The sequence below is a fragment of the Nocardia sp. NPDC050378 genome, from assembly GCF_040655675.1.
GTDB lineage: Bacteria > Actinomycetota > Actinomycetes > Mycobacteriales > Mycobacteriaceae > Nocardia > Nocardia coubleae.
Window position 1 is genome coordinate 115,344 of sequence record NZ_JBFAKI010000001.1, and the last position, 115,343, is coordinate 230,686.

105 protein-coding genes and 2 tRNA genes (2 of these 107 cut by a window edge) are annotated in these 115,343 nt (G+C 68.1%); 66 read left to right on the top strand and 41 right to left on the bottom strand.

From position 1 onward, the window contains the following. Positions 1-647, bottom strand: the 5' portion of a protein-coding gene (locus AB0I35_RS00535) for an HAD family hydrolase (RefSeq protein ID WP_357393063.1). The gene continues 181 nt to the left of window position 1, outside the view; the window shows 647 of its 828 coding nt (coding positions 1-647); its start codon is at positions 645-647; the stop codon falls past the left edge of the window. Positions 648-733: 86 nt separating this feature from the next. Here AB0I35_RS00535 and AB0I35_RS00540 point away from each other — a divergent pair, with 86 nt between their 5' ends. The 15 genes from AB0I35_RS00540 (at position 734) to AB0I35_RS00610 (ending at position 19,338) form a co-directional block, all read left to right on the top strand. Then, positions 734-1,711, top strand: a complete 978-nt coding sequence (locus AB0I35_RS00540; RefSeq protein ID WP_067644268.1) for an ABC transporter permease — start codon at positions 734-736, stop codon at positions 1,709-1,711. Continuing rightward, a complete protein-coding gene (locus AB0I35_RS00545; protein ID WP_357393065.1) occupies positions 1,708-2,649 on the top strand; it encodes an ABC transporter permease in 942 nt (313 codons plus the stop codon). The genes AB0I35_RS00540 and AB0I35_RS00545 overlap by 4 nt, the downstream gene beginning before the upstream one ends. Next, entirely contained in the window at positions 2,646-4,490 is a 1,845-nt protein-coding gene (locus tag AB0I35_RS00550) for an ABC transporter ATP-binding protein (protein WP_357393067.1), read from the top strand. The genes AB0I35_RS00545 and AB0I35_RS00550 overlap by 4 nt, the downstream gene beginning before the upstream one ends. Before the next feature lie 16 nt (positions 4,491-4,506). Beyond that, positions 4,507-6,198: an ABC transporter family substrate-binding protein gene (locus tag AB0I35_RS00555; RefSeq protein WP_357393069.1), complete on the top strand. Its 1,692-nt coding sequence runs from the start codon at positions 4,507-4,509 to the stop codon at positions 6,196-6,198. Positions 6,199-6,272: 74 nt separating this feature from the next. Continuing rightward, on the top strand, positions 6,273-7,946 hold the full coding sequence (locus AB0I35_RS00560; RefSeq protein WP_357393071.1) for an ABC transporter family substrate-binding protein: 1,674 nt from the start codon (positions 6,273-6,275) through the stop codon (positions 7,944-7,946). Positions 7,947-7,978: 32 nt separating this feature from the next. Then, complete coding sequence (locus AB0I35_RS00565) at positions 7,979-9,649, top strand: ABC transporter family substrate-binding protein (RefSeq protein WP_357393073.1); 1,671 nt, start codon at positions 7,979-7,981, stop codon at positions 9,647-9,649. Next, entirely contained in the window at positions 9,646-10,353 is a 708-nt protein-coding gene (locus AB0I35_RS00570; protein ID WP_357393075.1) for a hypothetical protein, read from the top strand. The genes AB0I35_RS00565 and AB0I35_RS00570 overlap by 4 nt, the downstream gene beginning before the upstream one ends. Before the next feature lie 179 nt (positions 10,354-10,532). Next, positions 10,533-11,417 carry a GntR family transcriptional regulator gene (locus AB0I35_RS00575; protein WP_357393077.1) on the top strand — a complete coding sequence of 295 codons (885 nt, stop codon included), beginning with the start codon at positions 10,533-10,535 and terminating at the stop codon, positions 11,415-11,417. A gap of 18 nt (positions 11,418-11,435) precedes the next feature. After that, entirely contained in the window at positions 11,436-12,215 is a 780-nt protein-coding gene (locus AB0I35_RS00580; RefSeq protein WP_357393079.1) for a sterol desaturase family protein, read from the top strand. A gap of 138 nt (positions 12,216-12,353) precedes the next feature. Next, positions 12,354-13,769 carry an MFS transporter gene (locus AB0I35_RS00585; RefSeq protein ID WP_357393081.1) on the top strand — a complete coding sequence of 472 codons (1,416 nt, stop codon included), beginning with the start codon at positions 12,354-12,356 and terminating at the stop codon, positions 13,767-13,769. 52 nt (positions 13,770-13,821) lie between these two features. Then, positions 13,822-14,022, top strand: coding sequence for a heavy metal-associated domain-containing protein (locus AB0I35_RS00590; RefSeq protein ID WP_067644360.1), 201 nt, complete (start codon positions 13,822-13,824; stop codon positions 14,020-14,022). A gap of 20 nt (positions 14,023-14,042) precedes the next feature. Beyond that, the gene (locus AB0I35_RS00595; protein WP_357393084.1) at positions 14,043-14,972 is read left to right on the top strand and encodes a hypothetical protein; all 930 of its coding nucleotides are present in this window, start codon (positions 14,043-14,045) and stop codon (positions 14,970-14,972) included. Positions 14,973-15,028: 56 nt separating this feature from the next. Further along, positions 15,029-17,278 (top strand): heavy metal translocating P-type ATPase, encoded by a 2,250-nt coding sequence (locus AB0I35_RS00600; RefSeq protein ID WP_357393086.1) that lies wholly within the window; start codon positions 15,029-15,031, stop codon positions 17,276-17,278. A 142-nt stretch (positions 17,279-17,420) separates the two neighbouring features. Beyond that, entirely contained in the window at positions 17,421-18,560 is a 1,140-nt protein-coding gene (locus tag AB0I35_RS00605; RefSeq protein ID WP_357393088.1) for a serine hydrolase domain-containing protein, read from the top strand. A 4-nt stretch (positions 18,561-18,564) separates the two neighbouring features. Beyond that, complete coding sequence (locus AB0I35_RS00610) at positions 18,565-19,338, top strand: MerR family transcriptional regulator (protein ID WP_357393090.1); 774 nt, start codon at positions 18,565-18,567, stop codon at positions 19,336-19,338. 59 nt (positions 19,339-19,397) lie between these two features. Here AB0I35_RS00610 and AB0I35_RS00615 read toward each other — a convergent pair whose 3' ends face one another. Beyond that, positions 19,398-20,015: a DUF6636 domain-containing protein gene (locus AB0I35_RS00615; RefSeq protein ID WP_357393092.1), complete on the bottom strand. Its 618-nt coding sequence runs from the start codon at positions 20,013-20,015 to the stop codon at positions 19,398-19,400. A 424-nt stretch (positions 20,016-20,439) separates the two neighbouring features. Between AB0I35_RS00615 and AB0I35_RS00620 the strand changes: the two genes are divergently transcribed. Next, a complete protein-coding gene (locus AB0I35_RS00620; protein ID WP_357393094.1) occupies positions 20,440-21,084 on the top strand; it encodes a histone deacetylase in 645 nt (214 codons plus the stop codon). Between the two features lie 33 nt (positions 21,085-21,117). After that, positions 21,118-22,530 (top strand): lipase maturation factor family protein, encoded by a 1,413-nt coding sequence (locus AB0I35_RS00625; protein ID WP_357393096.1) that lies wholly within the window; start codon positions 21,118-21,120, stop codon positions 22,528-22,530. Positions 22,531-22,568: 38 nt separating this feature from the next. Here the strand turns inward: AB0I35_RS00625 and AB0I35_RS00630 are convergent. Beyond that, a tRNA-Gly gene (locus tag AB0I35_RS00630) sits at positions 22,569-22,641 on the bottom strand. A 222-nt stretch (positions 22,642-22,863) separates the two neighbouring features. Between AB0I35_RS00630 and AB0I35_RS00635 the strand changes: the two genes are divergently transcribed. Continuing rightward, entirely contained in the window at positions 22,864-23,280 is a 417-nt protein-coding gene (locus AB0I35_RS00635) for a hypothetical protein (protein ID WP_357393098.1), read from the top strand. A gap of 17 nt (positions 23,281-23,297) precedes the next feature. Here the strand turns inward: AB0I35_RS00635 and AB0I35_RS00640 are convergent, their stop codons facing one another. Next, positions 23,298-24,059 carry a lysophospholipid acyltransferase family protein gene (locus tag AB0I35_RS00640; RefSeq protein WP_357393099.1) on the bottom strand — a complete coding sequence of 254 codons (762 nt, stop codon included), beginning with the start codon at positions 24,057-24,059 and terminating at the stop codon, positions 23,298-23,300. Positions 24,060-24,124: 65 nt separating this feature from the next. Here AB0I35_RS00640 and AB0I35_RS00645 point away from each other — a divergent pair, with 65 nt between their 5' ends. Both AB0I35_RS00645 and AB0I35_RS00650 read left to right on the top strand, forming a co-directional pair. Further along, on the top strand, positions 24,125-25,012 hold the full coding sequence (locus AB0I35_RS00645) for a hypothetical protein (protein WP_357393101.1): 888 nt from the start codon (positions 24,125-24,127) through the stop codon (positions 25,010-25,012). Between the two features lie 114 nt (positions 25,013-25,126). Then, positions 25,127-26,662 carry a Rieske 2Fe-2S domain-containing protein gene (locus AB0I35_RS00650; protein ID WP_357393103.1) on the top strand — a complete coding sequence of 512 codons (1,536 nt, stop codon included), beginning with the start codon at positions 25,127-25,129 and terminating at the stop codon, positions 26,660-26,662. Between the two features lie 79 nt (positions 26,663-26,741). On the opposite strand, the gene AB0I35_RS00655 is transcribed toward AB0I35_RS00650, so the two are convergent. From AB0I35_RS00655 to AB0I35_RS00680, 6 genes are all read right to left on the bottom strand, one after another. Further along, the gene (locus tag AB0I35_RS00655; protein ID WP_357393105.1) at positions 26,742-27,788 is read right to left on the bottom strand and encodes a Gfo/Idh/MocA family oxidoreductase; all 1,047 of its coding nucleotides are present in this window, start codon (positions 27,786-27,788) and stop codon (positions 26,742-26,744) included. 46 nt (positions 27,789-27,834) lie between these two features. Beyond that, the gene (locus AB0I35_RS00660) at positions 27,835-29,754 is read right to left on the bottom strand and encodes a protein kinase (protein WP_357393107.1); all 1,920 of its coding nucleotides are present in this window, start codon (positions 29,752-29,754) and stop codon (positions 27,835-27,837) included. Beyond that, positions 29,751-31,601: a protein kinase gene (locus AB0I35_RS00665; RefSeq protein WP_357393109.1), complete on the bottom strand. Its 1,851-nt coding sequence runs from the start codon at positions 31,599-31,601 to the stop codon at positions 29,751-29,753. Before AB0I35_RS00665 ends, AB0I35_RS00660 begins: the two co-directional genes overlap by 4 nt. An 11-nt stretch (positions 31,602-31,612) precedes the next feature. Further along, positions 31,613-32,761 (bottom strand): hypothetical protein, encoded by a 1,149-nt coding sequence (locus AB0I35_RS00670; RefSeq protein WP_357393111.1) that lies wholly within the window; start codon positions 32,759-32,761, stop codon positions 31,613-31,615. A gap of 55 nt (positions 32,762-32,816) precedes the next feature. Then, entirely contained in the window at positions 32,817-34,691 is a 1,875-nt protein-coding gene (locus AB0I35_RS00675; RefSeq protein WP_357393113.1) for a serine/threonine-protein kinase, read from the bottom strand. 127 nt (positions 34,692-34,818) lie between these two features. Then, positions 34,819-35,769, bottom strand: coding sequence for a DMT family transporter (locus AB0I35_RS00680; RefSeq protein ID WP_357393115.1), 951 nt, complete (start codon positions 35,767-35,769; stop codon positions 34,819-34,821). A gap of 113 nt (positions 35,770-35,882) precedes the next feature. Between AB0I35_RS00680 and AB0I35_RS00685 the strand changes: the two genes are divergently transcribed. Next, positions 35,883-36,380: a hypothetical protein gene (locus AB0I35_RS00685; RefSeq protein ID WP_357393117.1), complete on the top strand. Its 498-nt coding sequence runs from the start codon at positions 35,883-35,885 to the stop codon at positions 36,378-36,380. Between the two features lie 31 nt (positions 36,381-36,411). On the opposite strand, the gene AB0I35_RS00690 is transcribed toward AB0I35_RS00685, so the two are convergent. The 3 genes from AB0I35_RS00690 to serS form a co-directional block, all read right to left on the bottom strand. Next, positions 36,412-37,686, bottom strand: coding sequence for an MFS transporter (locus tag AB0I35_RS00690; RefSeq protein WP_357393119.1), 1,275 nt, complete (start codon positions 37,684-37,686; stop codon positions 36,412-36,414). Positions 37,687-37,844: 158 nt separating this feature from the next. Next, on the bottom strand, positions 37,845-39,662 hold the full coding sequence (locus tag AB0I35_RS00695; RefSeq protein WP_357393121.1) for an EAL domain-containing protein: 1,818 nt from the start codon (positions 39,660-39,662) through the stop codon (positions 37,845-37,847). A 78-nt stretch (positions 39,663-39,740) separates the two neighbouring features. Beyond that, entirely contained in the window at positions 39,741-40,997 is a 1,257-nt protein-coding gene (gene serS / locus AB0I35_RS00700) for a serine--tRNA ligase (RefSeq protein ID WP_357393122.1), read from the bottom strand. 80 nt (positions 40,998-41,077) lie between these two features. Here serS and AB0I35_RS00705 point away from each other — a divergent pair, with 80 nt between their 5' ends. The 6 genes from AB0I35_RS00705 (at position 41,078) to AB0I35_RS00730 (ending at position 46,653) form a co-directional block, all read left to right on the top strand. Further along, entirely contained in the window at positions 41,078-42,775 is a 1,698-nt protein-coding gene (locus tag AB0I35_RS00705; RefSeq protein ID WP_357393124.1) for an aldehyde dehydrogenase family protein, read from the top strand. Between the two features lie 41 nt (positions 42,776-42,816). After that, positions 42,817-43,881 (top strand): septum formation family protein, encoded by a 1,065-nt coding sequence (locus tag AB0I35_RS00710; protein WP_181700181.1) that lies wholly within the window; start codon positions 42,817-42,819, stop codon positions 43,879-43,881. Then, positions 43,878-44,228 (top strand): metallopeptidase family protein, encoded by a 351-nt coding sequence (locus AB0I35_RS00715; RefSeq protein WP_357393126.1) that lies wholly within the window; start codon positions 43,878-43,880, stop codon positions 44,226-44,228. Before AB0I35_RS00710 ends, AB0I35_RS00715 begins: the two co-directional genes overlap by 4 nt. Before the next feature lie 110 nt (positions 44,229-44,338). After that, positions 44,339-44,650, top strand: coding sequence for a PE family protein (locus AB0I35_RS00720; protein WP_357393128.1), 312 nt, complete (start codon positions 44,339-44,341; stop codon positions 44,648-44,650). 42 nt (positions 44,651-44,692) lie between these two features. Continuing rightward, the gene (locus AB0I35_RS00725; RefSeq protein ID WP_357393130.1) at positions 44,693-45,826 is read left to right on the top strand and encodes a PPE domain-containing protein; all 1,134 of its coding nucleotides are present in this window, start codon (positions 44,693-44,695) and stop codon (positions 45,824-45,826) included. After that, entirely contained in the window at positions 45,823-46,653 is an 831-nt protein-coding gene (locus AB0I35_RS00730; protein ID WP_357393132.1) for an ESX secretion-associated protein EspG, read from the top strand. Before AB0I35_RS00725 ends, AB0I35_RS00730 begins: the two co-directional genes overlap by 4 nt. Positions 46,654-46,766: 113 nt before the next feature. On the opposite strand, the gene AB0I35_RS00735 is transcribed toward AB0I35_RS00730, so the two are convergent. The 3 genes from AB0I35_RS00735 to AB0I35_RS00745 are packed head-to-tail and all read right to left on the bottom strand — an operon-like array spanning position 46,767 to position 48,803. After that, on the bottom strand, positions 46,767-47,435 hold the full coding sequence (locus AB0I35_RS00735) for a histidine phosphatase family protein (RefSeq protein ID WP_357393134.1): 669 nt from the start codon (positions 47,433-47,435) through the stop codon (positions 46,767-46,769). Further along, entirely contained in the window at positions 47,432-48,346 is a 915-nt protein-coding gene (pheA, locus tag AB0I35_RS00740; RefSeq protein WP_357393136.1) for a prephenate dehydratase, read from the bottom strand. The genes AB0I35_RS00735 and pheA overlap by 4 nt, the downstream gene beginning before the upstream one ends. Positions 48,347-48,386: 40 nt before the next feature. After that, positions 48,387-48,803, bottom strand: coding sequence for a hypothetical protein (locus tag AB0I35_RS00745; RefSeq protein ID WP_357393137.1), 417 nt, complete (start codon positions 48,801-48,803; stop codon positions 48,387-48,389). Between the two features lie 108 nt (positions 48,804-48,911). On the opposite strand from AB0I35_RS00745, the gene AB0I35_RS00750 reads away from it, so the two are divergent. The 5 genes from AB0I35_RS00750 to AB0I35_RS00770 all read left to right on the top strand — a co-directional run bounded on the left by AB0I35_RS00750 (position 48,912) and on the right by AB0I35_RS00770 (position 53,254). Then, the gene (locus tag AB0I35_RS00750; protein ID WP_067495289.1) at positions 48,912-49,673 is read left to right on the top strand and encodes a DUF2470 domain-containing protein; all 762 of its coding nucleotides are present in this window, start codon (positions 48,912-48,914) and stop codon (positions 49,671-49,673) included. 60 nt (positions 49,674-49,733) lie between these two features. Further along, a complete protein-coding gene (locus AB0I35_RS00755; protein ID WP_357393139.1) occupies positions 49,734-50,510 on the top strand; it encodes a CPBP family intramembrane glutamic endopeptidase in 777 nt (258 codons plus the stop codon). Positions 50,511-50,621: 111 nt separating this feature from the next. Next, positions 50,622-52,082: an LCP family protein gene (locus AB0I35_RS00760; RefSeq protein WP_357393141.1), complete on the top strand. Its 1,461-nt coding sequence runs from the start codon at positions 50,622-50,624 to the stop codon at positions 52,080-52,082. Between the two features lie 9 nt (positions 52,083-52,091). Beyond that, a complete protein-coding gene (locus AB0I35_RS00765; RefSeq protein ID WP_357393143.1) occupies positions 52,092-52,619 on the top strand; it encodes a ferritin-like domain-containing protein in 528 nt (175 codons plus the stop codon). Between the two features lie 86 nt (positions 52,620-52,705). After that, positions 52,706-53,254 carry a ferritin gene (locus tag AB0I35_RS00770; RefSeq protein WP_357393145.1) on the top strand — a complete coding sequence of 183 codons (549 nt, stop codon included), beginning with the start codon at positions 52,706-52,708 and terminating at the stop codon, positions 53,252-53,254. Positions 53,255-53,513: 259 nt separating this feature from the next. Here the strand turns inward: AB0I35_RS00770 and AB0I35_RS00775 are convergent, their stop codons facing one another. The 4 genes from AB0I35_RS00775 to AB0I35_RS00790 form a co-directional block, all read right to left on the bottom strand. Then, complete coding sequence (locus AB0I35_RS00775; protein WP_357393147.1) at positions 53,514-54,434, bottom strand: DUF5926 family protein; 921 nt, start codon at positions 54,432-54,434, stop codon at positions 53,514-53,516. Between the two features lie 121 nt (positions 54,435-54,555). Continuing rightward, positions 54,556-55,323 (bottom strand): glycerophosphodiester phosphodiesterase, encoded by a 768-nt coding sequence (locus AB0I35_RS00780; protein ID WP_357393149.1) that lies wholly within the window; start codon positions 55,321-55,323, stop codon positions 54,556-54,558. Next, positions 55,320-56,309, bottom strand: coding sequence for a DUF4328 domain-containing protein (locus tag AB0I35_RS00785; protein ID WP_357393151.1), 990 nt, complete (start codon positions 56,307-56,309; stop codon positions 55,320-55,322). Before AB0I35_RS00785 ends, AB0I35_RS00780 begins: the two co-directional genes overlap by 4 nt. Before the next feature lie 67 nt (positions 56,310-56,376). Then, on the bottom strand, positions 56,377-56,736 hold the full coding sequence (locus tag AB0I35_RS00790) for a rhodanese-like domain-containing protein (RefSeq protein WP_084457547.1): 360 nt from the start codon (positions 56,734-56,736) through the stop codon (positions 56,377-56,379). 366 nt (positions 56,737-57,102) lie between these two features. Between AB0I35_RS00790 and AB0I35_RS00795 the strand changes: the two genes are divergently transcribed. The 4 genes from AB0I35_RS00795 to AB0I35_RS00810 all read left to right on the top strand — a co-directional run bounded on the left by AB0I35_RS00795 (position 57,103) and on the right by AB0I35_RS00810 (position 60,192). Beyond that, positions 57,103-57,714, top strand: a complete 612-nt coding sequence (locus tag AB0I35_RS00795) for a hypothetical protein (protein ID WP_357393153.1) — start codon at positions 57,103-57,105, stop codon at positions 57,712-57,714. A gap of 120 nt (positions 57,715-57,834) precedes the next feature. Next, on the top strand, positions 57,835-58,458 hold the full coding sequence (locus AB0I35_RS00800; RefSeq protein ID WP_067495485.1) for a superoxide dismutase: 624 nt from the start codon (positions 57,835-57,837) through the stop codon (positions 58,456-58,458). Between the two features lie 141 nt (positions 58,459-58,599). Then, positions 58,600-59,127 carry a peptidase gene (locus tag AB0I35_RS00805; RefSeq protein ID WP_357393155.1) on the top strand — a complete coding sequence of 176 codons (528 nt, stop codon included), beginning with the start codon at positions 58,600-58,602 and terminating at the stop codon, positions 59,125-59,127. Positions 59,128-59,484: 357 nt separating this feature from the next. Continuing rightward, positions 59,485-60,192, top strand: a complete 708-nt coding sequence (locus tag AB0I35_RS00810) for a TMEM165/GDT1 family protein (RefSeq protein WP_357393157.1) — start codon at positions 59,485-59,487, stop codon at positions 60,190-60,192. Here the strand turns inward: AB0I35_RS00810 and AB0I35_RS00815 are convergent. Together AB0I35_RS00815 and AB0I35_RS00820 are read right to left on the bottom strand one after the other, a co-directional pair. Continuing rightward, complete coding sequence (locus AB0I35_RS00815; RefSeq protein WP_067495265.1) at positions 60,168-60,815, bottom strand: TetR/AcrR family transcriptional regulator; 648 nt, start codon at positions 60,813-60,815, stop codon at positions 60,168-60,170. The genes AB0I35_RS00810 and AB0I35_RS00815 overlap by 25 nt on opposite strands. Beyond that, positions 60,812-61,687 carry an SDR family NAD(P)-dependent oxidoreductase gene (locus tag AB0I35_RS00820; RefSeq protein ID WP_357393159.1) on the bottom strand — a complete coding sequence of 292 codons (876 nt, stop codon included), beginning with the start codon at positions 61,685-61,687 and terminating at the stop codon, positions 60,812-60,814. The genes AB0I35_RS00815 and AB0I35_RS00820 overlap by 4 nt, the downstream gene beginning before the upstream one ends. 198 nt (positions 61,688-61,885) lie before the next feature. Here AB0I35_RS00820 and AB0I35_RS00825 point away from each other — a divergent pair, with 198 nt between their 5' ends. Further along, positions 61,886-62,653 (top strand): SDR family NAD(P)-dependent oxidoreductase, encoded by a 768-nt coding sequence (locus AB0I35_RS00825; protein WP_357393161.1) that lies wholly within the window; start codon positions 61,886-61,888, stop codon positions 62,651-62,653. A gap of 53 nt (positions 62,654-62,706) precedes the next feature. Here the strand turns inward: AB0I35_RS00825 and AB0I35_RS00830 are convergent, their stop codons facing one another. The 4 genes from AB0I35_RS00830 to AB0I35_RS00845 form a co-directional block, all read right to left on the bottom strand. Then, entirely contained in the window at positions 62,707-63,156 is a 450-nt protein-coding gene (locus AB0I35_RS00830; protein WP_181698163.1) for a GNAT family N-acetyltransferase, read from the bottom strand. A 50-nt stretch (positions 63,157-63,206) separates the two neighbouring features. Beyond that, positions 63,207-64,928, bottom strand: coding sequence for a GMC family oxidoreductase (locus tag AB0I35_RS00835; protein WP_357393163.1), 1,722 nt, complete (start codon positions 64,926-64,928; stop codon positions 63,207-63,209). A gap of 207 nt (positions 64,929-65,135) precedes the next feature. Next, positions 65,136-67,094 (bottom strand): molecular chaperone HtpG, encoded by a 1,959-nt coding sequence (htpG, locus tag AB0I35_RS00840; RefSeq protein ID WP_357393165.1) that lies wholly within the window; start codon positions 67,092-67,094, stop codon positions 65,136-65,138. 13 nt (positions 67,095-67,107) lie between these two features. After that, positions 67,108-68,823, bottom strand: coding sequence for a TM0106 family RecB-like putative nuclease (locus AB0I35_RS00845; RefSeq protein ID WP_357393167.1), 1,716 nt, complete (start codon positions 68,821-68,823; stop codon positions 67,108-67,110). 133 nt (positions 68,824-68,956) lie between these two features. Here AB0I35_RS00845 and AB0I35_RS00850 point away from each other — a divergent pair, with 133 nt between their 5' ends. Genes AB0I35_RS00850 through rraA form a run of 7 tightly spaced genes read left to right on the top strand, consistent with a single transcriptional unit; the run spans position 68,957 to position 73,419 of the window. Beyond that, a complete protein-coding gene (locus AB0I35_RS00850) occupies positions 68,957-69,628 on the top strand; it encodes a DUF6474 family protein (protein WP_067495246.1) in 672 nt (223 codons plus the stop codon). Positions 69,629-69,632: 4 nt separating this feature from the next. After that, complete coding sequence (locus AB0I35_RS00855; RefSeq protein ID WP_357393169.1) at positions 69,633-70,178, top strand: hypothetical protein; 546 nt, start codon at positions 69,633-69,635, stop codon at positions 70,176-70,178. Positions 70,179-70,218: 40 nt separating this feature from the next. Next, positions 70,219-70,869: a YcnI family protein gene (locus tag AB0I35_RS00860; RefSeq protein ID WP_067644123.1), complete on the top strand. Its 651-nt coding sequence runs from the start codon at positions 70,219-70,221 to the stop codon at positions 70,867-70,869. Further along, the gene (locus tag AB0I35_RS00865; RefSeq protein WP_357393171.1) at positions 70,869-71,504 is read left to right on the top strand and encodes a copper resistance CopC family protein; all 636 of its coding nucleotides are present in this window, start codon (positions 70,869-70,871) and stop codon (positions 71,502-71,504) included. The genes AB0I35_RS00860 and AB0I35_RS00865 overlap by 1 nt, the downstream gene beginning before the upstream one ends. 6 nt (positions 71,505-71,510) lie before the next feature. After that, a complete protein-coding gene (locus AB0I35_RS00870) occupies positions 71,511-72,431 on the top strand; it encodes a CopD family protein (RefSeq protein WP_357393173.1) in 921 nt (306 codons plus the stop codon). A 30-nt stretch (positions 72,432-72,461) separates the two neighbouring features. Then, positions 72,462-72,917 carry an SRPBCC family protein gene (locus AB0I35_RS00875; protein WP_357393175.1) on the top strand — a complete coding sequence of 152 codons (456 nt, stop codon included), beginning with the start codon at positions 72,462-72,464 and terminating at the stop codon, positions 72,915-72,917. Between the two features lie 13 nt (positions 72,918-72,930). Next, positions 72,931-73,419: a ribonuclease E activity regulator RraA gene (rraA, locus tag AB0I35_RS00880; protein ID WP_357393177.1), complete on the top strand. Its 489-nt coding sequence runs from the start codon at positions 72,931-72,933 to the stop codon at positions 73,417-73,419. Between the two features lie 168 nt (positions 73,420-73,587). Here the strand turns inward: rraA and AB0I35_RS00885 are convergent, their stop codons facing one another. Then, positions 73,588-73,809 carry an RNA-binding S4 domain-containing protein gene (locus AB0I35_RS00885; RefSeq protein WP_357393179.1) on the bottom strand — a complete coding sequence of 74 codons (222 nt, stop codon included), beginning with the start codon at positions 73,807-73,809 and terminating at the stop codon, positions 73,588-73,590. Between the two features lie 159 nt (positions 73,810-73,968). Between AB0I35_RS00885 and lysX the strand changes: the two genes are divergently transcribed. The 3 genes from lysX (at position 73,969) to AB0I35_RS00900 (ending at position 78,400) form a co-directional block, all read left to right on the top strand. Then, complete coding sequence (gene lysX, locus AB0I35_RS00890; protein ID WP_357394120.1) at positions 73,969-77,208, top strand: bifunctional lysylphosphatidylglycerol synthetase/lysine--tRNA ligase LysX; 3,240 nt, start codon at positions 73,969-73,971, stop codon at positions 77,206-77,208. 150 nt (positions 77,209-77,358) lie between these two features. Then, positions 77,359-77,679, top strand: a complete 321-nt coding sequence (locus AB0I35_RS00895; protein WP_357393181.1) for a hypothetical protein — start codon at positions 77,359-77,361, stop codon at positions 77,677-77,679. Positions 77,680-77,782: 103 nt separating this feature from the next. Next, positions 77,783-78,400, top strand: a complete 618-nt coding sequence (locus AB0I35_RS00900) for a histidine phosphatase family protein (protein ID WP_357393183.1) — start codon at positions 77,783-77,785, stop codon at positions 78,398-78,400. Positions 78,401-78,447: 47 nt separating this feature from the next. Here AB0I35_RS00900 and AB0I35_RS00905 read toward each other — a convergent pair whose 3' ends face one another. The 8 genes from AB0I35_RS00905 to gltB form a co-directional block, all read right to left on the bottom strand. Next, the gene (locus AB0I35_RS00905) at positions 78,448-79,347 is read right to left on the bottom strand and encodes a cutinase family protein (protein ID WP_357393185.1); all 900 of its coding nucleotides are present in this window, start codon (positions 79,345-79,347) and stop codon (positions 78,448-78,450) included. A 190-nt stretch (positions 79,348-79,537) separates the two neighbouring features. After that, positions 79,538-79,909 carry a hypothetical protein gene (locus AB0I35_RS00910; RefSeq protein ID WP_357393187.1) on the bottom strand — a complete coding sequence of 124 codons (372 nt, stop codon included), beginning with the start codon at positions 79,907-79,909 and terminating at the stop codon, positions 79,538-79,540. Positions 79,910-79,919: 10 nt separating this feature from the next. Then, entirely contained in the window at positions 79,920-80,432 is a 513-nt protein-coding gene (locus tag AB0I35_RS00915) for a roadblock/LC7 domain-containing protein (RefSeq protein WP_357393189.1), read from the bottom strand. Beyond that, positions 80,429-81,505 carry a hypothetical protein gene (locus AB0I35_RS00920; RefSeq protein ID WP_357393191.1) on the bottom strand — a complete coding sequence of 359 codons (1,077 nt, stop codon included), beginning with the start codon at positions 81,503-81,505 and terminating at the stop codon, positions 80,429-80,431. Before AB0I35_RS00920 ends, AB0I35_RS00915 begins: the two co-directional genes overlap by 4 nt. After that, a complete protein-coding gene (locus tag AB0I35_RS00925) occupies positions 81,502-81,825 on the bottom strand; it encodes a hypothetical protein (protein ID WP_357393193.1) in 324 nt (107 codons plus the stop codon). The genes AB0I35_RS00920 and AB0I35_RS00925 overlap by 4 nt, the downstream gene beginning before the upstream one ends. A 425-nt stretch (positions 81,826-82,250) precedes the next feature. Beyond that, positions 82,251-82,811 (bottom strand): tetratricopeptide repeat protein, encoded by a 561-nt coding sequence (locus tag AB0I35_RS00930; RefSeq protein ID WP_357393195.1) that lies wholly within the window; start codon positions 82,809-82,811, stop codon positions 82,251-82,253. 279 nt (positions 82,812-83,090) lie between these two features. After that, a complete protein-coding gene (locus tag AB0I35_RS00935) occupies positions 83,091-84,560 on the bottom strand; it encodes a glutamate synthase subunit beta (RefSeq protein ID WP_067644101.1) in 1,470 nt (489 codons plus the stop codon). Then, a complete protein-coding gene (gltB, locus tag AB0I35_RS00940; RefSeq protein ID WP_357393197.1) occupies positions 84,553-89,205 on the bottom strand; it encodes a glutamate synthase large subunit in 4,653 nt (1,550 codons plus the stop codon). The genes AB0I35_RS00935 and gltB overlap by 8 nt, the downstream gene beginning before the upstream one ends. A gap of 935 nt (positions 89,206-90,140) precedes the next feature. Between gltB and AB0I35_RS00945 the strand changes: the two genes are divergently transcribed. The 6 genes from AB0I35_RS00945 (at position 90,141) to AB0I35_RS00970 (ending at position 97,819) form a co-directional block, all read left to right on the top strand. Next, positions 90,141-91,907: a DUF4407 domain-containing protein gene (locus tag AB0I35_RS00945; protein ID WP_357393199.1), complete on the top strand. Its 1,767-nt coding sequence runs from the start codon at positions 90,141-90,143 to the stop codon at positions 91,905-91,907. Positions 91,908-92,073: 166 nt separating this feature from the next. Continuing rightward, on the top strand, positions 92,074-93,627 hold the full coding sequence (locus AB0I35_RS00950) for an adenylate/guanylate cyclase domain-containing protein (RefSeq protein WP_357393201.1): 1,554 nt from the start codon (positions 92,074-92,076) through the stop codon (positions 93,625-93,627). 37 nt (positions 93,628-93,664) lie between these two features. After that, complete coding sequence (locus AB0I35_RS00955; RefSeq protein ID WP_357393203.1) at positions 93,665-94,525, top strand: hypothetical protein; 861 nt, start codon at positions 93,665-93,667, stop codon at positions 94,523-94,525. Continuing rightward, the gene (locus tag AB0I35_RS00960; RefSeq protein WP_357393205.1) at positions 94,522-95,538 is read left to right on the top strand and encodes a DUF4129 domain-containing protein; all 1,017 of its coding nucleotides are present in this window, start codon (positions 94,522-94,524) and stop codon (positions 95,536-95,538) included. The genes AB0I35_RS00955 and AB0I35_RS00960 overlap by 4 nt, the downstream gene beginning before the upstream one ends. Further along, complete coding sequence (locus AB0I35_RS00965; protein WP_357393207.1) at positions 95,535-96,521, top strand: MoxR family ATPase; 987 nt, start codon at positions 95,535-95,537, stop codon at positions 96,519-96,521. The genes AB0I35_RS00960 and AB0I35_RS00965 overlap by 4 nt, the downstream gene beginning before the upstream one ends. Before the next feature lie 2 nt (positions 96,522-96,523). Beyond that, entirely contained in the window at positions 96,524-97,819 is a 1,296-nt protein-coding gene (locus AB0I35_RS00970) for a DUF58 domain-containing protein (protein ID WP_357393209.1), read from the top strand. Between the two features lie 91 nt (positions 97,820-97,910). On the opposite strand, the gene AB0I35_RS00975 is transcribed toward AB0I35_RS00970, so the two are convergent. Then, on the bottom strand, positions 97,911-98,657 hold the full coding sequence (locus AB0I35_RS00975; protein ID WP_357393211.1) for an RDD family protein: 747 nt from the start codon (positions 98,655-98,657) through the stop codon (positions 97,911-97,913). Positions 98,658-98,675: 18 nt separating this feature from the next. Here AB0I35_RS00975 and AB0I35_RS00980 point away from each other — a divergent pair, with 18 nt between their 5' ends. Further along, complete coding sequence (locus AB0I35_RS00980; protein ID WP_357393213.1) at positions 98,676-99,701, top strand: stage II sporulation protein M; 1,026 nt, start codon at positions 98,676-98,678, stop codon at positions 99,699-99,701. Positions 99,702-100,402: 701 nt separating this feature from the next. Further along, on the top strand, positions 100,403-101,041 hold the full coding sequence (locus tag AB0I35_RS00985) for a methyltransferase domain-containing protein (RefSeq protein WP_357393215.1): 639 nt from the start codon (positions 100,403-100,405) through the stop codon (positions 101,039-101,041). Between the two features lie 57 nt (positions 101,042-101,098). Here AB0I35_RS00985 and AB0I35_RS00990 read toward each other — a convergent pair. Next, positions 101,099-101,181: transfer RNA gene (locus AB0I35_RS00990), tRNA-Leu, on the bottom strand. 218 nt (positions 101,182-101,399) lie between these two features. Between AB0I35_RS00990 and AB0I35_RS00995 the strand changes: the two genes are divergently transcribed. The 8 genes from AB0I35_RS00995 (at position 101,400) to AB0I35_RS01030 (ending at position 111,703) form a co-directional block, all read left to right on the top strand. Next, a complete protein-coding gene (locus AB0I35_RS00995; RefSeq protein WP_357393217.1) occupies positions 101,400-102,791 on the top strand; it encodes an FhaA domain-containing protein in 1,392 nt (463 codons plus the stop codon). A gap of 165 nt (positions 102,792-102,956) precedes the next feature. Next, positions 102,957-103,433 carry an FHA domain-containing protein gene (locus AB0I35_RS01000; protein ID WP_067495180.1) on the top strand — a complete coding sequence of 159 codons (477 nt, stop codon included), beginning with the start codon at positions 102,957-102,959 and terminating at the stop codon, positions 103,431-103,433. After that, positions 103,430-104,872 carry a PP2C family serine/threonine-protein phosphatase gene (locus AB0I35_RS01005; protein WP_357393218.1) on the top strand — a complete coding sequence of 481 codons (1,443 nt, stop codon included), beginning with the start codon at positions 103,430-103,432 and terminating at the stop codon, positions 104,870-104,872. Before AB0I35_RS01000 ends, AB0I35_RS01005 begins: the two co-directional genes overlap by 4 nt. After that, entirely contained in the window at positions 104,872-106,344 is a 1,473-nt protein-coding gene (locus tag AB0I35_RS01010) for an FtsW/RodA/SpoVE family cell cycle protein (RefSeq protein ID WP_067495175.1), read from the top strand. Before AB0I35_RS01005 ends, AB0I35_RS01010 begins: the two co-directional genes overlap by 1 nt. Further along, entirely contained in the window at positions 106,341-107,804 is a 1,464-nt protein-coding gene (locus AB0I35_RS01015) for a penicillin-binding protein 2 (protein ID WP_357393220.1), read from the top strand. The genes AB0I35_RS01010 and AB0I35_RS01015 overlap by 4 nt, the downstream gene beginning before the upstream one ends. 37 nt (positions 107,805-107,841) lie before the next feature. Further along, on the top strand, positions 107,842-109,332 hold the full coding sequence (locus tag AB0I35_RS01020; RefSeq protein ID WP_357393222.1) for a serine/threonine-protein kinase: 1,491 nt from the start codon (positions 107,842-107,844) through the stop codon (positions 109,330-109,332). After that, positions 109,329-111,218 carry a Stk1 family PASTA domain-containing Ser/Thr kinase gene (pknB, locus tag AB0I35_RS01025; protein WP_357393224.1) on the top strand — a complete coding sequence of 630 codons (1,890 nt, stop codon included), beginning with the start codon at positions 109,329-109,331 and terminating at the stop codon, positions 111,216-111,218. Before AB0I35_RS01020 ends, pknB begins: the two co-directional genes overlap by 4 nt. A gap of 65 nt (positions 111,219-111,283) precedes the next feature. Then, positions 111,284-111,703: a CBS domain-containing protein gene (locus tag AB0I35_RS01030; RefSeq protein WP_357393226.1), complete on the top strand. Its 420-nt coding sequence runs from the start codon at positions 111,284-111,286 to the stop codon at positions 111,701-111,703. Between the two features lie 8 nt (positions 111,704-111,711). On the opposite strand, the gene AB0I35_RS01035 is transcribed toward AB0I35_RS01030, so the two are convergent. From AB0I35_RS01035 to AB0I35_RS01045, 3 genes are all read right to left on the bottom strand, one after another. Further along, the gene (locus AB0I35_RS01035; protein WP_357393228.1) at positions 111,712-112,170 is read right to left on the bottom strand and encodes a deaminase; all 459 of its coding nucleotides are present in this window, start codon (positions 112,168-112,170) and stop codon (positions 111,712-111,714) included. A gap of 130 nt (positions 112,171-112,300) precedes the next feature. After that, complete coding sequence (locus AB0I35_RS01040) at positions 112,301-113,053, bottom strand: dihydrofolate reductase family protein (protein ID WP_357393230.1); 753 nt, start codon at positions 113,051-113,053, stop codon at positions 112,301-112,303. Next, a complete protein-coding gene (locus tag AB0I35_RS01045) occupies positions 113,050-113,712 on the bottom strand; it encodes an aminodeoxychorismate/anthranilate synthase component II (protein WP_357393232.1) in 663 nt (220 codons plus the stop codon). The genes AB0I35_RS01040 and AB0I35_RS01045 overlap by 4 nt, the downstream gene beginning before the upstream one ends. A gap of 95 nt (positions 113,713-113,807) precedes the next feature. On the opposite strand from AB0I35_RS01045, the gene crgA reads away from it, so the two are divergent. Together crgA and AB0I35_RS01055 are read left to right on the top strand one after the other, a co-directional pair. After that, the gene (crgA, locus tag AB0I35_RS01050) at positions 113,808-114,071 is read left to right on the top strand and encodes a cell division protein CrgA (RefSeq protein ID WP_357393233.1); all 264 of its coding nucleotides are present in this window, start codon (positions 113,808-113,810) and stop codon (positions 114,069-114,071) included. 76 nt (positions 114,072-114,147) lie between these two features. Further along, positions 114,148-114,606: a PH domain-containing protein gene (locus AB0I35_RS01055; RefSeq protein ID WP_357393235.1), complete on the top strand. Its 459-nt coding sequence runs from the start codon at positions 114,148-114,150 to the stop codon at positions 114,604-114,606. A 73-nt stretch (positions 114,607-114,679) separates the two neighbouring features. Here the strand turns inward: AB0I35_RS01055 and AB0I35_RS01060 are convergent, their stop codons facing one another. Further along, complete coding sequence (locus AB0I35_RS01060) at positions 114,680-115,207, bottom strand: peptidylprolyl isomerase (protein ID WP_357393237.1); 528 nt, start codon at positions 115,205-115,207, stop codon at positions 114,680-114,682. Between the two features lie 99 nt (positions 115,208-115,306). On the opposite strand from AB0I35_RS01060, the gene AB0I35_RS01065 reads away from it, so the two are divergent. Further along, on the top strand, positions 115,307-115,343 hold the start of the coding sequence (locus AB0I35_RS01065; RefSeq protein WP_166655808.1) for a hypothetical protein. 140 nt of this gene lie beyond the right edge of the window; 37 of the gene's 177 nt are visible here — the first part of the coding sequence; it begins with the start codon at positions 115,307-115,309; its stop codon lies beyond the right edge, outside the window.

Below are 115,343 nucleotides of genomic sequence, written 5' to 3' on the forward strand. Positions count from 1 at the left end.
ACCTGCATCCGCCGCGCCACCTCGGCCAGCCCGGACGCCTTCGTCACCCCGGGCACGGCCAGTTCGATCAGTCCGTGTTCGGTCGAGTAGGTGATCTCGGCCCGGTCACCGATGAGCGGGGCCAGGGCCGCGCGCATCTCGGAACTGCGGGCCGTGCTGAGCCGGATGAGCATCTTGATGGCCGGTGCGTCGATCACCTCGGCATGCGAGACGACGGTGTCGTCGGGATTGAGCCAAGCGTGTTCGTAGGTCGGCGAGCTGACGAACTGCGGCGTCGCGGCGTCGTGCGCGCTCACCCCCACCCGTTCGGCGGCGAGCCCGCACCCGGGTAACGCGCGTTCGGCGATCTCGGCGAGCCAGCCGAGAGTCTCGGTGTCGAGGGTGTGACTGGCGAGCACGCGGTCGGTGGCGCTGTCGTAGACGACGGCACCGTTTCCGCAGATGGCCAGTGGTGCGTAGCCGAGTTCGCTGACCACGGGATCGATCCAGCGGGGCGGTCTGCCGGTGGCGAGCACGAAGGTGGCGCCGTCGGCCAGGACAGCGCCGACGGCGGCCTTGGTGCGGGGCGAAATCCGGTCGGCGTCGTCGATGAGGGTGCCGTCGACGTCGGTGGCGACCAGCTTCGGTTTCGGGTGCGTGCTCGTCATCGTTTCCATCCTGCCGCACGTCGGCACGCGGCGGCGCGGGACTGTCCTTATGATCAGGGCTTGATTACCCGATCCAGAGGGGACTGATGACCGGCTTCTTGGTGCGGCGCGCGCTGAACTACCTCGTGCTCCTGTTGCTGGCTTCGTTTCTGACGTTCAGCCTCGCCTCGCTCACCTTCCGTCCGCTCGACAGTCTCGAGCAGCGCAATCCGCGTCCACCGCAGTCGGTGATCGACGCCAAGGCCGAGCAGCTGCATCTCGACGAGCCGATCCCGCAGCGCTATCTCACCTGGCTCGGTGGTGTGGCGCAAGGCGATTTCGGGACGACGCTGGCCGGGCAGCCGGTGAGCGAGGAACTCGGCAGGCGGGTCGCGGTGAGTCTGCGGCTGTTGATCCTCGGATCGATCATCGGCACGGTCCTCGGTGTGCTGATCGGTGCGGCGGGCGCGATCAGGCAGTACAAATTCAGTGACTATTTCTCGACGGTGCTGTCGCTGCTGGTCTTGTCCACACCGATCTTCCTATTGGCGACCTTGCTGAAATACGGTGCGCTGGAGATCAATACGCTCACCGGCAGCCAGATCTTCCTCTATACGGGCGAAACCTCGGCCACCGAGATCACCGGCCTGTGGAACCAGATCGTCGATCGCGTACAACATCTCGTGCTGCCGACCTTGGCGCTCGCCCTCGGCGGCATGGCCGGGTACAGCCGCTACCAGCGCAACGCCATGCTCGATGTGCTGCAGAGCGATTTCATCCGGACCGCGAGAGCCAAAGGCCTGACCCGTAATCGGGCGCTCTACAAACACGGCCTGCGCACCGCGCTGATCCCGATGGCCACGATTTTCGCCTACAGTCTCGGCGGTCTCATCACCGGCGCCACCTTCACCGAGAAGATCTTCGGCTGGCACGGTGTCGGCGAATGGCTGGTCGACTCGATCAACGCCCAGGACCTGTACGTGGTGGTCACCGTGACCGCGTTCGCCGGGCTCGTCGTGCTGGTTTCGGGCTTGCTGTCCGATATCGTTCTCGCCCTGCTCGATCCGAGGGTGCGTGTGTCATGACCGAGACCGAACTGATCGTCGTCGGCGCGCCGGAGGTGGCGGCGGCCGGTCGCCGCAAGCTGGTGTGGCGGCGTTTCCTGCGCAACAAGCCCGCCGTGGCCGGTGCGGTGATTCTGGTGCTGCTGCTGATCGCCAGTTTCGCGCTGCCGCCGCTGCTGCCGTGGGACTACCAGCAGATGGACTACAAGGCGCTGATGAAGCCGCCGAGCCTCGAGCACCCGTTCGGCACCACCCAGATCGGGCAGGACGTGCTCGCTCAAACCCTGCGCGGCCTGCAGAAATCGCTCATCATCGGCTTCTGTGTCGCGCTGTTCTCCAGCGTGATCGCCGCGGCCGCCGGTGCGGTGGCCGGGCTGCTCGGCGGCTGGACCGACCGGGCCATCATGTGGCTGGTCGACCTGCTGCTCGTGGTGCCCAGCTTCATCATCATCGCGCTGTTCGCCCCGCGCACCAAGGGTTCCGGGTCGATCGTGATCCTGATCGTGCTGCTCAGCGTGTTCGGCTGGATGATCGCCGCACGCATCATCCGCGGTCTCACACTCAGCCTGCGTGATCGCGAATTCGTCCGTGCCGCCCGGTATATGGGCGCACCGACGCGCAAGATCATCGTGAGCCACATCGTGCCGAACATCGCCTCGATCCTCATCATCGACACCACCCTCGCCGTCGGTGCGGCGATCATGGCCGAAACCGGTTTGAGCTTCCTCGGTTTCGGTGTGCAGCCGCCCGATGTGTCGCTGGGTTCGCTGATCGCCGCGGGCACCAAGTCAGCACTCACCTATCCGTGGTTGTTCCTGTTCGCCGGTGGGCTGCTCATCACGATCGTGTTGTGCGCCAACCTCGTCGGTGACGGACTGCGTGACGCGTTCGACCCCGGTGCCCGTGGGGCGCGCAAGTGGCGCAAGGACAGCGCCGAGCGTAAGGACGAGAAGCGATGACCAATTCGACCGCGCCGCTATTGGAAGTCACCGACCTGCGGGTGTCGTTCCCCGGTGAGGAGGGCCGCGTCGAGGCGGTGCGCGGGGTGAACTACACCGTGTCCGACGGTGAGGTCCTCGCGATCGTCGGCGAGTCCGGTTCCGGGAAGTCGGTGTCCTCGCTCGCGGTGATCGGGCTGCTGCCCGAGCAGGCGCGGGTGCAGGGTTCGGTGCGGTTGCGTGGCCGCGAACTGCTCGGCCTCGGCGACAAGCAGATGTCGAAGCTGCGCGGTTCCTCGATCAGCATGGTGTTCCAGGACCCGCTCTCGGCGCTCACGCCGGTGTACCGGGTGGGCGACCAGGTGGCCGAGGCGCTGCTCGCGCACGGCACGATGAGCCGCAAGGAAGCCGGTGAAAAGGCCGTCGAGCTGCTCGAACTCGTCGGCATCCCCGATGCCCGGGCGCGTTCGCGTGCCTTCCCGCACGAGTTCTCCGGCGGTATGCGTCAGCGGGTGGTTATCGCGATGGCCATCGCCAACGACCCGGCCCTCATCATCTGCGACGAGCCGACCACCGCGCTCGACGTCACCGTGCAGGCGCAGATCCTCGACCTCCTGCGCAAGGCGCGCGACATCACCGGTGCCGGCGTCATCATGATCACCCACGACATGGGCATCGCGGCGACGCTCGCCGACCGGGTCGCGGTGATGTACGCGGGCAAAATCGTCGAAACCGCGCCGGTGACAGAGCTTTTCGCTGCACCGCGCATGCCGTACACGGTCGGTCTGCTCGGTTCCATCCCCCGTATGGACGGGCCCCCGCGCACCCCGCTGATCCCGATCGTCGGTGCCCCACCCGCCATGCACGCCCTGCCGCAAGGGTGTTCGTTCGCCCCGCGCTGCCCCGTCTCGATCGACGACTGCACCGCCGCCGAACCCCCGCTCGAGCGGGTGAGCCCCGGCCATTCCGCGGCCTGCATCCGCACCGCCGAACTCGGCACACCGGAACTGTTCGACGCCTACCGCGCCGACATCACGGCCCAGCCGCATCCCGACCGCACCGACGACGACGTGGTCCTTCGGGTCACCGACCTGGTGAAGACCTTCCCGCTCACCTCGGGTGTGCTGTTGCGGCGGCGCACCGGCGAGGTGCGGGCCGTCGACGGGATCAGTTTCAGTGTGCGCGCGGGCCGCACCCTGGCGCTGGTGGGCGAATCAGGTTCGGGCAAGTCCACGACACTCACCCAGATCATGGATCTGCTCCGCCCCCAATCGGGTTCGATCGAGGTGCTCGGTCACGATGTCGCCACCCTGACCAAGGCTCAGATCCGGGAGATCCGGCGCAAGATGCAGATCGTCTTCCAGGACCCGAGCGCCTCGCTCGACCCGCGCCTGCCGATCTTCGACGTGCTCGCCGAACCGTTGCGCATCGACGGCCGCTCCCGCGACGAGGTGAACAAGCGGGTGCCGGAGTTGTTGCGGCAGGTCGGTCTGCGGCCCGAACACGCCGACCGGTACCCGTCGGATTTCTCCGGTGGACAGAAGCAGCGCATCAGCATCGCGCGGGCGCTCGCGCTGGATCCGTCGTTGCTCGTCCTGGACGAACCGGTGTCGTCGTTGGATGTGTCGATTCAGGCCGGTGTGCTGAATCTGCTGCGCGATCTGCAGGCCGAGCGGGGGCTGTCGTATCTGTTCGTGTCGCACGACCTGTCGGTGGTGCGCAATCTGGCCCACGACATCGCGGTGATGTTGCGCGGCAAGATCGTCGAATCCGGTCCGGCGGAGCAGATTTTCGCGAATCCTCAGCACGAGTACACCCGCTCGCTGATCGCGGCCGTGCCCGAACCCGCCGTGAGCGGCTGACCTTGGAGGAGACGCCATGAGAACCCGACGCCTACGCACGCACGGTGCCCGGCTGCGCTGTGCGGCCGTGGTGGTGGCCGCCGGGATGATCGTGGCGGGCTGTGGCGGCGGTGACGACGCGGCCGACGGGTACACCGGCGCGATCGGCAGCTCCATCGACATCAATCCCACCGACGTCGGGGAACTGCGCGAGGGCGGGAACCTGCGCCTTGCCGTCACCTCGTATCCGGCGAACTGGAACACACTGTCCAACGACGGCAACGACGGGGAGATCGGCGAGATCGTGCGCGCCATGCTGCCGCGCGCGTTCGAAGTGGACGCGTCGGGTCAGCTCACGGTCGACACCGACTTCTTCACCGAGGTGGCGCTCACCAGCACCGACCCGATGCGGGTGACCTACACGATCAACCCCGCGGCGGTGTGGTCCGACGGTACGCCTATCACCTGGGAGGACATCGCCGCCCAGGCCAACGCGCTGAGCGGGCGCGACAAGCGGTACCTGATCGCGATCACCAACGGTTTCGAATTCGTGGAGAAGGTGGAGCGCGGCGTCGACGACCGGCAGGCCGTGCTCACCTTCGACACCCCCTACGCCGACTGGCGCGGCCAGTTCGCGGGCAACACCAACCTCTACCCGAAGTCGGTGACCAGCACACCCGAGGCGTTCAACACCAGCCTCGCCGATGCCATGGGCGTGTCGGCCGGGCCGTTCATCGTCACCGGAACCGATCGCGGTCAGGGCCGGATCACCTTGGGCCGCAACCCCCGGTGGTGGGGTGACAAGCCGGTGCTCGACACCATCACCTACTCGGTGCTCGACCATTCGTCGTGGGTGCAGGCCTTGCAGAACAACGAACTCGACCTGGTCCGGCTCACCACCCTCGAAGACGTGCAGACCGTGCGCGGCACCGAAGGACTCGTCGTGCGCCGCGCACCGGGCAACCGCTGGCGCCACATCACCTTCAACGGCGCGCCCGGCTCGATCCTGGCCGATCAAGGTGTGCGCGTGGCCATTTCGAAGGCGATCGACCGCCAGCACATCGTCGACGCCATGCAGACCGGCCTCGTCGAAAAACCGGTGCCGCTGAACAACCACATCTTTCTGCAGGGCCAAAAGGGTTACCAGAACAACAGTCTCGGCTTCGACCCCGACGCCGCCGCCCGCGAACTCGACGCCCTCGGCTGGAAACTCAACGGCGACGTCCGCGAGAAAGACGGCCGCAAACTCGTCATCCGCGACGTGATGTACAACGACCCGACCTGGGTGCAGATCGCCCAGATCATCCAGCAGAACCTGGCCGCGATCGGCGTCGGCCTCACCATCGACACCAAGCCGGGCGCGGGCTATTTCACCGACGTCATCCAGCCCGGCGATTTCGACGCCGCCCAATTCATCTTCCAGGGCGACCCGTTCCCCCTGAGCAGCATCCGCCAGATCTACTACTACGACCCCGACGACCTCCAGGGCAATTACGGCCGCATCGGCTCCCCCGAACTCAACGCCCTCATCGAACGCACCCTCACCGAACTCGACCCGGAAAAGTCCATCGAGCTCGCCAACCAAGTCGACCGCAAAGTCTTCGAAGAAGGCCATTCCCTGCCACTCATGCAAACCGACGGCAGCGTCGGCGCCCGCTCGACGCTGGCCAATATCGGTTCACCGGGCCTGGCCACCTACGACTACACGAAGTTCGGATTCCTGAAATAGCGCAGTCCAGCCGGTTCTTCGCGCAATCATCACCGCGCCGCATTCGTGCAGCGAATCAAAGAAAGGAGCGGACCATGCGGACTCGTTCTCTGACCCGCTTGGCAATGCCGCTGGTCATCGTGAGTTTGATCGCGGCCGGGTGTGGCTCCGGCGACGACACCTCGGCGACTGGTGAGGCCGCGCTCGGGACAACCAATGACATCAATCCCAAGGATGTCAGTGAATTGCGCGACGGCGGCAACCTCAGGCTGGCACTGACCTCGCTTCCGGAGAACTGGAACGGTCTGCATACCGACGGCAACGATGGCGACACCGGCGCCCTGTTGCGCGCGGTGATGCCGCGCGCCTTCCGAACCAACGCGGCCGCGGAGCTCTCGGTGAATACCGACTACTTCACCAGTGTCGAGTTGACCAATACGAATCCGCAACAGGTGACCTATACGATCAACCCCAAGGCGGTGTGGACCGACGGGACACCGATCTCCTGGGAGGACATCAAGTCCCAGGCATATGCGCTCAGTGGCGCGGACAAGTCCTATCTGATCGCCAACAACGGCGGCTTCGACCGTGTCGAGAAAGTCGAGCGCGGAGTCGACGACAAACAGGCCATCATCACCTTCAACAAGCACTATGCCGATTGGCGTGGGCAGTTCGCGGGAAACACGGTGTTGTTTCCGAAGTCGGTGACCTCGAGTCCTGAGGCATTCAACAACAGCCAGCTCAACGGGCTCACCGTGTCGTCCGGTCCTTTCGTCGTCCAGTCGGTGGACCGTGGACAGAACCGGGTGGTACTCGGGCGCAACCCCACGTGGTGGGGCGATACACCGAAGCTGGACACCATCACGTTCAGCGTGCTCGACAGTTCCGCATTCGTGCCGGCCCTACTCAACAACGAGATCGACGCCGTGGGTGTGGCCAGCCGCGACGAGCTGAAGTCGGCGCGCAATACTCCGGGCGTCGCGATCCGCCGGGCACCCGGCAACAGCTGGGGCCACTTCACCTTCAACGGTGCCCCCGGATCCATCCTCGCCGATCGGGGTGTTCGTGTCGCCATCTCGAAGGCCATCGACCGCAAGGGCATCGTCACCGCGATCCAGGACGGGCTCGTCGCGGACCCACAGCCGTTGAACAATCACATCTACCTGCGCGGCCAGGACGGTTACCAGGACAACAGCCTCCCCTTCGACCCGACCGCCGCCGCACAGGAACTCGACGCCCTCGGCTGGAAAATCAACGGCGACGTGCGTGAGAAGGACGGGCGGAAGCTCGAGATCCGCGACGTCATGTACAACGACCCGACCAACATCCAGATCGGGCAGATAATCCAGCAGAACCTCGCGCAAATCGGCGTCAAGCTCAATATCGAGACGAAGCCGAGCTCCGGCCTGTTCTCGGATGTACTCGGCCCCGGCAATTTCGATGTCGGCCAGTGGTTCTGGGCAGGCGACCCATTCCCGCTCAGCAGCCTGACGCAGATCTACGGATACAACCCAGACGACGTCCAGGGCAATTACGGCCGCGTCGGCTCGCCGGAAATCAACGCGTTGATCGAACAGACCGTGTCCGAGCTCGATCCGAAGAAAGCGAAGCAGCTGGCCAACGAGCTCGACCGCAAGATCTTCGAGGAGGGACATTCGCTGCCCCTGTTCCAGTCCGCAGGCAACGTGGCGGTCCGCGCCGATCTCGCGAACTTCGGCGCGGCAGGCCTGGCCTCCCTCGACTACACCAAGATCGGCTTCGTCAAGTGACCTCGGGCCGCTTACGGAAAGGGCGCAATCCCATGCGAATTCGCTCGCTCGGTACCCGATTCGCGGTGCCATGTGTGGCAATCGGACTGATTCTGTCCGGGTGTTCGGCCGACACCGGCGGCTCATCCGGCACCAATCTCATCGGTACCGGCAACGACATCAATGCTCACGATGTGGCCGACCTGCGTGACGGTGGCAATCTGCGGTTGGTGCTGACCGCGCTGCCGGAGACGTTCAACTATTTGCAGGTCGACGGGACCAGCGAGAACACCGGCGATGTGATCGAGCCGCTGCTGCCTTCGCCGTACACCAGCAACGCCGCAGGCGAATTGTCGATCAATCGCGACTATTTCACCGATATCCAGCTCACCGGTACCAACCCGCAACAGGTGACCTACACGATCAATCCGAAGGCCGTGTGGTCCGACGGGACGCCGATCACCTGGGAAGATCTGCGCTCGCAAGCGGCGGCGCTCAGTGGCCGTGACCCGGCGTATCTGATTTCGGCGACCAGCGGATTCGAGCGTGTGGAGAAGGTGGAGCGCGGTGTCGATGATCGGCAGGCCGTCGTCACCTTCTCGCAGCCGTATGCCGAATGGCAGGGCCAGTTCAGTCCGCTGTATCCGAAGGCGAGCACCGAGTCGGCCGCGGCGTTCAACGACCGTGACCGCGATGGTCTCGTGGTGAGCGCGGGTCCGTTCCAGATCAGCTCGATCGACCGCACGCAGAACCGGATCGTTCTGTCACGCAATCCGGCCTGGTGGGGCGCGACGCCCAAACTCGACACGATCACCTTCAGCGTGCTCGACAGTTCCGCTTGGTTGCCCGCCATCCAGAACAACGAACTCGATGTCGCCTACATGTCGGGGATCGAGAATGTCACCGGCGCCAAACAGGCGGCAGGCGTGGTGCTTCGGCGTACGCCGGAACCGAGCTGGTCGCATATCACGTTCAACGGCGCGCCCGGTTCGCTGCTCGAGGACCCGCAGTTGCGGATCGCGCTGTCCAAGGCGATCGACCGGCAGGGGATCGTCAATGCGGCGCAGAACGGTGTTGTCGATGACCCGAAACCGCTGAACAACCACATCTACATGCAGGGCCAGAAGGGTTATCAGGACAATTCGAGTCCCATTTCCTTCGACCCGACCGCCGCGGCGAAGATGCTCGACGACCTCGGTTGGAAGCTCAACGGTGAGGTCCGCGAGAAGGACGGGCGCAAGCTGGAACTGCGCGATGTGATGTACCAGCAGGACGGCTGGGTGCAGACCGCACAGATCGTGCAGCAGAACCTGGCACAGATCGGCGTGAAGCTGAACATCCAGACAGTGCCGGGCGCGGGGCTTTTCAAGGACGTGATCGACCCGGGCAACTTCGAACTCGCCCAGTTCAGCTGGGGCGGTAGCGTGCTGCCGCTCGGTGCGTTGCCGCAGATCTACGCCTACGACCCGAACAATCTGAAGTCCAACAAGGCCCGCATCGGATCGCCGGAACTCAACGCGCTCATCGAGCGGACGATCTCCGAACTCGACCCCGACAAGGCACGCGAACTCGCCAACGAGTGCGACAAGATGATCTTCGCCGAGGGCTATTCGATTCCGCTGCAACAGGCCTCGGGCACGTATGCCGTCCGGGAGAATCTCGCCAACTACGGCGCGTTCGGGCTCGCGTCGCCCGACTACACCAAGGTCGGCTTCCTGAAGTGAGTCCGCGCGCACTCACCTACCCCCTGACCGTCACGTGCGGCACCCTCGTCGTCATCGCGGCGTGGGTGCCGTTCGCGGATCTGGATCAGGTGAGTGCGCTGGCGGTGGTGGCGTTGGGCGTGTTCGGCTACACCGGGTATCAGCTGGCGCTCGCGTTCGGGGTGGTGCCGAGTGGGGTCGCGGATCGGCTGGACAGGTCCAGCGGAAGTGCGGTTGCTCCGCGGCCGGGCGATGGGACCAGGGCCGCGCCGCGGTCCCCGGGTGAGGTTGTGGCGGGGCGTCGGGTTCGGCAACAGCACCGGCTGGTGAGCAGGTCGTTTCTGGAGATGAGTGTGGGTGGGCGCACGGTGTGGCAGCCGGTGTTCTACGACCCGGCGCTGTCCGCCCTCACCCCGACCGAACTCGAAATCTCCCCGCGCGCGATTCTCGCGGGACAGACCCGGTTCTTCCCTTCCGGCCGGGCGCGCACAAGCGAACCGCCGGGCAAACTCGTCGACAACCCGACCCGCCCCACCGAGCCGGCCACCTTCACCCCGACCCGCCGCCTGATCCTCGACGCGCAATCCACGGTCGCCGCCCCCTTCGTCGGCCTCCTCTGGGTCTACGTCATGAACGGCGGCCTGCCTGCCTTCATCGGCGCCACCACCGTCGCCGCAGCCACCGCCACTTGGCTCTCCGCCATCCGCGGCTCCGACCCCACGTGAACAGGTGGTCACCACGCTCTGATGGCGGCAGGCCGACAGGGTCACGCCACCACAGCGTGGTGATCACATGTTCAGGCTGGCGACTCGGTTGACTGCCCCCTGAACTGGCGGCAACGGCTGGGCGCGTGGCACTGGTCTTACCACTTGACCATCTAGCCGAACGCGCGCATGCTTACGGTATGGCGTGGACTCCTGTTGTGAAGCGGTCGGTATCCGGGGATGTGTTCGAGCAGATAGCCGAGCAGGTTCTGGGCGGGGAGCTGGCGGTGGGGAGTTCGTTGCCGAGTGAGCGGCAGCTGGCCGAGGCGCTGGGGGTTTCGCGGCCTGCGGTGCGGGAGGCGTTGCAGCGGTTGGCGGCGGCGGGGTTGGTGTCCGTGCGGCAGGGGGAAGCGACGACCGTGCTGGACTATCGGCGTAGTTCGGGGTTGGAGGTTTTGCCTCGGCTGTTGTTGCGGGGGGACTCGATTGACCCGGCCGTTGCGCGGAGCATTCTCGAGGCGCGAGTGCACAATGGGCCGAAGATCGCCGAGCTCGCTGCGCGCCGGGTGTGCAAAGACAGCAAATCCGCTCCGCGCGGCGGGCTGCGAAACGATCGACTTTCGCAGGTGGGCAGCTCGAGCGCGCCGAAGGCCGGATTACGAACCGGGCGGACTTCGCAGAAAAACAGCTCAGCCGAACCGGCCGATAACAGCCCGCTGGAAGACTCGACAGTCGGCTCGACAGTTGGCGATGAGCTGGCGCTTATGCACGAGTCGGTCGAACGCCTTGTCGCCGAGTCGGATCCACTCATCCAGCAGCGGATCGCGCTCGAATTCTGGGATCACGTGCTCGATCTCGCCGACTCGATCGCGTTCCGGCTGATGTATTCCATGCTGCGCGCCGCCTACGAACCCGCGTTGGCCGCGCTCGCGCCGATCATGTCCGCCGAGGTGGGCAATGGGGGCGCGTATCGAGACCTGGCCGCCGCGATCGACGCGGGCGAGCCGGAACGGGCCGCCGAACGCGCTCGGGCACTGCTCGAGCCGGCGACCACCGCTCTCATCCATGCCCTCGACGGGGCATGATCCACCCGAGGAAGCACTATGACTACTGACCGTCCGACAACGACGTCGCACGAAACCACCACCAGCACAGGCGAGAAGACTCCCGAACGGACCGGCTCAGGCTCCGCCGAACACTCGCATCGCACGAAGCGGAGCGAATCCGCGGGCAGCTCGGGCCGAATTCGCCGCAGCGTGTCCCTGGGCGCGGCGGGGCGAGAATTCCTTCGGCATCCGTCGCCGTGGATGATCGGCGCGGTACTGATCGTCGCCTTGGTCGCACGCGTCCAGGTCGGGAATTGGCAGCTCACCGACGCACTGGTGCCGCTCCTGATCCTCGCGGCATTCCCGCTGATCGAATGGGTCATCCATGTCACCGTCTTGCATTGGCGGCCGAGGCATCTGGGTCCGATCACCCTCGACAGCGAGTTGGCCCGCAAGCACCGCGCCCACCACACCGACCCCCGCGATGTGCCGCTGATCTTCATCCCGCCGAAGTCACTGCTGCTCACCATCGTCGCCCTGGTGGCGATCGCGCTGCTCGCGTTCCCGCGCCTCGGTCTCGGCCTCACTTTCCTGCTCACCATCACCGTCCTCGGCCTGCTCTACGAGTGGACGCACTACCTGATCCACACCGACTACAAGCCGAAACATGCTGCTTACCGGTCGATTTGGCGCAATCATCGCCATCACCACTACAAGAACGAGCACTACTGGTTCACGGTCACCACCACCGGCACGGCAGATCGCCTGCTCGGCACCGCGCCGGACCCGGCCATCACGCCGACCTCACCGACCGCCCGAAACCTGCACGCACACTGACCCTCCGTCTTCGACGCCCGGCCCGCATTTTGCGAGCCGGGCGTTTGCCGTTCGAGCGAATCCACTCTTGACACATTTATACCCTAGGGGGGTAAGGTACCGTCCACGAGACGCACTCCGCTCGAAAGGACGAAAGTCGTGACTACGCAATCGCAATCCACCCGCAGGTGGTGGGCGCTGGCGGTGATCGCCGCCGCGCAATTCATGGTCATCATGGACACCTCGATCATCGGGATCGCGCTGCCCGAGATGCAGGCCGAACTCGGCTTCACCCCCGGAAATCTCACCTGGGTCTTCAACGCCTACGTGATCGCCTTCGGCGGTCTGCTCCTGCTCGGCGGACGGCTGTCGGACCTGTTCGGCGCCCGCCGGGTGTTCGGGGCGGGCTGGCTGGTGCTGGCCGTCGGCTCGGTGATCGCCGGCGCCGCGGGTTCGGTCGGCGTCGAGCTGGCCGGGCGGGCGATCCAAGGAGCCGGTTCGGCACTGATCGCACCGTCGGCGCTCACACTGCTGATGATGTTGTTCGGCGGTACGCCACAGGAACTCACCAAGGCGCTCGCGGTGTACGGCGCGGCTGCGCCGGCAGGCGGTACGGCGGGCGTGTTCCTGGGTGGCGTCATCACCGAATACGTGAGCTGGCCTTGGGTCTTCTACATCAATATCCCGATCGCCGTGCTAGCGCTGACCGCGGTTCCGCTGTTGATGCCCGCCGTGGCCGCCCGCAAGGGATCCATCGACCTCGCCGGATCCGTCACTGTGACAGCCGGTTTGGCCGCCGCCGTGTACGCCATCGTGCAGGCGCCGGAGGTCGGCTGGGCATCCGGGCAGACCTGGGGTGTGCTCGCCGTGGCCGCCGCCTTGCTCGCCGGTTTCGTCGCCATCCAGTCGCGCCGCTCGGAACCGCTGATGCGGCTGAACATCTTCCGCGCGCCGAACCTCGCCGCCGCCAACTTCGCCCAGTTCGCGCTGGCCGCCGCCTGGGTGCCGATGTGGTTCTTCCTCAACCTGTACCTACAGCAGGTCCTCGGCTACAGCGCGTTCCCCTCGGGCGCGGCGCTGCTGCCGATGACGACGCTCATCATGCTCGGCATGGTCGTACTCGCCCCGAAGGCGATGCAGCGGTTCGGTGCCAAGCCGATGATCGTGACCGGCCTGGTGGTGCTCGGTCTCGGCCTGGGCATCATGTCGCTGGTTCGCCCCACCGGCAACTTCTGGGTCGACGTACTGCCGGCCTCGCTGGTGGCCGCGGGCGGTATGTCGCTGGCGTTCATTCCCTCGCTCGGCACCGCCATCTCGGCGGCGCGACCGGAGGAGGGCGGGCTCGCCTCGGGCATCGTCAACGTCAGCTACCAGGTGGGTTCGGCACTCGGCCTGGCCGCGATGACGGCGGTGGCGGCCGCGTTCGGCGCGGGTGAACTGGGCGATCCGACGGCACTCACCGACGGCTACTCCGCCGCCTTCCTCGGCGCGGGCCTGCTGGCCCTGGCGGGCGCGGGCATCGCGGCGGCAACCCTGCGCAGCCCCGCCGAGGACAAGACCCCCGCCCAGGTTTGACAACCTACCCTAGGGGGGTATGGTAACGATGACGACGAAAGAGGAGAACAGCATGAGCACCACCGTGACCGTCACCGGCATGACCTGCGGTTGCTGCACCAACAAGGTGCGCGACAAGGTCGGCGCCCTGCCCGGCGTCACCGGTGTCGAGGTCGACCTGGCCGCAGGCTCGGTGACCATCGAAGGCGCCGCCCCCGACCGCACCGCCCTTGCCGACGCCGTCACCGCGGCCGGCTTCCAGCTCGCAGACTGAACCCGAAACGGAGCATCCCGATGAACGCAACAGGCAAGTTCGCCGGATTCACCCTCGGCCTCGCGGCGGTCTTCGGGATCGCTCTGGGTGTCGGCGCCCTGGTCGGTCCGGAGCCCACCCAGGCTCCGGCCGGGCACGGCGAGCACTCGGCGGCGGCACCGGCCGGTGACCTGCCCGGTGGCCTGCTGGTCACCGACCAGGGCTACACGCTGGCCCTCGACACGACCGTCGTGCAGAGCGCGGCACAGACGCCCGTCTCGTTCCGCATCCTCGACACGACCGGAACACCGCTCACCGAGTACCAGACCAGCCACGACAAAGACCTGCACCTGATCGTGGTCCGCCGCGACATGGCCGCCTTCCAGCACATCCACCCGGTGCTCGACGCCGCGGGCACCTGGTCGGTACCGCTGAACCTGAGCCGGGCGGGCGACTACCGGGTGTTCGCCGACTTCACCCCGGCGGGCAGGTCGAACCTGACCCTCGGCGCCGACCTGCGCGTGGCAGGCAACTACGACGTGCGGGCACTGCCCGCACCGGCGGCCACCGCCGAGGTCGGCGAGTACACCGTCGCCCTGAACGGAACCGTGGTTCCGGGCCAGTCCTCGAAGGTCACGCTGTCGGTGAGCCGCAACGGCACGCCTGTCACCGACCTGCAGCCCTACCTCGGCGCCTACGGCCATCTCGTCGCCCTGCGCGCCGCCGACCTCGCCTACCTGCACGTTCACCCCGAAGGCACGCCCGGCGACGGCGTGACCCCGGCCGGTCCCGGCATCGACTTCGTGGTGAACGCACCGAGCGCGGGCGACTACCGCCTGTTCCTCGACTTCCAGCACCAGGGCGTGGTCCGCACCGCCGAGTTCACCCTGCGCGTCGACCGGTCGGGTGCGAGCACCCCCGCCCCGACCAGCGCACCGGCCGACCACGGCACCCCTGGCCACGGCCACTGAGCACCACCCGCGAACCTTCAGCAAGAATCGATATCAGGAAACGATCGGAGCACCCCATGACCGCCGTGACATACCCACCGGGCACCGGCCAGGTAGAACTGGTGATCGGTGGCATGACCTGCGCTTCCTGCGCGAACCGCATCGAGAAGAAGCTCAACAAGCTCGATGGCGTCACCGCGACCGTCAACTACGCCACCGAGAAGGCGCGCGTGGATGTCACCGGTGACGTGTCCCCCGAGGAGTTGATCGCCACCGTCGAGCAGGCCGGCTACACCGCGGCACTGCCCGCCCCGAAACAGCCCGAGACCACCGACGCGCCCGCCGAGGACGACCCGACCGCCTCGCTGCGCACCCGCCTGCTGGTGTCGCTGGTCCTGACCGTCCCGGTGATCGCCATGGCGATGATCCCCGCTCTGCAGTTCACCAACTGGCAGTGGCTCTCGCTCACTCTGGCCGCACCGGTCGTGATCTGGGGCGCGCTGCCGTTCCACAAGGCGGCCTGGACCAACCTGAAGCACGGCACCGCGACCATGGACACCCTGGTGTCGATGGGCACGCTCGCCGCGTTCGGGTGGTCGCTGTACGCGCTGTTCTGGGGTACCGCGGGCACACCGGGCATGACGCACCCGTTCGAATTCACCATCGCCCGGATGGACGGCACCGGCAGCATCTACCTCGAGGCCGCCGCGGGCGTCACCACGTTCATCCTGGCCGGACGCTACTTCGAGGCCAGGTCCAAGCGCCGCGCCGGTGCCGCGCTGAAGGCGCTGCTCGAGCTGGGTGCCAAGGACGTGGCGGTGGTGCGGGGCGGCGTGGAGACACGAATCCCGGTGGAGCAGTTGGCCGTCGGTGACGTGTTCGTCGTCCGTCCCGGCGAGAAGATCGCCACCGACGGTGTGGTGACCGAGGGTTCCTCGGCCGTCGACGCTTCGATGCTCACCGGCGAATCGGTGCCGGTGGAGGTCGGCGTGGACGACACCGTCACCGGTGCCACCGTGAACGTCGGTGGACGGCTCCTGGTGCGCGCCACCAGAATCGGCTCCGACACCCAGCTCGCCCAGATGGCGCAGATGGTCGAGGACGCCCAGACCGGCAAGGCGCAGGCCCAGCGGCTGGCCGACAAGATCTCGGGCATTTTCGTCCCCATCGTCATCGCGCTGGCCGTGGCGACGCTCGGGTTCTGGCTGGGCACCGGCGGTTCCATCGCCGCCGCCTTCACCGCCGGGGTCGCGGTCCTCATCATCGCCTGCCCGTGCGCCCTCGGCCTGGCCACCCCGACCGCGCTGATGGTCGGCACCGGACGCGGCGCGCAGCTCGGCATCCTCATCAAGGGCCCCGAGATGCTGGAATCGACCCGCAAGGTCGACACCATCGTGCTGGACAAGACCGGCACCGTCACCACCGGCAAGATGACCCTGCTCGACGTGATCCCCGCCGAGGGTGAGGACAAGGCCCGCGTGCTGGAACTGGCCGGCGCGCTGGAGGATTCCTCGGAGCACCCGATCGCCCAGGCGATCGCCAAGGCCGCACGTGATGCCGCAACGTTGCCCGAGGTGGCGGGTTTCGCCAATATCGAGGGTCTCGGCGTGCAGGGTGTCGTCGACGGTCACGCCGTGATCGTGGGCCGGGCCCGGCTGCTGGCCGACTGGTCACAGCCCCTCGGTGACGACCTCGCCGCCGCCATGGCCGACGCCGAATCGACGGGCAAAACCGCCGTGGCGATCGGCTGGGACGGTAAGGCGCGCGGCGTGCTCGTGGTCGCCGACGCGGTGAAACCGACCTCCGCACAGGCCATCTCGCAGTTCCGCGAACTCGGCCTCACCCCGATCCTGCTCACCGGTGACAATGCCCGCGCGGCGAACGCCATCGCCGCCGAGGTCGGTATCGAGCAGGTGATCGCCGAGGTGCTGCCGCAGGACAAGGTGGAAACGGTCAAGCGGTTGCAGGCCGAGGGCAAGGTCGTCGCCATGGTCGGTGACGGTGTGAACGACGCACCCGCCCTGGCCCAGGCCGATCTCGGCCTGTCGATGGGCACCGGAACCGACGTGGCCATCGAGGCCGCCGACCTCACCCTGGTGCGTGGTGACCTGCGGGCCGCGGCCGACGCGATCCGCCTCTCGCGCCGCACCCTGGCCACGATCAAGGGCAACCTGTTCTGGGCTTTCGCCTACAACGTTGCCGCGATCCCGCTGGCCATGGCGGGGCTGCTCAATCCGATGCTCGCCGGTGCCGCGATGGCGTTCAGCTCGGTTTTCGTGGTGAGCAACAGCCTGCGGCTGCGACGGTTCAAGTCCACTGCGCAGTAGCGCGCGGAAAGAGCGGGGCGGCAGATACCTTGCCGCCCCGCTTTTTCGGTGATCCAGATCACTCTTGCGGTTGACCCAAGGTCAGGGTGGAGCCTTGGTCGCAGCGGCGGGAAAGCCGATCACGCGAACAGGAGCGATCACCATGTCGAACACCAACACCCTTGCCACTCAGGAGCGTCCGGAACTCCAGGAACTCATCGAGCGCATTGTCGACAACGGTTTCGTCGGTGCGTCACTGCGGGTGAACGACGAGCGCGGCGAGTGGGCGGGCAGCGCGGGAGTAAGCGAGCTCGGTGCCGCCACAGCGCCACCCATCGACGGTCACGTCCGAATCGGCAGCAACACCAAGACTTTCACCGCCGCCATCGTGCTGCGGCTGGTCGCCGAGGGCCTGATCGAGCTGGACGCCCCGGCGATCCGCTACCTGCCCGACTACGCACTCGACGAACGGGTCACCGTCCGAATGCTGTTGCAGCACACCAGCGGGATCTTCAACATCACCGGCGAGCTGTACGAGGACGGCACCATCGTGCCCGGCGTGCCCTCCACCATCGCGGGCAAGGAGTGGGTCGACAAGCGGTTCGAGACCTACCGACCGCAGGACCTGGCGAACCTCGCCCTCTCGAAGCCGGCGCGATTCGAGCCGGGGACCGGCTGGAGCTATTCGAACACCAACTACATCATCGCCCGGTTGCTGGTCGAGCAGGTCACCGGCCGCTCGCTCGCCGAGGAGGCGCAGCGCCTGATCTTCGGCCCGCTCGGCATGACCGACACCGTGCTGCCCGGCGCCTCGAAGGATCTGCCCGAACCGCACCCGCACGCCTACTACCGCTACAGCGACGGCGGCGAGCAGCACACCGTCGACGTCACCCGGCACAACCCGTCCTGGGTCTGCACCGGCGGCGACATGATCTCGACCACCGCCGACCTGCGCACCTTCATCCGCGCCCTGCTCGACGGCACACTGCTGCCCGAACCGCTGCTGGCCGAGATGCTGCGCACCCACGACACCGGGATCCCCGGCATGCCCTACGGGCTCGGGGTGTTCGTGCAGGAAACCGCGGGCGGCGCCACCTTGATCACCCACAACGGCGGGATCGCCGGTTACGCGACACTGATGTACAGCACCCCCGACGCGAGCGTGACCATGACCGCGTACCTCACTTTCGTCGACGACGCGGAGATGACACTGGCGCCCGTCTTCCAGGTCACGCAGAAGACGCTGGTCGACGCGGTGTTCGGCGGAGAATCGGGAAACACTCTGGCGGACAAGGCAAGCTGAGCGCATGCGGAACGGGGTGACGATCGGGCAGGCGGCGGCGTTCGTCGGTGTCACGGTGAAGACGGTGCGGCACTATCACAAGCTCGGCCTGGTCACCGAGCCCGAACGGGACAGCGCCGGGTACCGGCGGTACGGCTCGGCCGAACTGTTGCGGCTGGTCCAGGTGCGGACGCTGGCCGCCGCCGGGGTGCCGCTGGCCGACATCGAACCCCTGCTCGACGCCGACGCCGACCAGTTCGCCACCGCCCTGGCCGAGGTCGGACGTCAGCTCACCGAGCGCATCGAGGAGCTGACCGCTCGGCGCGACACCTTGCACCGGCTCAGCGACGGCAATCGTGCCCTGCTGCCCGACCGCGCGGTCGCGATGCTGGAACGGATGCCGAGCCTCGGTTTTCCCGAGGCCGAGGTCGCGGCGACCAGGGAGGGCTGGGTGCTGGCGCGAGCCCTGGTCCCTGACGGGTTCGACGACTACCTCACCGACGTCGAGAACGCCATCGAGGACCCGGCTTTCCTCGACCTGCTGCGGCGTGGTGTCGAGGCCGCGGCCTGGGCACCCGACGATCCCCGTATCGAGGAACTCGCCACCGAGATGATCGAGCACTACCTCGCAAACCCTGCGCACCTGAGAATCGTGACCGGCATGCAGGCCCGCACCGAGGCCGCGACCCGCTACCAGCTCATCGCCCACCACGGACACGAGCCCACCTCCACCGCGGGCGTGCTCGGCACCCTCGTCGAGACGAAGCTGCGCGCGGCGGGCATCCACATTCCGAGATAGCGCTACGGCATCGCCACACGGCAGCACAAGCTCCGCGGTGTGGCGGCGCCGTTCACGCTTCAGAAGGTGTGCTGGTCGTCGGCCGAGATCGCGAATCCGTGACCGCCCGAGACGCAGCGGACACCCTGCGAGGAAGAGCTGCACGTGTAACCGTTGACGGTCAACGATTCGGCGTAGTTCAGGACCGCGCCGCCGGCCGGTGAACCGTCCTGCGGAATTCCGACGAAGATGCCCTGGCTGGTGCACAGGAGTTCCGACTTGCCCTGATAGAGGTGCGCGGCGACCTTGCGGTCGGGGGCGTCGGTGCAGTTCGGCAGTTTCGGCGAAATGTGGTTCGTCGAGGCCAACTGACAGCCGACACCATAGGGGGCCTGGGTGAGGATGCCACAGAAGATGTTCCCGGAAGGCGACCGGAAGTAGTGGCCGCCGTCGAGCTGGAACTTGCTCGCGTCGACGGGGGTGAATCCGTCCTTGCTCGGCGTCGGGACGATCGTCGGCTTCGGGGTATCCGGCGCCTCGGTGCCGGGGCTACCCGCCCCCGGCGATCCCGCGCCGGGGGAACCCGCATCCGGTGAACCCGCGCCAGGCGAGTCGGCGCCAGGTGCGCTGGACGGCTGGGCAGTGCTCGGTGCGGGCGACGCATAGGTGGCCGAGTGCTGAGTGGTAGTGCTCGGCATGCTCGAACCCGACTCGGCACCGCAAGCGGTAAGCCCTCCGGTCAATGCCGCAACAGCTGCCAGCATGAGGACTGTGCGCATGAAAACATCTCCGCTCGTTGGCTTTCCCGACCGAATAGTCATTCGGTGAAGATGGGGTTGGTCGTTACAGCCGAGCGGTCACGAATCCGTGCCGACGCCGACCTTCGGGGTTCGACATCCGTGATCACGGTGTCGTCGCGGCTATTTCGGTACGGATCGACATGTGGACGGCCCCACGCTTTCTCGATGGACGGTCGCTACGCGAGTGCCCAGCTGCGATATTCTGACCAATCGTTCTAGATTTTTACGGCCTTCGGTTTTCCCGGTCTCGCAGGGACAATCGAGGGGGTGGATCAACCCGTTTCTTCGGTGTCCCGAATCGAGACCAACCAGGAATGAGCCTGTGACGCAACACATCTGGTACGCGGCATACGGCTCCAACATGTGCACCGCCCGCTTCGACTACTACCGGCTCGGTGGAACGCCACCCGGCACGGACCACCTCTACGCGGGATTTCGTGACCCCACCCCGCCCGCGAAGAAAACCGCGCTCACCGTGCCCGGCACCGTGTATTTCGCCTGGCAGAGTCCGGTATGGACCGGTGGAGTCGCCTTCTACACCGACCAGCCCGCACCGGGGTGGCCGACCGAGGCCGTGGCCAGGGGATATCTGCTCACCCTCGACCAGTTCGCCGACCTGCTCGATCAGGAGATGTACCGCACGCCCGGCCGCGGCTTCGACTTGTCACGGGTCGTCGAACAAGGACGGGTGCGGCTCGGACCCGGCCGCTACGAAACCGTCGTCCACCTCGGTGACGAAGACGGCGTGCCGATCCTGACCTTCACGGCGCCCTGGTTGCCGGAAGCCGTTGCGTTACAGCCGCCGTCGGCCCGATATCTCACCATGATCGCGACCGGGCTGCGCGAGGGTCAGGGCTGGGATACCGACCGGATCGTCGAATACCTGCGGGTGCGGCCCGGTGTCGCCGGACAATGGGACGAGCGCGACCTGCGCGCCGCCCTGTTAACGACACACGACACCGGGTAGTCCCCCGGAGGGCAGAGGACCAGGAGCGAGCGCATGGAGTGGTTCGCGGCACCGGAATACTGGTACGGCAGGCTGATCTTCCAGCGTGGCCTGGCGGTGATCTACGCCGTCGCCTTCCTCACTGCGGCATTGCAGTTTCGGGCGTTGCTCGGTGAACGCGGCATGCTGCCGATTCCGCGCTTCCTCCAGCGGTCCTCGTTCCGGCAGTCACCGAGCCTGTTCCATTGGCGCTATTCGGATCGGTTGTTCGCCGCCGTCGCGTGGACCGGGGTGGCACTGGCGGTCGCGGTGGCGGCGGGTCTGGCCGACGCGGTTCCGCTGTGGGCGGCCATGCTGCTGTGGCTCGCGCTGTGGGTGCTGTATCTGTCGATCGTCAACGTGGGTCAACTGTGGTACGGCTTCGGCTGGGAGTCGCTGCTGCTCGAGGCCGGTTTCCTCGCGATATTCCTCGGCAACGACACCATCGCCCCGCCGCTGCTCGTGCTGCTGGCCGCGCGGTGGCTGTTGTTCCGGGTGGAGTTCGGGGCCGGACTCATCAAGCTGCGCGGCGATCCGTGCTGGCGTGACCTGACCTGCCTGTACTACCACCACGAAACCCAGCCGATGCCCGGTCCGCTGAGCTGGTTCTTCCATCACCTGCCCAAACCGCTGCACAAGGTGGAGGTGGCGGCCAATCACTTCGCCCAGCTCATCGTGCCGTTCGGGCTGTTCGCGCCGCAGCCGGTGGCGAGTATCGCGGCGGCGATCGTCATCGTCACCCAGCTGTGGCTTGTGCTGTCGGGAAATTTCGCCTGGCTGAACTGGGTGACGTTGCTGCTGGCCGCCACCGCGCTGTCGCTGCCCGGCGGGCAGTCCGCGCCCGCTGCGCCGGGTTGGTTCGTCGGCGTCTGCATCGCCTACGTGGCCCTCGTGGTGGTGGCGAGCTACCGGCCGGTGCGCAATATGCTCTCGTCGAATCAGCAGATGAACGCCTCCTTCGACCCGTTGCACCTGGTCAACACCTATGGCGCCTTCGGGTCCATCGGCCGGACCCGCTACGAGATCGTGCTGGAGTGCACCGACGACACCCACCTCACCGACGACACCGTGTGGCGCGAATACGCGTTCAAAGGCAAACCGGGCGACCCGCGTCGCCTGCCACGCCAGTTCGCGCCCTATCATCTGCGCCTGGACTGGCTGATGTGGTTCGCCGCGATCTCGCCCGCCTACGCCCGCTCGTGGGCGCTGCCGCTGGCCGCGCGGCTGCTGCGCAACGACCCCGACACCCTGCGCCTGCTCGGTCCCAATCCGTTCCCCGACACCCCGCCGCACTATGTGCGGGCCAACCTCTACGAATACGAGTTCAGCACCCCGGCCGAACTGTTCGGGCAGCGAATCTGGTGGCGTCGCACACTGATCGGCGAGTTCTTGCCGCCACTCACGCGTGACCGCCTGAACCGGTACTGACAGCAGAAAAGCCCGGCATCCAGGCCGGGCTTTCGTTGAGCGGATGACGAGATTCGAACTCGCGACCCTCACCTTGGCAAGGTGATGCGCTACCAGCTGCGCTACATCCGCGTGCACGTCCTCGGCCCGATCCGGGCCTCGTGGTGCGAGAAGGAACTTTAGCGTGTCCGCCGCCGAAACACGAAATCCGCCCCCCTTGACCGCCGCTCGGACGGACCGCCGCCGCTGCGTTCGGGCACACCGTTAAGCCCGCGATAAGAATGCGGAAGACGTTGCGCGGGAGGCTTATTCGCAGGTAGGCAACCATTGCCGCCACTCAGGGGAGGTAAGGGATTGAAGACTCTCGGACTGCTCACCGCCGCCGTGGCTGTGACCACCGTCATGGTCGCGGGCCCCGCGAACGCCGACATCACCGATGCCGTCGGCTTCGTCGACACCACCGACAACGGTGGCGAGGAGGGTTTCAGCGACTACGCCATCGACATCAACCACCCCGGTTCCTGCCTGGTGGTGCAGAACCACACCGGCGGCCGGGTCCGCATGCGATTGGACTACCCGACCAGCCGGGGCTCCTGGCTGTTCGACCACGACGACGTCAAGATCGTCACCCGCGAGGGCAACGCCGTGAAGTCGCCGTCGGGCCGGTGGCATGTGCGGGTGAACCCGCCGATCAACCCCGTCTGGACCTACGACGCCAAACGCAACACCAGCTGGGGCTGCAACGGTTCGTGGGTACTGAGCATGAACTGACCGGGGGGTGTCGCGTCTCAGCTCTCGGGGTTCGCTCGCTGAGCGGCCTTGCGCGCCAAACGTTGCGCGGCCTCGGCGTTGTCGAGAGCGGTGGCCTCCTCCAGCGAGGGAGCACTGCCGCCGAGGCGCTTGGGCACCCAGTAGGCGCCGGGCTCGTGCTCGTAGTCCTTCTGGAGGTCGGCGAGCATGGCCTGCATGGTTCCGCGCAGCTCGGCGGTCAGGTCGCCGACGGGTTCGTAGGGCTTGATCGGCTTGCCGACGGCGATGGAGATCGGGGTGTTGGTGCGGCCAAGGCGCTTCGGGAAACCCTTGGTCCACACGCGCTGGGCGCCCCAGATCACGATCGGGATGATCGGCACGTCGGCTTCCAGGGCCATCCGGGCCGCGCCGGACTTGAATTCCTTGATCTCGAAGCTGCGGCTGATGGTCGCCTCGGGGTACACGCCGACGAGTTCGCCGTCACGCAGGTACTTCACCGCCGCCTTGTAGGAGTCGGCGCCCGCGGTGCGGTCGACCGGAATGTGTTTCAGGGCGCGCATGATCGGGCCGGAGATCTTGTTGTCGAACACCTCCGCCTTCGCCATGAACCTGATGTAGCGCTTGGGAGTGCGCGCGGGCAGGCCGGCGTAGGTGAAGTCCATGTAGCCGGTGTGGTTGATCGCCACCACGGCACCACCTGTCGCGGGGATGTTTTCGGCCCCCTTGACGGTGAACTTCAGACCTTCGAGGAAGAAGACGGTTCGGGCCAGGCCGATGATCGACCGGTAGACGGGTTCCACAATTCAGCTAGCGTAGTCGCAGATCGCCGCTTCCGGCACCCGGCCAAGGAATGAGGAACGTCGAAGTGCAACGCGCTCAGCTGCCCCCGTTTGCTCCGACCCGCCGTGCCAGCGCACTGGCCGCGGGACTGACCGCCGCCGCGCTGATCGCCGGCTGCGACTCGGTATCGGGCATTCCGGGCGACGAACCGGTGGCCGCGCCTACCACCAGCACCTCGGCAGCCGCCGCGACTTCGACCGCCACCGAGGCCGCGACCACCCCGGTACCGACCACCGAGCCGCTGCCCGCCGACGCACCGCAGGTCGGCGCGGTGACGGGGAACCCGGATGCCGTGACCGCCGTGCGCCGCTGGGCCGCCGACCTGCGCTCGGCGACCGTCACCGAGCTACAGGACAAGTGCTGGACCATCCCGCCGCGCACCGTCGCCGACATGTACGTCGACCCGCAGTCGATCCTCACCGCGCTGAGCAGGCCGGGCACCGCCACCGCCGACACCGTCACCTGGCGCAACGCGACGACGACGATCACCGTGGAGCAGCGCGACATCGCCACCGGCTATGCCTGCGGCCGGGTGTTCGCCGCCGGTGTCGAGCCGGGTTACGACGAGGCAGACGCGCGTCACACCGTCCGCCGTTACCTCGCCCGCGCAACGGGCAAACCTCTCAACCCGGACGACACCGAACAGATCCACCCGCTGACCTGCGCGGCGAGTCGGGCCACCTGGGACCCGCAGGGCACCGGCAACCCCACAGCACCCCCGCTGGCCACCGACTCGGGCAAAGTAGGCAATGTCACCTCCTTCGCCGACCAAGAGCTATCATCCGAACGAGTTCAGGGGGATTACCTGGCGGTTCAGGTCCCGGTGACCACCTCCCCCGGGGGCACCAGGACGCGCACATTCACCGTCGTCTCGACCCCCGAGGGCTACTGCATCGGTGATGTAACGGTTTAGCCACTACCCTTGTTGGCTGGTGCCGCCGCAGTGGTCAGAGCTCGGCGGCGGCTCGCGTCACCAGGTCGAGCCCGGTGCGTCGGCGAATCAGATCCTGGTAGGAGGACATAGCTCGTGCAGATCACCAGTGTCGGACATGCTGGCTTCCACATCCGAACCGAGGCCGGGACCATCCTGTGCGACCCGTGGGTGAACCCCGCTTACTTCGCGTCGTGGTTCCCGTTCCCGGACAACACCGGCCTGGACTGGGCGGCGCTCGGCGACGTCGACTACCTCTATGTCTCGCACCTGCACCGCGACCACTTCGACGCCGCACTGCTGCGCGAGCACGTCAACAAGGACGCGACGGTCCTGCTGCCCGACTACCCCGTGCCGGATCTGCGCCGCGAACTCGAGGCGCTCGGCTTCACCAAGTTCTTCGAGACCGAGGACTCGGTCAAGCACACCGTCACCGGGCCCAAGGGCTCGCTCGACATCATGATCGTGGCGCTGCGCGCACCCGCCGACGGCCCCATCGGCGACTCGGGCATCCTCGTCTCCGACGGCGAGACCGTCTGCTTCAACATGAACGACGCCCGCCCCGTCGACATGGACGTGATCCACGACGCGTTCGGGCACATCGACATTCACCTGTTGCAGTACTCGGGCGCCATCTGGTACCCGGCCGTCTACGACATCCCGGCGCGCACCAAGGCCAACTTCGGCAAGCAGAAGCGTCAGCGCGGCATGGACCGGGCCCGCTCCTACATCGAGCAGGTCGGCGCCACCTGGGTGGTGCCCTCGGCCGGTCCGCCGGTGTTCCTCGACGACGAACTGCGCTACCTCAACGACGACCGCGGCGACGAGGGCAACATCTTCCCCGACCAGATCGTGTTTCTCGAGCAGATGGAGATCCACGGCAACTCCGGCGGGATCCTGATGATCCCCGGTTCCGTCGCCGACGTGCGCGGTGCCGAACTCGACCTCACCCACCCCTTCGACCCGCAGCGCATCTACGGCGACAAGGCCGCCTACATCGCCGACATGGCCGAACGCTTCGCGCCCGTGCTCGCCGCCGAGAAGGCCACCTGGGAGCACGGCGAGGGTTCGCTGCTCGAGCCGCTGCGCGAGCTGTTCGAGCCGATCATGAAGCAGAGCGCGCTCATCAGCGACGGCATCGGCTACCCCGTGGGCCTGGTGCTCGGCGAGGAAACCATCGTCCTGGACTTCCCGCAGCGCACTGTGCGCGAGCCCATCGAAGGCGAGGGCCGCTACCGCTACGGCTTCCGCATCGCCCCCGAACTGGTGCGCACCGTGCTGCGCGACGACGAGCCGGACTGGGTGAACACGATCTTCCTGTCCACCCGCTTCCAGGCGTGGCGCATCGGCGGCTACAACGAATTCCTCTACACCTTCTTCAAGTGCCTCACCGACGAGCGCATCGCCTACGCCGACGGCTGGTTCGCCGAGGCGCACGACGACTCGGCCACCATCGAACTCGACGGCTGGGAAGTGCAGCGCCGCTGCCCGCACCTCAAGGCCGACCTGTCGAAATTCGGTGTGGTGGAAGGCAACAACCTCACCTGCAACCTGCACGGGTGGCAGTGGGACCTGGAGTCGGGGCGCTGCAAGACGTCCAAGGGGCACGAACTGCGTTCCGCCAAGCTCTGATTCGGGCGGCGACCACCCGACACAGCCCCCGCCGCAGAACGGCCGTCGGCTTGCCGGACGGGCAGGGGTTCGGGTGGGATCAGTCGTCCTCGGGTGGGGTGGCGACGTGGCGGGCGTATTCGAGGATGCGCAGGGTTTCCACGGCGTCGCGTGGGTCCACCGGGACCGGGGCGTCGTCGAGTAGGGCGGCGGCCATCTGGGCGTAGAAGGCCGGGTAGTCACCGGGGAGGGTGGGGATCGTCTTCAGGTCCGCGCCTGCGCCGAAGGTGCCCCATTTGTCGGGAGTGACTGTGCCCCAGGGTTTTCCGTCGTCAGGGCGGCGGCCCGCTCGCAGCTCGTCTTCCTGCGGGTCGAGTCCCGAGACCGTGTAGCCGTTGGTGGAACCGAGCACGCGCATGCGCGGACCAAGTTGGGGCGCGACGGCACTCATCCACAGGTGCGAACGGACACCGGCGGCGTGGGTGAGAGCGATGAAGGCGTCGTCGTCGGCCTGCACGTCCGGGCGGCGCTGGTCGAGTTCGGCGTACACCTCGGTGACCGGGCCGAACAGGGTGAGTGCCTGATCCACCAGGTGACTGCCGAGATCGAACAGGATCCCCGCCCCGTCCTCGGCGGAGCCGACCTCACGCCAGCCGCCTTTCGACACCGGCCGCCACCGCTCGAACCGCGACTCGAACCGGCGCACCTCACCGAACTCACCGGCGTCCATCAGTGCCTGCACGGTCAGGAAGTCGTTGTCCCAGCGGCGATTCTGGAAAACACTCAGCGGCAGCCCGGCCCGCTCCGCCACCGAGACCACCTCTTCGGCATCGGCCGACTTCACCGCGAACGGTTTGTCGACCACCACCGGCAACCCCGCGACCAACGCCTTCACCGCCAGCTCCGCATGCGTCCGATTCGGTGTCGCGATCACCGCCAGATCCACATCGTCGGCCTCGGCGAACATCTCCTCCGCGCTCTCCCACACCCGCACCCCCGGATGCTGCGCCCGCGCCTGCGCGGCCCGCTCCGCCGACGACGTCACCACCGCGGCCACTCGCATCCTCGGCTCCGCCGCGATCAACGGCGCATGAAACACCGCCCCCGCCAACCCGAACCCGACAACCGCAACCCCGAGCTGATCCATCCCGACCCTTCCGTCGACGATCCCCGCCCGAGTATCCCCTCCTCGTTCACCGCTTCGGTAGTTTCTCCACGGCCCGGCGCAGGAATGTGGTGGCGATCGAGCAGGATTGCTCGGTCGCACCGGGCATGCCCTCGACGGTGACCTGCATGGTTTCCGCATCCGCGTTGGGCACGAGGTAGGCACGGGTGCATCCGAGGGTGCTGTCCTTGCCCCGGTAGATCTCCATGCCGTCGACGCGCAGGACCTGTGGATTCTTGCCCGTGGTCACGTCGCTGGTGCGCAGGATTTGCAGGGTCAGCCGGACGCGCGCGTCCCACTGGCAGGTGTGCGCGTCAGCGATGGTCGGCTGCGGCGGGAGGGGGCCGATGCTCTCGGTTACGGCGTCGCGGGCGAGGAGGGTGCAGGGGTCGAGCAGGGCGAGGGGGGACGGCTGCTCGGCCTGCGGGGCGGTGGTCAGCGACCGGGCCAGGGCGGCGGCCACCTGGTCGACGCCCGCGCAGTCCTTGACCGAGGGTGGGGTGAGCAGCGTGAGGACGATGCCCGCTTCGCGTTCGTCGCCCGGGCTCGCGATGGCGCGCACGCACCCGGAGGGACTGCCGTGGGAGATCGGAACACCATCGACCACAGTCTGATTCAGGGTGAGGTACTCGTCTTCCTTACCGAGCTCCAGATTGAGAATGTACTTGCCCGAGTCGAGGGAACATCCCCAGGGACCGGTCGGTCGCGTTTTCCAGGAATCGGCAGGGAGCGGGTTCGGTGCCACGGGGACCTCTGTGCCGATCGCGGACGTCAGCCATGCGCAGGCATCGGTGCGGCGCAACTCGGCCAGGGTCAGGCCGGTCACCGGACCAGGTTCACTTTCCGGACGGGTGACGAAGTAGGTGAGCCCGACCAGCGCGAGCAACACCACGACCAGCCCGCCCGCGATACCGGTGCGCGCTCGAGCACTGGCGCCCATCCACCGCTCACTGCCGTATTCCGTGGCGCTCCTCGCTGCTTGCCGGAGCGAGGTCCACTTGGCGCCGACGATGTCGGCGAACGACTTCGCCTGCGCCGGTTCCGGTGAGGTGAGGACGGGAGCGGCGGCACGCAGCGCCGAGATCTCCTGCTGTACCCGTCCGATGTCGTCGAGAACCGGTGCGGGCCAGGGCGGCGGGCCACTCGGTGGGCCACCGAGATACTGGAGGATCTGTGTGGGCGTGGGCCTGGCCACCGGGTCTTTGCGCAGGCATGCGGCCAGCATCTCGTAGAGCGGTTCGGGCACCCGGCTCAGATCGGGTTCGCGATTGGCGATATTGAACAGGGTGTACGGCACCGACGGCGCCGCGAACGGTGCCACTCCCGACGCTGCGTAGGCCAGCACCGAGCCGAGCGCGAAAACATCGGCGGCGGGGGTGAGTTCCAGACCGAGTGCCTGTTCGGGCGCCAAGAAGTCGGGCGTGCCGATGGTGGTCGCTGTTCCGGTGGTGGACAGACCTGCCGCAGCAGTGACGCCGATCTCACCCAAGCGCCCACCGTCTTTCGCCAGCAGGACGGTGTCGGCGCGCAATCGCTGATGCACCAACCCGGCGGCGTGCACGGCGCCGAGAGCGGATGCCAGTGCGGCGGCCAAGGCACGCACAGCGGAGACCGGCAGCGGGCCGTGCTCGGCCACAGCCGCATCGAGCCGCACACCGGGTACGAAAAGCGATGCCAACCAAGGCTTGTCGGCATCGGCATCAACATCGATCACCGTGGTGTTGGACGGCCCGGCGACACGCATGGCGGCAACGGCACTGTGCCGCAGCCGCACCCGGAATTCGGGTTCTGCGAGGAGCTCGGGATGCACCTGCCGCACGACCACGAGCGCGTCGTCGGGGCCGGTAGCGAGCACACTGTGATCACCTGCCGACGGGTCGAGCGCGCCGATCACCCGGTAGCGGCCGATGGTCTGCGGATCGTCCGGGCCCGGTGGATGAATCGTCATGACGGAGGCAACTTCTGGAGGACGGATTCGAGCACGGGGGTGACGAGGGCGCAGGGGCCGGTGGGGGGTGAAGACGCGGCGTGGTATGTCACGGATATCTGCTCGGCCAGGTCGTCGCGGCTCGGCCGCGTCATGACCAGAAGATCACACACGGTGGCGTCGTCACGGCCGACGTAGACCGTGCGACCGCCCATCGTCCTGGTCGTCGGGTGGGCGTTGCCGGTCCGAACACTGTCAGGTCGGGTCTTTTCGGTGAGGTCGAGATAGAGGGAGCCGTCGGTGCCCCAGAAGTTGCAGCTGTGCGGCGCGCGGGACCGCTCGGAATCACCTACCGCGGCACGGACAGCCGCCATATCGACGAGGGCACACGGGTCGAGGGCGAGGATCGAGTTGTCAGGGTAGTCGCGCAGCGGAGGATCGACCGACAGGCGCCGGACGATGGCAGCGAGAGCCCGCTCGGCCACCGGACACCCGTCACCGCCCGGCGCGCTCGCGGTGACCGAGAACACCGTCTGCCTGCCGCTCTGCTCCTTGACCGAACGACGGCAGAAGGAGGACTCCCGCTCGGCGCCGAGCACCGGCATCCAGTTGATGGTCTGCCCGAGCGGCGGGTCGTTGGCGTAATCGGGCCGGGTTGTGTCGAGCGCGAGGTTGATCTCGCGACCGGCGGGATCGCGATACGTGGACCGGCAATCGGAGGGGCTGTACCCTTCCACCCCGCTGACGGAGGTGCCGAGTTCGCCGATCACCTGCGGTGTCAGGAGCGCGCAGATGTCGAGGCGCCGGGTCTCCTCGTCGGTCAGCGCCAGCGGCGGGTCGTCCATCGCGATCGCGGTGCCGTCCCGTCCGATACCGACCAGTGCGATACAGCCGAGGACCAATACCGACACCACTGCCGCCGCCGCTGCCAGGCGCGGCAGCTTCCGATCGGGTCGCGACTCCTCGACGGCCGCCGCCGACGCGGTTCCGTTGGCCCACGCCGCCGCCTCCGCCTGGTGATCGGCGATACGGCGACGAATACGCACCGGCCACACGGGTTCGGCGTCGATGCGGGCCGCGGCGTCGAGCAACTGCTCGGGAGTGGGTCGCGCGGCCGGATCCTTGGCGAGACACGCGTCGACCAGCGAACGGATCGGTCCGGGGATCGCGGTGGTGTCCGGCGTGCTGTAGAGGACGTTGTAGAGGACCTGCGGTGTGGACGCCGCCGCGAAGGGGCTCGTGCCGGTTGCCGCCATGGCCAGGATCGCGCCGACGGCGAAGACATCCGAAGCCGCTGTGAGCGTTCGGCATTCGGCCTGCTCGGGCGACATATAGGCGGGCGAGCCGATCACGGCGCCCGTGGCGGTGAGGGTGACGTCGTCCTCGACGGCGCGGGCGATACCGAAGTCGATCACCCGTGGGCCGTCATTGGTGAGCAGGACATTGCTCGGCGTCAGATCCCGGTGCACCAGACCGGTGCGGTGGATCTCCAGCAAAGCCATCGCCAGCCCCGTGGCCAACAGTTTCAAACCGCTCACGGTCAGGGCGCCGAACTCCGCGACCATGTCCTGCAGTGCCGGTCCCGCGATGTACTCCGAAGCGAGCCAGGGTGTTTCGGACTCCGCGTCGTGGTCGATCACGCCCGCGGTGTACGCACCGGTGACCTGCTGGGACGCGAGCACCTCCCGCCGGAACCGGGCACGGAACTCCGGGTTACCGGTGAACTGCTGATGGATCTGCTTCACCGCCACCAATCGGCCGTCCGGCGCCTGCCCGAGCAGGACCTGACCCATGCCGCCCCGGCCGAGCACGGCCAGCAGCCGGTAGCGGCCGAGCTGCTCGGGGTCACGCGGACCCAACGATGTCATGCGCGCGTCACTCACCACGAACCGCCGAGCAATGCGTATTGGGCCACGGCTTGGCGCCGGGTCTCGATTTCCTGATTGCCGTTGATGCGTACGACGAATTCGCCGTGCCGCACCAGGCACGCGAACCGACGTGCGGGGATCGACTCGGGGTCCGGTCGAAGCGCGCTGTAGCAGGAGATACCCGGCAGACCCGCCACCCCCGAGGTTTCGCGGTATCGGGTGAGCATCTGCTGTTTCTCGACCTCGGCGTAGCCTTCGGCGGATGCGCTGTCCGCGGAGCGATACAGGAACTTGTTGTGCGCCACCGCGATCGTGTCGACCTTGTTGGCCTCGAATTCGCGCAGGCGAGCGCCGGGACGGTCGGTCCGCAGGGCGAACGCACGGGGGCCGGACACGAGGAAATTCCAGCGGTCTGGCCAGTAGTCGTCGGTTTTCACTACCCGGGGAAGCAGTTCGCTCGGGTCGAGTTCGAGGTTCGGCACATCGGTTGCCGCTGTGGGCGTGAAGGTTTCGAGTTCGGAAAGCTGGGCGCGATAGGTGCGGGTGAGCAGGTCTGCCAGGTGCTCGGGATTCGGGTCGACGATCTTCGCGTAGAGCCGGATGACCAAGTTCCTCCACACCAGCCAGCTACCAACTGTCGGCACACCGGGGCGCCAGTGCGACAGCGCCGCCGGGTATTCCGGGAGGACGATGGGCGCGTTCTCGGGGGTCGCGCCGAAATCGGCTGCGGCCATCGCCTGGGCGGCCGCGACGGCCTGGGCTTCGTCCGGCAGCGACAGCAGAGTGATGGAGAGGAATTTGTTCTTCAGTTCGTTGTCGTTGAAGCCGTTGCCACCGATCACGCCGAACCCGGCGAGCACATCGAACGGGTCGAGGGCGGTGCGCTGCACACCCGAGAGCAGATCGTCGACGCCGCGCACACCGACCAGCGGGCCGCCGCCGTTGCCCGCGGTCAGCTCGGGGTCGATGCGGTCGGCGAAGATCACCCGCTCGCCGAGGCGCAGCGATTCGACCAGGGCGCCACGCATCCGGCTCGGGCCGTCGTCATAGTCGCCCGGTTGCGCGACCAGCGCGTATTCGCCGTGGTCGGGTGTCTGTTCACCGCATGCGGCGGTGAACAGACACACCGACAACAGCGCCGCACCCCAGCGATAGCGCACGCCCATCCCCCTTCGAAACTCTGCCGTGAAGCTATCACCCCCGCGTTTGCCGCCGCTACCGCGAAGGCAACCTGCCGACCGCCTGCTTCACCAGCGGATCTGCCACCGCGCACAGCTCGTCACCGCTCTCGGCGGGATTGCTGACCAGCACTTCGACGTCCTCGCGGTAGGTCTCGCCGATCTTGCGGAACAGATACACCCGCTGACAGCGGTGCTCGCCGATCGCGCTGACGCTGTCTTCCTCGACGATCACTCCGTCACCCAGGTCGACTGTCTTGCCTGTCAGTACTCGCTGCCGCGGTTGCGACGTCGTGATCCGGATGGTGTTGTTGTCTCGCGACCATTCACATACGTGCGCGGATTTGGCGGTCGCCCGGCCGAGCGTCGGATCGTCCAGCAGCGCACAGGGGTCCACCGACGACAGCGACTGTGCTGCGGCCGGGTCGGCGGACATGGCACCGATCGCTGCGGCGAGCCGGTCGACGGCGTGGTCGGCGAGGGCGCAGTCGGTGCGGGTGAAGGTGTCGACCACGATGCCCCAGCGTTGTCCGTCGGCGCCGCCTTCGATGCCGAAGGCGCAATCCTCGCCGCGTTGTGCGACCCCGTAACCGTCGGCGACCTTACTGGTTGTGCCGAAACCGTCCAGCGCTGCGCCGATTTCTACGGTCAGGCGTGCGCCGCCCGAGTTGCCGTCGCAACCCCAGCTCGCGGTCGGGAGCCAACGCCAGTCGGCGACCGTTGCCGCTGCCTTGTCGGCGGCTTCTTCCGGGAGTGACGCGCCGAGAGCCTGGATCACCCACGCGCAGGTGTCTACGCCACGTAGATCATCGAGGGCTGACAGGGATTTCGTCGGAGCGGCGACCGTGGTAGGTGTCGGCGCGGGTTCGCCGCCGGGGCGGAGGACGACAAAGGTGATGGCCGCGATCAGAACAGCAGCCGCTACGGCTATCCCGCCGAGTAGGACCGGGCGGCGTTTTCGAGTGGGCGCTCGAGGTGGCGCGACGATCGGCGTGTGGGCCGGGATGATCTGTGTTGCCTCGGGGTCCGAGGTGAGAGCGACGAGATTTCGCGTCTGTTCGGCGATCTGTGCGTGGACCGGGGCGGGCCACGGCTGCGCCTGGACCGGAAGGACGCCGAGGTAGTCCAGGATCTGGGCGGGGGTCGGCCGGGTCTTCGGGTCCTTGCGCAGGCAGCCGGCGATCAGTTCACGAAGCTCGACCGGCACATTCTCGAGTTGCGGTTCGCTGTGCACGATATTGAACAGGGTGTACGGCGCCGAGTTGGCCGCGAAAGGGCTCTTGCCGGTGGCGGCCATGCACAGCATCGAGCCGAGGGAGAAGACGTCGCTTGCCGACGTCACCGGTTCGCTCATCGCCTGCTCCGGCGACATATAGGCGGGTGAGCCGACCACCGCGCCGACCTCGGTGAGCGGCGCGCCTGTTCCGGTGGCCTGGGCGATTCCGAAGTCGATCACGCGCGGTCCATCGGTAGCGAGAATGACGTTGGCGGGCTTGAGGTCCCGGTGCACCAGACCGGTGCTGTGGATGGAGTGCAGTGCCGAGGCCAAGCCGGAGGCGAGGGTGCGCATCGCCGGAACCGGCAGTGGTCCGAGTTCGCGGACGGCCTTGTCCAATGGCACACCGGGGATGAACAGCGAAGCGAGCCAAGGTGGTTCAGCCGTGGTGTCGAAGTCGACCACCGCGGCGGTGAACGCCCCCGACACCCGGGCCGAGATGGCGACCTCGCGCTCGAAGCGGGCACGGAACTCGCGGTCGTCGAGCAGGTGGGCGTGGATCTGTTTGATGGCGACGAACCGCCCGTCCGGGCCGGTCGCCAGGACTACCCGACCCATCCCGCCCGACCCGAGCACACCCTGCACCCGGTAACGACCGATCACCGGTGATTCGGTCGGCGACAACGGCTCGATCACTGCACTCCCCCAGCTCGGACCCGCCGACGCGGGTGAGCACGCCATCGTCCATCGGCGCGCTCGCTCGCCAGCAACCTAACATTTCGCCGATGTGTCAGCGACGTGCTCGCCAGGCCAGGAATGCTGGTCAGCTGCGCGGATTCTCCGACGGTGAAGAGGCGGCTCGGCTCGCTATGATCACCGCGATCAGGACGATTGTGCAGCTCAGGACTGCGATCGGCGCCAGGCGGCCGTCGGCGGTATCGAGGATCAGGGCGGTGACGAGTTGGCCTGCTACCGAGGTGAGGCCGAGGAGGAGCACGCCGATCATGCTGACGGTGATCGCGGCCAGGGCGATGAAGGCTACGCCGATCAGGCCGCCGAGGTAGAGCCAGGGGGTGGTGGGGAATCGGGTGGGGAGGCCCTTGGTGAGGAGGGTGTAGGTGTCGAAGAGGCACAGGGCGATCAGGCCGACGGTGAAGTTGACGAGGGTGGCGGGGAAGGGGCCGCCGACTGCGCCGACGCGGCCGTTGACCGCCTGCTGCCAGGCCAGGCCGATGCCCGCGAGGGCGGGTAGGGCGATGAGCAGGTAGTCGGGGACACCGGTGTCGGCGGCGGTGGGGGCATCGCGGCCGCTCGCCGCGAGGACGACACCGATGATGCCGAGGCCGGCGGCCAGCACCCGCCACCAGGTGATCGGGGTCCGGCCGTTCGGTGCGAGACCTACCCGGTCGACCACGAGGCTGCTGAGGAGCTGGCCGGCGACGACGGCGACGGTGAAGGCCGTGACGCCGATGGCGGCGATGGTGAGGCCCTGGCTCGCGACGAAGAACGCACCGCACACACCGCCCAGGAGGTACCAGGGGCGCAAGCTGCCGTCGGTTGTGGCGACACGAACCGAGCCGAGGCCCGATCGCAGGGTCGGGCTGACCGCGAAGGCGACCAGCAGGGCCACCAGGCCGATTCCGAAACTGATCGTGGCGGCTGCGACACCGTCGCCGAGTTCCGCTCCGAGTGCCCCGTTGATCCGCCCCTGCACAGCCACACCACCGCCGATGCAGAACCCGAAAATCGCCCCGAGACCGTTGCGCCCGACCACTCCACCCTTTCCGCCGCCGTAGCTTTCGACATTAGACTCAGGAACGCGCCGTCAACGGTTCGGTCGGTCAGGGGAGCAAATTGTCGACGTCCATCGTGCTACCGTCCCACCCGATGATCGACAGCGTGCTCGATCGTTACCGCGCCGAACTCGGGCGTGACGAACTCACCTACCGTAATCACGTGTACCGCTGCGCGAACTATCAGCGTGCCCTGCTCGGTGCCGACCTTCCCGCTGCCGCTGTACTCGCCTGGGTGGTGCACGATCTCGGGATCTGGACGGCGGGCACATTCGACTATCTGGCGCCGTCAGCCGAGCTGGGCGAGCGACTGGCTACCGAATTCGGAATTATGGACACCGCGCTGGTGCGGACGCTCGTGCTGGACCATCACGGCCTGCGAGCACGCACCGACCCGCTCGTCGAGACATTCCGGTTGGCCGACCGCGTCGATGTCAGTCACGGATTGTTGCGCGGGCACCTCGACCGTGGATTTGTGGCCCAGGTGGTCGATCGCTTCCCCTACCTCGGGTTCCACAGGTTCCTGACCACTTCCTTTGTGCGGCAGGCTATTCGACACCCGTTGCGGCCGCTGCCCATGCTTCGATGGTGATCGGGCCGGAGACGAGATCGAGCCGCCCGCCCTACTTCCGTCCCGGCAACCAACTCGGGGCGACCAGTCCGGCCGCCAACAACACCACTCCCAAGCCCGCGATCGCCACAGACATCGAAACCCACTGTGTAGCAGCGGCGACAACGCCGAAGACTGCCAGCGCCACCACCTCCGACAGCAGGCCGACCACCGAGGTGACCGTTGCGCGGGCGCCTCCTTCGATCGCATCCTGCAGGCGCGCGCCCGCGACGACCTCGGCATTGAAATCGATGCCGTATGCCACGGCGATCCCGAGAAATCCGAACCACAGCAGTCCGGCGCCGACAGCCGACGCACCGGCGATGAACAGGATCCCCGCGACGAACAGTGCGACTCCGACCAGCCGTGCGGGCGCGGACTCGGTGCGTCCTGCCAACAGCGAACCGGCCAGCGAGCCCGCGACGGTGACACCGACGAGTAACGCGGAGGTGGCGGGCGAGGCGCCCCCGGAAACCGCAAGCAGACCGAAGTATTCGTCGAAGGCGGTGACGCCGTAGAGAAGTGCCCCGAGCAATACGCCCCGACGCACTCGCCGCACATGCATCGATTCGGCGATTCCGGTCCGCAGCATCGCCACATAGCGTGCGCGCCCAGGCTGATCGGCCTCGACGTTGCCGACTCCCGGCGGCCCGGCGATCGCGGGTTGCGGTGGTGCGTCGTCATCGAGCGTCTCGACCTCGGTGGCCGAAATGGCGACGGGCGCACGAGGCAGAGCCAGGGCGGTGACGGCGTGGGCAACCGCCACACCGACACTGACCCAACCGACCAGCCCATACCCACCCCAGGCGAAAAGCGGTGCGGCGGCGACGATCGCGACGAGAACGGTCGTCTCCTGCGCGGCCCGAGCCAACCCCATGATGCGCGCGTACTGAGCGGTTTCCCCTCGCGCCACCAGGTCGTCGTAGATCAACGCCTCGAACGTGCCCGATTCCAGCGCACCGGCGATCCCCCACACGACGAACCCCACCGCGAACCCGGCGAACGAGGGAGCGACCATCCAGATCGTGAACCCGGCTGCCTGCAGCACCGCGCTGAACACGAGCAGACCGCGCCGCGACACCGTGTCCGCCCACGCCCCAGAAGGCACCTCGAGCAGGAACGCCGTCACCGACCACAACGCGAGCAGCAACGAGATCTGCGCGGTTCCGAGCCCGTGATCAGCGAAAAGCACACCGTAGAGCGCGTAGATGGGCAGCAGATCTCGCGAGCCCTTGAACAGCACCGCGCGAACCCCGAGCCCACGCACGCTGCCGGGCGCACGACTCACCGCCGCCGCCAAGCGCCTACACAGCGAGAAAGGTCAACAGCCGTAGATAAGCATCCGCATGCGTACATCGTTCGCCACCGCCCGCCGCCCGTCAACCGACTTTTCGTCATGCGGCCGCTCCTGTGCGGCCGCAGCCCGGGCACAGCTTCGAAGCCGGCTCAGCCGAGGGGGATCCAGCCGTTGGCGGCGAGGGAATCGTCGTCGTCGGAGTGCGGGGTGTTGAGGTCGTTGATGAGGTCGGAGACCGGGTGGGAGTCGCTGTAGTGGTAGCCCTGGGCCAGGGCGAAGCCGAGTTCGGTGAGGACGGCGGCCTGGTATTCGGTTTCCACGCCCTCGGCGATGACCTGCAGGTCGAGGGACTTGCTGAGGGCGGCGATGACGCCGAGCAGGGGTGGGGCGGGGGAATCGGAGCGGATGGCGGCGACGAAGGACTGGTCGACCTTCAAGATGTCGCTGGGGATGGTCGCCAGGCGGCTCAGTGAGGAGTAGCCGGTGCCGAAGTCGTCGATGGCGATGCGGACACCACGGTCGCGCAGGGTGTGCAGGTTGGTGATGGCCGTTTGGGATTCGGCGGCCAGTTCGCTTTCGGTCACCTCGAGCACGAGCTGGTCGGCGGGCCAACCGGTGTCGTTCAGGATGGTGGCGACCCGTTCGGCGTAGTCGGTTTCGGCCAGTTCCAGGCCGGAGACGTTCACGTTCAGGGTGAGGTTCAGCGAGGCGAAGCTCTCCTGCAGGCGGGCGGCGTCGGCGCAGGCGCGGCGCAAAACCAGTTCGTCCAGGTCGGAGATGAGGTCGTATTCCTCGGCGACCCGGATAAGGCCCTCGGTGGTGACCTCGGGCTGCGCGTTGGACGACCAGCGCAGCAACGCTTCGACGCCGACGGCCTGACCGCCGTCCTCGGTGAGGCTGACGATCGGCTGGTAGTGCACGTCGAGGGCACCGCTGTCGATGGCCTCGCGCAGCTCCACCGCGAGCGGCAGCTGCCGCGACGATTCGAGCACCGTGCGGTTGCGTCCGGCCTGCTTGGCCCGGTACAGACCCACATCGGCACGGCTGATCAGCAATGAACCGGACTCACCGGGCTGCCACGACGTGACACCGGCCGAACAACCCATGGTCACCGCCGCCCGTAACTGTTCGGTGAGCAGGATCGCGGCCTGCTCGGTGGTGCCGGGCAGCAGCAGCGCGAACACGTCGCCGCCGAACCGGGCCAGCACCTGGTCGGGGGCCAGCAGGTCGAGCCAGGCATCGGCCACGCGCTGCAGGACGGCGTCGCCCGCGCGGTGACCGAGGTGGTCGTTGATCTTCTGGAAGCGGTCGAGGTCGACGAGCACCAGCGACAGACCTTGACCACCGCGTCCGGCCGCGTCGATCGCCGGGTTGAGCTGCTTTTCGAAGCCACGGCGATTGAGCAGGCCGGTGAGTACATCGATATCGGCGTCCGACGCCATTCGGGTGAGGATGCCGACCACCACCCCGGCCCCGAAGGTGACTCCGGCCGGAATCAGGCCCGACCACCACGGCAGCCCGCGCTCGGGCAGCACCCACAGGCACAGCACCATCGCGAGACCGATGTGCGCGGCGGCCTGCGGCCAAGCGAAGAACAGTGCCGCGTCGCAGGCGATGAAGACGTAGAACGACGCGAGCGTGATCCCGCCGACGAGGTTCGGGAACGAGTGCACCGCGATGGTGACCAGCACGGTCGCGGTCGCCAGGTAGAGGTGGTGCAGCGCGTGCGGCATGCGCGGGCCCCAGGCCAGCAGTGTCAGACCGAGCAGCAGCGCGACCGCGGCGGCGGTGCCGACCAGCAGTCTGTTGCCGTCGTTACCCGGTGCGACGGCAGTGATGGTCAGACCGAGGACACCGCCGAGAACGTAGAACGCCCCCGTTGTCCTGGCCATGACTTTTGCCGTCGCCAACGCCGATGCCGCCCGCACCCGGGTTCGGGTATCGCCGCGCGCCCCGATTCCTCGCACGAGCACCAGCCTAGATGTTGTTCGGTTCCGATGTTTGCCACATCACGCAAATGCCTGACCAGCAAACAGCGGAAAGCTCTACGGTGTCAAAACGTCGGTGCCGACGAACGGCACCAGCGCCTCGGGCACCCGGACCGAACCGTCGGCCTGCTGGTGGTTCTCCAGGATCGCCACGATCCAACGGGTGGTCGCGAGCGTGCCGTTCAAGGTCGCCGCGATCTGGGCTTTGCCGTTCTCGTCGCGGTAGCGGACCGAGAGCCTGCGCGCCTGGAAGGTCGTGCAGTTGGAGGTGGAGGTGAGCTCGCGGTAGGTCTGCTGGGTTGGCACCCACGCCTCGCAGTCGAACTTGCGCGCCGCCGAGCTGCCGAGGTCGCCCGCGGCCACGTCGATCACCCGGTAGGGCACGTCGATCGCGGCGAGCATCTCGCGTTCCCAGGCGAGCAGGCGCTGATGCTCGGCCGAGGCCTGCTCGGGGGTGGTGTAGACGAACATCTCCACCTTGTCGAACTGGTGCACCCGGATGATGCCCCTGGTGTCCTTGCCGTAGCTGCCCGCCTCGCGGCGGAAGCACGACGACCAGCCCGCGTACCGCTTCGGGCCCGCGCTCAGGTCGAGGATCTCGTCGGCGTGGAAGCCCGCCAGCGGCACCTCCGAGGTGCCGACCAGATACAGGTCGTCGTCGGCGAGGTGATAGACCTCGTCCGAGTGCTGACCGAGGAAACCGGTACCGGCCATGATCTCCGGCCGGACGAGCACCGGCGGGATCATCATCGTGAAACCGTTGGCCACCGCCCGCTGCGCGGCCAGCTGCAGCAGACCCAGCTGCAGCAGCGCGCCGTGCCCGGTGAGGAAGTAGAACCGCGAACCCGACACCTTGGCGCCGCGCTCCATGTCCAGCAGCCCGAGCGACTCACCCAGCTCGAGGTGGTCCTTCGGCTCGAAGTCGAATTTTGGTGGAGTGCCGACGGTTTCGAGCACGACATAGTCGTCCTCGCCGCCCGCGGGCGCGCCTTCCTGCACGACATTGGAGATGGCGCGATGCGCGGCGTCGAGATCGGCGTCAGCCGCGCTCTGCGCGTGCTCGGCCTCCTTGACCTTGGCCGACATGTCGGTGGCGGCGGCCAGCAGCGCGGGACGCTCTTCCTTGCTCGCCTTGCCGATCACCTTGCCCATGGCCTTGTGCTCGGCACGCAGGGAGTCGGCGGTGGCCACGGCGGCGCGGCGGGCGGCGTCGGCTTCGAGCAGGGCGTCGACGAGCGCGGGATCCTCACCGCGGGCCCGCTGCGAGGCACGGACGGCTTCCGGGTTCTCGCGCAGGAATCGGAGGTCGATCATGAGAAAACAGCCTAGTTGTTTATGCGATCCTCAGAATTTCGGCCTATGCCAACGTGCCCGGACGGGGGCATAGTTGCGGGGTGAGTACCACTTTCGACACCGCCGTCATCGATACCGCGCTCGACGATCTCACCGAGGGGGCGAAAACCTGGGCCGCGACCGATCTGCGCCGCCGCCGCGAGCTGCTCGACGAGCTGCACGCGCTCACCGCCCGCGACGCGGAGTCGTGGGTGGCCGCGGCCCGGACCATCAAGAAGCTCGACGCCGACAGCCCCCTGCTGGGCGAAGAGTGGATGTCGGGTCCGATGACGCTGCTGGCGGGCGCCAAGGCGCTGAGCGAATCGATGGCGGCGCTCGAGCGTGGCGCGAGCCCGATCGACGGTGTGGACCTAGGTACCGGGCCCGGCGGCCGGGTGAGCGTGCCCGTGCTGCCCCACGGCCTCTACGACTGGCTGCTCCTCAACGGGTTCAGCGCCGAGGTGTGGTTGCGTCCCGGTGTCGACGCGGCCACCGCGCGGCGCAAAGCCGGTCTGGCCCAGCGCGATCCGAAGCGGACCAACGGTGTCGGCGCGGTACTCGGCGCGGGCAACATCATGTCCATCGCGCCGCTGGACACCCTCTACGAGCTCTACGCCAACAACCGGGTGGTCGCGCTCAAGCTCAACCCGATCACCGATCCGCTGCTGCCGGTGTTCCAGGCGGTGTTCGCCCCGTTCATCGAACTCGGCGTGGTGCGCATCCTCACCGGCGGCGCGCCCGAGGGCGGTTACCTGGTGAACCACCCGAAGGTCGACCACGTGCACATGACCGGCGGCGCGCCGACACACGACGCGATCGTCTGGGGTGTCGGCGAGGAGGCACAGCGCCGCAAGCAGGCCGGCGAGCCCGCGCTGGCCAAGCCGATCACCAGCGAACTCGGCGGTGTCGCGCCGTGCATCATCGTGCCCGGCAAGTGGAGCGAGGCCGACCTGAAGTTCCAGGCCGAGCACGTGGCGACCATGCGCCTGCACAACGGCGGCTACAACTGTGTGGCCGCGCAAACGGTCGTGCTCAGCGCCGATTGGGACCAGAAGGACCAGTTCCTCACCGAACTTCGCGCCGCCATCGACAATGCCCCCGTCCGCACCGCCTACTACCCCGGCAGCGACACCCGCGTCGAGGGCGCGCTGACCAGCTACCCCGACGCCGGGCGCGCCAACGGCCGCGTCCTCGTCGAGAACCTGCCGATGACCGGCACGCCACTGCTGCGCACCGAGTACTTCTCCCCCGTCCTCGGCGTGGTCGAACTGCCCGGCACGGGCGCGCAATTCCTCGACAAGGCGGTCGATTTCGCCAACGACGAGCTGATGGGCACCCTCGGCGCCAATCTGCTCGCCCACCCGGCGACCATCACCGAACTCGGCGACGCCTTCGACACGGCCGTGGCGAACCTGCGCTACGGCACCGTCGCGATCAACTCGTGGACCGGTCTGGCGTTCCTGACACCACGCGCGAGCTGGGGTGCCTTCCCCGGGCACACCATCGACGACATCCAGAGCGGCATCGGCGTCGTCCACAACGCCTTCCTGCTCGACGATGTGGAGCGCACGGTGGTGCGCGGACCGTTCCGCCCGGCACCCCGATCGCTGTTCGCGGGCGAATTCGCCACCACCCCGAAACCGCCGTGGTTCGTCGCCAACAAGACCGCCGCGGCCACCGGTCGCAAGCTCACCGGCTTCTACGGTGACGGCAAGCTGCGCAGACTGCCCGGCATCTTCGTCTCGGCTCTGCGCGGCTGAGCCCGCGCGCCGCGCCGATCGGCTCCCATACAATCGCCGTCGTGTCCGATCATCAGAGCGACCCGGCCGAGAAAACCGCTGAACGCGGCGCCGGTCCGCTGCATCTGTCGGCGACGAAACTGCGGTGGGGACTGCTGATCGGCGCGCTCGGCGCGGTGCTCGCGGCGCTGGTCACGATGACGGTGACCGGTTTCGAATCCGACAAGGTGGAGGCACACCAGCCCGGCGCCGCGCCCGTGGTCAGGGACAAGGAGTTCAGCAGCGCCAACGAGGGCGACTGCCTGACCTGGGGCAAGCCCGACCGCAGCGATCTGCTGAAGGTGAACTGCGCCGACCAGCACCTGTTCGAGGTGGCCGGTGTCGTCGACCTGAAGGCCTACCCGGGCCGCGAGTTCGGCGACGGCACCCGGCACCCGGACTCGCTGCGGATGACCGAGCTGCGCGACGAGCACTGCGTGCCCGCGGTGCAGCGCTACCTCGGTGGGCGGTTCGATCCGCGCGGCAAGTTCATGGTGAACGTGATGTCGCCGAGCCCGGCGGGCTGGCAGCACGGTGACCGCACGCTGCGGTGCGGTCTGCAGGTGGCCGCCACATCGACCAGTCCGGCCTCGACCGGCTCGGCGACCCAGGGCGACCAGTCGAAGGTGCACGCCGTCGGCACCTGCCTCGGCATCAACCAGAACCTCCCGACCGATCCGGTGGACTGCGCCCAACCGCACGCCGTCGAGATCGTCGGCAACGTCGACCTGGGGAAGAACTTCACCGGTGGACCGCCCTCGGAGGCCGATCAGGACAAGTTCGTCGAGGCCGAATGCAATCGGTTGTCCACCGAGTACCTCGGCAGCCCCGACGCGATCCGCAACAAGACGCTCACGCTGTTCTTCGATTATCTGGAACCGACCAGTTGGCTCGCGGGGAGCCGGCAGCTCGACTGCTGGCTCGGAAAGGGCGCCGACCGTGAGGGTTTCGCGCCGATCGTCGGTTCGGCGCGCGGGGAGATCCTGATCGACGGACAGGCTCCGGTTCCGCCGCCCAACACCGGCCGCTCCACACCGGCCCCGCTGCCGGGCGCCGCACCGCTGCCGCCGCAGCCACAACCGCGATGACCGAACGGATGTCGCCCGACCGGTTCGAGGAGCTGGTCGGCGACGCGCTCGACCTCATCCCACCCGAGCTCGCCGGGGCGATCGACAACGTCGTTGTGCTGGTGGAGGCACGAAACGACGAGGAGCCCTCGCTGCTCGGTCTCTACCACGGCGTCGCCCTCACCGAACGCGACAGCTACTACGCGGGTTCGCTTCCCGATACCGTAACCATCTATCGGGAGGCTATTCTCGACATCTGTAGCAGTGACGACGAGGTGGTCGAGGAGGTCGCGATCACCGTGATCCACGAAATAGCACACTATTTCGGGATTGACGACGACCGGCTACATGAGCTGGGATGGGGCTAGCGAAGTTGGGTGGGGAAATCGATGGAACCGAACGACCCGCTCTCGCGTCCTATCACTCGTAGGGGGAATTCTCGTGGTTCCCGTTAGTCGCCACTAGAAGGAGTCGGGTCATGGTTGGACACGTTCTCATCGCACCGGAAATCGTTCTCGCCGCCGCCGCCGAGCTGGATCTGCTGGCCGAGCGGCTCGCTGCGGCGGCCGCTCTGGCCGGGCCGACCACTCACGTGCTGCCCTCGGGCGCCGAAGAGGTCTCGCTGCTGGCGGCCAGTCACTTCAACCGGGCCGCGGGCACGCACGACGGTGCTATCGCACAGGGCATTCTCGAGCTGCATCACGCGGCCGCGACCCTGCGCTCGCAGCTGGTGACCAACATCGGCGAGGACATCGCCCAGGGGGCGGCGATCAGCGCCGTCCAGGTGTAGCCCGAACCCGCCGACGATCTTTCATTCAGGGGAGAAAAAAGTATGACCGCAGGGATCACCGGGGTCTTCTGGCTGCCGCGCATGGCCGAAGTCAACTCGACCACACTCAACGCGGGCGCCCACGCCGTCCCGATCTCGGCCGCCGCCACCTCGTGGGGCACCCTCGCCGCCGCGTGGGGCGACGCCGCCTTCACTGTCACCCGGGTGATCGCCGAGGTGGGCGTCGGTCTGCAAGGTGTCAACGGTCTGGCCGTGCTCGGCCGGCTCGCGCCGTTCCTGCACTGGACCGGGCAGCAGAGCGTGATGGCCGCGACCATGAGCGCCAAGGCCGCCGCCAATGCCACCGCCTACACGGTCGCCTCGATCGCAATGCCGAGCCTGCCCGAGATCGCCGCGACCAACGCGGCGGTCGCGGCTTCGGCCAACCCGCCCGGCGTCGTGTCGGGTGCGTTCGAGGTGGCCGAGGTCGCCCGGCACGCGATGGATATCCGCGCCGCGCTGGTGATGGAGACCTACGAGGCCGCCACCACCGCAACCGTCACCACGCCCGGTGAGTTCGCCATGCCGCCCGCCATCGCCAGCGGTGCCGGTTCGGCCGCTCAGGGTGACTTCGGCGGCGGCGACCCGCTGCAGACCGCCGTGGCCGCCGCGCAGGCGTTCGTATCCAACCCCGGCGTGGTCAGCGCGGCCACCCAGGCCGCGAACGTGGCGGGCAGCGTCGTGTCCGGTGGTGTCGGCACGGTCGGCAATATCGGTGCGACCGCGCTGTCGGCAGCCACCTCGACCGTTCCCGCCGCCGCCGGTGTCGCGCCCGCGATGGCTGCCGGTGCCGGAGCCGGAGCCGCCGCGATGGGTGGCATGTCCACCGCGTCGGCGAGCCTCGGTGGGGTGTCGCTCGGCGGCAGCGGGCTGAAGTTGCCCGAAGGCTGGGGTGCACCGTCGGCGAGCGCTCCCGCGGCCGCGCCGGTGGGTGAGACCGTTGTCGCCCGCTCGGAGAACGCGCCCGCGCGCACCGCCGCGCCGGCCGCCAACCCGCTGCTCGGCAACCGCGCCAAGGGTGAGGACGACGAGGAACACGACGCGAACGACTACGGACGCTCCGACGAGGCGTTCACCGACGGCCGCTATGTCGCCGAGGGAGTGATCGGCGCCGATCTCACCGGATCGGCCAAGTGACGGTGCTCGGCGGGGGCGGCGGCGGATCGCTGCTCGAGGCGGTGGTGCTCTCGCTCGACGAGATGCAGTTCCTGCTCGAGAAGCTGCAGTTCGACGAGATGCCCGTGGTGCTCGACGCCATGGGCCGCTACGACCATGTCTCGGCGCACGACGCGGCCATGGAGGCAGCCGAAAAACTGCTCACCGAACGGGAATTGCTGTTCGGTGACGTGGTGGTACCCGAACTCGCCGAGCGCTTGCGGGTGCTCTACCGGCCGCAGTGGATCATCGCGTTGCGGTGGGTGGTCGCCGGCCAGGTGAACCGGTTCTGTCTGGCGCAGGGCGACGACCGCGCGGTCGTCGCCCTGCGCGGGCCCGACTCCTATGTCATCGACGACGCGGGTCTCGACCTGCCCGGCGCGGTGCTGCAGGCCCTCGGCACCACCGAGGCGCTCGAGCTGTACGGCATGAACGCGCCGACCGAGCAGCTCGCCCCGATCTTCGGCGACACCGGCGATGCCGCCGCCACCGCCGCGCGGCTCAGCGAGGTGGGCAAGCCGGCCACCGACGCGAAAACTCTCGCCTCGGCGCTGGTCGAAATCCACTCCTACGCCGAGATCGTCGGCGTGGCCTACGGCGACGGTACCCGCGATGTGCAGGACAACCACATCGCCGTGTTCAACACGCGCGCAGGACGTTTCATCATCACCGCCAGCGTCGCCGACGACGGCGTGAAGTGGTCGTCCATCGCCACCGGAACCAACGCCCGCCTCCGCACAGCGGTAGCCGACCTCATCGAATCCCTCCCCATCCGAGAAGAATTCAAGACCACCGTCCCCGGCTCCTGACCCCACCGCGCAGAGCCGGGTACGCCCCCGCAACCAACCTCCCCAGTCGCGCCCTCTCCAAGCACCGACGCCCCCACAACTCAGCCGTGAACCGGAGGCGCCAGCCGGAGCGTTCAACCCATCGGGTCGTCCGGGGTGGGGTCGGCCTTCACGGTGAACGGTGGGGTGAATCGGCCCCAGCGCAGGCATTCCCAGCCGCCGTCCTCGGTGGGCAGCAGCTCGATCGTCTCGGTGTTGTCGAGGTGGTTGTTGGTGGTGAACGGCGGCGCGACGCCTGCCAGTTCCTTGCCTACCAAACGCATTGCGGCGCCGTGGTTCACGACCACCACGTCGCCGTCCTCGTCGCCCTCCAGGTACTGCGCGCGGAGCTGGGCGAGGACCGGGAGGATACGGTCGAGTACCTCACGGCCGGATTCGCCGCCGGGGGTTCGCGTGTCGAGTTCGCCGTGGTGCCAGCCACGGTAGATCCGCTGGAACAGTTCGTGGGAGTCGCGGTCGGAGCGGCCGTGGAGTTCGCCGACCTGCACTTCGTAGAGGTCGGGCAGGACCTGGGTGGTGGTGCCGGTGGCGGCCTCGATGTAGCCCGCGGTCTGGCGGGCGCGCAGGGCCTCCGAGGCCACCAGCACCCGGGGCGGGCGAATCAGCGTGTCGCCGAATGCTTTCGCCTGGGCCACACCGCGTTCGGTGAGTGGCAGGCCGGGGACCCGAGTGTCGAGGATGCGGGCCACATTGCCCTCGGTCTCGCCGTGGCGGACCAGGATCAGCTTCGCGCGGTTTGTCATAGGTCCGCGACCCCCTTTCGCAGTTGCGTCAACCATTCCGCGGCGGGTTCGTCCGACGGCGGCGGGGTACCGACCGCCGAACAGGCGGGCCATGAACCGAGGAAACGGATCCGGGCGGTGCGATGCAGCGCCTTCAGGGTCTCGGCGACGGCCGGGTCGTCGATATGGCCGACGCAGTCGAGGTAGAACCGGTAGGTGCCCATGCCCGTGCGAGTGGGTCGCGATTCGATGCGGGTGAGATCGACACCGCGCGTGGCGAATTCGGCGAACGCCCGCATGAGCGAGCCCGGTTCGTTGGGCAGTTCGAGGACGACGGAGGTGCGGTCGGCACCGGTCGCCTGCGGAGCGACGCCGGGCCGGCGCACCAGCACGAAACGGGTGATGGCCTGCTCGTGGTCGGCCACACCGCGCGCGAGGGCGACGAGGCCGAGCCGTTCACCGGCGAGGGCGGTGGAGACGGCCGCGTCGGCGGTGCCCGCGACCACGTCCTCGGCGGCGGCGGCGTTGGAGGCCGAGATGAACGGCGTCGCCTCGGGCATATTCCTGGCCACCCACTCGCGCACCTGTGCGGCCGCCACCGGGTAGGCCGCGAGGGTTCGCACGTCGGCGAGGGTGGTGCCGGGCCGGGCGAGGATCGTGAAGGTGACCTCGAGTTCGGTCTCGGCGACGATCTGCAGGCGCGGACCGACGGCCAGCGAGTCGAGCGTGGCGGGGATGGAGCCTTCGACCGAGCTCTCGATCGGGACGACGGCGCCAGTCACCTCACCGGAGCGGATCAGGTCGAGTGCCGCACCCTGACTGGGCGCGGCGATGCGCTCGACGGGTTCGTCGAACGCCCCCGATTTCTCGAACTGCACCAGCGCCATCTCGGTGAAGGTTCCGGATGGCCCGAAATACGCGATACGCGGCACACAGAAAGATTAGCTGGACCGGCGGTCCGCGCGCCCCGCGTCAGGATTCGAGGACCGAGACCGCCGCCCGAACCGACTGCTCATCGCCGGTTTCGATGGCGAGCAGCACGGTTCGGGTTGCCTCGATAGCGGCGGGTTTCAGCGCGGTGAGGAACGCGAGATCGGGTGCGGCGAGTGCGGTGGGGATGTCCTCGCCGCAGAGCGCGGCGACCGTGCCCGCGATGACGGCGAGCGCGCGGGGGCCGCTCTCGGTGCGGGCGACGAAGCCGCTGTCGGCGTGGGCCGCCTCGACCAGGGCGGCGGCCAGTCGCGGGTCGGGAATGTCGACGTCGACGACGCGTGTGCCGTCGGGTGTGCTGCCGAGCGGGCGGATCAAGCCCGCGACGAGGCTGCGGCGAGGGGCCGACAGGCTGACCAGCACGGGTTCGCCGGGAGAGGTGGTGTCGTCGTGCGCCATTCGACCACGGTAGAGGCACGCTTTCGGCGTGTCGGTGGCGGACCTCTTGCGCGAACCCGCCGCGTAACTTAGCTTAGGGTTACCTTATTCACCGTCGCGGAGGTTGACATGTCGAGCCCCACCACGATTCTCGCGCCCACCACTGCCGAGCGCGTGCGCAGTGCGTGTCTGCGCGCGGAGACCGCGGTGCTCGCACTGCCCGGCATCGACCCCGTGCCGACCACCCTGCATCACCTACGCCGCTGCGGTGACGCGGTGATCGCCGTACCCGCCGACTCGCTCGCCGCCGCCCTCGCCGCCACCGCCAACGAGACCTCCGCGGTGCTCGAGCTCACCGACCACGCACCCCTGCCGCTGCGCGAACCGGTGCGCGCGCTGGTGTGGTTGCGCGGCTGGGTGCGTCAGGTGCCGCCGCACGCCCAGCGCGCGCTCGCCGTCGAAATCGCCAAGGACTTCCCGCATCCCGGCCTGCTCGACGTGGGCCACGGCGCGACACTGCTTCGGGTGGTGGTGAACTCGGCGGTGCTCGCCGACACCTCCGGCGCCGAATCCGTCGACCACGCCGACCTGCGGGCGGCCACCGCCGACCCGTTCTGCGAGATGGAAGGCGCCTGGCTGGCCCACATGGCCGAAGACCACGCCGACCTCATCGCCCAACTCGCGCGCCACCTGCCGGCCCGCCTGCAAGGCGGCCGGGTCCACCCGCTGTCGATCGACCGCTACGGCATGACCCTGCGCGTGGAGAGCATCGACGCCGATCACGATGTGCGCCTGCCCTTCTCGGCCCCCGCCGACGACGTCGAGTCGCTCAGCAAGGCCGTCCGCCTCCTGGCCGGCTGCCCCTTCCTGAACGGCCTGCGCCGCAGATAATCACCCAGACATCAAGGCTGAACGGCAGCAGGACGACCTTCCCTGCCTACACTGCGCGGCATGCGCGTGGAACCTCCCGAGACCCAGCCGAGCGAGCGCGAGCGGTTCGGGATCCGGGTCGAGATCGGCGTCGTACTGCTGGTGACGTTCGGGCTCAGTGGGATCAGTGCGGGGCTTTCACTGCTCGATTCCGCGTTTTCACCGGGCGGTGTCGGCGGGCGGACGGTCGCGCTGAACGCGTCGCGCTCGAACAATTCGGTCATCGATCTGTTGTTCCAGCTCGTCGGCATCACGCGCCTGCTGGCTTGGGCCGCGCTCGGCCTTTACCTGTTGTGGCGCAGCGGAATCGGGCCCCGCCTGGTCGGGTTGGCGCGGTTCGGTCGCACCGACGCGGTCGCGGGCGTGGTGCTCGCGGCGGTGATCGGGATACCGGGGCTCGGCGTGTATCTGCTCGCCCATGCGCTCGGAGTGAGTGTGACCATCGTGCCGAACTCGATCGACGAACACTGGTGGCGGTTGCCGGTGCTCATCGCGTCGGCCTGTGCGAATTCGGTCGCCGAGGAGGTGATCGTTGTCGCCTACCTCATCAGCAGGCTGCGCAAACTCGGCTGGTCGGAGAACGGTTCGCTGCTCGCTTCGGCGCTGCTGCGTGGTAGTTACCACCTGTATCAGGGCCTCGGTGGTGGGCTGGGCAATATCGTGATGGGTCTCGTCTTCGGCCGATACTGGCAGCGGACGAACCGGTTGTGGCCGCTGATCCTGGCGCACGCCCTCATCGATGCCGTCGCCTATCTCGGCTACAACATGTTGCGCGGACGCGTCGGTTGGCTACCGTGACGGCGTGTCACCGCGCGGCGCGCTAACGGTCGGGCCGACCATGGGTATGCAGTAGTGACCGCGCACGCAAACCCAGCCCGCGCCCCCCACGATCAGTAGAGTTCGACAGTGATGAACGGCGACAACCCACGCGATGATCCACGCAGGCGCCGGGTGCCGCCGCCGACCGGCCGCCCCGGCCCGCCGCCCGATGCCCGGCGACCTCCGCCGGTCCCGGGCCGACCCGCGCCCGACGCCCGGCGACCACCGCCCGTTCCCGGCCGCCCCGGCCCCGCACCCGACGCGCGGCGTCCGGTGCCGCCCCCGCCCGGGGCTGGCCGACCCGGCTACCCGGCACCCGACGGCCCGACCGTCCGCCACACCCCGCACGACCGCCGCCCCGCCTCCCACATCGAACCCACCCAGGTCCTGCATCGCGACGGCCGCGACAACCAACCCCTGGCGTACTCACAGGCTTCTCAGCCCGCACAGGCACCCCCGGCTCCGCGCGAGCCGAAACCGCGCAGACGCGAACCGGTGCAGCACGCCCCGACGCAACGGCCGGTTCCCCATCACGACGCGGTGCCGCCACGCAGACGCACCCCACCGCCCGTGGTCGGGGGCCGCGCGCCACGTCCACCGCGTCCCCGTCGCAGGCGCCACCCGTTCCGCTGGTTCACGGTGGTGGTCGTCGCGCTGATCGTGGGCATGATCGCCGGTGTCGTCTACCTGGACAACTCGCTGACCCGCATCCCCGCGCTCGCCTCCTACAGCGACCGGGTGGGCGACACCCCCGGCACGAACTGGCTGCTCGTCGGTTCCGACGGGCGCGGCGACCTGTCCGAGGATCAGGAAGCCGAACTGGCCACCGGCGGTGACACCGGGCCCGAACGCACCGACACGATCATGCTGGTGCACATCCCGTCGTCGGGCCCGACCACCATGGTCAGCCTGCCGCGCGACTCGTATGTGAGCATCCCCGGCCACGGCAAGGACAAGCTCAACGCCTCCTTCGCCCTCGGCGGCGCACCGCTGCTCGTACAGACCGTCGAGGTGGCCACCGGCGTGCGCATCGACCACTACGCCCAGATCGGTTTCGGTGGGTTCGCCAGTGTGGTCGACGCGCTCGGCGGTATCGAGATGTGTTTGGACCAGCCGATCGTCGACCCGCTGGCCGGTCTCGACCTGCCCGCGGGCTGTCAGGAACTCAGCGGCCCGCAGGCACTGGGTTTCGTGCGCACCCGCGCGACCCCGAACGCCGATGTGGACCGGATGAATCATCAGCGCATGTTCATGTCGGCGCTGCTGAAGAAGGCGACGAGCATGGGCACGCTCGCCAATCCGTTCGCGCTGTGGCCGATGGCGACGGGTGTCGCGGGCTCGCTGAAGGTCGACGACGGCGACCACATCTGGAACCTCGGTGCGCTCGGCTGGGCGATGCGCGGTGACACGGTGACGACCAGCGTGCCGATCGGCGGCTTCACCGATACCGATGTGGGCAATGTGCTGCTCTGGGACAAGGCCAAGGCGCCCGGCTTCTTCGACGCGCTCGCCAAGGATCAGCAGATTCCGGAGGATCTGCTCACCCGGTAACGTCGAATCATGGCCGACTTCACCGAACTCCTGCGTGACCAGATCCGGCACGGACTCACCGCGGCCCAGCAGTACCTGGCCGCGGCCGTCTACTTCGACGCGCAGCGATTGCCGCAGCTCGCCGACCAGACCTATGCCCATGCGGCGCGACATCGAGGCCACGCGCTGCGCATGGTGCAGTACCTGCTCGACCGCGACGTGGCGGTGCGGGTCGGCGGGCTCGACGAGGTCCGCCCCGATTTCGATGCCCCGCGCGAGGCGATCGCGTTCCTGCTCGCGCGCGAGGAGACGATCACCACCCAGATCAGCGCGCTCGCGGCGACTGCTCGCGCGGCCGGTGACTATCTCGGCGAGCAGTTCACGCAGTGGTTCCTGCGGGAACAGGTCGACGAGGTCGCCGCGCTCACCACGTTGCTCGCGGTGCTCGATCGCGACGGCAATTTGTTCGATGTGGAAGAATTCGTTCGGCGGGAACTGCCGGGAACTGCGAAAACGGATGCGACGGCCCCGAAAATGGCGGGCGAAGGCCGGGCTTAGTTAGGAAATACTTCCTTAGGAAATACTGTCCTCAATAAGGCTGCACTTGGATGACAAGCCTTCTGACCAGCGCTAATGTGGCCGACATGTCGATTCATCCGGAACCCCCCCGCAGCAAATTCCACAGCCTGCTCCAAGACCAGATCCGGCATGAGTTCAACGCCGAACATCAGTACATCGCCATTGCGGTGTGGTTCGACAACAACGACTTGCCGCAGCTGGCCAAGCGGTTCTACGCGCAGTCGGTCGAAGAACGCAATCACGCGATGATGATCGTGCAGTATTTCCTCGACCGCGATATCAGCATCGAGATCGCGGGCATCGACGCGGCGAAGTCGAGCTTCGAGAACGCCCGCGAGCCGATCGAGCTGGCGTTGGCCCAGGAGAAGACGGTCACCGATCAGATCGTGCGGTTGGCGAGTACCGCCCGCGAAGAGGGCGATTACCTCGGCGAGCAGTTCATGCAGTGGTTCCTGAAGGAACAGGTCGAAGAGGTCGCCGCCATGACGACGCTGCTCAATATCGCCGAGCGCGCCGGGTCGAACCTGTTCGATCTGGAAGCCTTCATGTGGCGTGAGCTGAGCACCCCGAAGGACGCCTCGGGCGCGCCGTCGGTCGCCGGCGGCAGCGTCTGACCCGCGACTGCTGAAGGGATCGACCCGGGCGTACCGGGCCGATCCCTTCGTCGTCTCACCAGCCGGAGCCGGAACCGCCCGAGCCGGTGTTGGCGAGGATGGTGCCGATCACCATCTGTGCGAGACCGGCAACAGAGCCGAGAAATTCCATGATGTCCTCCGACTTTCACTGGCGCCGAGCGTCGGCGTTGGGGTCAACCTAACCGACCGAACAGTGTGAAAGTGGAATGTTTCGTAAATTTCATCCGCACGGAAATGTTCAGCGCAGGGTGACCTGACGCGAACGCAGACCGTCGCGCGAACGCCGCTCCTCGCTCGTCATCGGGGCGTCCGAGGCCAGCGCCTCGGCCAGGCGCGCGCCGAATTCGCGTGCGGGCGCCTCCCATTCGGTGGGGTGGCGCTCCGGATCGAGATCGAAAACCGGAACGAGCACACCGTGGGTGCGGAAGGAACCGGCGAACCGCGAACCCTCGCCCATGTGCAGGCCGCCGCCCGCGTGCACCCGCGCCAGCGCGAGCATCAGGGCGTCCTCGTCTTCCGGACGCACCCAGCGCACGTGTGCCTTCTCGCCCGCGTCGACCCACCACGCCGCGCCGACACCGTCGGCACCCAGATCCAGGCGCGCCGAGGGCATGATCGCCTGTTTGGCCTGCTCGATGGTCGCCGCCACCTGCGGGTCGGGGGTGACACCCTCGGGCACCCACCAGTCGAAGTCCTGGTGCACGGTCAGCTCGAGATCAGCACCGGGATCGATGACGTCGGCCAGGCGCGGCCCGCCCTCGACGGCCTCCGGGGCCGTGAGCGACTCGCCCGGTTCGGCCGACTGCGTCCACAGGATCGCGGCGGCGATATCGGCCGACGGGTCGGCGCCCCGGAACTGCATCTGCGTGCCGACGAAGCCGACCGGCTCGTCACCGGCGCGCACCAGCGCGGCGACCGCGCCGGGCAGCACCGTCGCCAGGGTGACCTCGCGCTGCGCGGCCATGCCGGGCGCCAGCTTCAAGGTCGCGGTCGCCGACGGCACGAACTCACGCAGCGCCACCAGATCACATTCGGCAGCAAGACCTTCGAACGGTCGCGTCACGACCGCCGATGCCTGCTCCTGCGCCGCACGCCGCTCGGCGAGACGCTGAGCCCGATTACTGTCGGGCTTAGGACTGTTCCGCTTGCTTTTACCCACGGCACGGAGTTTATGGCCGCCCACCGCATCCCGACCCCGCGCCCCCGTTCTCGGCGCGACTCCGCCTCTGGACTGACCGGAGGGTGCGACGAAGGAGTGCCCGCGGCCCCGGCCGCAAATGTCACAGCGTGGCGAGCAGCGCTTTGGTGCGGCCCGGGTGGTTGGTCGCCACCCAGCTGACGCCGAGGTCGGCGCACAGCTGCACATCCTCGGGATCGTCGACGGTCCAGCAGTAGGTGGCCCGGCCCGCCGCGGCGGCCTTGTCGACGAGTTCCGGGTGCTCACGAAGGGTTTTCACCGACGGACCGACCGCCGTCGCACCGACCGTCGTCGCCGCGCCGCCGCCGAGGAAGCGCGAGGATTCGCCGAGCAGCACCGTCGGCAGCAGCGGTGCCGCGCGCCGGATGCGCCAGACGGCGGTGGCGGCGAACGACATCACCACCGCGCGCGAATGATCCGCCGAGGCGGGGGTGGCGATGCCGAAGCGCTGGAGTTCGGCGAGCACCTTGTTCTCCACCAGGGCGCCGTAGCGCACGGGGTGTTTGGTCTCGATGAAGAGTTTGGTCGGGCGGCTGCGCCAATCGAGGACCAGGCCGATGAGATCGCTCAGGGCGAGCACGCCCGCCGGTGCGTCCTCGGTGCCGAAGTTCATGTCGCGCAACTCGTCCAGGGTCAGCTCGCTGACCAGGCCCGTCGCGTCGGCGGTGCGGTCGACGGTGCGGTCGTGCACGCACACGAGGTGGCCGTCGCGGGTGAGCCGGACATCGCATTCCACCCCGTCGGCACCCTCGGTCAGGGCGAGTTCGTAGGCGGCGAGAGTGTGCTCGGGAAGCGCCCCCGACGCACCACGGTGCGCGACGACGAACGGCGCGCGATTGCCCTGACTCACTTGGCCACAACCTCCTTGTGCGGATTCTCGCCCGGCTCGGCGGATTCCGAACGTTCTGTCTCCTCGGCCGTGCTCGCACCGCCCGGCTCCACCGGCGCGATGACCTCCTGGGCCGGGTCGGCGGCGATCAGCAGGCGGTGCGCCGAACGGGGATTCCCACGCAGGTCACGTCCCTCGAGCAGGCGGACCGTCCACAGCGTGAGCACCGCGAACCCGGCCGCGCACAGGTCGGTGAACCCGGTGAACGAGACGCCGTCGGCCTCGGCTTGCAGGGTAGAGGCATTGCGCCACAGCGTCGCGGCGAGGAACAGCACCCCGCTCGTCGCCCAGGCGGCCCACCAGATCCGCACCGCGCGCAGTGCGCGTGGATCGGGATGTGCCGCGGCGAGTTCGGTGAGGTAGACACCGGGCCAGACGAGGTTCACACCCGGGATCACGCAACCGGCGATCAGCGTCCACGATCGGCGCGGGTCGCGGCTGCCGTGCGCCGCGTAGGCGGCACGGCGGGCCTCGATCAGCCACGACACCAGCGACAGCGCCGTCAGCAGCGCGAGGATCGGCGCGAGCGTCCCGAACAGCCACACGGTGGCGTCGGAGATCCAGAGCAGCCAGCTCGGGATCAGACGGGTGCGGTTCTGCAGCAGGATCAGGTAGCGGCCGTATTCGGCGAGGCCGGCGAGCACGAACGCAGCCGTGGTCATGACGAGCAGTCGGTCACGCCGGTCGGCGATGCCGCGCAACGGCCTGCGCGGTGCGCGCGGCCGGGCGGGCGGCGGATCGAGCAGACCCCAGCGCGGCACCTCGGTGTAGCGGGGAGTCGGGCCGGGGTCGGCGCGCACGGTGCGGGCGCTGACCCGACGGTCACGATGATCGGGCCTGCGGGCGACCCAGCGGTAGTTGCGTTTCTCCGGCGGCGCGTCGACCTTGCCCGGCGACAGCAGCACACCACGACAGCGCGGGCACCAGTGCATCGGCGCGCCCTGCACGGCCCACCGCGCGCCACAGCGTGCACATGGTTGCACCACCGAACTCACCCGCGCACCCCGTTCCGGACTAGTAGATCTTGGCTTCGTGGTCGCCGTCGGCGACCACCGGACGGCCCGTCTGCTGCCAGGCGACCATGCCGCCGGCCACATGACAGGCCTCGTACCCGATGTGGGTCAGGTACTTGACCACCTCGATCGAGCGCCCGCCCTGCCTGCACACCACGTAGACCTCGGCGTCGATATCGATGTCGTCGAGGCGGGCGGGGACATCGACCATCGGGATATGGATGGCGCCCGGTGCGTGCCCGAGCTCCCATTCGTCGGGTTCGCGCACGTCGAGCAGCTGGGCGCCGGGGACCGGTTCCGCGCGGTCGAACCCGGCCGGTACCTCGCCCACCGGCACCGTAGGGACATCGGAGCTCGTCACGCCTCGATCCTGCCATGCCCGAAGCGGTGCCGGGCGCCGTGTGCGTGGTCTGTGGACGGATCTCGGTTATCCACAGAATCCACAGCTCGATCCACAACCCTCAGCAATCGATCAGCACACGATCGGGCGAGCCCGCCCGCCGAGCGGGGTTCGAGCTGGTTCGCGCGGCATGGGAACGACCGATCCGGGACTCCCCTCCTGACATCCCGGAGCGGTCGTTCGCCGCTGACGTCGGGATTTCGCGTCCGCACTGATCCCGACATCTACTTGGACGCACGCCGGACCGTTTCGGTTCCATAAAAACGACATCACTAGTGAAAATCCCATTTCGTGGGATCTGGGCGGGCGGATCGGTAGCCTGAGCGCATGAACCAGAGCAGGGGGCTACTCGACAGTTTCGACCGCAACGGCCTGAATACCGCTTTGTCCGAATCGACCTGTCTCGGTGTGGAGGTGGACGCCGACGCGGGCAAGCTGCAGCTGTGCCTGGCGGTGCTCACCCAGCCCGCCGACGGCGCCGAACCCGGTGAGCGCAAAGTGCTGCTCACCTTCACCGGTGTCACCCGCGTCGCCGCGTCGCTGCGCATCCAGCGCTGGGACGACATCGACGCCCGCGTCCTTCCCCTCACCCTCGACCAGCTCGACGAGGCCATCGAGAGCTTCGGCGGCGGCGGCCTGCACGGCTGGGAGTTCATCGACGTCGACGACAGCGGCTGGACGCTGTGGAGCGAGCTGCTCAGCTTCGACACGGTGCTCGACCAGCGCATCGCCGCGCATGTCATCGAGTTCTCCCAGGAGGAGGGCATCGATCCGCGCGAACTCGACGTCCGAGTATGGTTCGACAAGATCACAATTACCGACCTGGACGGCCGCGAGATCCCGATGGCCGAGTTCGTCGAGGGCGGTCGCCGCTGGTGGGCCGCCCACGACTCGGGCGACGCCCGCGCAAGCAAGGCAGACGTCGCGCCCCCGCTGTAATCGGCTGGGCCATCAGAAATACAGCCCGCGCGTCGTCGGTTGCACGAATCGGGTGTACGAATGATGGTTGGTGTGCTCGATCGGATGGGCGCACACAGCCCGACACAGGAAAGGGACAACGTGGCCGAGTACACGCTGCCGGATCTGGATTACGACTACAGCGCACTGGAGCCCCACATCTCGGGGCAGATCAACGAGATCCACCACTCCAAGCACCATGCCGCCTACGTCGCCGGCGCGAACACCGCGCTGGAGAAGCTGGAAGCCGCGCGCGAAGCGGGCGATCACAGCGCCATCTTCCTGCACGAGAAGAACCTGGCCTTCCACCTGGGTGGTCACGCCAACCACTCGATCTGGTGGAAGAACCTCTCCCCCAACGGTGGTGACAAGCCGGAAGGCGACCTGGCCGCGGCCATCGACGACCAGTTCGGTTCGTTCGACAAGTTCCGCGCGCAGTTCACCGCGGCCGCCAACGGCCTGCAGGGTTCGGGCTGGGCCGTCCTGGGTTACGACACCCTCGGCCAGAAGCTGCTGACCTTCCAGCTGTACGACCAGCAGGCGAACGTGCCGCTCGGCATCATCCCGCTGCTGCAGGTCGACATGTGGGAGCACGCCTTCTACCTGCAGTACAAGAACGTCAAGGCCGACTACGTGACCGCGTTCTGGAACGTCGTCAACTGGGCCGACGTGCAGGACCGCTTCGCCCGCGCCGTCAACCAGGGCAAGGGCCTCATCTTTGGGTGAGTAGCACTTCCGTGAAGGGCCTCCCGGCGTTCGCCCGGGGGGCCTTTTGCGTGGAATGACCAGTTCCTGGCACTCAGTGGTACTTGTGTGCCAATAGGGTTGGAGGCTATTCCTGACTTATCCGTAAGTCGGGAGGTCGTCATGACTGTTCAGGGGCCGATCGGGTTCACGCCGTTTCAGGCGGATGGTCGTTTGCGGGGATTCGTGGTGTCGGGGCGGTGGCCGGATACCACCAAGGAGTGGGCGCAGGTGCTCGTGCTCGCCGTGCGGGTGGCGTCGCTGCCGGGGCTGTTGCTCACCAGCACCGTGTTCGGGGTGCGTGAGGAGTTGCCCGACGATCCGGAACCCGACACTGTCGGTCTCGTCCTCGCGGAGGGCCCGGTGGTCGGTGACGAGGCGATCGAGCCCGGGCGTTTCGCCGAGCACGTGCCGCCCGCCCTGCTGATGCTGCATCCGCCGTCGCAGACCCGGCCGTCGCTGCCCGAGTGCGTGGGCGCCGCATCCGGGTGCGTACTGCTGCCCGGCGTGCCGCATCTGGGTCTGGAGCACCGGGCCGCCTGGGCCGAGGCCGAACTCGACGGCACCGTCACCTCCCTGGTGAGCCGGGTCGGCATGGATCTGATCAGCGACCCGGACACCGCCGTGCTGGCAATGCTGTTGGCTGCCTGAACCTTTCGCGGGCCGGTCTGGCGAACCACCGGCAACAGGGTTTCCCGATCCGAAATTCAGGGGAACCGAACTATCCGGGCCGCTCAGCCAAACTTATTGTGTCCGTTGCCCTTTCGGTGACGCGATGTTGGCATCCCGGGAGCAACCACGCTATGGTGGAAGACAGCGAAGGGGAGTAGCCCGCAATCGCCCAGTCGACATACTGATCGCCGCCACCACCGGCGCGGTCCGGCTGCGCGAACCGGTAGTCACCGGTGGGCGAGACCTTCGGCCACGAAACCGATCATTCGACCGGTGTGGCTGAAGGCATCCCGTCTCAGCCGCAGGCCGGAAGTTGTTACCTGGGAGCTGAATTCATTGATCGCCACGATCCTGCTGAGCTTCGGCGTGATCTTCCTGGCCGAGCTGGGCGACAAATCGCAGCTGATGGCGCTGACCTTCTCGCTGCGCTACCGCTGGTGGGTCGTCCTGGCCGGAATCAGCGTCGCCAGTGTCGCCGTGAACCTCATCGCCGCGGGTGTGGGCCACTTTCTCGGCACGGCGTTGCCCGCTGGTGCCATTGCGGTGGTGACCGCGCTCACCCTGTTGGCCGTCGGCGTGTGGACCTTGCGCGACGCGCTCGCCTCGGCCGACGACACCGAGACCGCCCCCGAACCACCCAGCACCCGCAATGCGTTCCTCGTGGTGATCTCCGCCTTCATGCTCGCCGAACTCGGCGACCGGACCATGTTCGCCGCGGCCGCGCTCGCCTCGAACAACAGCTGGCTCGCGGTGTGGATCGGCTCGGTGGCGGGCATGGTCGCCGCGGGCGGGCTGGCGATTCTGGTCGGTAAGTTCGCGGGTAAGCACCTCCCCGAGCGCGGGATCGCCATCGCCTCGGGTCTGCTGTTCTTGTTCTTCGCCGGGAAAACCCTGCTCGACGCCTTCGTCCCCGGCGTCGGCGGCGTCGCCTCCCTCGCGCTCGCCCTGCTTGCCCCCGCCCTCACCGGCGCCGGGGTGCTGGTCTGGCGGTTCTCCCGGCGTGAGCGCGAGCCGGTGGATCAGCCGGCGAAGGCGTTGCCGTAAACCGTGCCCGAGCGCTGCGCCAACGCGATGAGCTGATCCTTCAGCTCCCAGAGGCTGTCCAGGTCTCCCCCGGCGATCTTGCCGGTGACCATCGCCCCGATCGCCGCCGCCAGCGTCGCGCAGGCGAAGCGCTGCTCGTCGGTTTCGGCGCCGAGCATCGCCGCGACCACCGTGACGAACCGGTGCTGTAGGTCCATCCGGGCCGCGATCGCCGCCGGTCCCGCGGCGTACACCTCGACGAGGAACAGCCGCGCGGAGGCGGGATCGTCGATCAGGTGCTGGAAGTAGGCGGTGAGGATGCGGTCCATCCGGGTCGGCGCGTCGGCGTCGGCGAGTTCGGCGATGGTGTCCTGCAGGCGGTCCGAGAGCAGCTTGGAGGCGCGGTCGAAGGCGGCGCGGAAACAGTCCTCCTTGGAACGGAACTGCTCGTAGAACGTCTCGCGTGACACCCCGGCGCGTTTGAGTACCGCCGCGACCGGCGTGCCGACATAGCCGCTCTCGCACATCGCCTCCCCCATCGCGACGAGGATGCGTTCGCGCTGGGACGCGACCACTTCCTCGCGCGAGAGGCGGTGGCGCCCGCGCGGCAGCTGACGCAGGGTCGATCCGGGTTCCTCACTCATTGCCGTTCCATTCTGCGCGGCCGGGCCGGTTGGTCGGTGGTGAACGGTGCGTCCTCGTCGCGGGCGATCTCGACGGCGCGCGCCACCCTGTTGCCGTGTAGCCGTTGCACGACCAGCTGGGCGAAGGGGCGAAGCGGCCGGGCCATCGCGACCCACCACGGCGCGTACACCGTTGCCTTGCGACGGGCCACAGCCCGTTCCATGGCGTCGACCGCCGGGCCGATCGGCGAGATCCCCGCCAGGCTCGTACCGCCGAGGATGGTGTGCGCGGCGGCGGTGTCGAAGCCGCGCACGGTCATGTCGGTGTCGATCCCCGCGAAGTAGGTGACGCCCACTTTGGCGCCCGTGGACGACAATTCGAAGCGCAGCGTTTCCGCGAGCGCGGCCACCGCGGCCGCCGACGCACTGTAGGCGCCGCCGAGCGGCAGCTGCACGGCACTCGAGATGGACGACATCATCAGGACGTACCCATCCGCGTGCGCGATATACGGGCCCGCCGCCTGCACCGCGTACGCCACACCGAGCACGTTCACCGCCAACGTCTCCTCGAGCACCGAAGGGTCGCCACCGACCATCGCCATCTGTTTGGCGATCCCCGCGTTGGCCACCAGCACATCCAGCCCGCCGAGTTCGGCGACCAGCACCGGAATCACCCGCCCCACCTGGGCCGGGTCGGCCACATCGCAGTAGCGCCACGGCACATCACCACATTCGGCGGCCACCTCGGCGAGCAGTTCCGGTTCGATCCCGAGCAGCGCGACCCGCGCCCCCTTCGCCGCCAGCCGCCGCGCCAGCGCAGCACCGATCCCGCGCGCGGCACCCGTGATGAGGACCCTGCGCCCGGCCACGCTCGGACCGGCGAACGATCTCATGACGGCACGCTACCACCGGCAAACACCGCTGTTCGCGACGATTTCGGCTACACCGAAGTAGGGGTGCGCCACACCACACCCCCGAACGCTATGGTGCATTATTGGCAGAAGGCCGATAAGGCCGCAAAACCACCAAGTTCGCGGCGGGGTTCAGCGCCGCGAACCGCGGCGCCAGCCGCCGATAACACAGGAGATTTCGTGGAGATTTCTGGTTCCGCCGCAATCGTCACCGGAGGCGCGTCCGGTCTCGGTGCCGCTACCGCCAAGCGCTTGGCCGAGGCGGGTGCCACCGTGTTCGGTCTCGACATCCCGCAGTCCATCGAACGCGCGGGCGACAGCGTGCCCGACGGTGTCACCCTGATCGCCGCCGACGTGACGAGCAACGACGAGGTCGCCGCCGCCGTCGCCCAGGTGGCCGAGGGCCCGGCGCCGCTGCGCATCGTGGTGAACTGTGCCGGTGTCGGCTGGGCGGGTCGCATCCTGTCCAAGAACGGCCCGCACGATCTCGAGCTGTTCCGCACCGTCATCACCGTGAACCTGCTCGGCACCTTCAATGTGATGCGGCTGGCGGCCGACGCCATCGCCAAGACCGAACCGGTGGACGAGTACGGTCAGCGCGGCGTGGTCGTGAACACCGCGTCGGTGGCGGCGTTCGAGGGCCAGATCGGTCAGATCGCGTACTCGGCGTCCAAGGGTGGCGTGCACGGTATGACCGTGCCCGCCGCGCGTGACCTGGCCCAGTTCGGTATCCGGGTGAACACCATCGCCCCCGGCATCATCGATACCCCGATGCTGGCCGGCGTCACCGAGGACTACCGCAAGAACCTCGAGGCGGGCGTCCCGTTCCCGTCGCGGCTCGGCCGCCCCGACGAGTACGCCCAGCTGGTGGAGTACATCGCCCGCCACGACTACCTCAACGGCGAGACCATCCGCATGGACGGCGCCCTGCGCATGGCGCCAAGGTAAGCAGTCGAATACCGAACGGCGCCTTCCCTTTCGGGAGGCGCCGTTCGGCGTTTCTACAGGACGCGCTCGAAGGTGATGAGGGCGCGGCCCGGTCCGTTGTAGTTCGCGACCGGTCCGGTCACCGTGAAGCCGAGGCTGCGGTGGAAGTCGATCGAGGTGTAGTTCGACGGTGAGGTGATGGCCGACACCAGCTTTCGGCCCTCGGCGCGCACGATCGTGAAGAACTCGTCGTAGAGGGTGCGGCCGAGGCCGGATTTGCGGGCGTCGGGACGCACGGCGACGAAGTGGATGTAGGCGGCGTCGGCGTCGGCGGGCGAGCCGAAACCGATGAGGAATCCGGAGATTCCGGCGTCGTCGGTGGCGATCAGGCTGGTGCGATGGAAGTGGTCGAGGAACATGCGCGGCAGGTTGTGCGTCACGGCCCGCCCCCACCAGTCGTCGACCACCCCGATCAGTTCGTCGTAGTCCTCGGGACGTGCTCGCCGAATCTCGTGCCCACCCATATGTCCATGGTGACCCGAAATCGCTTATTCGGCACGGTGTTCGGTCGGGTTCACGCGCCGACGGCCGACCGGTCCACCGGTTCGATGGGCAGCCGCAGGGCCGCGGGGGCACCGGCGGGCACAACGGGAGCACGCGGTGGGACGGGCGCGATCCGGCGGTAAGGCTCCCCCATCGGCGGTCGCGGATCGGCCTCGCCCCGGTTCGGCCACAGCGCGGCCGCCCGTTCGGCCTGCGCGGCGATGGTGAGTGACGGGTTGACGCCCAGGTTCGCCGAAATGGCCGAACCGTCGACGATGGTCAGTCCCGGATAGCCGTGCACCCGGTGGTAGGGGTCGATCACGCCGGTGGTCGAGTCTGCACCGATGGCGCATCCGCCGATGAAGTGTGCCGTCATCGGAACACCGAAGACATCGGGCCAGGTGCTGCCCGCGGTGGCGCCGAATTTCTCGGCGACCCTTCGGGTCACCTCGTGTCCGGCCGGAATCCAGGACGGATTGGGGTGGCCGTACCCCTGCTTGCTGGTGTAGCGGCGGCCGAACAGCCCACGCTTGGTGTAGGTGGTGATGGAGTTGTCCAGGCTCTGCATCACCAGCAGGATCAGGGTCCGCTCGCTCCAGCGGGTGGTGCGCAGCAGGCGCACGGTGCGGATCGGGTGACGGCCCGCGATGCCGAGCACGCGCAGCCAGCGCGGTGTGCGCTGGTCGCCGTCGACGAGGTAGGTGTTCAGCAGGCCCATCGCGTTGGACCCCCGGCCGTAGCGCACCGGTTCCACGTGGGTGTCGGGCGTCGGGTGGAACGAGGAGGTGATCGCCACCCCCGTGGTGACCTCGATGTCGGGGTTCACGGTGGTGCGACCGGCGCCGAGAATGGCTTCGGAGTTGGTGCGGGTGAGCACACCCAGGCGCGGCGACAGTGCGGGCAGGACGGCGCGGTCCCGCATGCGGAACAGCAGTCGCTGAGTGCCCCAGGTGCCCGCGGCGAGCACCACCCGATCGGCGGAGAACGTGGTGCGCTGCTTGCGGATCCAGCTGCCGGTGCGCTCGGTGTCGACGAGCCAGGTGCCGTCGGTTCGCGGACGCAGGGCCGTCACGGTGGTCATCGGCAGCACGGACGCCCCGGCCTGCTCGGCCAGCCCGAGATAGTTCTTGACCAGTGTGTTCTTGGCGCCGTGCCGACAGCCGGTCATGCATTCGCCGCACTTCACGCAGCCGGTGCGGGCGGGGCCGACACCGCCGAAGTACGGGTCGGCGTCGGTGCGGCCCGGCTCGCCGAAGTACACCGCGACGGGAGTCGGCACGAAGGTGTGCCCGACGCCCATCTCCTCGGCCACCGACTTGATGACGGTGTCGGCCGGGGTGTGCAGCGGATTTCGGACCACCCCGAGCATGCGGGTGGCCTGCTCGTAATGCGGGGACAGTTCGGCTTCCCAGTCGGTGATGCCCGCCCACTGCTTGTCACCGAAGAACGCCTTCCCCGGCTTGTACAGCGTGTTGGCGTAGTTCAGCGACCCGCCGCCGACACCGGCTCCGGCCAGGATGAAACAGTCGCGCAGGCGATGGACGCGCTGAATGCCGTAGCAGCCGAGTCGTGGCGCCCACAGGTAACGGCGCAGGTCCCAGTTGGTCGCGGCGAAATCGGCGTCGGCGAACCGGCGGCCCGCCTCGAGCACGCCGACCCGGTATCCCTTCTCCACCAGCCGCAGCGCCGTGACGCTGCCGCCGAAACCCGATCCGACGATCAGCACGTCGTAATGGGTGTTCACGTCCACCATTGTCGCGAGCCTAGGAGCAGTGCCCCGCTCCCGAACCGGGCTCGTGCGTCGTTGCCACAGGACACAGGGCCGCGCCCCCTGGGCTGGTAACCGTCACAACACCGTCGCGCGGCCGATCGGCACAGCCGAACCGCGAACTCCCACAGCACCGCTCCCGGCGAGACCCGTTGTGTCACAGCACAACGGTCCCGCCGAGGCGGCGTCGTGTCACACCGTGCGGGTCAGGCGCTCGGTGAGCAGGTGGGCGAAGCGGGCCGGATCCTTCAGTTCCCCGCCCTCGGCGAGAACCGCCGTGCCGTACAGCAATTCGGCGGTCTCGGTGAGCTCGGGGACCTTGCCCTCGTCGGCGTCGGACTTGCGCGCGTCGTAGGCGTCGCGCAGGCCGGTGACCAGCGGGTGGGTCGGGTTGAGCTCGAGGATGCGCTTGGACTCGGGCAGCGCCTGGCCCGAGGCGCGGTACATGCGCTCGAGCATCGGGGTGAAGTCGAAGACGTCGCCGACCAGGCAGGCCGGTGAGGTGGTGAGCCGGTTGGTCAGGCGCACCTCCTTGGCGACATCGGACAGCGTCGTGCCGAGCCAGGTGAGCAGGTCGGCGAAGTCCTTGTCCTGCTGCTCGCGCAGGGCCTCGGTTTCCTTCTTCTCCTCCTCGGTCTCCAGGTCGACCTCGCCCTTGGCGATGGACTGGAACTTCTTGCCGTCGAACTCCGGCACCGAACCGACCCACATCTCGTCGACCGGGTCGGTGAGCACCAGCACCTCGAGCCCCTTGGCCTTGAAGGCCTCCAGGTGCGGCGAATTCTCCACCTGCGCACGGCTTTCGCCGGTCATGTAGTAGATCGCGTCCTGGCCGTCCTTCATCCGCTCCACGTACTGCGCGAGCGTAGTGAGCTCGGACTCGGAGGCGGTGGAGGCGAAAGAGGAGACGGTGAGCAGGGTTTCGCGGTTGTCGGTGTCGGAAAGCAAGCCCTCCTTGAGAACCCGGCCGAACTGGGTCCAGAAGGTCTGGTACTTGGTCTGATCCTCGGCCGACTGCAGATCCTTGACCGTCGAGAGCACCTTCTTCACCAGGCGCTTGCGGATCATCTGGATCTGACGGTCCTGCTGCAGGATCTCGCGCGACACGTTGAGCGAGAGGTCTTGCGCGTCGACCACACCCTTGACGAAGCGCAGGTACTCCGGCATCAGCTCTTCGCAGTTGTCCATGATGAACACCCGGCGCACGTAGAGCTGCACACCGCGCTTGTGCTCACGGGTGAACAGGTCGAACGGCGCGGTCGAGGGCAGGAACAGCAGCGCCTGGTACTCGAAGGTGCCCTCCGCCTTCATCGGGATGATCTCGAGCGGATCGTCCCAGGCGTGGCTGACGTGGTGGTAGAACTCCTTGTACTCCTCGTCGGTGACCTCGCTGCGCGGGCGCGTCCACAGCGCCTTCTGCGAGTTCAGCGTCTGGTCCTCGACAACGGTCTTCTCGACCTTGTCCTCGCCCTCGCCCTCCATCACGGTCCGCTCGACCCGCATGCGGATCGGCCAGGCGATGAAGTCGGAGTACTTGCGGACGATCTCGCGCAGCTTCCATTCCTGCGTGTAATCGAAGAGGTGATCGTCCTCGTCGGGCTTCTTGAGCGCCAGCGTCACCGAGGTGCCCTGCGGTGCGTCGGTGACGGTGTCGATCGTGTAGGTGGAGCTGCCCGCAGCGGCTTCCCAGCGGGTGCCCTCGGTCTCGCCCGCTTTGCGGGTGGTGAGGGTGACCTTGTCGGCGACCATGAACGTGGAGTAGAAGCCGATACCGAACTGGCCGATCAGCTCCTCGGCCGCGGCGTCGGACTTGGCTTCGGTGAGTTTGCGGCGCAGCTCGGCGGTGCCGGACTTGGCGAGGGTGCCGATCAGATCGATCACCTCGGCACGGGACATGCCGATGCCGTTGTCGCGCACGGTCAGGACGCGCTCGTCGGAGTCGACCTCCAGCTCGATGTGCAGATCGGCGGTGTCGGCGACGAGGTCCTTGTCCTGGAACGTGGCCAGCTTGAGCTTGTCCAGTGCGTCGGAAGCGTTCGAGATCAGCTCCCGCAGGAACGTGTCTTTGTTGGAGTACACCGAGTGGATCATCAGCTCGAGGAGCTGGTGGGTCTCGGCCTGGAACTCGAGTGTTTCGACTGCTTCTGTCACGCCCTAGATGTTATTACCGGGCGAAGTCCTTGAGCGAGGGAACCTCAACTACAGCTCTAGTGGTCATCCATTCGCGCAGGACCTGGGTGGCGCGCACGTCGTCTTCGTTGTACTCGAGCAGCCGGGTGCGCTGGGACATGTCGCTGTCGGCGTCGTAACCGACCGCGCGGCGGTACCAGCCCATCGACGCCTCACCACCGGCTTCGGGATCACGCCAGCCGAACCCGGCCACCGGGGCGATCTTTTTGAGTCCCTTGCCGTTCGGGCAGATGAACTGGTCGGTGACGGCCTGGAACATGTCGACCCACTCGGGTGAGTCGACGAAGGCGCGCACCTGCTCGTGGGTGGGGATACCGGGCCTGCCCGCGAAGCGTCGGGCCGACTCGTAGAGCCACTTGTCCTCGGCGGTGCGCGAATAGCAGTAGGCGGCAAAGGTTTTGCCCGCCGCGTGGGCGTCGGCGCGCCGGGCCATCAGCCAGGTCCAGAACTCGCCGAAGGAGCGGCCCTCGTCGTCGGTGGGCAGCGGGTCCCAGGTGACGAACGGGCGGTACACGTCGTCGAGCAGGGTGCCCCAGAGGTAGGCGCCGTCTTCCTGGTAACTCTCCAGGTCGACGTCGATCTCCACGTCGGCCCGGCGCACGCTGACGGTGTCGAAGCGCCGGACCAGCGGCGCACCGGCGATCCAGGCGCGCGCGGTGACGACGGTCTCGGTGAACGGGCCGTGCTGCCAGTCGTCGGGTTCCTCGCCGATCCAGGCGGCCAGTTCGTCGATGGTCTGCACGCCGTGCACGCGCAACACCTCCGCCCGCGAGCCGGGCGCGACCAAACTCACATCCCGCATCGCCGCCAACGCGCCCTCGCACCCGGGCTCGTCCGAATCGGGGCCGCGCACCCACCAGGGGCACTGCCTGCACTCGGGCACCTTCGACGGCTGGGTCGGCAGTTCGCCGCGCACCACCGCGATGCGGTCGGCGTAGCGCAGGTCGTAGTCGGCGAGCACACCGGTGAGGTCGTGCACGAGGATGCGGTCGAACGCGAGACCGATGGCGCCGCCGACCAGCGCGGGACTGGCCAGGCCGTGGCGCTGCAACATCCGGTAGAGGTGGGCCAGGCGCTGCTGGTCGCGCGGCTGGGGGCGCAGCTTCACGTGCTTGTCGCGGCGCGGCTCCCAGCGGAACAGGTCCGAGGTGAGCGGGTGGAAATCGGCCGGGTCGGGGCGGCGCGGGTCGGTGACCTTGTGGTTGACGACGATGATCGGGATATATCCGCCGCGATCGGCGTCGCGCAGCAGGAACTCGGCGCCACCACGGCGGCCGGTATCGGGTTCCTGGGGCAGCAGGCCACCCCAGATACGCGACGCGCCGGCCCGCATCGCGGCCATGGTCGCGTCGGCGCGCGCCCCGGCGCGCAGCGCCGGATCGATCACGACCCAGTCGTCCGGGGCAGCGCCGACCAGTTCGTCGCGGACTTTGGTGCGATACGCGGTGGCGGCCTCGCGCCGCTGCTGCACGCCCGGGTCTTCCCTGACCTCGGCGAGCATGCCGGGGTTGGCGGCGTCCAGGCGCAGCCGGTGACGGCAGCCGATGAGCGAGCGCGCGTCGAGGAAGGCCGCCGGGGAGCCGCCGCGAGCGGCCGAAGTGGCCGTTGTGGGCTCGGTTTCGAGCGCAGCGGAAGCCGGGGCCGGGATCGTCACCGGCCCGCTGTCGAAGTTCTCCTCGGCTGCACGCACACCAGCAGTATGGTCCTTACCCCCGACACATTGCCCAATCGCTACCCTGATCCCACTACGCTACGAAGTACGGCAGGCCGGTCCGGACGGCGCTGCCTCGTGACTTGGCGAGCATGACGGAGGGCCTGATCTCATGGGGTTGTTCAGCAAGCGTAAGCGGCGGCCCAGTCGTCGCGCGGAGGCGAAGGCGCTCAAGCACAAAGCCGCCGTCGAGGCGAAACTCAGCGCCAAGAACGAGCGCAAGGCGGCCAAGGCGGGCGAGCGGACCACCCGCCGCGCGCTGAAGGCGCAGGCCCGCACCGAGGCCAAGGTGGCCAAGGCGCAGATCGCCGCGCTGCAGGCCGAGGAGAAGGCGGCACAGAAGCTGGCCGCCAAGGCCGATCGGGAACTGTTCAGCGCGGCCCAGATCCGCAAGTACATCGGGGTGGCGCGGGTGCTGATCCCGGTGCTCGCGCCGCTGGCCTACCGTGGCGCCACCCTGGTGCGCGGGCAGCTCGACGCGCGCAAGGCACAGCAGCTGGGCATCGGCCTCGACCAGCTCGGCGAGTTCAGCGGCCACGGCGCCCGCCTGCAGGCCCGCATCACCAACACCGAGAACGCGCTGGACAAGATCGCGGCCGACTCCCCCGACGGCGAAACCAAGAAGTTCGTCGAGGCGGCCCGTTCGCGGCTGACCGACCTCACCGTCGCCGTGCGCACCGCCGAGCAGATGCCCGCGGCGCGCCGCAAGGCCGTGCACACCTCCATCTCCACCGAACTGTCGGTCCTGGAGAACGACGCGTTGGCCCGCCTCGGCGTCCGCTGAACCTGTGACGACGCCGCAGCTCACCTCCCGCCTGCGCGGTGGTGGCTGCGGCGTACTCGTCGGCGCGTTGGCCGTCGCCGCGCACGGTATGGCCGGTGGTGGGGTGCCGCGCTCGGCGGAAATCGCGCTGTTGCTGCTGGTTTCGCTCGCGACGGGCGCGTTCGCCGGGGGCCGGGCTCTCCCCACCTTCGCGCGTCGTGCCGATGCCGGGTGGGTGCGGGCAGCGGGAGCACTCATCGGCGGTCAATGGGCCGGGCACTACGCGCTGACCGGGACGCTCGATCATCACGGCGGCGTTCTCGATGTGCTGCACCTGCCGAGTGCGCCGATGGTCGTGGCGCACCTGCTGGCCGCGGTCGTCTGTGCCGCACTGATTCTCGTCGCCGAACGGCTGTATCTCGTTGCGTCGGGCGTGATCCGGGCGGTCCTCACCGTTGCGCGAATCGACATCACGCACCGTGCCGCGCGCTGGACGGAAAACGTCGACATCGTCCTCGGCACCCGTCGGGAAGGTGTGCGATGTCCGCGCGCACCGCCGCTGTCCGCCTGATCTCACTCGACATCAGAACTCTTCGGACAGAAGGCATTCCATGCACAACTTCATCACCCGTGGGACGGCAACGGCCGGTCTCGCGGCCGCACTCGTGCTCGCCGCCTGCGGTTCGGCGGCGGCGCACGTCACCGTCGACGCGCCCGGCGCCGCCAAAGGCAAGTACACCGTCGCCACCTTCAAGGTGCCCAACGAATCCGACACCGCCTCGACCACCTCGGTGAGCGTCACCGTGCCGAACCTGAAAAGCGTTCGCACCGAACCGATGCCGGGCTGGTCCTCCCGCATCGAACGCAACGACAAGGGCGAGGCAGTGGCCGTCGCCTGGACCGCCGAGCCGGGCAACCCCGGTGTCGGACCGGGTCAGTTCCAGCGTTTCGTGCTCTCGCTCGGACCGCTGCCCACCCAGGACGAGGTGACCTTCCCCGCGCGGCAGACCTACAGCGACGGCAAGGTCGTCGCCTGGGATCAGCCGAGCACCGGCGGCGCTGAGCCCGAATACCCCGCGCCCACACTGGCACTCAGCGAATCCGGTGGTTCCGACGGCGGTGACCACCACGTCGCCACCGACGAGCCCGCCGAAGCGGAGTCCGACTCGGTGGCTCGCTGGACCGGCGGTATCGGCCTGGCACTCGGCCTGTTCGCCGCCGCGCTCGGTCTCGGGCTCGTCGCGCGGTCGAGGAAGTCGTGATGGAACGCTGTCAGACCCCTGCGGTGTCCGGGCGCTCGCGACAGACCTCGACGCAGGTCGTCGTGCCGAACGAGGTTGTGGCCGAGATCAATCGGTCGGCGCGGCGTCGCCTGGCACGGCGGTTCGCCATCACCCTGGTCGCCGGCCTGTTCGCCCTGATCTTCGGCGCGACCGGGATCGCGAACGCGCACTCCGGTGCCGTGAGCAGCGTTCCCGAGGACGGTTCGTCGATCGAGGTAGGCCCGGCGCGCGCGAGCATCACCTTCAACGAGGAACTGCAGCAGACGTTTCCGTCGCTGACGGTGGTCGGTCCGGACGGGCGGCTGTGGTCCAAGGGCAAGCCGGTGGTCGAGGGCCGCACGGTGAGTGTGGAAGTGGGTGAACTCGGGCCGGTCGGCGAATACACCATGGCGTTCCGGGTGACCTCCGCCGACGGTCATCCCGTCAGCGGGACGCGGACCTTCACCCTCACCAAGGAAGGCACCGGGACACCGGGCGCCAAGCCCGGCGAGGACGAGGGCTCCGACGGCGAGGAGTCCGGTGGCGTGCCCGTGTGGGTGTTCGTCGCCGGTGGTGTCGTGCTGTTCGGCGTCGGTCTCGCGGTGGCGCTGCTCGGCACCGGCCGCAAGAAGTAGGCGCCGATGACGACCGGAGGCCGGTGGCGCGTGCTGGTTCCGGTCGTCGTCGCCGCCCTCGCCGGAGTGGTACTCGCCTGGATACTGCGCCGGACCGGTGGTTTTCCGGCCGCGGCGTGGGCGCGCGTGATCGCCGACGGCGCGGGCGCGACGGTGCTCGGGCTGGCCGCGCTGCCCCGCCTCGACCACCGGCTCGCGGTGGCGTGGCGGCCGGTCGCGGTGCTGGCCACGATCTGGCTGGGCGCCGAGTTCACCCTGCTGGTGTGCGAGGCGGCGGGCATCGTGGGCGTGCCGGTGCACGAACTCGCCGCGGGCGAATTCGGCACGTTCCTCGGCAGGCTCAGCGGCGGGCAGATCGGGATCGCCATCCTGTTCTGCACCGCCGCCGTCGCCTGCTACGCCGCGTGGGCGTTCCGCAGGCCCGACGACGCCTCGGCCGACCTGGTCCTGGTGTTCGCGGCGGTCGCACTCGCCCTGCGACCCATCACCGGGCACATGTCGCAGCAGGTGCTCGGATCGGTGCTCGTCGCGGTCCACGCCCTGGCCGCGGCGGCGTGGTTCGGGCTGCTGCTCGCGCTGGCACTGGTCGTGCGCACGCGCGGCGGTTGGGCGAGCGCGCTGCCCCGCTACTCGACCGCCGCCGCGCCGCTGGTCGCGATGATCGCGGTGACCGGGCTCATCGACGGCCTCGTCCGCCTCGGCTCGGTGCCCGCCCTGGTGACCACCGGCTACGGACGGATCATGCTTGCCAAGGTGATTGTGCTCGCGATGCTCGCCGGGCTCGGCTGGTGGTGGCGGCGCACCTGGGTGGGCCGGGCCGCCGAGCACCGCGTCACCGCGGACGTGTCGGTCCGCAACGCGGCGATCGAGGTGACGCTCATGGCGGTGGCGCTCGGCTTGGCCGCCACACTGGCCGTGACCGCTTAGACGCCATACAAACGCATTACAGTTGCCGGTATGAGCGACGTGAGGATTGTCGAAGACTGCGCAGCGCCCGCCGAAACGGCATTCGCCTTTGTCAACGACTATCGCAACCTGCCGAAATTCTGGTACGGCATCGAGTCCTTCACCCCCGTCACCGAACAGACCGAAGGTGTGGGCGCGAAGTTCGACGGGAAGATGAAGCTCGGCCCCGCCTCGCTCACCTCCCGCATCGAAGTGGTGCGCTGGGAGGAAGGCTCGGTGATCGGCACCAAGTCGATCAAGGGTTTCGAGATCCTCTCGACGTTCGTCTTCACGCCAAAGGGCGCCGACACCAGCACCATCGACGCGCACATCCAGTACTTCGTGCCCGGCGGTATCGCGGGCAAGATGCTCGGCAAGACCATCGAACCGTTCATCAAGATCGCCGTGAAACACACCACCGAGGCGCTCATCAGCGAGATCGAGAAGGCCCACCGCCCGACCACCTGACACAATCGGCGTCATGACCGAATCAGCGAATGTAGTGGCAACCGCCGATCTGGCCGATGAGATCGGCCCCGAGATCCGCAGCTGCGATACCCAGTTCATCCAGTTCGGTGGCCGTCAAGCGTTCGCCGGGCGGATCACCACGATCCGTTGCTTCCAGGACAACCTGCTGGTCAAGCAGACCCTCGGCGAACCGGGCGAGGGCAAGGTGCTGGTCGTCGACGGCGGGGCGAGCGTGCACACCGCGCTGGTCGGCGACATCATCGCGGGCCGCGGCGTGGACAACGGCTGGGCGGGCGTCGTCGTCAACGGCGCCGTGCGCGACTCGGCCATCCTGCGCACCCTCGACATCGGGGTGAAGGCGCTCGGCACCAACCCGCGCAAGAGCACCCAGACCGGCAGCGGCGAACGCGACGTGCCGGTGGAGTTCGGCGGCATCACCTTCGTCCCCGGCGAGATGCTCTACAGCGACCACGACGGCGTCGTAGTCCGCGCGGTGTCATAGGAGCGCTGGCGCGCTCGAGTCGGCGGCCCCACAGGTCCCGACGATCAGGCACCGTTGCTTGCTCCTTCGTCGCCTACGCAACGGCACCTGAGCGTCGGGACGGCCGCCGACCGCCGACTTCGTCGGCGATCCCTCCTCGAGGTCGGGAGGTGCGTGGAGACCGTGGTTTCAGGCTCCGCTGACCCGCACCTTGTGACCGGCGAGAACAACGACGTCGCCGACCTGTAGCTGCCTGCCGCGGCGCAGTTCCACTTCGTCGTTGACCCGGACCAGACCCTGGGCGATCACCGACTTGGCCTCCGAACCGGAATCGATCAGGTTGGCCAGTTTGAGGAATTGCCCGAGCCGGATGACCTCGTCATCGATCGGCACGTCCACTGGTTCCGACATGCGCTAATACTTACCCCGTCGGGAAATCCGGTCGTCCACCGGGCCCACGGTGACGAACACGCCGTCGGCGACCCCCTGCGGTTCGCACCCGTGGGCACGCACACTGGATCGGTGACTTCCACGCGGGCCGAGCAACACCCCAGCAGCTCTGTCGACCGGGTGCCCCATCGCGCGCACGGCAGGTTCTCCGAGGTACCGCACATCACCGGGCTGGCGCTCGGTGTGTTCGCGGTGCTGTGCGCGCTCTGGAGCCTGTCACCGGGGTTGCGGCAGCTCACCGAGGTGCCGCGCGATTATGTGGACACCCACTATTTCGACGCGCCCGACACGAGTCTGGTGTGGGCGCTGGTCGTCGGGTTACTGGCCGGTGCGGCGGCGAGCCGCAAACGGGTGGCGTGGTGGTTGCTCGTCATCTATCTGACGCTGTACGCGATCACCAACATCGTCGACTACGCGAGCACGCGGGAGCTGGATCCGCTGGTGGCGTTCCTCGTGCACGGTGTGGTGCTGGCGATCCTGATCGCCGCCCGCGCGGAGTTCTACACCCGGGTGCGGCCGGGTGCGGTGCGCAAGGCGCTCGCGGTGCTGGTCGGCGGCTGTGCGTTCGGGTGCCTGCTGGGCTGGGGTCTGGTCGAGCTGTTCCCGGGTTCGCTGCCGCGCGGTGCGCAGCGACCGCTGTGGGCGGTGTCGCGGGTGACCGCGGCCGTCCTGGTCGACAACGAACACTTCGACGGGCACCCGCCGGGCTGGGTGGATTTCGTGCTCGGTCTGCTCGGCGCCCTCGCGCTGATCGCCGCCGTGATCGTGCTGCTGCGGTCGCAACGGGCAGGCAACGCCATGACCGCGCTCGACGAGTCAGCGCTGCGCGGCCTGCTCGCCAGCGGCGATGTGGACGACTCGCTCGGCTACTTCGCCACCCGCCGCGACCGCGCGGTCGTCTTCGCCCCGAACGGCAAGGCGGCCATCACCTATCGCGTTGAGCTCGGCGTCTGCCTGGCGGCCGGTGATCCGATCGGGCCGAAACAGGGCTGGCCGCAAGCTGTCCGGGCCTGGCTCGAGCAGGCCGACCGATTCGGCTGGGCACCGGCGGTGATGGGCGCCAGCGAGCAGGGCGCGCTGACGTATCAGCAGGCGGGTCTGTCGGCGCTGCGCCTCGGCGACGAAGCCGTGCTCGACACCCGCACATTTTCGCTGGCAGGCCCCGCCATGAAGCCCGTGCGCCAAGCCGCGAACAGGTTGCGCAAGAACGGCTTCGGGATCAGGGTGCGCCGGGCGAGTGAGATATCGTCTGCCGAATTCGCCGAGGTGATCGCGCGCGCCGACACCTGGCGCGACACCGAGACCGAACGCGGCTTCTCGATGGCGCTCGGCCGCCTCGGCGACCCACTCGACGGCGACTGCCTGCTGGTCGAGGCGATCGACCACGACGAACGGGTCCACGCGATGCTCTCGTTCGTGCCGTGGGGACGCACGGGGGTGTCGCTGGAACTGATGCGCCGCGATCCCGCGAGCCCCAACGGCGTGATGGAGCTGATGATCTCGCAGCTCGCCCTCGATGCCGATCAGTACGGCATCACCAGGATCTCGTTGAACTTCGCGGTGTTCCGCTCGGTGTTCGCCGAGGGTGGCCGCATCGGTGCCGGACCGGTGCTGCGTGCCTGGCGCGGTGTGCTGCTGTTCTTCTCGCGCTGGTGGCAGCTCGAGGCGCTGTACCGCTCGAACGTGAAGTACCACCCGCGCTGGGTGCCACGGTTCTTCCTGTACGAGGACCGCAGGCAACTGCCGCGGGTCGCGATGGCGAGCGGACTGGCCGAGGGGTTCCTGCCGCGCCTGGGCCCACAACCCGACCCGGCTGTCCACACCGGGACCACGCCCGCCGTTCCGGCGACGGTCACCGGCCTGCACGCCGACGGCAGCGCCCCCGACGGCATCGACGCCGACGAGGAGTCCGGCCCCCGCCGCCCCGAACAGGTCCGCGTGCGGATGACCACCCTCGACCGCCTCACCGCGCGCGGCGTGGACCCCTACCCCGCCGCCTATCCGCCCACCCACACCATCGCCGACGCACGCCGTTGCCCGCACGGAACAACCGTGCGCGTGGCCGGTCGGATCACCCGCATCCGCGACTACGGCGGGGTGATCTTCGCGGTGGTCCGCGACTGGACCGGTGATCTCCAGCTGCTCATCGACCGCGAACGGGTCGGCGCCCGGGCGGGCGAATTCAGCACCGACTTCGACCTCGGTGACCTCATCGAGGTGAGCGGCCGGATCGGCACGAGCAGACGCGGCGAGCTGTCGCTGCTGGCCCAGGACTGGCGGATGAACGGCAAGTGCCTGCACCCGCTCCCCGACAAATGGCGTGGCCTCACCGATCCGGAGGCCAAGGTCCGGCGCCGCTACGTCGACATGGCGATCAACGCCGACAGCCGCGAACTGCTCGCCAAACGCAGCGCCGTTCTGCATTCGCTGCGCGAGTCACTGCACGACTGGGGTTTCCTCGAGGTGGAGACACCGATCCTGCAGCAGGTCCACGGCGGCGCCAACGCCACCCCGTTCCGCACCCACATCAACGCCTACGACCTCGACCTGTACCTGCGCATCGCGCCTGAGCTGTACCTCAAACGGCTGTGTGTCGGCGGGATCGAGAAGGTGTTCGAGATCGGGCGGACCTTCCGCAACGAAGGCGTGGACTACAGCCACAACCCGGAATTCACCATGCTCGAGGCGTACGAGGCGCACAGCGACTATCTGCGGATGCTGCAGCTGTGCCGCCGTCTGATCCAGGACGCGGCGGTCGCGGCCAACGGCGCCGAGGTGGTGCTACGCCCCGACGGCACCGAGGTCGACATCTCCGGCGAATGGCGGGTACGCACGGTGCACGGCGCGCTGTCGGAGGCCCTCGGCACCGAGGTGACCGCCGCGACCGACCTCACCCGCTTGCGCGAGCTGTGCGACACGGCCGGTGTCACCTATCAGCGCGGATGGGACGCCGGCCAGGTAGTGCTCGAGATGTACGAGCACCTGGTGGAGGCGAAGACCACCGAGCCGACGTTCTACCTGGACTTTCCCACTTCGGTCTCCCCCCTGACCCGGTCCCACCGCAGCACCGAGGGCGTGACCGAACGCTGGGATCTGGTGGCCTGGGGGGTCGAACTCGGCACCGCCTACAGCGAGCTCACCGACCCCGTCGAACAGCGGCGTCGCCTCACCGAACAGTCCATGCTCGCCGCCGGTGGCGACCCCGAGGCGATGGAGCTCGACGAGGATTTCCTGCAGGCGCTCGAGCACGCCATGCCGCCGACCGGCGGTCTCGGTATCGGGGTCGACCGGGTGGTCATGTTCATCACCGGACGCGGCATCCGCGAGACTCTGCCGTTTCCGTTGGTGAAACCGCGCTGAAAACGGGTACACGGACCCTGGCTGTAAACGATCTTGCGCGACACAGCGATGAACCACTGCGTCCTGCGGTTTTCCTGACGAAACCCGCAGCGACAGCAGTACTCTCGGATGTTCCGGCACCGGGAGGATGCCGGGACAACACACCATCGGATGGGGAAGAATATGTACCTTGACCTGCTGACATCGGCCGCACTGGTCGACCCACAGGTGCTCGCGAGCAGCATCGACACGTTCGTCGGCTCGGATCTGGTCACCGAACTGGCCGCGAAGAAGAAGGGGAAGAAGAGCAGCAAGGGTCTCATCATCGGCGGCGTGTGCTGCCTGCTGGTCGTCCTCGCCGTCGTCGGCCTCGTCTTCATGCTCAAGAACAAGAAGAAGAACAACCAGCCGCCGAACCAGCCGCCCTACGGCGGCGGCCCGGGACAGGGTGGTCAGCCGCCTTACGGCCAGCCGCCGTACGGCCAGCCATGATCTGATTTCGCCGGGCTCGCGGCAGCGCGCACGCGCGCCGCGAGCCCGCACCTGTACCGCCCCTGGACGACAAGTCACCCCCTCATGGGGCACAGTGGGTGACGTGCAGCTGATTCTCGTGCGTCATGCCCAGCCCGACAAGGTCGTGGCAAGTACCACCGCCGCCGATCCAGGTCTCACCGACATCGGCCGCAGTCAGGCCGAGCGGGTCCCCGCCGCGCTGGCCGCCCACGAGATCACCCGCATCGTGTCGAGCCCCCAGCGACGTGCCCGCGATACCGCCGCACCGACCGCGCTCGCCCGCGACCTGCCCGTCGACATCATCGACGACCTCGCCGAATACGACCGCGATTTGCCCGCCTACATCCCCATCGAAGACGCCAAGACCGAATTCGCCGACGCCTACACCCGGATCAAGGCCGGTCTGCTGCCCGAGCAGATAGACGGACCCGCCTTCACCCGTCGCGTGCTGAGCGCCGTGGAACAACTCGTGGCCGCCACCCCGCACACCGAGACGGTCGTCGCCTTCGCCCACGGCGGGGTCGTCAATGTGCTGCTCGCCGACATCCTCGGCCTGGCCCGCCCGCTCACCTTCCCCGTCGACTACTGCTCGATCACCCGGATCCTCTACTCGCGCAGCGGCACCCGAACGGCGGCGACGATCAACGAGTCCGGTCACGTGTGGGATCTGCTGCCACGCAACCTCGCCCGAACCACATAGAAAAGCCGGGTGCGGGAAATCCCGCACCCGGCTTCACCTGCGAAAACTCAGGCGTGCGAGGCGATCCAGTCGCGCATCCAGGTGATGGCGGTGTGTCCGCCACCCACCGAGTAGCTGCCGTACAGGTGGTGCGCCTGCGACTTGTAGAACTGCTCGAGATCCTTGGCCCGCTTCTGGTTCGCCGCGTCCGAGAGCTGCGCCTGCAGCACCGGCACACCGCCGTGGGCCATCAGATCCTGCATGATCGCGCCCGCCTCGATCTGGTAGCGCCACAGGTTCGCCGGGTTGGCGTCCGAGCTCTGCGCCAGGAAGCCCGCGAACCGGGTGACGAAATCGTCGGTCGCGGTGGCGCAGTACAGGTCGTCGACCGCGCAGATGGTGCGGGTGCGGTCGCTGAGCCAGCCGAAGCCGCCCGGCCGCGCGCCACCGGCACCCGCGCCCTGTGCGTGCGGGCCGACCTGCACGTCCCCGGGTGCGCGGCGCGGATCGGAGATCAGGCCGACCGCGGCCACTCGATCGGCCGGAATGGTGCTGAGCCCGGTGCCGATCTCGGCCGCGAGATCACCCGCGGCGTCGGCGCCCTGGCTGTAGCCGACAAGGGCGGCCTTGGTGTCACCGCACTGTGCGAGCTTGGCCGAGATGAGGCCGCGCGCCGAATTCACCGCTTGTTTCTTGGAATTGCCGTAGACATCGCCCTCCCACGGGAAGGCGGTCGCCGCGTAGGTCACGTAGTCGACGTCGACATTGCGCGGCAGCCCGTTGGTGACGCCGGACAGCATGCCGGGCCCCGGCGGCTTGTCGATGCCGGTCTCCCATGTGCCGGGAATGGCGACGACGTAGAGACTCGGGCAGGCAGGCGCCGCACTGGCACTCCCGCTGCCGACAACGATTCCGGACAACATCGCCGCGGACGCACCGAGCGCCGCGACAATCTTCTTCACCTGCATACCGCTCCAGTTCCACCTTGCTCGCCGCTGGAGAGCAAACCCCGTTTACGTGTGGCTCCCAGACCTCGCCGCGAATCACAATAGAGGTACTACCGCGCCTGTGCCACATGAGTATGACGAGCTTGTCCGATCGTTGTCACAGAATTCATTTCGGCCGAGTGAGCCCGCGACTCACCCGGCCCGCGCCGGCCTAGACCTCGAGCTCCTCCTCGATGCCCTTGAGCCGGTGGCGGGCCAGGGCGAGGTTGGCGCGGGTGCGGTCCAGCGCCAGGTAGAGGAAAAGCCCCTTGGACTTGCGTCCGGTCATCGGCCGGATCACGTGGTACTGACCCGAGAGGGTGATGAGCATGTCCTCGATCTCCTCGTTGAGACCGAGCTGCTCGATGGTCCGCAGCTTCGCGCGCACCACCTCGGTGTTGCCCGCCGCCGCGACCTGCAGGTCCAACGACTTGCTGCTGCTGAGCATTCCGAGGGCCATGCCGCTGCTGTAGTCGACGACCGCGGCGCCGATCGCGCCGTCGATCACCATCATGTCCTTGAGCGCCAGATCCATATTCGACATGTCGTACCTTTCAATCGTGCGCCGCCGCCAGATGAGCGGCGATGGCGCGAGCTACCGGACGCGACTCCAGGTGGAGCCGGCCGACGTTCACATCCGGGCCCGCGAGCACGGTGAGCGCGGTGTACCCGGCGGCGTAGATCACCACCTGCCCGTCGCTGCCGTGCACGACGACCTCGTTGAAACCACCGCCGTGCGCGGTGCTCGCCAACCGGTACGACAGCGACAGCTGCGCGGCGGCCAGCGCCGCCATCCCGGCCGGTTCGATATGGGCGGGTAGGTCGTGTTCGATGAGCAGGCCGTCGCTGGAGGCGACGACCGTGCCGGTGAGGTGGGGGACGCGCTCGCGCAGGCCGGTGAGCTCGGCCTGGACGGCCGGATAGCTCTGCGGCAGCGGTCGCGTGGTCTGGTCCTGGCCGTACGGGGTCGGTCCGGTGAGCTCGGAACCGGTCGGCTTACGTTCGGGCAGCGGCATTTTGGTCAACTTTTCCCTCCACTCGCCGAGCAGGTTCCTGCGCCCGGTCATGCCAGCTCCGCCAACGCCGTCCTGATGCGGATCAGGAGCGCGCGATCCACCTGCTGCCAGGGTTGGTCCACCGGGGGTGTCCGGGAGTAGGTTTCCGTGCTCTGGGAGTTCTGGTCCGCGGTCCGGGAGGTGGTGCTCGCGACAGGCGTTGTCGCATCCGGGGTCCGGGCGGTCGTGTCAGAGGTACGAGTTGTCGCGTCGGGGGTCCGGGCGGCCGCGCTCGCTTCCTCGACGAGCGCGTGCCTGCCCGGAGTCGGTGGGGCTACCGGTGATGGGACGCGGCGCGGGAGCGGTGGGGCCGGATTCGCCGCCGATACCACCCGAGCAGACGCGATCAGCGCCGAGCCACTGATCGAATTCTCCTGCGCTGCGGCGTAACCCGTGCCCGATGGCGCTGCATGACGACCGTGCTCAGGCAGGGGCGCCGGGCGGGCGTGACGCTCGGGCTCGACGGGTTCCGGCGCCTCGATCAGCCCGGCTCTGGTCAGGTCGCGGACGGCGACGAGGCAGCCGTAGGTGGTCCGGCCGAGCTCGCGGGCGATGTCGGCGATGGTGCGATGGTTGTCGGCGGCGGCGAGTACTTCGGCCTGGCCGACGGTGAGGACCGTGCGTTTGCGTGGCCGATGCGCGGGCGAGACGGGGACCGTCGACACCATGTCGGCGGTCCACGGACCGGCCTCGGGGCGTCGGCGCCGCGCGCATTCGCTCACCAGTGCGTGCGGCGCGATCCGGCACACCGGAGCGAGCCAGTGCTCCTCCGTCGGAACGAACTCCGCTTCGGCTTCGGTTTCGAGCAGAAAGTAGGCCGCGTCGTAGGCCGAGAGCCGCGCGAGAGTCTCCAGGCGTGGGCGGCGCAGCAGCGCGCCCGGCTCGCCCGCGCGGGCGCGGCGCAGATCCTCGTCGGTCGCGACACCGGCTTCGACGGCCAGCCGGTCGAGACCGATGGTGCGCCGGCAACCGACGGAGGCGATAGCGCCACGGGCCAAATGGAATTCGCCGTCGCCGGCCCGCAATATGCCGGTGGAGCCCTGTTCTTCGAGCCGCTGGAGTTCTTCGGCGAGGGCCGCGCTCATCGGCGGGCCATTTCTTCCAGCGCGGCCTTGAGCTGATAGCGCGCCATTCCCAGATTGGCGCCGGCGCCGTCAAATACCGCGTGGACGAAAAGTCTTCCCTCGAAATCGCCGTCGAGCAGGTGCAGCAGGTGAAAGCCTCTGTCACGGCAGACGATCAGTTCGCGGACGTCGTCGTCGGTGGCGGTGCTCGAGAGCGCGGTGCACGCGAGGACCGTCCGCATGACGTCGGTGGTTCCCGCGGCGTCCTCGTGCTCGTCGACGATGTCGTGCGCACCGACGGCGGCCACCGCCAGGCCGCTGGCACCGTCGACCAGCGTCACGCCGCACGCACCGGGAATGTCCATGATGCGTTTCAGGCAGCCGTCGAGAGAATTCACCCGCACCCCCGGTCTGTCCTCGAAAATGTTCGACAGCACGAGACGCTATACCCGCCCGCAAATTTCCGCATCCCGAACGCGGGAAAATTACTGCGCCCCCGAAGTTTGCTGGTGGTTGCTGGAAAACCGCTCGGTATCAATACTTTTCGGTAACCGACGGACTGGTTCGCCGACATCCATCGAAGCCCGTGGTCAATCCCGGTTTCCATCATTCAGCGACCCGGTGGCGAACTTCCGTTTTAATAGTCTTCGCAGAACTCGCCATAGTGCGAATGCACGTCAGCGCCACTCAGCGGGTGCCCCCACTTCGGTGGTGGCCGATGACAGGGCAGAACCGAGTCGAGGAGTCGTGTTCGAGGCGGACCGGATCAGCCGGCCGCGCGGCGATACCAGGATTCGGCTTCCCGGTGCGCCCCTTCGGATTCGAGGACAGCCGCGAGATTGGCCATCGCCTTCGGATGACCGAGATCGGCGGCGCGCCGGAAGCAGCGCCGGGCCGCCGTGATCGCGCCCCGCCGACGCAGCAGCAGACCGAGATTGTTGATCGAGTCGATGTCGCCCGCCGCGGCCGCCTCGTCGTACCACGCTTCGGCGTCGTCGAGCCGGTTGTCGTCCTCGAGCAACCGCGCGAGGTTGTACATGGCGTCCACGTGCCCCGCGAGTGCCGCGTGGTGGTACCAGGTTTCGGCTTCGGCGATGTCGCCGCTCTGATACAGCATGGTGGCCAGGTTGTACATGGCGTTGCCGTTGCCGCCCGCCGCCGCCCGCCGATACCAGATCTCGGCCTCGGCCAGCTCCCCGAACTGATCGAGCAACACCGCGAGATTGTTCATCGAGCGCGTATGCCCCGCCGCCGCCGCCCGCCGGAACCAGTACTCCGCACCCTCGTAATCGCTGTGATCATGGTAGAAGTGGGCAAGGTTGTGCATAGCGGTACCGTCACCGCGCTCTGCTGCGCGGCGCAGATACGCCAACGTTCCCGGCGGCAACGGCACAGCTCCCCCTCGGATCTCCCGTACACCTCGTCACGGAAAGTCTATGTGCTGCAAGGAAGATCGGCCACGTCCATTATCGGCACCCCTAAGTCTTTGAGCGCCTTAGGGATTCATACCCGACGCATATCCCTGGCAAACTCCGGCGCCACCTGCGGTGTGACGACGAAGGCGCCCACGGACTGGCGAGTCCGTGGGCGCCTTCGGTCGAACTGATTACCGCTGGGCGACAGCGGTCGGGGGGATCGGCGCGGGGAGCGCGGTTTCGCCCTCGAGGTACTTGTCGACGGCGGCCGCGGCGGCGCGGCCTTCGGCGATGGCCCAGACGATGAGCGACTGGCCGCGGCCCATGTCGCCTGCGACGAAGACGCCGGGGATGTTCGTGGCCCAGTTCTTGTCGCGCTGGACGTTGCCACGGCCGTCGTAACCGACGCCGAGGTCGGTCAGCAGGCCCGGCTTCTGCGGGCCGACGAAGCCCATGGCCAGCAGGACCAGGTCGGCTTCGAGGGTGAAGTCGGTGCCTTCGACCTTCTCGAAACGGCCGTTGACCATCTTGACCTCATGGGCCTCGAGGCCGGTGACCTTGCCGTCCTTGCCGACGAAACGCTCGGTGTTCACGGAGAACACGCGCTCGCCGCCCTCCTCGTGCGCCGAGGAGACCCGGTACATGAGGGGGTAGGTCGGCCACGGGGTGGAGCCTGCGCGCTCCTCCGGCGGACGGGGCATGATCTCGAACTGGTGCACCGACTCGGCACCGTGGCGGTGCGAGGTGCCGAGGCAGTCGGCGCCGGTGTCGCCGCCACCGATGATGACGACTTTCTTGCCCTTGGCGTGGATGGGCGGCAGGCCTTCTTCGTCGGTGATGTCGTCGCCGAGCTGCACACGGTTGGCCAGCGGCAGGAACTCCATGGCCTGGTGGATGCCGTCGAGCTCGCGGCCCGGGATCGGCAGGTCGCGGGCGATGGTGGCGCCACCGGCGAGCACGATCGCGTCGAACCGCTCACGCAGCTGCTCGGCGGTGATGTCGACACCCACGTTCACGCCGGTCTTGAAGATGGTGCCTTCGGCCTCCATCTGCGCCAGACGCCGGTCGATGACCGACTTCTCCATCTTGAATTCCGGGATGCCGTAGCGCATCAGGCCACCGATGCGGTCGTCGCGCTCGAACACGGTGACGGTGTGACCGGCACGCGTGAGCTGCTGCGCGGCGGCCAGACCGGCCGGGCCCGAACCGACGACGGCGATCTTCTTGCCGGTCAGGCGGGTCGGGTACACCGGGGTGACCCAGCCCTCGTCGAAGGCGTTCTCGATGAGTTCGACCTCGACCTGCTTGATGGTCACCGGCTGCTGGTTGATGCCGAGCACGCACGACGCCTCACACGGCGCCGGGCACAGGCGCCCGGTGAACTCCGGGAAGTTGTTGGTGGCGTGCAGCCGGTCGATGCCCTCGCGCCACGAGTCCTTGTACACCAGGTCGTTCCACTCGGGGATCAGGTTCCCGAGCGGACAACCGTTGTGACAGAAGGGGATACCGCAGTCCATACAGCGGCTGGCCTGCTTCTGCAGGGTCTCGTGGGAGAACTTGTCCTCGTAGACCTCTTTCCAGTCGAGCAGACGCAGCTCGACCGGTCGACGCGCCGGGAGTTCCCGCGAGGTGTGCTTCAGAAATCCTTGTGGGTCAGCCACGAGCCGCCTCCATAATCGCCTCGTCAACGTCCTTGCCGCTCTTCTCGGCTTCGGAGATGGCGAGCAGAACCTTCTTGTATTCGCGGGGCATGACCTTCACGAAGTGGTTCACCTGCTGGGACCAGTCGCTCAGGATGCGTTCGGCCACAGCCGAACCCGTCTCGTCGCGGTGGGTGCTGATGATGTCGCGCAGCCAGGTGAAGTCGTCACCGGAGAGCTGCTCGATCGCATCGGCCTGATCCGGGTTGACGCGCTCGGCGAGCGTGCCCTCCGGGTCGTAGACGAACGCCACACCACCGGACATACCGGCACCGAGATTGCGGCCGGTACCACCGAGGATGACCACGCGGCCACCGGTCATGTACTCGAGCGCGTGGTCGCCCACACCCTCGACGACCGCGGTGGCGCCGGAGTTACGCACGCCGAACCGCTCGCCCGCGACACCGTTGATCAGGATGCGGCCGCTGGTGGCGCCGAACATGATCACGTTGCCCGCGATGATGTTGTCCTCGGCGACGAAGCCGGCGGGTGCGTCCAGCGACGGGCGGACCACGATGTGGCCACCCGAAAGGCCCTTGCCGACATAGTCGTTGGCGTCACCCTGCACACGCAGCGTGATACCGGCCGGGACGAACGCGCCGAAGCTGTTGCCCGCCGAACCGTTGAAGGTGATGTCGATGGTGTCGTCGGGCAGGCCCGCGCCACCGTAGAGCTTGGTCACCTCGTGGCCGAGCATGGTGCCGACCGTGCGGTTCACGTTGGTGATCTTGGTTTCGATCTTCACGGCCTTGCCACGCTCGAGCGCGGGCGCGGCCTGGGCGATCAGCTCGTTGTCCAGCGCCTTGTCCAGACCGTGGTCCTGGGTGCCGGTGCAGCGGGTGTCCTGGTTCATGAACGCCGTCTCCGGCATGTCGAGAATCGGGGACAGGTCGAGCTTGGCGGCCTTGAAGTGCTCCTTGGCCTTGGCGGTGTCGAGCAGGTCGACCCGGCCGATGGCCTCGTCGAGCGTGCGGAAGCCCAGCTCGGCGAGCAGCTCACGCACTTCCTCGGCGATGAACAGCATGAAGTTCTCGACGAACTCGGGCTTGCCCGAGAAGCGCTCGCGCAGCACCGGGTTCTGGGTGGCGATACCCACCGGGCAGGTGTCGAGGTGGCACACGCGCATCATGATGCAGCCCGAGACGACCAGCGGAGCGGTCGCGAAACCGAACTCCTCGGCGCCGAGCAGGGCGGCGATCATCACGTCGCGGCCGGTCTTCATCTGACCGTCGACCTGGACGACGATGCGGTCGCGCAGGCCGTTGAGCAGCAGCGTCTGCTGGGTCTCGGCCAGGCCGAGCTCCCAGGGACCACCCGCGTGCTTGAGCGAGGTGAGCGGCGAAGCACCGGTACCACCGTCGTGGCCCGAGATGAGCACGACGTCGGCGTGTGCCTTGGACACACCGGTGGCGACGGTGCCGACACCCGGCTCCGCGACAAGTTTCACGTGAATCCGAGCCTGCGGGTTCGCGTTCTTCAGGTCGTGGATCAGCTGCGCCAGATCCTCGATCGAGTAGATGTCGTGGTGCGGCGGCGGCGAGATGAGACCGACGCCCGGCGTGGAGTGACGCACCTCGGCGACCCACGGGTACACCTTGTGCGCGGGCAGCTGACCGCCCTCACCCGGCTTGGCACCCTGGGCCATCTTGATCTGGATGTCGGTGGCGTTGGTCAGGTAGTGCGCGGTGACGCCGAAGCGACCCGACGCGACCTGCTTGATCGCCGACCGGCGCCAGTCGCCGTTCTCCTCCACCTCGAAGCGAGCGGGGCTCTCGCCGCCCTCACCGGAGTTGGAGCGGGCACCGAGCCGGTTCATCGCGATAGCGAGGGTCTCGTGCGACTCGGCCGAGATGGAGCCGTAGCTCATCGCGCCGGTCGAGAACCGCTTCACGATCTCCGAGGCGGGCTCGACCTCGTCGATGGAGATCGGCGCGCGCAGGCCCTTCTTGAACTTGAACAGACCACGCAGCGCGGCGAGACGCTCGGACTGGTCGTCGACCAGCTTGGTGTACTCCTTGAAGATCGAGTACTGGCCGGTGCGGGTGGCGTGCTGCAGCTTGAACACCGTGTCCGGGTTGAACAGGTGGTACTCGCCCTCGCGACGCCACTGGTACTCACCGCCGACCTCGAGCTCGCGGTGCGCGCGCTCGTTGCGGTTCTCCAGGAACGCGGTGCGGTGGCGGATGGCCACCTCTTCGGCGATCTCGTCGAGACCGATACCGCCCAGCGGCGAACGCAGGCCGGTGAAGTACTCGTCGACCAGGTCCTGGGCCAGGCCGATGACCTGGAACAGCTGGGCGCCGTTGTAGGAGGCGAGGGTGGAGATGCCCATCTTCGACATCACCTTGAGCACGCCGTTGCTGGCCGCGGTGCAGTAGTTCGCGACGGCCTTGCGGTAGTCGGCGGCCAGGTCGCCGGTGCTGGCGGGCAGCGACAGCGAACCGCGCTCGAGCATGTCCTCGATGGACTCGAAGGCCATGTACGGGTTGATCGCGGCGGCGCCGAAGCCGACGAGGGCGGCCATGTGGTGCACCTCGCGGGCGTCACCGGCCTCCACGACCAGACCGACCATGGTACGGGTGCGTTCGCGCACCAGGTGGTGATGCACCGAGGAGGTGAGCAGCAGCGACGGGATCGGCGCCAGCTTCTCGTTGGACTCGCGGTCGGACAGCACGATGATGCGCGCGCCACCGTCGATCGCGGCCGAGACCTGGGTGTTGATGGCTGCCAGGGCCTTGCGCAGGCCCTCGCCACCCTCGGCGACCGGGTACAGACCACGGACCACGACCGACCGCAGCTCGGGGTGGCTGCCGTCGTCGTTGATGTGGACCAGCTTGGCCAGCTCGTCGTTGTCGAGGATCGGCTGCTCGAGCGCGATCTGCTTACACGACTCCGGGCCGGGGTGCAGCAGGTCGGCCTCGGGGCCGATATTGCGCTTGAGGCTGGTGACGACCTTCTCGCGGATGGCGTCCAACGGCGGGTTGGTGACCTGCGCGAACAGCTGCGAGAAGTAGTCGAACAGCAGGCGCGACCGGTTCGACAGCACCGCGATCGGGGTATCGGTGCCCATCGAGCCGAGCGCCTCACCGCCGGTCTTGGCCATCGGGGTGATGAGCAGGCTCAGGTCCTCGGTGGTGTAACCGAAGATCTGCTGACGGATCAGCACGCGGTCGTGCGACATGTGCACGTGCGGGCGGTCCGGCAGGTCGGCCAGGCGGCTCACGCCCGCGTCGAGCCATTCCTGGTACGGCTCGGCGGCGGCCAGTTCCGACTTGATCTCGGCGTCGGTGACGATGCGGCCCTGCTCGGTGTCGACCAGGAACATCTTGCCCGGCTGCAGGCGGATCTTCTGCACGACAGTCGACGGGTCGATGTCGAGCACGCCGACCTCGGACGCCAGCACGACCAGGCCGTCCTCGGTGACCCAGATGCGGCCCGGGCGCAGACCGTTGCGGTCGAGCACGGCGCCGATCTTCTTGCCGTCGGAGAAGCAGACCGAGGCGGGGCCGTCCCACGGCTCCATCAGCATCGAGTGGTACTCGTAGAACGCCCGCAGCGCGGGGTCCATGTTCTCGTTGCGCTCCCACGCCTCGGGGATCATCATCATGATCGCGTGGTGCAGGTCGCGCCCGCCCAGGTGCAGCAGTTCGAGCACCTCGTCGAAGCGGGCGGTGTCGCTCGCGCCGGGGGTACAGACGGGGAAGATCTTGTTCAGGCGGTTGTTGCCTGCCTCGTCCTTGCCGAACACGTCCGAACGCAGCAGCGCCTCACGCGCGCGCATCCAGTTCTCGTTACCGGTGACGGTGTTGATCTCACCGTTGTGGGCGACCCGGCGGAACGGGTGCGCCAGCGGCCACGAGGGGAAGGTGTTGGTGGAGAAGCGCGAGTGCACGATGCCGATGGCCGACTCGACGCGCTCGTCCTGTAAGTCCAGGTAGAACGCGCGTAGCTGCGGCGTGGTGAACATGCCCTTGTAGATGAAGGTCTCGCCGGACAGGCTCGGGAAGTACACCGACTCCTTGCCGACCGCACCCTCGCCGGGGCCCGCGTTGCCGAGCTCGTGCTCGATGCGCTTGCGGATCACGTAGGCGCGACGTTCCAGGTCCATGCCCGAGAGCTGCTCGGCCGAGTTCTTGGGCGAGCCGATGAACAGCTGACGGAAGGTCGGCATGGCATCGCGGGCCAGCGCGCCGAGCGAGGATTCGTCGATCGGCACCGCACGCCAGCCGAGTACGGCCATGCCCTCTTCGGCGACGATCTTCTCGACGCCGTAGGCGGCGCGCGCGGCTTCGCGGCGAGCCTGCGGGAGGAAGGCGATGCCGGTGGCGTAGGAACCAGCTTCAGGCAACTCGAAGTCGACGACCGCGCGGAAGAACTTGTCCGGGAGCTGGATCAGGATGCCCGCGCCGTCGCCGGAGTTGGGCTCCGCGCCGGCGGCACCTCGGTGCTCCAGGTTCAGCAGTGCCGTGATGGCCTTGTCGACGATGTCTCGACTGCGTCGTCCGTGCATGTCGGCGACGAATGCGACGCCGCAGGCGTCGTGCTCGTATGCCGGATCGTAGAGCCCGGTGGCACCGGGTGACCTGTGGCCAGGAAGTTGCGTCATGCCTCTGCCTTCAAGAAAGTCGGCTGTCGATGATCGGCCACCCAGCAAGCTGAGCGTGGACCCTTCGTCGTTTCGCCTCCGTCAAGACTGCGTCCGTACGATCCGAAACCAGCGGCGATGATGGTTTGCGGCGTGCAGTCACGTCTCCAGTTGTCCACCCGCTTCGTTGACGTAGTGGGGGTGCTCAGAGGTAACGGGACGCTTACCTGTCCCTTACCTCCGCGCGGGGTTTCACCCGCTACTCTTGGCCCGGTTTCACCGGACCCCGAACAGGTGGTTGTGCCGAACAAGGGTGCGTTCGGCGTAAGAGCAAACGATAAGTCAGACCGCAGACCCAACCAACTAAGGTTGGGCTTAGTAACCCTGTCTAGCTGGGGTTTGTAACGCAGCCCGTATCGTCACGCGCGTCGTCCAGTGTAAAGCAGGGCGGGAGCCGGATCGATCCCGCAGAACCGGCGCCGACCTGCGCGAACATCGTCGACGGGCGAGCCGGAACCGGCCGGAGGCGTGTGACCTTCGACCGAACTCACCTGCATCGCAGCAGGATTCCCCAGCAAAGTGCAGGTCAAACCTATGGTTTCCCGCTAACCGGGGCCACCGGCGGTGAGATATTCCCGACAGCGCCCCGACATGCCCTGGTAGCCAGCCGACCGTACGGTCTGCGAGTGAGACGCTCTTCACAGCACATATCCAGCTAACTCGCGGCAGTGTCGTTCGCCACACGAGGCCCCCGGAACGGGCGCCGATGCGGCTCGCCGGGGCCGACACGCCGAGGTCGGCGGCCCACGGCGAGTGCCGGCGCGATGCCGGGAGTTCAGATCTGTGAGGCTGACCACAAATACCGCTTCGCCGCTCGGTGTGGCGGCGCCGGGCCTGTCACGCTGACACCACGAATCCATGACAGTTTCGCCACGCGAAAGAACCGGGGAGAAGGTATGACCGGCACACTCGCCTGGCTCGGCGGCGGCCTCGTCACGCCTTCGCGCGGAAACGACGGGCCCGACCACGCCGGATACGTCGTCACCGGCGCCGCGGTGGCGCTGTTCGCCGTGGTCGCGGGGCTGGTCACCGCCGTCGCGCTCGCCGCCGCCGACGGGATCGGGTTCTTCTTCGTCGTCGTGCTCGCGCTGCTCGCCGCCGTGGCGGCGGGCGCGATCGGGCGGGCGCTTGCCACCAGGAACACGACCGACGACCGGCGCGGCACCGCCGCGCGCCTCGGAGTCGGCGTGCTGGCCGGAGTGTTCGTGGCCGAGCTGGCCACCACCGTGCTGCTCGGCGGGACCGTCGACCGCGAGCTGGACGTGCGCGCCCACGCCGATGCCGAACAGGCGCCCGCCGTGGTCACCGCGCGCGCCGAGTACGACCTCGCCGTCGCCGACCGCGCCGCGCTCGACGCGTCCATCGCGACCGCGCAGGCCGACATCGACCGCAACCTCGTCATCGCGCGCTGCGAGTTCAATCCGACCCCGGAGTGCCCACAGACCCGCATCACCGGGGTTCCCGGTCGCGGACCCGAGGCCCAGACCGCCAACGAGATGCTCGACGACGCCCGCAAGCAGCTCGCCGCCGCCCAGGCCCGCACCGACGGCCTCGACCAGCGCGTGCGCGCCGAAACGGCCGAGCTGGCCGCGGCCCGCGCCGACGCCTTCGCCGAGGGCGATCGCGGGATCGGTGCCCGCTGGCTGGCCATGAACGGCTACACCGCCGATCACCTCGGCGGCGCCGCGCTTCGCCTGCTGATGCTGGTCACCGCAATCGCACTGGCACTGTCGCCGCTGCTGCTGCGCTGGTGGCGTGGGGAGACCGCGCTGGACCGCAAGGTCGCCGCCGACGAGATCGCCGACCGGGCCGAACGCGCCGCCGACGCCGCCATCGCGGTGAAACAGGCCGAGGTGCGCACCGAGACGGCCGTGCTGCGGGCCGAGCAGGAACTCGACTCGCAACGGCTGGCCATCGAGGCCGACGGCGTGATCGATCGAGAACGTCAGCGAACCAGGATCATCGCCGCGATCGGCGGTTTCGAGCTCGGGTACACCGAGCCGCATCGAAAGGACGAGTCCGTGGCTCTGGAGCCGACTTCGCAGCAGCAGCTGCCCGCCGGATACCTCCCGCACGCCCTGCCGCACGGCCAGACCGGTGCGCTGGTACCCGCCGCGCAGGCACCGCCGCAGGCGCCGACCGGTGGCGGGCTGGAGCTGCCGATCATCGGGACCGTGCCGTTCACCGACACCGCCGCGCGCTGGATCCGGCCGCTCGTGCCGTCGTTCGTCGCCAATGCCATCGACTCGGCCACGCATCCGCTGCGGACGGCGCGGCAGGCGTTCGAAGAGGTCGAGGAGGTGACCTTCACGCTGCGCCGCAGCCGGAAGGTGACCGTCGATACCCAGGACTCGCAGCAGCAGTTCCAGCAGGCGCCGCAGCAGCCGTACCAGCTGGCGCCCGGACAGCAGGGTTACCTGCCCGCGGGTTATCCACAACCGCAGTACAACCCGTACGCGCAGCAGATCGCGTCGAACGTGGTGGACGCGCCCGGCCGGAACTACCACCCGGATCCGCGTCAGTACCCTGGGCAACCGAGCTACACCGCGGTGCCAGCAGGACAGGGCACGGCGCTGCCCGCCGCCGGGCAGGGTGAGCTGGCCGGGTCGGATGCGCAGGAGCTGCCGGGTGGTCAGCAGCGTCAACTGCCGCCTGCTAGATAACTCAGTGGACATCTGTTCACTGAGTGGCAGCGGTGATCGAGCGCACCGACATACTCCGGTTGTGAACGACAAAACGCGCGGTACTCAGTTGTTATACATACCTGATTCGCCAGTGACCTAGCTAACAGGTTGGCCAGTTCGGGTTGATTCGGTTTACAGTTCGAAGGTGATCAGCGACGTACGCTCCGGGACGTCTTCGCCCTGGGGTTCGCCCCTGCTCGGACCCGCCGAGGAGAAGGCGACCATCCGCCGGGTGCGGGTGCAGTTGCTGCTCACCGCTCCCCTGCTCATCGCCAACCTCATCGGCATCGCGATGACGATCGTGCTCGCGGGGTTCGTGCTACCGGGGCCGAGCATGTTCACCGGGCGACTGCTGCTGGTGAACGCCGTGTTCACGCCGCTGTGCGCGGTGGCCGCGCTCGCGATCGGCACGGTGTGGGGGACCGTCGCCGGGCTGCGAACCATGCGCTGGGCCACCGACCCCGAGCACGTGCCGACACCGGCCGAACAGCGCGTCACCGTCTCGGCGCCGCGCTGGATGGTGCTGCAGCAGGCGATGCTGTGGACTTTAGCGCTCATCGTGCTCACCGTTGTGTACGGCGTGATCGAGCCGGGACTCATTCCCAAACTCATCCTCGCCATCGGGTCGGCCGCGATCGTGGTGTGCGCCAACAGCTATCTGATCGTCGAATTCGCGCTGCGGCCCGTCACCGCGCGGGTGCTGCAAGCCGATCCGCAACGCCGTCGCGGCATCGGCGTGTTCGGCCGCACCATGTTGTCGTGGCTGGTCGGGGTCGGTGTGCCGGTGGCGCTGGCGATGGTCGTCGCCATCTGGGCGCTGGCCGATCCCCAGGTGAGCAAGGCGCGCCTGGCCGTGTGCGTGCTCAGTCTCGGCGGGTCGGCGCTGCTGTTCGGCATGGTGCTCATGGCGCAGGTGGTCGCCGCGACGGTCGCGCCGATCCGTGGCGTGCGCCAGGCGTTGCGCCGCGTGGAGAACGGCGACCTCGACGCCGAGATCGCGCTCTACGACGGCACCGAACTCGGTGAGCTGCAGAGCGGCTTCAACCACATGGTGCACGGCCTGCGCGAACGCGCCATGATCGAGGACCTGTTCGGCAAACACGTCGGCCACGACGTCGCCATGGCCGCCATCGCCTCGCGCCCCGTCCTCGGCGGGACCGAAACCGAGGCCGCCGCCCTGTTCATCGACATCATCGGCTCGACGACCATGGCCGCCACCCTCCCCGCACCCGAGATCGTCGGCATCCTCAACCGCTTCTTCGACATCGTCGTCGACGAGGTGGAACGCCACGGTGGTCTGCTCAACAAGTTCGAAGGCGACGCGGCCCTTGCCATCTTCGGCACTCCCGCGCCGCTGGACGACGCGGCGGGCGAAGCTCTTTCATGTGCCCGCGCCATCCAGCGCCGCCTGCGTGACACCTCCGACCTGGACGCGGGCATCGGTGTCGCCGCCGGGCGCGTGGTCGCGGGCAATGTGGGCACCCACAACCGCTACGAGTTCACCGTCATCGGCGACGCGGTCAACGAGGCGGCCCGCCTGTGCGAACTGTCCAAGCAGTACGAGCAACGCCTGCTCACCTCCGCGACCACCCTCACCAAGTCCGCGCCGACCGAAGCGAACCACTGGACCCTGGGCGAGCAAGTCACGCTGCGTGGCCGCCTGCAACCCACCCACCTCGCCCTGCCGCACACTCCGTGAACCCACTCCCCCGGCCCGGCCCCGCTAGACTCGGGCCGTGCGCCCCGTCGTGACCACGGTCGGCGCCGTCGGGGCGGGCATCGATCCGGCACAAACGCCGACGGTCCCGATCCGCCCCCTGCGATTTCGTGAACTGCTCGACGAGCCGTTCGCCCTGATCCAAGCCCATATCCGGCCGCTGGCCGCGCTCGCGGGGGCAACGCTCACCCTCGCCGTACTCGGTGTTCTCGGCATCACCGGCCTGGTCTCGCATCTCACCGACGGCTCCGACGCGGGTACCGCGTGGGCGGCGGTGCTGGCAACGGCCGCGTTCGTGTGGTTGTCGCGGTTGATGCTGCGGGGCACGACCGTCGCCCTGGCACTGGCCGACTTCTCCGGCGCGCGCATCGGCCTGCGGGCGGGCATCCGGACCGCCGCACACCACGGCGGGCCGCTCGTGCTCGCCCAGATCATGTTCTCGCTCATCGGCATCGGCGTGCTGGCGGTCGGCAGCCTGCTGGTCATCACCTATCCGCTCGCCCTGATCTGGCTGTCGAATCTGCGGGCGCGCCGGTTCGTCACCGAACCCGCGATCATCGCCGAGAACGCCGGCTACCGCCAGGCCGTTGCCCGCTCGAAAGACCTGGTGGCGGGCGCGAACTGGAGCATCGGTGGTCTCTGGCTCACCCAGCGGGTGCTGTTCGCCGTGCTGGCGGTGCCCGCCTTCGGTATCCCCTTCTTTCTGTCGGACTTCTCCGGCACCCACCGATGGGCCTTCATCACACTGGTGGTCGGTGGTCTGCTGCTGGTGGTGACGGTCGCCGAGATCGTCGAATCCACCAGCCGGGTGCTCTGCTACATCGACCGCCGTTGTGTCCGCGAAGGGCTCGACATCCGCATTCCGGGTGCGAACCGATGAACGACAACCAGTTCGGTCCCCCGCCACCGCCCCGGCTCGGCCCGGCCGCCGACCACCGCGCCGAAGCCGAGAACGCCGCGGGCCGCCGCGATTTCGACCGTGCCGTACGGGAACGCTTCCGCGCCGTCCTGCGCGGACTGGAGCAGAACGGCAGCCTGCCGGTACGCCGCTCACGCACCGCGCGGGAAACCGCCGACGACGCGACCCTCGCCCTCCCACCCGAACAGTCCACCGAATTACATCCGGCGGCAAGAACTTTCGACGAGGTCGTGTACGGCGGCCGGCGCGCTACCGAGGACGAATACCGTCACCTCGAATACGCCGACCGCTACTCCCAGCACGCGCCACCACCAGCCGCCGAGCCGGTCGACATCGAGATCGTCGACACCGAACCCGCACCGCGGCGACAACTTCCGCCGCTTCCGGCGATCCTGCGTAACCCACGGTTCTGGGCCGTCCTCGCGGGCATCCTGTTCCTCGGCCTGCTCCTGTACGCGGGCCTGCAATCCTGCGGCGCGCCCAACGCACCCACCCCGCCCGACCCGCCACCGGACATCGACAGCCCACCGGACCGGCCCGACGACCTCCCCGACCCCACGGGCAGCGACTCGATCTTCAGCACCCTGCCCGGCTGGCTGGCCTACGGCGGCCTGCAGCTGCTCATCGCCTTCGCCGTCGTGGTGTGGTGGCGGGCCCGCAGACGCGGCGCACTGGTCGGCGAACCACGCCCGGTGGAAGTGGCCGCCAACGAACTGCTCGCGGGCCAAGCCGGGCTGTACCGCCGCTCGGGCGACGTGGCGTACGTCGCCCACATCCTGCGCTCGGCAACGCTGCGCCGAATCCGGCCACGCCTCGGCGCCCGAACCGACGACCAACTCGTCGCGACCATCGCCACCCGCCTCGGCACCCCGGCCCCCCGAATCGGCACCGTACTGTTCGGCCCGGTGCCCGACGAACCAACCCTCTACCACGTTGCCGCACACCTCGAATGGATCGAGACGGAGCTCGGATGACCGACAACACTGTCCTGCAGAAGACGCCGACCGCGGCCGAGGCCGGGGCGGCGTTGGCCGCCTTGCGTACCGAGATCGGTAAGGCGGTGGTCGGGAACGATCAGGCCGTGCTGTACCTGGTGCTCGCGCTGCTGTGCCGGGGGCACGTGCTGCTGGAAGGTGTGCCGGGCGTGGCGAAGACGCTGCTGGTGCGCGCGCTGGCCACCTCGCTCGACCTCGAGCACGCCCGGGTGCAGTTCACCCCCGACCTGATGCCGGGCGATGTCACCGGGTCGCAGATCTACGACCCGCATTCGGCCGAGTTCACCTTCCGGCAGGGGCCCGTGTTCACCAACCTGCTGCTGGCCGACGAAATCAACCGCACCCCACCGAAAACCCAGTCCTCGCTGCTGGAATCGATGGAGGAGCGCCAGGTTTCGGTGGACGGACAACCCCGGCCGCTGCCCGACCCGTTCGTGGTGATCGCCACCCAGAACCCGATCGAGCAGGAGGGCACCTACCCACTGCCCGAAGCGCAGCTCGACCGGTTCCTGTTCAAGGTCGACATCCGACTGCCCGAACGCGACGACGAGTTCCGCATCCTGCAGCGCCACGCCAACGGCTTCGACCCACGCGATCTCGGTGCGGCCGGGTTGCGGCCGGTCGCGGGCCCCGAGCACATCGCGGCCGCGCGCGCCGCGGTGGGCCAGGTGACGGTGAGTCCCGAGGTGCTCGCCTACATCGTCGACCTGTGCCGGGCCACCCGGTCCTCGCCCGCCGTCGCGCACGGTGCCTCGACCCGTGGCGCCACCGCGCTGCTCGCCGCGGCCCGCGCCTTCGCCTGGCTGAACGGGCGCGGGTACGTGACCCCCGACGATGTGAAAACCGTTGCGGTTCCGGTGCTTCGGCACCGTCTGCAGTTGCGTCCGGAGGCCGAGCTGGACGGGGTGAGCGCCGAGGGTGTGCTCGCGTCGTTGCTCGGCTCGGTGCCGGTTCCGGTGTAGCGGTGGTCGTCACAGGCCGGTTCGCGCTGCTCGCCGCGATGGCGGGTGCGCTGGTGATGTTCGCCGTTCCGTCGTTCGGTGGTGTGCTCGGCGCGAGTTCGCTGCTGCTCGTCGTCCTGCTGATCGATGGGGCGCTTGCCGCCCGCCCGAACACGCTGACCGTGACGCGCGAACCGTTGACCGTCGTCCGGCTGGGCCGGGAGACGGAAGTGGAACTGGCCGTGACCAATACGGGCACCACCACGGTTCGCGGGCTGCTCTGGGATGCGTGGCCCGAGAGTGCGCGCGCCGAATACCGCACGCGGCGCCTGGCTTTGGCACCGAACACCCGGATCCGGCTCCGCACCAGGTTGACTCCGGTGTATCGGGGTGACCGGGTGGCGGGTCCGGTGACAGTGCGCCTGCTCGGACCACTCGGCATGGCCGGACGGCAGACCCGCGTCGACGCACCCGCCCGCGTTCGCGCGCTGCCAGCCTTCCGCAGTGAGCGCCTGCTGCGGTCGAAGGTGAAGCGACTGCACCACCTGGAGGGCCGCAATGTCGCCAATACCCGTGGTCAGGGCACCGAATTCGATTCGTTCCGGGAGTACGTGGCAGGCGACGACGTGCGCAGCATCGACTGGCGGGCCACCGCGCGCGCCACCGATGTGCTCGTGCGCACCTGGCGGCCCGAACGCAACCGGCACATGCTGATGGTGCTCGACACGGGCCGGGTGAGCGCGGGCCGGGTGGGCGACGGCACCAGGCTCGACTGCGCGATCGAGGCCGCCCTGCTGCTCGGCGGACTGGCCGGCGCGGCGGGCGACACCGTCGACCTGCTGGCCTACGACCGCACGGTGCGGGCGGAGGTGAGCGGCGCCGGTGGTGTGGGCCTGCCGATGAAACTTATGCACACCCTTGCCGGGGTCACGCCGCAGCTTGTGGATACCGACACCGACGGCCTGGTTCGCACCGTGCTCGCCCGGGTGCGCAGGCGCGCGCTGATCGTGTGGTTCACCAGTCTCGACGGTCCGACGGTCACCGAACATCTGCTGCCCGCGCTGCCGACGCTCACCCGACGGCACCGGGTGCTCATCGTCTCGGTGACCGACCCCGACATCGCCGCCGCCGCTCGCGACCGGGAAACCGCCGATGCCGTCTACACCTCGGCCGCCGCCGAGACCGTGCTGGCCGAGCGCGCGGTGGTGCGGGAATCCCTGCGCAGGCGCGGGGTCGCGGTGGTCACCGCGGCGCCGGATCAACTGCCGGAGGCGCTCGCCGACGAGTATCTGGAGCTCAAGCGGTCCGGTTCGCTCTGAGTTGTGGACAGCCGGAGTTTCCACCGGCGCTCACAGTTCATGCACCGATTCACCAACAGGTTGTCCACAGGGTGAGCCTGTGCACAACTTCTCAGCGCAGCGAAAGCTGCTGGCGCCGAGACAGAATCGCGCCGATCACGTGATACGGGGGATAGCCCGCGGGCACCTGCGCGCGGACCGCCGCACACATCGACTCGGCCAGCTTCGTCCCCAGGTGGTGCTGGGCGGCCGGGGTGAGGGTGCGCAGCCTGGTGAGGTACTGCCGTGCGGCCGTCGCGAGGTCGTCGGACAGGCCGGTCGGGTCGAGCTGCGCCGCCCAGCCGGTGAGCCACGGTGGTGCGGCCGCCAGCGCGGGCCGGGGAAGCTGCTGACGGGTGTGCACAACCACCGTGCCCGCGAGTACGTCACCCACGCGCCTGCCCTCGCGTGAGCACAGCGAGGTGATCACCGCGACCGCGCCGAAGCCACCGAGCATCCAGAAGTCGACGATCGCCCCCGCCAGCCCACGGGTGAGCGCATGCCGGAAATCCGTCGGGCCCGCATCGGCGCGCACGACCCGCAGCCCGAACGCCATCTTCCCGAGGGAACGTCCACGCGTCAGGGTTTCGCTGCACACCGGGTAGCCGACCAGCACGGTCACGATGGTGACCACCCCGAGCACCGAGATCCACGCCTCGTCGGCGGCGCTCCACAACAGCATCAGCATCCCGGCGTAGAACAGGCAGAAGGCCAGCGTCAGCTGCAGCATCAGGTCGATCAGGAAAGCGCCCGCACGGCTGGGGATACGCGCGATGGGAAGTTCGAGCGCCACCGCTTCGCCGGTGGTGAATTCGGCCATGTGGCTAGCATTCCCGATATGGACACCGATGCCTACAGCTGGGCGCGTCAACGGTCGTGGTATCGGCTGGATCAGCTGGTCCGTCAGCGCAGGCTCACCGGGGCCGAGGCCGACGAACTGATCGCCCTGTACCGCTCGGCGTCCCAGCAGCTGGCCAAGCTGCAGAGTCATCGCGCTGATCCCGAGGTGCTCGCCGGGCTCAGCGCACTGCTCGCCCGCGCGCGTGGGCGCGTGCTCGCGGCGCGCTCCCAGCCGTGGCGCGAGATGGGCAGATTCTTCACCAGGGGCTTTCCGGCGGCTGTGTACAGAGCGTGGCCGTGGTGGTTGGGGACAACCGCGATCTTCCTGCTCGTCAGCACGGTGATCGCGGTGCTTGTGGACAACTCTGCAGGTGCCCGCGAAGCCCTGGGGATACCCGAAGGCGATCACTCGATCATCACCGGACCTGGGGGTTCGTTCGAGACCTACTATTCCGAACACCCCAACGACGCCTTCGCCGCCAAGGTGTGGACCCACAATTCCTGGGTCTCGGCCATCGCCTTGTTCACCGGCGTGCTGATTCTCCCGGCTGTGTATGCCCTGTTCATGAATGCGCTGAATCTGGGGATAACCGGTGGATTGATGGCCGACGCCGACCGGCTCGACTCGTTCTTCGGTTTCATCCTTCCGCACGGAACGCTCGAGCTCACGGCGCTGTTCGTGGCGGGCGGTGTCGGCCTGAAGCTCGGCTGGACGCTGGTCGATCCCGGTCGGTCGAGCCGGGCCGCCGCGATGGCCCGGCAAGGCAGGGCGACTGCCACCGTGGCGCTCGGTCTGGTCGCGGTGCTGCTGGTGTGTGGATTGCTCGAGGGCTTCGTGACGCCGAGCGGCCTGCCGGCGCCCGTGCGCATCGCGCTGGGCTTCCTGGCCGAGGGACTGTTCCTCGCCTACGTGTTCGTGGTGGGTCGCCGGGTCGCCGAAGAACAGGACGCCGCTTCCGCGCTGCCCGAGGCCATGCCCGATCCGGCCCTGCGATGGCTGCCGAAGGTTGCCGCTCGGGTGTGATCACGCATCTGCACGTGCATTTGTGCGGCAGGCAACTCCGAGCACACCTCGGCTGTGAGCCCACTGGGCAATCGACAGCTACGTAAGGTTACGAGTTGGTGAACTCCCCCGATTTGAGTTCCGCTGGCCGCAGCGAGTCGAGCTCGAGCTGCGGCCAGCGTTGCCGTTAACTGTACACAATCGTTATGCCCATGCAACCCCCAACGCGCAGGTTAGGCGTATCTAGTGCGGGTCCGCGAAGGCATGTGAAGCGCATGCTCTCCACAACTGCAGCTAACTCCTGGCGCTTCGTCGGGGCGGCAATTACACACACCGGGAATTCACCTTCGGCAAACCTGGGACCACCGGTCCCATGCGTTCGATCGCGCGGTCCAGGGAATATTGCTGCCCATTGCCCACACCTCCGTTCTCACCGCGCGCATAGCCGATAACCTGCGACAACGGCAACAGGATTTCGGTTTGCGCGATACTCGGAGCCTTAAAAGAAACCTCAAGTTTGTTTACAAGGCTGCAAACATGATCAACAACTAGCAATCAGGTCGAATCACCTGCCATACAGCTACTTACTGCGCGGCTGACAAGTTGCGCAGAGCCTCCCGAACGGCGCGAGACGGGCAGTGAAACAGCTGGAAGACGGCCGGATTGCCGCGCTGTGATCTTCGCCTCACCGCCCCGGAACGGCGAAGCCCTACGATGACGAGATGACCGGGGTCAAGGACCGTTTGCTCACCATCGTTGCCGGCCAGCTCGGTAATCCGCACGGACCACTCGGCAAGGTGGTGGCCTTACTCCTCAACCGGGGGAACAAACGCGCCATCGCGGGTGCCGTCGACGGCGCCGCCCCCGCCGCGGGCGCGGATGTGGCCGATATCGGTTTCGGCGGCGGCGCGGGCCTGGCGATGCTGCTGGAGCGAGTGGGCCCGGACGGCGTGGTGCACGGCATCGAACCCTCGCCCGACATGCTCGCCCGCGCCCGTGGCACCTACGCCATGGAGGTAGCCGAGGACCGGCTCGTGCTCGCCGAGGGCACCCTCGCCGCCCTGCCGCTGCCCGACGCGAGCCTGGACGCGGCGATCACGGTGAACACCATCTACTTCCTCGACGACCTGCCCGCCGCGTGTGCCGAACTCGCCCGCGTGCTCCGACCCGGCGGCACGGCCGTGATCGGCATCGGCGATCCGGACGGTATGGCCCGGATGCCTTTCACCCCTTATGGATTCACGCTGCGTCCGGTGGTCGAGGTGACGGGCGCGCTCACCGGGGCCGGCTTCACGATCGAACAGCGCACCCTGCCCGGCCCGCCGTTCCCCTTCCACCTACTTGTCGCCCGCAAGGAGTGAACGTCACCGGAAACGACAAAAGGCCCGATCCCGTGGGATCGAGCCTTTTGCTCTCTGTGGGCGAAGGGGGACTTGAACCCCCACGTCCTTACGGACACTGGCACCTGAAGCCAGCGCGTCTGCCATTCCGCCACTCGCCCGAGCGACTCGAAAAATCTAACATGCCCTCCGGCTGAAAATAAAATCGGGCCCCTGACCTGCGGCGATACGGACGCGTTCGGCTCGGGAACCGGGGCGCCGCGCCGGGAGTTACCTGGTAGGAGGATCGTGGATATCATGCAAGGAACGTGGTCGGGTTCGGACACGCCGTAAAGGGCACTCCGACAGGACGGACACGCGCACCGAAGGGAGGGCTGTGATGGGCATCGTGTCGAGATTCGAACGTCGCTTACAGAGCGCCGTCGGTGACGTGTTCGCGAGGGTGTTCGGCGGCAGCGTCGTTCCCCAGGAGGTAGAGGCCGCGCTGCAGCGCGAAGCCGCAGATCGGATCCAGGATCTGGAGGGCGGGCATCAGCTCGCACCCAACAGTTATGTGATCACGATCAACGAATCAGATTTCGGGAAACTCGACGCAGATCACGACCTGACAACCAAGGCGTTCGCCAAACATCTGCAGGATTACATCCGCGAGCAGGGCTGGCAGACCTACGGCGAAGTGCACGTGGCGTTCGAGGCATCACCTACGCTGCACACCGGAATGTTCAGAGCGAGCGGCCGCGTCGACCCCGACGCCGGTCGCGGGACCGTCCCACCTCGCCCCGGACCGCCACAACGACCCGCACACCCGCAACCAGGAGCTGGCCCCATGACGCACAACTCAGGCTACGAGCCAAGCCGAGAGCCCGCGGAGTCCGATCCACGCAACCGCGGGTACGCACCGCCGCCCGCCGCGCCTGGGGCTCCCTATCCGCCTGCCGACGACTACGGCCGCGGTGGCTACGGCGCGCCCGAGGGCCAGCCCGGCTACGACCCCGCCTACGGCCAGCAGGGCGGCGAGTACCACAACGGGTACGACCAGGCCCCGCAGCCGGGTTACGGTCAGCCCGGGTACGGCCAGCAGGGCTATGCCGACCCCGGTTACGACCAGCAGGGCGGGTACGGCCAGCAGGCCTACAGCCAACAGGGTGGTTACGGCCAGCCCGGTTACGCCGAGCCCGGTTACGACCAGCAGGGTGGTTACGGCCAGCAGGGTTACGCCGATCCGCAGCAGGCCTACGGCCAGCAGCCCGGCTACGGGCAGCAGGGTTACGCCGAGCCCGGTTACGACCAGCAGGGCGGCTACGGCCAGAACGGTTACGCCGAGCCCGGCTACGGTCAGTCCTCCGGTTACGGCGCCCAGGCGGCCGGTTACGCCGAGCCCGCTTACGAGGAGCCGGCCGGTTACGGCCAGCAGGGTGGTTACGCCCAGCCGCAAGCCGGTTACGGCCAGCCCGCGGGTGGTTACGGTGCCCCGGCCCAGTCCAGCTACTCGGCCACGCTGCAGCTCGACGACGGCAGCGGCCGCACCTACCAGCTGCGTGAGGGTTCCAACATCATCGGCCGCGGCCAGGACGCGCACTTCCGACTGCCCGACACCGGTGTGTCGCGCCGCCACATCGAGGTCCGCTGGGACGGCCAGACCGCCATGCTCTCCGACCTGGGTTCCACCAACGGCACGCTGGTCAACGGCTCGCCGGTACAGGACTGGCAGCTCGCCGACGGTGACGTCATCCGGGCCGGACATTCCGAGATCCTGATCAGGATCGTCTGATCCCGTAAGCTGCGCGGTGCAGGTCACGTGTCGACGCCGTCGGCCCTATGATGCTGCCATCACACGCACGGCCCCGACCTCGGGGCCCGCAAGCCAGCACGCTGGTGGGGGTCACTTCGTCCCCTGCCGTACCGACGTACCCGGGCGAACAGGAGGTGGAACGCCGTGCAGGGATTGATCCTGCAATTGACCCGCGCGGGGTTCCTGCTGCTGCTCTGGTTGTTCGTCTGGGCCGTTCTGCGGACCTTGCGCAGCGATATCTACGCGGCATCCGGCATCCGGATACAGCCGAGGGCCGCACGCGGAGCGCGTGGTTCCATCGGTCTGCCATCCCTGAGCCGAGGCCAGAAGGGCGCCAAGTATCTAGTGGTGACTCATGGTTCACTAGCCGGCACTCGGATCACACTCGGCACGCAGCCGGTTCTCATCGGCCGCGCCGACGATTCGACGCTGGTACTCACCGACGACTACGCCTCGACCAGGCACGCGCGACTCTCTCAGCGTGGTGACGACTGGTACGTGGAAGACCTCGGTTCCACCAACGGCACGTATCTCGACCGCGCGAAAGTCACCACCGCCGTCCGTGTTCCGCTCGGCACTCCTGTCCGGGTCGGCAAAACAGTGATCGAGCTGCGATCGTGACACTTGTTCTGCGCTACACCGCGCGAAGCGACCGCGGACTCGTCCGGGGCAACAACGAGGATTCGGTCTACGCGGGCGCTCGCCTGCTGGCCCTCGCCGACGGTATGGGTGGACACGCCGCCGGTGAAGTCGCCTCCCAGTTGATGATCGCCGCGCTGGCGCATCTCGACGACGACGAACCCGGCGAGGACATTCTCGGCAAGCTCGACCGCGCCACCCGCTCCGGCAACGCCGCCATCGCCGATCACGTCGAGGCCGAACCCGAACTCGACGGCATGGGCACCACGCTCACCGCCATCCTTTTCGCGGGCCGCAAACTCGGCATGGTGCACATCGGCGACTCGCGCGCCTACATGCTGCGCGACGGCGAACTCACCCAGATCACCCGCGACGACACCTTCGTGCAGTCGCTGGTCGACGAGGGCCGCATCACGCCCGAGCAGGCGCACACCCACCCGCAGCGTTCGCTGATCATGCGTGCCCTCACCGGCAACGAGATCGAGCCGACGCTCATCATGCGCGAAGCCCGCGCCGGTGACCGCTATCTGCTGTGCTCCGACGGACTCTCCGACGTGGTGAGCGACGAGACCATCGGCAACACCATGCGCGAGGGCAATACCGACGAGTGCGCCGACCGGCTCATCGAATTGGCTTTGCGCTCAGGCGGTCCCGACAACGTCACCGTTGTCGTCGCCGATGTGATCGACCTCGACTACGGGCAGAGTCATCCGATCGTCGCCGGTGCCGCCTCCACCGAGGAGGAGGAAGACGCGCCGCCGCCGAACACCGCGGCAGGCCGCGCCGCCGCCATGCGTCCGCCGCGCGCCCAGCCGCGCCGGGCCGCCGCCGCTCCCCCGCCGCCGGAGACCAAGTCGCACAAGCTGCGCTGGCTGCTGCTGTCGGTGGCCTTGATCGTGGCCGTCGCGGTGGGACTCGTGGTGGGCTACAAGATGATTCGCAGCAACTACTACGTGGGCGCCGACAACGATCAGGTGGTCGTGATGCGCGGCCTGCCCGGTTCGATCCTCGGCTACGCCATCCACGATGTGGAGCTCACCGCCTGCGTGAACAGCAAGAACGAGATCACGCTCCTCGAGGTCGGCGCCACCGCCCCCAACGGCTGCAAGAAGCTGATGGTGAGCGATCTCAAGCAGACCGGCCGCGACCAGGTGGAGCGCAGCCTGCCGCCGGATTCGCTGGCCCAGGCGCGCGAGAGCATGCGTCGGCTGACCGGCGAGGTGCTCGACCCGTGCCCCAAGAAGGAATCGGTGCCGCAGCCGGGTGTGCTGCCCACCGAGGTTCCCCCTGCCACCCCGGCACCCGCGCCCGGCCCCGGTGATCAGCCGGCCACGGCGACCCCGACGCCCGCACCGACCACTACGCCCACCCCGACACCTTCCCCGCAGATCTCAGGGGAGAACTGCCGGGTGACGGACTGATGTCCGCACCGGCACCACCGTCGGCGGGGGCTTTCCCGAGTCCCCCAGGCGGATTCGCGCCCGCACCGCCGCCCTCGACGCGGCGGAATCAGGAGCTGTTGCTGCTGGCGGGCGCGGCGGGTATCACGACGGTGTCGTTGTTCATCGTCGAGGCGAGCCAGGAACAGTCGATCACCTGGGACATCGCCAAGTACGGCGTGGCCTTCCTCGCGCTGTTCGGGGTGGCGCACCTGGCGGTTCGCCGGTTCGCGCCGTTCGCCGACCCACTACTGCTACCGATCGTGGCGCTGCTCAACGGTCTCGGTCTCGTCCTGATTCACCGCCTCGACCTCGCCGACGCGCAGCAAGCGGCATACGACTCGAGCCCCATCCCGTCCCCGGACGCCAACCAGCAGATCATGTGGACCGGCCTCGGCATCGTGGTGTTCATCAGCCTGCTCATCGTGTTGCGTGACTACCGCACGCTGGCGCGCTACACCTACACACTAGGCCTGGTCGGACTGATCGCGTTGGCGATTCCGGCACTGTTGCCGAGCCGGTTCTCCGAAGTCAACGGCGCCAAGATCTGGATCAAACTCCCCGGATTCAGTGTGCAGCCGGGCGAATTCGCCAAGATCCTGCTCATCATCTTCTTCGCGGGTGTGCTCGTCGCCCAGCGTGACCTGTTCACCGCCGCGGGCAAGCATTTCCTCGGCATGGAGTTCCCGCGTCCGCGCGACCTCGGTCCGGTGCTGATCGTCTGGGTCGTGTGCATCGGTGTGCTCGTGCTCGAAAAGGACCTCGGCACCTCGCTGCTGATCTTCGGCACGGTGCTGGTGATGCTCTACATCGCGACCGAACGGGTGGGCTGGTTGCTCATCGGCGGCGGCCTGCTCGCGCTCGGCTTCGTGTTCGCCTACCAGCTTTTCGGGCATGTGCGAGTGCGCGTGGACACCTGGCTGCACCCGTTCGACGACTACCACAACACCGGCTACCAGATCTCGCAGTCGCTGTTCGGTTTCGCCACCGGCGGCCTGGCGGGCACGGGCCTCGGCAGTGGGCGTCCACAGCAGGTGCCGTTCGCCAAGACCGACTTCATCGTCACCACCATCGGTGAGGAACTCGGCCTGATCGGCCTGGCCGCCGTGCTGATGCTGTTCCTGATCTTCATCGTGCGTGGGCTGCGCACCGCGCTCGCCGTGCGCGACAGTTTCGGCAAGCTGCTCGCGGCCGGCCTGTCGTTCACCATCGCCATCCAGATCTTCGTGGTGGTCGGCGGCGTCACCAAGCTGATCCCGCTCACGGGTCTGACCACACCGTTCATCTCCTACGGTGGCTCCTCGCTGCTGGCCAACTACGCGCTGCTCGGGTTGCTGATCAAGATCTCCGACGCCGCCCGCGCGCCCGCGCCGACCCGCAAACGCGCACCGGCGCCGATCGCCGAGGCGTCGACCGAGTTGTTGCGCAGGTCGGAAGGCAGGGCGAGCGCATGAACACTCCACTACGCCGGGTCGCCGTCGCCGTGATGGTGATGGTCGTCGCGCTCCTGGTGAACGCCACCTATCTGCAGGTGGTCAAGGCCGACGACCTGCGCGCCGATCCGCGCAACGTGCGCGTGCTGCTCGACGAGTACTCGCGCCAGCGCGGCCAGATCTCGGCGGGCGGTACCGTACTCGCCGGTTCGGTCGCCACCGACGACCGGTACAAGTACCTGCGCCAATACCCGAGCAGCCCACCGGCTTACGCACCCGTCACCGGGTTCTACTCGATGCAGTACGGCAAGACCGGGATCGAGCTGGCCGAGGACCCGCTGCTCTCGGGCAACGACTCGAGCCTGTTCGGGCGCAGGCTCGTCGACATGTTCTCCGGTCGCGACCCGCGCGGCGCCAATGTGATCACCACCTTGAATCCGGTGATGCAGCAGGTGGCCTACGACGAGATGACGGCCAAGGGCTACACCGGTTCGGTGGTGGCGATCGAGCCGAGCACCGGCAAGATCCTGACGATGGTCTCCACGCCGAGCTACGACCCCAACGAACTGTCGGGTCACGACGGTGCGGCCGGCCGGGCGGCGTGGGACCGGCTCAAGAACGACCCGTCCCAGCCGATGCTCAATCGCGCGGTCTCGCAGACCTATCCGCCCGGTTCCACCTTCAAGGCCGTGGTCACCGCCGCCGCGCTGGCCAACGGTGTGAGTGTGGACGACCAGTTCACCGCCGCCCCCAACATCACCCTGCCCGGCACCAGGACCACGCTGGAGAACTACAACGGCGCCACCTGTGGTGACCAGCCGACCGCCTCGCTCACCGAGGCCTTCCGGCGGTCCTGCAACACCGGGTTCGTCGAGCTGGGGATGAAGGTCGGCGCCGCCGAACTCAAGGACCAGGCCGCCGCCTTCGGGATCGGCCCGCACCGCGGCGTCCCGATCCCGGTCGCCGAGTCGACGGTCGGGCCGATCCCCGACAACGCGGCTCTCGGCCAGAGCAGCATCGGTCAGCGCGATGTCGCGGTGACCCCGCTCGACGTCGCCGTGATCGCCGCGACCATCGCCAACGGCGGCTCCCGGATGCAGCCGTACCTGGTGGACCAGACGCAGGCTCCCGACCTGTCGGAGCTGAGTGTGACCGAGCCCTTCTCGGTGGGCCAAGCCGTGAGTCCACAGGTAGCGTCGAGCCTGGTGAACCTGATGATCGCCTCCGAAGCCAACACCGCGGGCGGCGGCCGGTCGCCGTACCAGATCGCGTCCAAGACCGGCACGGCCGAACACGGCAGCAATCCCCGTAACACCCCGCCGCATGCCTGGTATATGGCCTTCGCGCCCGCGCAGAACCCGAAGATCGCCATCGCGGTGATCGTCGAGAACGGCGGCGACCGGGCGCTGGCGGCGACCGGCGGCTCGGTGGCCGCACCGATCGCCAGGTCGGTACTGGACGCAGGCCTGGCAGGGGGCTGAACGAAATGAGTGTGCGAGTGACAACACGGGGGCCCCGATGCTGAACAACGGCGCCATGATCGCCGACCGCTACCGCCTGCAGCGGCTCATCGCCACCGGCGGTATGGGTCAGGTGTGGGAAGCGATGGACACCCGGCTCGACCGCCGGGTGGCGGTCAAGGTCCTCAAGACCGAGTTCTCCGCCGACCCGACGTTCCGTCAGCGGTTCCGGGTCGAAGCACGCACCACCGCGCAGCTCAACGCGCCGGGGATCGCGGGCATCTACGACTACGGCGAGACCACCGACCCGTCCGGCGGCGAAACCGCCTACCTGGTGATGGAGCTGGTGCAGGGCGAACCGCTCAACGCCGTGCTCAACCGCATGGGCAGGCTCTCGGTGATCCAGGGCCTCGACATGCTCGAGCAGACCGGACGCGCGCTCGAGGTGGCCCACGCCGCAGGTGTGGTGCACCGCGACGTGAAGCCGGGCAACATCCTGGTGACGCCGACCGGTCAGGTGAAGATCACCGACTTCGGCATCGCCAAGGCCGTCGACGCCTCCCCGGTGACCAAGACCGGCATGGTGATGGGCACCGCCCAGTACATCGCGCCCGAACAGGCCGTCGGCGAGGACGCCACCGCCGCCTCAGACGTGTACTCCCTCGGTGTGGTCGGGTACGAGGCGCTGGCAGGCGTCCGCCCGTTCACCGGTGAGGGCGCGATCACCGTCGCCATGAAGCACGTGCGCGACGCGCCGCCGCCGCTGCCCGCCGATCTGCCTGCCAATGTGCACGAACTGATCGCGATCACCATGGCCAAGGACCCGGCACAGCGATACCGCAGCGGTGGCGAGTTCGCCGACGCCGTCGCCGCCGTGCGCGCCGGGCACATGCCGCCCGTGCCCGGTGGTGCCGCCGCGTCGATGACCGGGGCGACCCGCGTACTGCCACCCGGCCCCACCACCGTGATTCCGGCCGCCGACTACGACGGCGCGACCATGCGTTTCGGCAATCAACCGCCGACCGGCGGATACGCGGGCCCGGCCACGCAGGCCGCCGCACCCGCCGCTGTCGCCGCGACCAAAGATTCCAGGAACAACCAGAAATGGCTGATCGCGCTCGGTGTCGGCGCGCTGCTGCTCGGCGGTGGTGTGATCTGGCTGCTGTTCGGCGGCGAACCCAATCGCGACACCGGCCCGAACACCACCACCGTGCAGACCACCGCCCCGGTGGCCCCGCCGGTGACGACCACCCGTCCGCTGCCGCCGCCGGTCACCTCCGAGGAACCCGCGCCGACGCAACCCGATCGCCCGACGACGACCACGCCGGAACCGACGACGACCACGGAACCGCCGACCACCACGCCGGAACCGACGACGACCAAACCGGAACCGACGACCACCGTCCCCAAGACGACCAAACCCGCGCCGACCACCACGAAACCGGCGGCGGCGACCACCACCCGGGACAAGCCGCGCATCCCCACCCTCGATCTACCATTTCCGAATGAGGACAACAACGCCGTAGGCCCGAACATAGGACAGCAATGACCACCCCGAAGAATCTCTCCTCGCGGTACGAGCTGGGCGAGATCATCGGGTTCGGCGGCATGTCGGAGGTGCACAAGGCCCGCGACGTGCGCCTTTCGCGCGACGTCGCGATCAAGGTGCTGCGCGCCGACCTGGCCCGCGACCCAACGTTCTACCTGCGCTTCAAGCGTGAGGCGCAGAACGCGGCCGCGCTGAACCACCCGGCCATCGTCGCGGTCTACGACACCGGCGAGGCCACCGTCGACGACGGGCCGCTGCCCTACATCGTCATGGAATACGTCGAGGGCGACACCCTACGCGACATCGTGCGCGGCAAGGGTCCGCTGGCACCGCGCAAGGCGATGGAGATCGTCGCCGATGTCTGCGCCGCACTCGACTTCAGCCACAAGGCGGGCATCGTCCACCGGGACATGAAGCCCGCCAACATCATGATCAACCGTGCGGGCGCGGTGAAGGTGATGGACTTCGGCATCGCGCGGGCGATCGCCGACAGCTCCAACCCGATGACCCAGACCGCCGCCGTGATCGGTACGGCGCAATACCTTTCCCCCGAGCAGGCGCGCGGCGAGACCGTCGACGCGCGCTCGGACGTGTACTCGGTCGGCTGTGTGCTGTTCGAAATCCTCACCGGCCAGCCACCTTTCACCGGTGATTCGCCGGTCGCGGTCGCCTATCAGCATGTGAAGGAAGACCCGCCGCTGCCGTCGTCGGTGAATCCGGCGGTGCCGCGCGAGCTCGATTCGGTGATCCTCAAGGCGATGGCCAAGAACCCGGCCAACCGCTATCAGACCGCCGCGGAGATGCGCGCCGATCTGATCCGCGTGCTCGGCGGGCAGAAGCCCAGTGCGCCGATGGTGATGAACGACGAGGACTACGCCGGCTACGACGAGCCCGCGCCGCGCCGGTTCCACGACCGCGACGACACCTCCGAACACCCCGCCGTCGGCCCGCCCGCCGAGCAGGGCAATCGCACCGGTTTGATCGCGCTCGGCGTCGCCGCGGCGCTCGCCGTCGCGTTCGGCATGTTCTGGGTGCTGATCGGTCCGGGCAGCAAGCCCGACCAGGTCGCGGTGCCGGATCTGTCCGGCAAGACCGCGCAGCAGGCCGAATCCGAGCTCGTCAAGGCCGGTTTCAGCGTGGCCGTGCAGCAGAAACCGGACGGCAAGGTCGCGCCGGGCAACGTGATCGCCACCCAGCCGCTCGGCGGGTCGCGCATCGACGAGGGCAGCACCGTCACCCTGCAGGTGTCGACCGGACCCGCGCAGGTCGCGGTGCCGCGCATCCTCGGGATGACCCAGGCCGAGGCCGAGCAGGCGCTGAATTCGACCGGGCTGCAGATGGATCCGAACGTGCAGCGGCGCGCCTCCAGCGTCGCCGACACCGACCGGGTGATCGGGCAGGAACCGACCGCGGGCGTGCGCATCGACATCGCGCAGCCGATCGTCATCGTCATCGGCAGTGGGCCCGAACAGGTCCGGGTACCCGACGTGGTCGGCCAGGACATCTCCGTCGCCGAACCGAACCTCACCGTGAGCGCCGGATTCAAGGTGGAGGTCAAAGAGGTGCTCTCGCCTCAGCCGAAGGGCCAGGTGCTCTCCACGAGCCCGGCGGGCGGCAGCAACGCGGAGAAGGGCTCGACCATCACCGTGCAGGTGTCCCTCGGCGACCGCATCACCGTTCCCGACCTGACCGGGCTCACCCCCACCCAGGCCCAGGAGAAGCTGCGCGCGCAGGGCTGGACCGGTCAGCTCAGCCAGACGACGGTCATCACCCTCGACGGCAGCGCCTCGGGCAAGGTCGTGGGGCAGAACCCGCCGGCGGGCACGTCGGTGACGATGAGCGGAAACGTGATCCTGCAGGTAGGCGCCTCACCCATTCCACGGTGAGGCCCACGGGCCTAGACTTGGGCTAGCTCCATCCCACCCAGCACTGCTGAACGAGGAGGTAGCCCATGACCACAGCCAGGGACATCATGAAGCCCGGCGCTCAGTGGATCACCCGCGACGACACCGTGGCCACGGCCGCGTCGGCGATGGCCGATCTCGGTGTCGGCTCGCTCGTCGTCGCCGACGACAACGAACGCATGTGCGGCATCATCACCGACCGCGACATCGTCGTGAAGTGCATCGCGCGCGGCCTGTCGCCGGAACTGACGACCGCGGCCGAACTGTGCGAGGCCACGCCCCGCTGGATCAGCGCGGACGCCGATGTGGAAGACGTGCTCGACCAGATGGAAGACCATCGGGTCAAGCGGATGCCGGTGATCGAGAACAAGCGGCTGGTCGGCATGATCAGCGAGGCCGATCTGGCCCGCCACCTGGACGACAATCAGCTCGGCGAGTTCGTCACCGCCATCTACGGGCGGCCCTGACTCCGCCGTCAGCTCAGGTCGAGGTGATCGTTCATCGACCTGGCCGCCTCGGCCAGGTCGGTGAGTTCGACGACCTCCACACCGTTGGTGCTGAGTTTGTCCACACCCTCGCAGGCCGCGACGAACAGGCTCGGTTCGCGCCAGGCGATGACCACCCTGGGGATACCCGCCGCCAGGATGCGGTCGGTGCAGGGCAGCCGGGTCGCGGTGGCGCGCGTCGAGCAGGGTTCGAGCGTGCTGTAGATCGTCGCGCGGGCCAGGCGGGGGTCGTCGGCGTCGAGTTTGTTCAGCGCCGATTCCTCGGCGTGCACCTTGGCGTCGGTCTCGCGTGAGTAGCCGGTGGAGATCTCCACACCGTCGACGACGATGACCGCGCCCACCGAGTAGGCCGTCGAACTGGGCGGACACTGCCGGGCCAGCTCGATGGCCCTGTGCATGAAGCGGTGATCGAGGCTGTCTGTGTGCACGATTTCCCCTGGGTTCGGAAGTTGTCCACAGCCTGTGGCAGTTGTGGAGTCGGTCATGTTCAGGTTGTGCAATACACCGGTGATGAACTGTGAACAGCGGTATTTTCCCAGGTCGACAGCGGGAATCCGATCACAGAGCCGGTGGACGAACCAGGTCTGTCGGCGGGCCGACCAGGTAGTTCACCACAGCGACATCCCCAAGTTGTTCCACACCTGTCAAGTGGAGTCGACGCTGCGGCCCCCCGGGGAACAGGGCCGGGCCGACGAAGCGGGGCGCGGCCGCGTCACCGACCAGGATCGGAGCGATCGCCAAGCGGATCTCGTCGACCAGGTCGGCGGCGAGGAAACCCGTGTGCATCCCGGTGCCGCCTTCGACCATCAGCCTGTGGATACCGCGTGCGGTGAGGTCGTCGAGCAGGGCGGCCAAATCGAGCCGGTCGCCCAGGCACACGACCTCGGCGCTGTCGGCGAGCCGGTCACCGAGCCGGACCGCACCCGCCGTGGTGGTGTAGACGATCTTCGCGCCTCCGGTGTGCCAGAAGCGCAGCGCCGGATCCAGCTCACCCGATGCGGTGACGGTGATCTTCACGGGATACTCCGGCCGTCCCGACGCGACGCGCGTTGCCCGCCGTTCAGCGCTGTTGACCAGCAGCCGTGGATTGTCGATCCGTAAGGTCCCCGCACCGATCAGGATCGCGTCGGACTCGGCGCGCAAACGATCGACCTCGTCGAAGTCGGCGCTGTTGGACAGCAGTAGCCGCTGCGCGCTCGCGTCATCGATGTAGCCGTCGAGACTGGTCGCCACGGACAACAGCACTCGCGGGCGTCTCGGCGCGGCGGCACTCCCGTCGCCACCGCCGGATGTCGCGGGCGCCTCGCTCACGGGGTCACCAGCGCGGCGACCTCCGCCTCGAGCGCCGACACCAGCGCCTCGGCCGGGCGTTCGCCACAGACCTCGAGCCAGTTGGCCAGCATTCGGTGCCCGCCCTGGGTGAGTACCGACTCCGGGTGGAACTGCACGCCGTGGATCGGCAGGCTGCGGTGCCGCATGGCCATCACGATGCCGCTCTCGGTGTGGCCGACCACTTCCAGCTCCACGGGCATGGTCTCCGGGAGCACGGTGAGCGAGTGGTAGCGGGTGGCGGTGAAGGGGTCGGGCAGACCGGCCAACACGCCCGAGCCGAGGTGGTACACCGAACTGGTCTTGCCGTGCAGCAGTTCCGGTGCCCGGTCGACGGTGCCGCCGAACGCCTCGCCGATCGCCTGGTGTCCGAGACAGACGCCGAGCAGCGGCTTCTCGTACTTGGCGGCGGCATGCACCAGCGGAATGCTCGCACCCGCCCGGTCGGGGCTGCCCGGTCCGGGGCTCACCAGAACGCCGTCGAAAGCGCCGCCTTCGTCGCCACGGGTGAGCAGGGTGTCGAGGTCGGCCAGGCGCGGGTCGTCGTTTCGCCACACGACGGCGTCGGCACCCAGCTGGCCGAGGTATTGCACCAGGTTGAACACGAAGCTGTCGTAGTTGTCGACGACCAGAACACGCATGCAACGAGGGTACGTGCCCGGCCGGTAGGTCGTCGCATCCATTACCTGGTGGGATAGCCTAGGAGACGACCAGTACCGGAGAATTCGAGGACGTCATGCCCAAGTCCAAGGTCCGTAAGAAGGCCGATTACACCCCGAGCCCTGTCAGCCGTACCCCGGTGAAGGTCAAAGCGGGTCCGTCGCCTGTCTGGTACGTCGCGATCATGCTCGGCTTCATGCTGGCCGGCCTGCTCTGGCTGCTCGTGTACTACCTGGCCGCCGAGAAGATCAGCTGGATGAACGACCTGAACGCCTGGAACTTCCTGATCGGTTTCGGCCTGATGGTCATCGGGCTCATCATGACCATGCGGTGGCGCTGAACTACACCGTTGTCATTCATGCACACCTGTGGATGAAGCTGTGGACAACTCGAGGATCAATGGGGGAACAAGCCGCGTGAACGCAGGTCGACCCGCCGCCAGCTTGTCCTGGACCACGCCGACCGCCGCCCTGATCGCGGTGACCGGCGGTGGCCTCCTGCTGACCGTAGCGGCCGTTCTGGCCCAGGACGGTCCCTCGCGGCTCTTCCTCGGTGTCGCCGCCGTCGCGGTGCTGGCCATGGCCGTGCTCGCCCTGCGGCAGCGGCCACGGCTCACCATGGTTCCCGGTTCCCCGCCGCGCCTCATCGTCGGCACTCTCACCGGCCGCGACGAATACCCCCTCGACCACATCGACCGGATCCGCGTGACCTCCTACCGGCGCATCGGCCGTAAGAACACCATGCTCGAGGTCGACGTCCGCCACAACGACACCGAGCGCCTGCTGATCTTCGGCCGCTGGGACCTGGGCGCCAACCCCGCCGACGTCTTCGACGCCCTCGTCGTCAACGGGTTCGCGAAGGTCGCCACCGACTGACGTTGTTTCACGTGAAGCAAAGAACTCCCCGCCGCGACGATCGCGGCGGGGAGTTCTTTTAGGTGCGCGGGTATCAGTCGATCGTGATGGACGAGATGACGACTTCCTCGGCCGGACGATCGTTGCGGTCGGTCTTCACCGCCGCGATCGCGTCGACCACCTTGCGCGAATCCGGGTCGACCACCTCGCCGAAAATCGTGTGCTTGCGGTTCAGGTGGGGTTGCGGTCCCACGGTGATGAAGAACTGCGATCCGTTGGTACCCGGGCCCGCATTGGCCATGGCCAGCAGGTATCCGCGATCGAAACGCAGTTCGGGATGGAACTCGTCGCCGAATTCGTAGCCCGGACCGCCGCGGCCGGTACCGGTCGGGTCACCGCCCTGGATCATGAATCCCCGCATCACCCGGTGGAAGACGGCGCCGTCGTAGAACGGGCCAGCTTCCGTGCCACCCGCGTTCGGGGTGGTGTACGGGGCGCTGCCGTCGGCGAGGCCGACGAAATTGCGCACCGTCTTGGGCGCGTGGTTACCGAAAAGCGCGATCTTGATATCGCCGTGGTTGGTGTGCAGCGTCGCCACGGCCGTCTGATGGGGTGAGGTCACGCAGCAATGGTGCCACGCGGTCACCGCGCTGCCGGGCACCTGGTGGAGCGTGGTTTTCGTGTTTGTGCCGTCGGCGGCGTTCTATGCCACAGTGGTCGCATGAAGCTTCGTAACCCGCTCATCGCCTCCCTCGCGA

What these genes read in the sequence shown, in the direction of transcription:
- AB0I35_RS01015 (WP_357393220.1), top strand. Translation starts at nt 106,341, where the DNA reads ATGAACACTCCACTACGCCGGGTCGCCGTCGCCGTGATGGTGATGGTC.
- pknB (WP_357393224.1), top strand. Translation starts at nt 109,329, where the DNA reads ATGACCACCCCGAAGAATCTCTCCTCGCGGTACGAGCTGGGCGAGATC.
- AB0I35_RS00755 (WP_357393139.1), top strand. Translation starts at nt 49,734, where the DNA reads ATGCGCGTGGAACCTCCCGAGACCCAGCCGAGCGAGCGCGAGCGGTTC.
- crgA (WP_357393233.1), top strand. Translation starts at nt 113,808, where the DNA reads ATGCCCAAGTCCAAGGTCCGTAAGAAGGCCGATTACACCCCGAGCCCT.
- AB0I35_RS00720 (WP_357393128.1), top strand. Translation starts at nt 44,339, where the DNA reads ATGGTTGGACACGTTCTCATCGCACCGGAAATCGTTCTCGCCGCCGCC.
- AB0I35_RS00615 (WP_357393092.1), bottom strand. Translation starts at nt 20,015, where the DNA reads ATGCCGAGCACTACCACTCAGCACTCGGCCACCTATGCGTCGCCCGCA.
- AB0I35_RS00735 (WP_357393134.1), bottom strand. Translation starts at nt 47,435, where the DNA reads ATGACAAACCGCGCGAAGCTGATCCTGGTCCGCCACGGCGAGACCGAG.
- AB0I35_RS00865 (WP_357393171.1), top strand. Translation starts at nt 70,869, where the DNA reads ATGGAACGCTGTCAGACCCCTGCGGTGTCCGGGCGCTCGCGACAGACC.
- AB0I35_RS00985 (WP_357393215.1), top strand. Translation starts at nt 100,403, where the DNA reads ATGACCGGGGTCAAGGACCGTTTGCTCACCATCGTTGCCGGCCAGCTC.
- AB0I35_RS00600 (WP_357393086.1), top strand. Translation starts at nt 15,029, where the DNA reads ATGACCGCCGTGACATACCCACCGGGCACCGGCCAGGTAGAACTGGTG.
- AB0I35_RS00685 (WP_357393117.1), top strand. Translation starts at nt 35,883, where the DNA reads ATGATCGACAGCGTGCTCGATCGTTACCGCGCCGAACTCGGGCGTGAC.
- AB0I35_RS00895 (WP_357393181.1), top strand. Translation starts at nt 77,359, where the DNA reads ATGGGGAAGAATATGTACCTTGACCTGCTGACATCGGCCGCACTGGTC.
- AB0I35_RS00820 (WP_357393159.1), bottom strand. Translation starts at nt 61,687, where the DNA reads ATGAGATCGTTCGCCGGTCCGAGCGTGGCCGGGCGCAGGGTCCTCATC.
- rraA (WP_357393177.1), top strand. Translation starts at nt 72,931, where the DNA reads ATGACCGAATCAGCGAATGTAGTGGCAACCGCCGATCTGGCCGATGAG.
- AB0I35_RS00545 (WP_357393065.1), top strand. Translation starts at nt 1,708, where the DNA reads ATGACCGAGACCGAACTGATCGTCGTCGGCGCGCCGGAGGTGGCGGCG.
- AB0I35_RS00555 (WP_357393069.1), top strand. Translation starts at nt 4,507, where the DNA reads ATGAGAACCCGACGCCTACGCACGCACGGTGCCCGGCTGCGCTGTGCG.
- AB0I35_RS00995 (WP_357393217.1), top strand. Translation starts at nt 101,400, where the DNA reads ATGGGCATCGTGTCGAGATTCGAACGTCGCTTACAGAGCGCCGTCGGT.
- AB0I35_RS00605 (WP_357393088.1), top strand. Translation starts at nt 17,421, where the DNA reads ATGTCGAACACCAACACCCTTGCCACTCAGGAGCGTCCGGAACTCCAG.
- AB0I35_RS00980 (WP_357393213.1), top strand. Translation starts at nt 98,676, where the DNA reads ATGGACACCGATGCCTACAGCTGGGCGCGTCAACGGTCGTGGTATCGG.
- AB0I35_RS00750 (WP_067495289.1), top strand. Translation starts at nt 48,912, where the DNA reads ATGTCGAGCCCCACCACGATTCTCGCGCCCACCACTGCCGAGCGCGTG.
- AB0I35_RS00595 (WP_357393084.1), top strand. Translation starts at nt 14,043, where the DNA reads ATGAACGCAACAGGCAAGTTCGCCGGATTCACCCTCGGCCTCGCGGCG.
- AB0I35_RS00540 (WP_067644268.1), top strand. Translation starts at nt 734, where the DNA reads ATGACCGGCTTCTTGGTGCGGCGCGCGCTGAACTACCTCGTGCTCCTG.
- gltB (WP_357393197.1), bottom strand. Translation starts at nt 89,205, where the DNA reads ATGACGCAACTTCCTGGCCACAGGTCACCCGGTGCCACCGGGCTCTAC.
- AB0I35_RS00580 (WP_357393079.1), top strand. Translation starts at nt 11,436, where the DNA reads ATGACTACTGACCGTCCGACAACGACGTCGCACGAAACCACCACCAGC.
- AB0I35_RS00960 (WP_357393205.1), top strand. Translation starts at nt 94,522, where the DNA reads ATGAACGACAACCAGTTCGGTCCCCCGCCACCGCCCCGGCTCGGCCCG.
- AB0I35_RS00870 (WP_357393173.1), top strand. Translation starts at nt 71,511, where the DNA reads ATGACGACCGGAGGCCGGTGGCGCGTGCTGGTTCCGGTCGTCGTCGCC.
- serS (WP_357393122.1), bottom strand. Translation starts at nt 40,997, where the DNA reads ATGATCGACCTCCGATTCCTGCGCGAGAACCCGGAAGCCGTCCGTGCC.
- AB0I35_RS00850 (WP_067495246.1), top strand. Translation starts at nt 68,957, where the DNA reads ATGGGGTTGTTCAGCAAGCGTAAGCGGCGGCCCAGTCGTCGCGCGGAG.
- AB0I35_RS00875 (WP_357393175.1), top strand. Translation starts at nt 72,462, where the DNA reads ATGAGCGACGTGAGGATTGTCGAAGACTGCGCAGCGCCCGCCGAAACG.
- AB0I35_RS00765 (WP_357393143.1), top strand. Translation starts at nt 52,092, where the DNA reads ATGGCCGACTTCACCGAACTCCTGCGTGACCAGATCCGGCACGGACTC.
- AB0I35_RS01020 (WP_357393222.1), top strand. Translation starts at nt 107,842, where the DNA reads ATGCTGAACAACGGCGCCATGATCGCCGACCGCTACCGCCTGCAGCGG.
- AB0I35_RS00550 (WP_357393067.1), top strand. Translation starts at nt 2,646, where the DNA reads ATGACCAATTCGACCGCGCCGCTATTGGAAGTCACCGACCTGCGGGTG.
- AB0I35_RS01030 (WP_357393226.1), top strand. Translation starts at nt 111,284, where the DNA reads ATGACCACAGCCAGGGACATCATGAAGCCCGGCGCTCAGTGGATCACC.
- AB0I35_RS00915 (WP_357393189.1), bottom strand. Translation starts at nt 80,432, where the DNA reads ATGACCGGGCGCAGGAACCTGCTCGGCGAGTGGAGGGAAAAGTTGACC.
- AB0I35_RS00965 (WP_357393207.1), top strand. Translation starts at nt 95,535, where the DNA reads ATGACCGACAACACTGTCCTGCAGAAGACGCCGACCGCGGCCGAGGCC.
- AB0I35_RS00975 (WP_357393211.1), bottom strand. Translation starts at nt 98,657, where the DNA reads ATGGCCGAATTCACCACCGGCGAAGCGGTGGCGCTCGAACTTCCCATC.
- AB0I35_RS00610 (WP_357393090.1), top strand. Translation starts at nt 18,565, where the DNA reads ATGCGGAACGGGGTGACGATCGGGCAGGCGGCGGCGTTCGTCGGTGTC.
- AB0I35_RS00815 (WP_067495265.1), bottom strand. Translation starts at nt 60,815, where the DNA reads ATGAGTGAGGAACCCGGATCGACCCTGCGTCAGCTGCCGCGCGGGCGC.
- AB0I35_RS00625 (WP_357393096.1), top strand. Translation starts at nt 21,118, where the DNA reads ATGGAGTGGTTCGCGGCACCGGAATACTGGTACGGCAGGCTGATCTTC.
- AB0I35_RS00795 (WP_357393153.1), top strand. Translation starts at nt 57,103, where the DNA reads ATGAACCAGAGCAGGGGGCTACTCGACAGTTTCGACCGCAACGGCCTG.
- AB0I35_RS00945 (WP_357393199.1), top strand. Translation starts at nt 90,141, where the DNA reads ATGACCGGCACACTCGCCTGGCTCGGCGGCGGCCTCGTCACGCCTTCG.
- AB0I35_RS00760 (WP_357393141.1), top strand. Translation starts at nt 50,622, where the DNA reads ATGAACGGCGACAACCCACGCGATGATCCACGCAGGCGCCGGGTGCCG.
- AB0I35_RS01010 (WP_067495175.1), top strand. Translation starts at nt 104,872, where the DNA reads ATGTCCGCACCGGCACCACCGTCGGCGGGGGCTTTCCCGAGTCCCCCA.
- AB0I35_RS00860 (WP_067644123.1), top strand. Translation starts at nt 70,219, where the DNA reads ATGCACAACTTCATCACCCGTGGGACGGCAACGGCCGGTCTCGCGGCC.
- AB0I35_RS00745 (WP_357393137.1), bottom strand. Translation starts at nt 48,803, where the DNA reads ATGGCGCACGACGACACCACCTCTCCCGGCGAACCCGTGCTGGTCAGC.
- AB0I35_RS00665 (WP_357393109.1), bottom strand. Translation starts at nt 31,601, where the DNA reads ATGACATCGTTGGGTCCGCGTGACCCCGAGCAGCTCGGCCGCTACCGG.
- AB0I35_RS00920 (WP_357393191.1), bottom strand. Translation starts at nt 81,505, where the DNA reads ATGAGCGCGGCCCTCGCCGAAGAACTCCAGCGGCTCGAAGAACAGGGC.
- AB0I35_RS00560 (WP_357393071.1), top strand. Translation starts at nt 6,273, where the DNA reads ATGCGGACTCGTTCTCTGACCCGCTTGGCAATGCCGCTGGTCATCGTG.
- AB0I35_RS00805 (WP_357393155.1), top strand. Translation starts at nt 58,600, where the DNA reads ATGACTGTTCAGGGGCCGATCGGGTTCACGCCGTTTCAGGCGGATGGT.
- AB0I35_RS00830 (WP_181698163.1), bottom strand. Translation starts at nt 63,156, where the DNA reads ATGGGTGGGCACGAGATTCGGCGAGCACGTCCCGAGGACTACGACGAA.
- AB0I35_RS01045 (WP_357393232.1), bottom strand. Translation starts at nt 113,712, where the DNA reads ATGCGTGTTCTGGTCGTCGACAACTACGACAGCTTCGTGTTCAACCTG.
- AB0I35_RS00835 (WP_357393163.1), bottom strand. Translation starts at nt 64,928, where the DNA reads ATGGTGGACGTGAACACCCATTACGACGTGCTGATCGTCGGATCGGGT.
- AB0I35_RS00905 (WP_357393185.1), bottom strand. Translation starts at nt 79,347, where the DNA reads ATGCAGGTGAAGAAGATTGTCGCGGCGCTCGGTGCGTCCGCGGCGATG.
- AB0I35_RS00930 (WP_357393195.1), bottom strand. Translation starts at nt 82,811, where the DNA reads ATGCACAACCTTGCCCACTTCTACCATGATCACAGCGATTACGAGGGT.
- AB0I35_RS00575 (WP_357393077.1), top strand. Translation starts at nt 10,533, where the DNA reads ATGGCGTGGACTCCTGTTGTGAAGCGGTCGGTATCCGGGGATGTGTTC.
- AB0I35_RS00885 (WP_357393179.1), bottom strand. Translation starts at nt 73,809, where the DNA reads ATGTCGGAACCAGTGGACGTGCCGATCGATGACGAGGTCATCCGGCTC.
- AB0I35_RS00660 (WP_357393107.1), bottom strand. Translation starts at nt 29,754, where the DNA reads ATGACGATTCATCCACCGGGCCCGGACGATCCGCAGACCATCGGCCGC.
- AB0I35_RS00725 (WP_357393130.1), top strand. Translation starts at nt 44,693, where the DNA reads ATGACCGCAGGGATCACCGGGGTCTTCTGGCTGCCGCGCATGGCCGAA.
- AB0I35_RS00910 (WP_357393187.1), bottom strand. Translation starts at nt 79,909, where the DNA reads ATGTCGAATATGGATCTGGCGCTCAAGGACATGATGGTGATCGACGGC.
- AB0I35_RS00655 (WP_357393105.1), bottom strand. Translation starts at nt 27,788, where the DNA reads ATGGATCAGCTCGGGGTTGCGGTTGTCGGGTTCGGGTTGGCGGGGGCG.
- AB0I35_RS00715 (WP_357393126.1), top strand. Translation starts at nt 43,878, where the DNA reads ATGACCGAACGGATGTCGCCCGACCGGTTCGAGGAGCTGGTCGGCGAC.
- AB0I35_RS00770 (WP_357393145.1), top strand. Translation starts at nt 52,706, where the DNA reads ATGTCGATTCATCCGGAACCCCCCCGCAGCAAATTCCACAGCCTGCTC.
- AB0I35_RS00565 (WP_357393073.1), top strand. Translation starts at nt 7,979, where the DNA reads ATGCGAATTCGCTCGCTCGGTACCCGATTCGCGGTGCCATGTGTGGCA.
- AB0I35_RS00590 (WP_067644360.1), top strand. Translation starts at nt 13,822, where the DNA reads ATGAGCACCACCGTGACCGTCACCGGCATGACCTGCGGTTGCTGCACC.